Below are 115,343 nucleotides of genomic sequence, written 5' to 3'. Positions count from 1 at the left end.
CAGCTCACAACGGAATCATCGTCGTCGACAGCACCGAACGCAGCCCCATGAACGAGCGGATCTGACGCACTCCCGGCAGGTACAGCAACTGCTCAGCGTGCAGTCGGTTGAAGCTCTGGCTGTCCCGGGTGCGCAGCATCATCAGGTAGTCGAATTCTCCCGTCACCACATGCAGTTCCATGCAGCCCGAGATCTTCTGTGCGGCCGTCTCGAAGGCCGAAAATGATTCCGGGGTCGAGCGATCCAGCACGACACCGATGATCACCACCATCCCCGCATCCAGCGCCTCATAATCCAGCACGGCCACAATCTTCTTGATCAGCCCGGCCTGCTTCAGGCGCTCGACCCGGCGCAAGCACGCAGGGGCGCTGAGTTTGACCTTTTCCGCCAGCGCGACGTTGGAGATGGAAGCATCTTTTTGCAGTGCTTTGAGTATCGCCCGGTCGATTCTGTCGGTGCTGGTTGCGTCTGGGCTTGAGGACATTTTGAGGGCGCTCTTTTATTGCGTAGGAATAAAGGATTAAGCAACGTTATTAGGTTAATCACGATTATGATTAATTTAAAGCTGAAAATAGCGTCAACTTTGCAACCCGTTTTTTTGTGTAGTTCCTTAGCATTGAGTCATCGCCAGCACGGTAAAACGTGCCTGGATTTTTTCAATACTGAGGAGCCCTCTCATGAATCTGAGCAAGTTCAAGCGCTACCCTTTGACGTTTGGTCCATCGCCCATCACGCCCCTGAAACGACTAAGCGCGCACTTGGGCGGCAAGGTTGACCTGTACGCCAAACGTGAAGACTGCAACAGCGGCCTGGCATTTGGCGGTAACAAGACTCGCAAGCTCGAATACCTGATCCCCGAAGCGCTGGAGCAGGGCTGCGATACGCTGGTTTCCATCGGCGGCATCCAATCCAACCAGACTCGTCAGGTCGCTGCGGTTGCTGCGCACCTGGGCATGAAATGCGTGCTGGTTCAGGAGAACTGGGTCAACTATTCCGACGCGGTGTATGACCGGGTCGGAAACATCGAGATGTCGCGCATCATGGGCGCGGATGTACGCCTGGATGCAGCGGGATTCGACATTGGCATTCGTCCGAGCTGGGAGAAAGCCATGTCGGACGTCGAGGAAAGCGGTGGCAAACCTTTCCCGATTCCTGCCGGTTGTTCCGAACATCCTTACGGTGGACTGGGCTTTGTGGGCTTCGCTGAAGAAGTCCGGGAGCAGGAAAAAGAGCTGGGTTTCAAGTTTGATTACATCGTCGTCTGCTCGGTAACCGGCAGCACCCACGCCGGCATGTTGGTGGGTTTCGCAGCGGATGGTCGTGCACGCAAAGTGATCGGGATTGATGCCTCGGCCAAGCCGGAAAAGACCAAGGCGCAGGTGCTGCGTATTGCTCAGAACACCGCGAAGCTTGTGGAACTGGGGCAGGAAATTACCGAGGACGACGTCATCCTCGACACACGCTTCGCCTACCCTGAATACGGTCTGCCGAACGAAGGCACCCTGGAAGCCATTCGCTTGTGCGCTCGCACTGAAGGCGTCCTGACTGACCCGGTGTACGAAGGCAAGTCGATGCACGGCATGATTGAAATGGTCCGCAACGGCGAATTCCCGGAAGGCTCGAAAGTGCTCTATGCCCACCTGGGCGGCGTGCCTGCATTGAGTGCTTACAGCTTTATCTTCCGTAATGGTTGATTGAAAAAACTGTAGGAGCTGCCGAAGGCTGCGAATGGTGGTGTTTCAGAAACCCCGATCGCAGCCTTCGGCAGCTCCTACAGTTTTGCGGCGTTTTAATAATCCCGCGATCAAACCCCAATAAACCGCTCTTCCAGAATGCTCTTCGCCAAGGCGCTGACTTTCGCCAGAATCTCTTCCACCTGCTTATCCATCGCCGCTGGCGATAACTCTGTCTCCCCAAGCCTGACCACATGCAATTTGTGGCCGCACACCGAGCCCAGCCAGGTGAGTTGGGGCGACGGGCTTTCTTCGATATCCAGTAAATAACAGCCTTTCGACACCGAGCGCAGCAACTGACTGGCATGGCAGGAGGTGTCCAGGTTTGGTGCGCTCTGAGCCGACTCTGCCCGCAGCCAGTCCTCCAGGAACTCATGAGCGTGTTTGACGTGCAGGTAAGCGACCTGGTCCCAATCGTCTATCGCACTGCGCAGACGTTCGCTGATGTAACCCGGCAGGCCGGCACGGGTGACGATCACCACACCGACCTCCGGGGAGGGCGCTTTTACCCAGACTGCAGATTCGGATATCCCAAGCATTACAGCACTCCCGGCGGCTTGAAGGTGCAGGTTTTGTTGGCTCTAAGCTACTGAAACTGTGCCGGGGTTTCCTACATATTTGGGCCTTCAAATCGGAACGTCGTCCATCAAAAAACGGCGTCACGGATGAACATTCCTCCTGCAGGCATTTTCCTGAACGTTTGTTCGTAGCTCGGCATGATTTGCGCATAACGGCTATTCCCCCCATCCATTTCACGGGTGCAAACGAGGTCTCGGGCGATGAAAGAACAGTCCCAAACGCCGGAATTGACGGTGCAGGAGCGCAAGATCCTGCGGGCGTTACAGATTGATGGGCGCATCAGCAATGCGGACCTCGCCAAAAAGGTCGGGCTGAGTACCACTGCATGCTGGAATCACACCAGGCGACTCTATGAAAACGGCGTTATTAAAAGCGTGCGTGCGCAGATAGACCCTCATGCCGTGCAGCAAAGTACCGTCGTACTTATCGGTGTGGTGCTCGACCGGTCCACTCCGGAAAGCTTTGCCACCTTCGAGGCCGCCGCCCGCGAGCTGCAGCAGGTGCTGGAATGCTGGCTGGTGGCTGGGGATGTGGATTACTTCATGAAGATCAGGGTTCGGGATCTACCAGCGTTCAACCATCTGCACAACACGAGGATTATTGCCCTGCCTGGCGTGCGCCAGGTACGGACATTTTTCGTGTTGAACGAGGTGAAATCTGATGGGCTGCTGTTGATCTGATGTTGCCCGTCAGACACTGCATGGCGAATTGTGGAAAACAATTTTGGCGAGGCTTCAAACCGCGACATAAAGCCGCTGCAAATGCTTGTTTTGTCACGCTTTTGACTTGTTCAGGATTACTGTGGAACTGCCTGTGAATAACGTGGGAGCATTTGGCTGTAGGCCTTTATATACGTGGCCTGTAGGCTGGTGGTTAAAATTTGATCGGTGGTTTTTGAGCTTGCTTTCGGCAGGTTTGTCAACGTTCAGTGGGCTGGTTTTTCATACAGTAATCTTTAGCTTAATGCCTGTGGATAAGTCTGTGGGCAAGCGTTGGAAAGAGTCCGCAAACCAGCAGCGGATAAAGGCTACAGGTGTTACCGCAGAATTCAGCGGGCAGTTTTGTTTCACTGGCTTTACACGTGGAAGCCAGAACGTCAAGGTAAAAACGCTTTTGGCATTCCTCCAGCCCACGTAATACGCGGCCTGTGCAGAAAAGAGTTGCCCACGGTTATTGTGGGTCTGGCTGTGGATAACGTGGGTAAAACCTCGTCTGACCCACGGCCAGCCTGGCCCGGTTCGAACTGGTTGTTTTTTGTACAAAGCATGGATTGTTTATCCACAGACTTGCCCGTGACCTGTCTGGGCGGGCATTCTGCTGGCCTTGTTTATTTATCGACATTAACCGGCTGCACGCGGGTGCGGTACTTCAGGAGAATGAAATGACTTCCACTGTGTTCATTACGGGTGCTACTTCAGGGTTTGGCGAAGCCTGTGCACGTCGCTTTGCACAAGCCGGCTGGTCTCTGGTACTGACCGGCCGCCGTGAAGAGCGTCTCAATGCCCTCAGCGCCGAGCTGTCGAAACAGACCAAGGTACACACGCTTGTACTGGATGTACGCGACCGTGCTGCCATGGAAGCAGCCATCGAAAGCCTGCCTGCCGAATTCGCAACCATTCAGGGGCTGATCAACAACGCGGGTCTGGCGTTGGGTATTGATCCTGCACCCAAGTGCAGCCTGGATGACTGGGACACCATGATTGATACCAACATCAAGGGGCTGGTCTACAGCACGCGTCTGCTGCTGTCGCGCCTGATCGCTCACGGTCGCGGCGCCAGTATCGTCAACGTGGGTTCGGTGGCGGGTAACTATCCGTACCCGGGCGGCAACGTCTACGGCGGCACCAAGGCATTCGTTGGCCAGTTCTCGCTGAACTTGCGTAACGATCTGATCGGTACGGGTGTGCGGGTTACAAACCTGGAACCAGGCCTGTGTGAAAGCGAGTTTTCTCTGGTGCGTTTCGGTGGTGATCAAAGCAAATACGACGCCACCTACGCAGGCGCTGAAGCCATCCAGCCGCAGGACATCGCAGAGACCATCTTCTGGATCATGAACACCCCGGCACACGTCAACATCAACAGCCTGGAATTGATGCCGGTCAGCCAGACCTGGGCAGGCTTTGCGGTTGATCGTAACCGCGGTTGATTCAGGTGATGTGCAGGAGCCAACTTGTTGGCTCCTGCCAAACAAAGCCGGTCCTTCAGTTGCAACGTATTTTTGTAGGAGCTGCCGAAGGCTGCGAAGCATTTATCCTGACATACCGTGATCGCAGCCTTCGGCAGCTCCTACGGGTCATCTGTTTGATGCGCGACGGTGTGGTGTCAGCGATGGCTCTGGAAATAGCTTGCCAGCCCGATATAACAAGTCGCCAGGTGATAAGGCGTAGTTGAGGGCATATCACTGCGGCTGACCTGGCCATCTGCATCCAGGCACTCATTCCAGCCGCTCGGATGCAGAAATCGCGATTGCAGCGCCGATAACTGTTTGCTCAGCGCCGCTTCGCTGTCGGGCCGTAGCGTCAGTGCTCTCAAGTATTCGGCTTGTGCCCAGATACGTTGCGTAGCGTCTTTGATCTGCCCATCGCTCGCCAGAGCAGCCGCTACCGCGCCGGTCTGCGGATCGACACCTTGAGCTTCGGCGTGGGTAAACGCCGTGCACAGCGACTGATGAAGGGCGCTGCCGCGCAGATGCGGGGACGACTCCAGCAGGAAATACCATTCGAACTGATGGCCCGGCTCGTACCAGTTATCCACAGCCCCTAGCGGTTTCTCGAGCATCACGCCGTTTTTACTGTCTACGAAGCGCCGTTGCATCGCTGACGCGAGCTCGTTGAGCGTGGCCAATGTCGCCTCATCGTTACGCACCTCGACAGTGGCCAGTAACGCCTCGGCCAGATGCATCAACGGATTCTGCAACGGCCCGCTGCCCAGCGTTGCCCAGTCTTCGGCCAGCACCGCCTCGTATAGCCCGTCATCGTCGGCAAATTGCTCTGCAACGACATCCAGCGCGGCGTTGAGCACTGACTCTACCAACGGCTCGCGGACCTTGGCCCAATAGTGCGCGCAGGCAAAGATAATGAAGGCGTGGGTGTAGAGATCCTTGCGGCGGTCCAGTGGTGCGCCTTGCGGGTCGATGCTGTAGAACCAGCCGCCGTGTTCGGCATCGTGAAAATGCCGCTGCAGGGAGCGAAACAGCGCTGCCGCACGGGTTGCCGCCTCGGGCACCGATGGATGGTCGATCAGGCTGGAGAACAGGAACAACTGCCGGGCGCAGGCCATCGCTCGGTAACGCTGTGGTGGCAATGGCTGATGCGCGGCATCGACCGCTTCATAAGGCAGCGCCAACTGAGCATTCCAGCCAGCGCCAAGCCATACCGGCACAATGGTTTGCAGGAAGTGCGCCTGAACGGTGGCGAAAACGGCGTTCAAGTCAGGCTGAATGGCGGAGCTGGAAACATCTGGCATCGGCAGGCGTCATGGCAGGGGCGAATTGCGCGACATGGTAGCAGTTAGTACCAGCCTGTAGGAGCGCGCTTGCCCGCAATTGCCCTCGCATCTAAACGCATACGGTTGGGACTCAATTTACTTGTGGGAGCCGGGCTTGCCCGCGATAAAGCTGGACGCGATCGAAAGTGAACCGCATCCAGCTTTATCGCGGGCAAGCCCAGCTCCCACGGGGGGCGTCTAATTCAAAAGTACGGTATCAAGCAGCCAGTAACCAGACTCCCGCGGCAGCCGAGATAGCACCCGCGATCCGCACCAACGGCGCAGCCGCAGTCGGCAGGAAGCGTACGACGGCATACCCGGCAGCATGCAGGGCAGCGGTTGCCGCCACAAAACCGATGGCGTAGGCCGCCGGGCTGGACATGTCCGGCAGCTCAAGACCGTGAGCCACGCCATGGAACAGGGCGAACAATGCGGTAGCGCCTACAGCCATAAACAGGGGCGGACGAATCGCCAGTGCCACAGCAAGACCCAGCGCCAGCACCGACGCCGCGATGCCGCTTTCCAGCGCTGGCAGGTTCAGGCCTTCGAAACCCAGCAGCCCGCCGATCAGCATGGTGCCCACGAAAGTGCAAGGCAGCGCCCAGCGAGCAGCGCCTTTTTGCTGCGCCGCCCACAGGCCGACTGCCAGCATTGCCAGCAAGTGATCAAGGCCGCCAATCGGGTGACTGATGCCCGCTACCAGACCATTGTCATCATGGCCGGGGTGAGCGAAGGCCAGTGCTGGAGCCAGCAGCAGGGCAAGGGTGGCAAGGGCTTGTTTGTAGTTCATGCAAAGCTTTCCTTGTGAGAGTGAAATCATGCCGCGTCGGTCAGCAGACCCTGGCGTTCGATGAAGGCGATGATCTGTTCCAGACCCTGGCCGGTTTTCTGATTACTGAAGACGAAAGGTTTTTCGCCACGCATCTTTTTCGTGTCGCGATCCATCATTTCCAGTGACGCACCCACCAGCGGTGCCAGGTCGATTTTATTGATCACCAGCAAGTCGGATTTACAGATGCCCGGTCCGCCTTTGCGAGGCAGCTTGTCACCGGCAGACACGTCGATCACGTAGATGGTCAGGTCCGACAGCTCTGGGCTGAAGGTGGCCGAAAGATTATCCCCGCCGGACTCGACGATGATCAGGTCCAGACCTTCAAAGCGGCGATTCAACTGGTCGACGGCTTCGAGGTTGATCGATGCGTCTTCGCGAATGGCCGTGTGCGGGCAGCCGCCGGTTTCAACACCAATAATTCGCTCTGGTGCCAGGGCTTCGTTGCGCACCAGAAAGTCTGCGTCTTCACGGGTGTAGATATCGTTGGTGACGACCGCCAGGTTGTAGCGCTCGCGCAGCGCCAGGCACAGCGCCAGTGTCAGGGCTGTTTTGCCCGATCCGACCGGACCACCGATGCCGACGCGCAGAGGTTGGCTATTCATTGAATTCTCCGTTGAGCTCTAGTGCGTAAGTTCTGTTATGCAGCTGTGTTGTGTAGCTGTGTTGGGTAGAAAGTCAGGACCGAAACAGTCGGCTGTATTGGCGTTCATGGGCCATGCTCGCCAATGACAAGCCAAAAGCGGCGCTGCCAATATGGTGCGGGTCAAGTGCTGTAGCGTGCTGCTGGGCTTGCTGCAAAAGGGGCAATAACTCACTGGTCAGGCGTTGAGCGGCCTGCTGGCCCAGTGGCAGGGTTTTCATCAGGACGGCCAGCTGGTTTTCCAGCCAGCTCCACAACCAGGCGGCCAGCGCATCCTGCGGGCTGATCTGCCAGGCACGAGCGGCCAAAGCCCAGCCCAGCGCCAGATGCGGCTCTTCGGTTTGTGCCAGGAATGCGCGCGCGGGGCGGTCCAGTTCAGGCAGGCCGTTGAGCAATTGCTGCAACGAATAGCCCATCTGGCGGCTTTCCTGATTCAGCTCACGGGTTTCCCGGCTGGCACGGTGTTCGTTGCTCAGTTGCAGCAACTGACACCAGTCATCTTCGGCAGCTGCCGTGCAGTGGGCCAAAAGCAGCGGGGCCTCAAAGCGCGCCAGGTTGAGCAGTAATTGATCGCTTATCCAGCGTGACGCAGTGCCCGGGTCGACAACGACGAGGTTTTCCACCGCCATTTCAAGGCCCTGGGAGTAGCTGTAGCCGCCAATCGGCAGTTGCGGACTGGCCAGGCGCAGCAGCGCCCAGGCACTATTCATGTACGCACGCCAAACTGGTGCAGTTTTGGTGGGTAGTTGAAGTCTTCTTCACCCGCCCGGGAGTGGTGATGACCGCCGCCATAGGCACCGCTTTCCGGAGAGAAGGGTGCTTCGATGGATTCAGTTGTGGCGCCCAGTTGATCGAGCATGGCCTTCAGCACGTAGTCGTCCAGCAGGCGCAGCCAGCCGTCACCGACTTGCAGCGCGACGTGGCGGTTGCCCAAATGGTAGGCGGCACGGGTCAGTTCGAAAGTGCTGCTGCAGGTCACGTGCATCAGTTGCTCGGGACGGGCGCAGACACGGACGATACGTCCATCTTCAGCCTGAAGGCATTCGCCGTCGTACAGCGGTGGCTGGCCGCGCTCCAGGAACAGACCAACATCCTCACCCTCGGCGCTATAGCAACGCAGGCGGCTTTTGCTGCGCGCTTCGAAATTCAAATGCAGCTCGGCGGCCCATTCGGGTTGAGATTCGATTCTTTTGTGAATCACCAGCATCGGAAGGCATCCAGCTAATTGCGATGCTTCAAATCAGAGCAAGGGGCTTGCCAACAGCGAGCGCTGTGGGAAAAAGCTGACGGAAAAGGCAGGAAAGAGATTTGTGAGTGGGATGTTGCGCACTAAATAGGTGCCGCTCCTTGAGGTTGCACCAATATGTATCAGGATGGTTCGGAGCTTCCCAAACCGCGCCAATGCTTGGCACCGCTAAAAATGAAACGTAACTGATGGGTGATCTTGGCTTGCGGCTTCAGGTGCGCAGGCAGCGCATCGCTGGGCGGGTCAATCAATTCCGGCAACATGGCAAAGACGCTTTTGACCACCAGATCAGCGAGGATTGAAAGCGCTGCTGTATCCAGATGCTGCCATTTGGGCATGGTGCCCAAGTCAGTCGCCAGGTCGGCACTGATGCCATCGCGCAGTGCGCAGAGCGCTTGTCGCACTTGCCGCGACCCACCGTATTGCTCGCGAGCCAGGAATAGAAATTGCGCGCGCTTGGCTGCGACCACTTCAAGGAAGATTCGCACCGAGGCTTCGATGAGGCCGCCCATGACAAATTCGTTGTGCCTGACCAGCCGCAGGGTTTCCCGAAACGTCTGGCCGACCTCGCTGACCAAAGCCAGACCCAACTGGTCCATATCATCGAAATGGCGATAGAAACCTGTAGGGACGATACCTGCGGTGCGCGCTACTTCCCTCAGGCTCAGGCTGCCGAACCCGCGCCCACTTTCCATCAGCGTATGGGCGGCGTTGAGCAAGGCATGACGCGTTTGTTGTTTCTGTTCAGCGCGGGGCAACATGACGATAGACAAATCAGGGATGACAGAGCAGCACTCTAGCAAATGAGCTTTGGCTGCGTTGAAGGGGTTTTAGCCAGGGGCAGTTGATCGGCCACCCGCAGGCGCTGCCAACTCGTCTACAGCCGCCGCTGTCGCGCGGCAAACACAGAACCTGTAGGAGCGCGCTTGCCCGCGATAGCGTCAATGCAGCCGACATATTTATCGACTGACATACCGAATCGCGGGCAAGCGCGCTCCTACAGGATAAAAAGCACTCCAAATCAAATAGTTGAATATTGTCTGGATGGGAGATTTTTAGTTTCTAAACCCGCTGATACTGCTTGATCAACTGCGCGTGGCCATCCTGCGCAACTGTCTCATGCACGGTCTGCATGCCCATCTTCGCTTCGGCGCTAGGTTCGCGCTCGGGCGCAGGTACGGCCCAGACGTTAGCGGCCAAAAAGGAAAGGGTCAGTGCAAGCCATGCGTGGCGGTTCATGATATTCGCTCCTCTCAAGAGCTTCCGGGGTTGTGTATGGCAGCGATATTACTCTTGGCCTGTCGATATAAAAGTTCGTATTCCTAATGGTGGAAATCAACAATATTGATTGATCCGCCAGCCCTTGTCGGCTGTGGCTTGCAGGCATGCAGGGGAGGTAAGCCATTGGGTTTTCAGCGCAATGCTGTAATTTGCACATCCGACCAAACCCTCAGGGTTTTTATCAGTCGAAGTTCAAAGTCGACTGCAACAGGCCAGGGCCGGCCTGTTGTTATCTGGAGAGTCATGCAATGACGCGCAGCCGTAAAATTTTTGCCTGGACCGGTGCCATTCTGTTGTTGGTGCTGGCCGTATTGGTCGTTGTGATCGCCACGTTTGACTGGAACCGCATCAAGCCGACGCTCAACGAAAAAGTCAGTGAAGCGCTGCATCGGCCCTTTGCTATCAACGGCAACCTGGCGGTGATATGGGGCCGCGAACCGGAAGAGGGCGGTTGGCGGGCCTGGGTACCATGGCCGCGTTTCGTTGCCGAAGACCTGAGCCTGGGCAATCCCGAATGGTCGAAAACGCCGCAAATGGTCACGCTCAAACGCGTTGAGTTTCGTCTTTCACCGTTGCCGTTGATCGTGCAGCACGTCGTCATCCCGCGCATTGACCTGACCGGACCCGACGCAAAACTGGAGCGTCTTGCCGACGGCCGCGCCAACTGGGTGTTTGATTTGCCGAAGTCTGACCCTGACGCCAAACCTTCGAGTTGGGTGCTGGATATCGGCGCTATCAAATTTGACAAGGGACTGGTGAGTTTCAGCGATCAAACCCTGAATACTCAGGTGGATCTGGTTATTGACCCACTGGGTAAACCCATTCCTTTCGGCGACATTGTCGGCAGTGGCGACGCGAAGAAGGCCGAAGAAAAAGGCGTAAGGACGCAGGATTATGCGTTTGGCGTGACGTTCAAGGGCCAGTACAAAGGCCAGAAACTTAACGGCAGCGGCAAGCTCGGTGGGCTGCTGGCGCTCAAGGACGCATCTCAGCCGTTCCCGGTGCAGGTTGATGCCCACGTTGGGGACACGCACGCAGCGGTTGCGGGCACAGTGACTGATCCGCAGAACCTCGGTGCGCTGGACCTGCGCCTCAAGTTGTCGGGCAGCAGTCTGGGTAACCTTTATCCGTTGACCGGGGTGACGCTCCCCGATTCACCGGCTTACTCCACCGACGGCCGACTGATCGCCAAAATTCATGATCCGGCAGGCGCCAACTTTCGCTATGAAGGCTTCAACGGCAAGATCGGCAACAGCGACATTCATGGCGACCTGGGCTTTGTCGCCAGTCAGCCTCGTCCGAAGCTGACCGGGGCGCTGGTTTCCAATCAGTTGCTGTTTACGGATCTGGCTCCATTGATTGGGGCGGACTCCAATGCGGCCCAGAAAAAACGCGGCGGCGACAGCAAGCAACCGACTGGCAAAGTCCTGCCCGTCGAGGAGTTCCAGACTGATCGCTGGCGAGCCATGGATGCCGATGTCGAGTTTACCGGTAAGCGCATTGTGCAAAGCCCGGACCTCCCGTTCTCCGACCTGTACACCCATGTGGTGCTTAACGACGGCCAATTGAGCTTGCAGCCGCTGCGCTTTGGCGTGGCTGGCGGCAAGCTGGATGCTGACATTCGTCTGGATGGCCGCAGTACGCCTTTGCAGGGGCGGGCGAAGCTTTCGGCGCGCAACCTCAAACTCAAACAACTGTTCCCGACGTTTGAACCGATGAAAACCAGTTTTGGTGAGTTGGCTGGCGACGCGGATATCAGTGGCAAGGGTAATTCGGTTGCGGCGCTGTTGGCCACTGCGAATGGCGACTTGAAGATGCTGGTTAACGATGGGGCCATCAGCCGCAGCCTGATGGAGATCGCCGGGCTCAACGTGGGCAATTATGTGGTGGGCAAGTTGTTCGGCGATCAGGACGTGAAGATCAACTGCGCGGCTTCAGACCTGGGTATCAAGGATGGCCTGGCCACGCCTCGTTTGTTTGTGTTCGATACCGAGAACGCGATCATCTTTATTGACGGCACTGCCAACTTCAAAACCGAGCAACTGGACCTGGCGATCAAGCCCGAGTCGAAAGGCTTCCGGGTCTTCTCGTTGCGCTCGCCGCTGTATGTTCGCGGGCCATTCGCCAAACCGAGCGCGGGCGTGCAAACCGGGCCATTGTTGTTGCGCGGCGCCGGGATGGTGTTGCTAGGGGCTACGGTAGGGCCAGCAGCCGGGTTACTCGCCCTGGTTGCGCCGAGCAGTGGCGAAGAACCCAATCAGTGCGCACCGTTGCTGGAGCAGATGAGGTCGGGCAAGGCGCCGAAGACGGTGCAGTAGAACTGGAGCGCCACACCTCTCTGTAGGAGCCGAGCTTGCTCGCGATATTGGCGACGCGGTTTATAGCCGTACCGCGTCATCGTTCATCGCGAGCAAGCTCGGCTCCTACAGGGTTAACGCAATCAAGTGGGACCGGTTTGAGCCGGGAAGAGACCGGTACAGCCACTAAAAATGAGTCGTCAGAAATACTGCTTTCCCGAATGAATTCGGTCCCACAGGATCTCGGCCAGTCCTACAGCTCGCGTTGGCAGACACAAAAAAGCCAGGACAGAGTCCTGGCTTTTACATCACAACTCACCCATCACAGGTCGTTGAGGATATCCGCCATGTCATCGGCGTGTTCTTCTTCCTGAGCCAGAATGGTCTCGAAGATACGGCGAGTGGTCGGGTCATCTTCGCCGATGTACTTGATGATCTCGCTGTAGCTATCGATGGCTATACGCTCAGCCACCAGGTCTTCGTAGACCATTTCTTTCAGGGTGGTGCCTGCCACGTATTGAGCGTGGGAGTTCTTCGACAACAGGTCAGGGTTGAATTCCGGCTCGCCACCCAGTTGCACGATGCGCTCGGCCAGTAGATCGGCGTGTTCGGCTTCCTGTTGCGCATGCTCAAGGAACTCGGCGGCTGCGACGCTCGCTTTGAGGCCGGTCGCCATATAGTAGTGGCGCTTGTAACGCAGCACGCACACCAGTTCGGTCGCCAGTGACTCGTTCAGCAAACGTAATACTGTTTCACGATCGGCGCTGTAACCTTCGGTGACTGCACCGTTTTCCACGTTATGACGCGCACGTTCGCGCAGGGTGCTCACATCAGACAATTGCTGGGCTTGATTCATGGTTTATCTCCAAAGCTAATCCGGTATCCGTCTCGCTCTTGATGCGCCAGTCTTCTACTGCGTTGACAAGCGCCCGGCATGATCGGTCATAGGTGTGAGTGGTCCGCTTCGGCAAAAGTTTTATTCTTTTGTGCCATCGGTTGATGAAAGAAATATTAGGAAACGACTACTGCACGCTGCGGTCCCAACCTTGAGACGAAAATATATGGAGATACACAATGCTCAAGTTCCTCGGCAGCACCATCGGCATCATCTTCCTGATCGGCCTGATTGTGGTCATCGCCCTGTTCAAGCTGGTTTTCTAAGCTGTAAAAGCTGCACCTTCAAAGGCGCCGCCCAATAAAAAGCCCGATGCATATGCATCGGGCTTTTGCGTATCAACGAGCGACTTACATGGCGCGTTCGTTGGCTTCGCGTTGCTCGCAGGTCATGAAACCCTTGTTGTCCACGCGACCGTTGGCGTTGAAGCTGACGTGATAGACCTGCTCGTGGCCGTCTTTATTCATCACGTAGTTATTGCAAACACCCGGATGAACCTTGCGCTGTACGCGAGTCGACGGCGTACCGCCGATGGTCAGCACTTGCTGCTCGGTCATGCCGTCTTCGACTTGCTTGACCAGCGGCTCATTGCGATAGGTCACGTAGTCCACCGGGTTCTGCACGGTGGTGTTGGCGCAACCGCTGACTGCGGCGATAACGAATGCTGCTGCGAGGCTCTTCTTGATCATGACAACCACTCCAATGACTGAGCCATTGTTGGCCCGTTGCAGCTTGGAGCTATGGAGGTGCGCGAGAGTTCGATTATTTGATGGCCTTTGAACACTATCGTTTACCACGCGGCAGATTGTCGGAGAGTAAAGCCTGCTGCGCCTGCGTTTGAGTCAATTACCGCTATGGTTCAGTCATGCCCGGTTGATCGCTCGCAAGGAGGCTTCGTCATGAGTCAGGAACAAGCGACTCGTTACCCGCTGGTGCTGGTCCCCGGTTTGCTGGGCTTCGTCAGGCTGGTGATCTACCCGTACTGGTACGGCATCGTTCGGGCATTGCGTCGTGGGGGCGCTACCGTCACGCCGGTGATGGTCTCGGCGGTCAACTCCTCGGAAGTGCGCGGCGAGCAGTTGATCGCGCTGATCGTCGAAATGCTGGAAAGGACCGGTGCCGGGAAGGTCAATCTCATCGGCCACAGCCAAGGCGCGCTGACCATCCGGTATGTGGCTGCCAAACGCCCGGATCTGGTTGCGTCGGTCACCTCGGTCGCGGGGCCCAATCACGGATCGGAGCTGGCGGATTTTCTCGAACGCAATTTTCCCGAGCGAACCCTGCGCGGCTGGCTGCTCAACACGCTGTTGCGCGTCATGGTGTGGGTCATGGCAATGCTGGACACCGGCTATCGCGGCACACGGCTGCCGACTGATGTCACGGCATCGCACAAGTCCCTGACCAGCGCAGGTGTGGCCTTATTCAACAGCCAATATCCTCAGGGCTTGCCGGCTACCTGGGGCGGACAGGGTGAGGAGTTGGTCAACGGTGTGCGTTATTACTCATGGTCCGGCACCTTGCAGGCTGGGCTGAGTGACAGCGGTCGTAACCGCCTGGACGGCACTAATGTGACCTGTCGAATATTCGCTCGCACGTTCACAAAAGAGCGCGGTCAATGTGATGGCATGGTCGGGAAATTCAGTTCTCACCTCGGAACCGTCATCGGTGATGACTACCCTCTCGACCACTTCGACATCGTCAACCAAACCTTTGGGCTGGTGGGCAAAGGTGCCGACCCTGTGAAGCTGTTTGTTGAGCACGCCGCACGCCTCAAGGCTGCGGGCCTTTAGTTGTTTTGAGTCGTTGTTCGTAGTTTGCCGCCCGAGCGGGCCGGTATTGGAGTGATGCAATGAGCGATAAAGAACACTATGAAATCGAGTACACCCTGGCGGGTGAGCATCATGTGGATGTGATCGAGGATCTGGATGTGCCGATCATCGAGGTAGTCCATGAGCTTGCACAGAAGCATCACGTCGCACTAGACGATGTTCACCACTCGACGGCCGTCGATCTGACAACACCTCACGCGTCGGGCATTACTGATGTGTCGATTCACAGCGTCGAAGAGGAGGATTTACAGGTCCACATCGACGTCGATACGCGCATCACAGGGTAGAGCAGGCAGGATCGCGCAGCAGGTTCTTTGGCTACACTCGAAGCAGGCCACGCAGGTCAGCATGGCCACTGCGGAGAGAAGAACAATGAGAATGCTGCGCGTCCCGTTATTGCTGGTGGGTCTGTTGCTGTGCGCCCAGGGTTATGCTGCCACCGCACAACAGAACAAGATGACAAGTTGTAATGCCGATGCTTCTGCCCAGTCGCTCAAGGGCGATGAGCGCAAGGCGTTCATGAGCACGTGTCTGAAGGCTTCGCCACCGAAAACCCAGCAGGACAAGATGAAAACCTGTAACGCGACTGCGACCACTCAGGCGCTCAAGGGCGATGCCCGCAAGACCTTCATGAGCGATTGTCTCAAGAAGAAATAATTTTTCAGAATCGGTTTCGGCGCCCGATATCACGTCATTGAGGGCCCCGAAACCTTTAATTCCGGTGTCTGATGCAGGCCAGTTCTGCATCAGTGTGTAAGTCGTTTCCGTTGGGGTCGTCTGATCACTGGTCCTTAGCTCAGAACGCTGGCAGACTGCCTGCCTCTTTGCGCCGTTCGTCTTGAGGCTATATGCCAACGTTTTCCTCGCGACAAGTCTTGTTGGCCAGCTGGATTCTGATATTTGGCGGTCTGTTGATGGTTCTGCCGTTCAAACTGCTACCTAGCCTGTTGGCGGGTTTGCTGGTTTATGAACTGGTCAACATGCTGACGCCCAAGCTGCAAAGGCTGATTGCCGGGGAACGGGCACGCTGGCTTGCTGTAGCGCTGCTGGGCACTTTGGTGGTCAGCGTACTGGCGTTGATTTTTGCCGGAGCTTTCAGCTTTGTTCTGCACGAAGCGGAGAATCCAGGCGCATCCCTCGATAAGTTCATGATCCTGGTGGACCGTGCCCGCGGGCAGTTACCGCCGTTTGTCGATGGCTATCTGCCCGCCAGTGCTGCGGAGTTCCGGATATCTCTGGGCGAGTGGATACAAAAACACGTGGGTGAGCTGCAGTTGATTGGCAAAGGGGCGGCGCACATGTTCGTCACCATGCTGATCGGCATGGTGCTGGGCGCGATCATCGCCTTGCAGCGGATATCCGATGTGCATACCCGTAAGCCTCTGGCGGCAGCACTGTTTGATCGCTTGAGCCTGTTGAGCAAGGCGTTTCGCAACATCGTCTTCGCCCAGATCAAAATCTCTCTGCTGAACACCGCGTTCACTTCGGTGTTCCTGGTTATCGTCCTGCCGCTGTGCGGGATTCACCTGCCGCTGACCAAAACCCTGATCATCATGACCTTCCTGCTCGGCCTGCTGCCGGTGGTGGGTAACTTGATGTCCAATACGTTGATTTTCATCGTCGGCATGTCGATATCGATCTGGGTCGCCTTGGCGGCGTTGGGTTACCTGATCGTGATCCACAAGGTCGAGTACTTCCTCAACGCGAGGATCGTCGGCGGGCAAATCAATGCCAAATCGTGGGAATTACTGCTGGCGATGCTGATATTCGAAGCCGCGTTCGGCCTGCCGGGTGTTGTGGCAGGGCCGATTTACTACGCGTACCTGAAGAGCGAGTTGCAGCGCGAAGGGTTGGTGTAAGAGAGCAGCAGCTGAATCTGCAGGAGCGAGCTTGCTCGCGATTGGATCTGACAGGCGACTAATGTGTCGACTGATCTGGCGCTATCGCGAGCAAGCTCGCTCCTACAGAAGATTTTCGGTGGTTTTTAGCCATACCGCTTCTTGGCCTCGATCGCCAACCCGCTACCGATACTGCCGAAGATATTCCCCTCAACATGGCGCGCGTTGGGCAGCATGGCTGAGACGCTGTTGCGCAGGGCCGGGATGCCGCTTGAGCCACCGGTGAAGAACACCGTGTTGACCTGATCAACCCCCGCACCCGCCTTGAGCAGCAGTTCAGTCACGCTGTTACGCACGCGTTCAAGTTGCGAATCAATCGCGGCCTCGAACATCGCCCGACTCAGGTCCACGCTCAAACCCGGTTCGATACGGTCCATCGGCAAATGACGGCTTTCGCTGTGAGTCAGCTGGATCTTGGTTTCTTCGACTTCCATGGCCAGCCAGTGACCGGCGCGCTGTTCAATCAGTTTGAACAGGCGGTCGATGCCCTGAGTGTCCTCGATGTCATAACGCATGCTACCCAGTGCCAGCTGAGACTTCTGCGAATAGACCGAGTTGATGGTGTGCCAGGTCGCCAGGTTCATGTGATGGCTGGTCGGCATGTAAGCCTGGCTTTTCATCCGGCTGCCATAGCCGAACAGCGGCATGACACCTTGAATGCTCAACTGCTTGTCGAAGTCGGTACCGCCAATGTGCACGCCACCGGTGGCGAGAATGTCTTCGTGACGGTCATCGTAGAAGCGACGATCAGGCGACAGGCGCACCAGAGAGAAGTCCGACGTACCACCGCCGATGTCGACAATCAGTACCAGCTCTTCTTTAGTGATCGTGGATTCATAGTCGAACGCTGCAGCAATCGGCTCGTACTGGAACGACACGTCCTTGAAGCCGATCTTGCGTGCGACTTCGGCCAGCGTGTCTTCGGCTTCCTGATCAGCGGTAATGTCGTCATCGACGAAATGCACCGGGCGACCCAGCACCACTTCTTCGAACTCACGACCGGCGTTGGCTTCGGCGCGTTTCTTCAGCTCGCCGATGAACAGCGCCAGCAGGTCCTTGAACGGCATGGCCGTGCCGAGCACGCTGGTGTCGTGCTTGATCAGCTTGGAGCCCAGCAGGCTCTTCAGCGAGCGCATCAGCCGACCTTCGTAGCCTTCCAGGTATTCATGCAGCGCCAGACGGCCATAGACCGGGCGGCGCTCTTCCATATTGAAGAACACCACCGAAGGCAGGGTAATCTTGTCGTCCTCCAGCGCAATCAGCGATTCCATGCCGGGGCGCAACCAGCCGACGGTGGAATTGGACGTGCCAAAGTCGATGCCGCAGGCACGGGCCGGGGATTGGTCATTCATGTCTTTTACGTTCCAGTCAAAAAACGGCCGCGCAGTGTATGTCAGTGCACGACGGATGCGTAGGGCGAAACATCGGTTAAATGTAGATAAGTGTATTTGTCGGCCTGACTTGAACTGGCTAACAAGACCCCCAATCTTCTGGGAATTGTCTACAGATCAGGCCGTCGAACGTTTCAAGCATCAAGCTGACGGGTTCGGCGGCCGATACATCTCAACGTATTAGATTCAGAGACCTCAAAATAGAGGATGCTGTGCGCTGTATCAGCGCAGCACGGCATAACCGGGGAAACGCATTAGATGGACTTCAAAGACTATTACAAGATTCTTGCGGTGGATCCGACTGCGGATGAGAAGGCGATCAAGGTCGCTTACCGCAAGTTGGCCCGCAAGTATCACCCTGACGTGAGCAAAGAGGCTGGCGCAGAAGATAAATTCAAAGAAGCGAGCGAAGCCTACGAGGTACTGAGCAGCCCTGAAAAGCGCGCTGAATACGACGATATCCGCAAATACGGTCAGCAGGGCCGACCCTTCCAGGCCCCTCCGGGCTGGCAGAGTCGTGCCGGTGCGGGCGGGTTTGGCGGCGCCGATAACGGTGACTTCTCAGACTTTTTCAGCTCGATTTTCGGTGGCCGTGCGCAGCAGCAGGGCGGCCGCTCGCGCAACCCTGGGCGCAAGGGACAAGACGTCGAAATGGAATTGGCAATCTTCCTGGAGGAGACGCTGTCGGCCGAATCCAAGCAGGTCAGCTTCAAGGTGCCGCAGCACAATGCAGCGGGCCAGCGTGTGGCTGATGTCACCAAGACACTGAATGTGAAGATCCCTGCCGGGGTCGTCGACGGCGAGCGTATTCGCCTCAAGGGGCAGGGTGCGCCAGGCGTTGCAGGTGGTGAGAGCGGTGATCTGTACCTGATCATTCGCCTCGCGCCGCATCCAAAGTTCGAAGTTGAAGGTCACGACCTTATCATCACCGTCCCTGTGGCTCCATGGGAAGCAGCGCTGGGTGCGAAAGTCGCTGTGCCGACCCTGACTGGCAAGATCAACCTGACGATTCGCCCTGACAGCCAGAATGGTCAGCGTCTGCGGATCAAGGGCAATGGTCTGCTGAACAAGCAGGGCCAGCGTGGTGACCTGTTGGCGCAGGTCAAGGTGGTCATGCCACCGTCCAACGATGCCACGCAGGAACTGTGGAAAAAACTGGCCGACAAGGCAGCGTTTGATCCGCGGGCGCAGTGGTGAGCTAAGCTCCGGCTGCGGCCGCTCCCATAAATGCGGTTTTTATGTGGGAGCCGGGCTTGCCCGCGATAAGATCACCGCGATTTGACTGACATACGCGGCGGCATTATCGCGGGCAAGCCCGGCTCCCACATGAGATTGCATCCATCCAGTCAGCTAAACGCTCTTCGGCAACACCACCGTAAACGTTGTCCCGTCACCCACGTTGGACGTCACGGTGATACTGCCGCCGTGGGCGTTGACCACTTCCTTGACGATGAACAGTCCCAGGCCGAGGCTGGTGGACCGGCCGCTGGGCGTTGATCCTTCGCTGATGGCGCGTACCAAGGGGTCAAAGATGCTGCCGATGGCGTCTTCGGAAATGGGGTCGCCGAGGTTGTGCACGATCAACTGCACATGATCCTGCTCACCGCTGACTTTGACACTGACCTCTTCCTCGCCCGCACCATGTTGTAGAGCATTGCCGATCAGGTTCTGCAGTAACTGGTCGATACGTCCGCGGTCCCAGTGGCCGACCGTATCGCCTTCTATCTCCAGATGCGGGTGCGAGTCCGGGCGACCGGCGCAGGCTTCGTCTATGGCCTCGCGACAGGCGCTGCCCAAGTCCATGCTTTTGCGATCAACCGGCAGGCTCGCTCCCAGACGACTGCGCACGAACTCCAGCAGATCGCTGACCATCGCGCCCATATGCCGCGTGCTGCTCTTGATCCGCGAAACGTAGCTTCGGGATTTGGCATCCAGGTCCTTCCTTTGCTCCAGCAGGTCGGCGGACATGACTACCGCTTGCAGAGGCGCGCGCAGGTCATGACCCAGAATGGCCAGGAAGATATCTCGCGACCGTGCCACTTGCTCTGCATACGCTGCAGTGGACTCGGCCAATGCTTCGTCGATGGCTTCGTTGAAGCGGATCATGTCAGTGAAGTAGGCCAGGTCAGGCGTTTTCAGGCTTTCGACCCACAACCGGATGACACTGGCACGCAGATGACGGAACTCTGAGGTCATCTGCACCAGATCAAACCCGACCATGTGCCGCAGTTCGCCGTGGCTGGCGGCGGCCTCGTCAAGGCTGGGTGTCTTTTGCAGGTCTGCGCCCTTTGACTTGGCCGCTTGCTCGCTTTTGGTCTGCGAGGTGTTCATGTCCCGTGCTGCGGCCAGCAGAATGGCCTTGGCGTGATCACGCAACTCGATACTGTTCATGGTATCGGCGGCAGGCTTGATGGTTTTGGCGAAGTGTTCCCACTCATCGACAATACGATCCACATGGGCAACGATGAATTCGGAGAGGCGCATGTGTAATTACCTGGAGGCGGAAGCTGATGTGAGAGGGCGCATACTACCGCCTTTGTATGACCGGTATCGAGATTTGCCGGAGGGCTGCTGTCATTTCTGACGGTCTGTGCAGCGAGGCGCTAGGCTTAGGCTGATCACAGGGACTATTTGGCAGGAGCGCCGACATGTTAACAACTCGTTTCACGACGTTTGTTGAACAACAGATCAATCTGGCTGAATTAAAACTCCACACCGGCAAGAGCGCGAGGCTGGATGACGTGGCCTTTGGCAAGCTGGGTTTTTATCTGGCGTTGCGGCGAGTTCTGGACGGTACCAGTACGTCTGAGGATCTGGGTCTGATCGAGGCTGTCAACGACACGCTGCAAGCGTTAAAGCTGCTCGATGGCGACGAGACTTTTTTATCAGGCATCAGGCATGACATTGCCGGAAAAGAACAAAGGCAGCCTTAGCTGCCTTTGTTTGCAAGCGCACCCGGTCAGAACAGAAAGTACCGCTGCGCCATTGGCAAGACATCTGCCGGTTCGCACCAGAGCAGTACACCGTCTGCCTTGACCTGATAAGTCTGTGGGTCGACGTCGATGTTGGGCAGGTAGTCGTTATGGATCAGGTCTTTCTTCTGCACGGACCGGCAGCCTTTGACGACGCTGATCACCTTTTTCAGCCCCAGTGATTCCGGCACACCTGCATCGAAAGCCGCCTGGCTGATGAAGGTCAGGCTGGTTGCATGTAACGAGCTGCCATAGCTGGCGAACATAGGCCGATAGTGCACGGGCTGCGGCGTCGGGATCGAGGCGTTGGCGTCGCCCATCAGGCTCGCAGCAATCGCACCGCCCTTGAGAATCAGCGTCGGTTTGACGCCGAAAAACGCAGGGCGCCAGAGCACCAGGTCCGCCCATTTACCCACTTCAACCGAACCGACTTCATGGCTGATGCCATGGGTGATCGCCGGGTTGATGGTGTATTTGGCGATGTAGCGTTTGGCGCGGAAGTTATCGTTGCCCTCGCCATCACCAGGCAAAGGACCACGCTGGCGCTTCATCTTGTCGGCGGTTTGCCAGGTGCGCATGATCACCTCGCCAACCCGGCCCATGGCCTGGCTGTCGGAGCTGAGCATCGAGAACGCGCCCAGGTCGTGCAGGATATCTTCGGCGGCAATGGTTTCCCGGCGAATACGGCTTTCAGCGAAAGCCACGTCTTCGGCGATGCTTGGGTCCAGGTGATGGCAGACCATCAGCATGTCCAGGTGTTCGTCGATGGTGTTGCGCGTGAACGGCCGGGTCGGGTTGGTCGAACTGGGCAACACGTTCGGGAAGCCACAGGCCTTGATGATGTCCGGCGCGTGACCGCCGCCCGCACCTTCGGTGTGATAGGTGTGAATCGTACGGTTCTTGAACGCCGCCAACGTCGTTTCGACGAAGCCGGACTCGTTCAGGGTGTCGGTGTGGATCGCGACCTGCACGTCGTACTCGTCGGCGACGCTGAGGCAGTTGTCGATGGCTGCGGGCGTGGTGCCCCAGTCTTCGTGCAGTTTCAGGCCAATTGCACCGGCTTTGACTTGCTCCACCAATGGACCGGGCAGGCTGACGTTGCCCTTGCCGGTAAAGCCGATGTTCATCGGGAACGAATCTGCCGCTTGAAGCATGCGCGCCATATGCCACGGGCCGGGCGTCACGGTGGTGGCGTTGGTGCCGGTTGCCGGGCCGGTACCGCCGCCGATCATGGTGGTCACGCCGCTCATCAACGCCTCTTCGATCTGCTGCGGGCAGATGAAGTGAATGTGTGTGTCGACGCCGCCTGCGGTGAGGATCATGCCTTCACCGGCAATAATTTCGGTGGAGGCGCCGATGGCGATAGTGACGTCTGGCTGGATGTCCGGGTTGCCCGCTTTGCCGATGGCAGCGATGCGGCCGTCCTTGAGGCCAACGTCGGCTTTGACGATGCCCCAGTGGTCGACGATCAAGGCGTTGGTGATCAGCGTGTCGACGACCTCGGCGGCGAGTAACTGGCCTTGGCCCATGCCGTCACGAATGACCTTACCGCCGCCGAACTTCACTTCTTCGCCATAAGTCGTGAAGTCTTTTTCGACCTCAATCCACAGCTCGGTGTCGGCCAACCGTACCCGGTCGCCCACGGTGGGGCCGAACATGTCGGCATAGGCTTGTCTGGAAATCTTCATGACGATTCCTTGAATTCAAAAATATGTCCGAGCGCACCCTGACCTGACCTGACCTGACCTGACCTGACCTGACCTGACCTGTAGAAGTGAGCTTGCTCGCGATAAAGTCGGAACGACTTTCCAGCGGTGGTTTGTTCACCACTTTTGCGACTGCTGCGCAGCCGATCGCGAGCAAGCTCACTCCTACAGGGTTCCGGTTCGGGGGCTACAGATCGCCCATCACTCGCCCGGCGAAGCCGAACACCCGCCGCAGTCCTGCCAGATCCACCAATTCCACATCCCGCGACTGGCCTGGCTCGAAGCGCACGGCGGTGCCGGCCGGGATGTTCAGGCGCATGCCACGGCTGGCCGCACGGTCGAAGGTGAGGGCGTCGTTGGTTTCAAAAAAATGGAAATGCGAGCCGACCTGAATCGGCCGGTCGCCACTGTTGGCGACGTTCAGGCTGATAGTCCGGCGACCGGCGTTGAGCTCGATTTCACCGGGTTGAATCTGGTATTGGCCAGGAATCATGCGGGTTGTCCCAAGGTCTTGAAGTAGATAGCGGTCGGCGTATAACGGCCGTCCGGGCTTTGGCAGTAGTTGGGCAGTTCGCCGACGCGGGTGTAGTCCAGCGAGCGATAGAACACTTCAGCGGGCGAACCGGCTTCGGTGTCCAGAAACAGCAAGCCGCGCTTGAGCTGACGAGCCGCCTGTTCAAGCGCTTGCATCAATTGCAGGCCGAACCCGCGACGTCTAGCGTCCTTGAGTACCATTAATTTCTGTACTTCGGCCCGATTCAGGCCATTGGCTTTCTGACACAGCGCGAGCTGAGCGCTGGCCAGCACCTGCTCATCCTGAACCACGACCCATAACAGCAAGCTGCCGTCGGCGACGTCTTCTCGCAACCCGTCGCACCAGGCGTAAGCCTGCTCGGCGTCCAGGTCAGCCATGAAACCCACCGATGCGCCGTTATGCACGGCGTCCATCAGCAAGGCCGCCAGACCGTTACGGTAATGGGCGAAGCTTTCGTCGGTAACGCGGCGCAGCTGGGCAGGATTCATGATTGCCTCTCAGTTGGATGCGGGAGCTTGCGAGGGTGGGGCGGATGCGCCGGGAGACAAATCCAGTTGCATGAACGTCAGGTCCAGCCAGCGTCCGAATTTGGTCCCTACCTGCGGCATCTGGCCGGTGATGATGAAGCCTAGTCGCTCATGCAAACCGATGGAGGCCGCGTTACCGCTTTCAATCGCCGCTACCATGATGTGTTTGTCGCACAGGCGAGCGCGGTCGATGAGGGCTTTCATCAGCTTGGGGCCCAGGCCTTTGCCGCGCTGATCGGCGCGGACATACACCGAGTGCTCGACCGTGTGGCGGAAGCCTTCAAAAGGACGCCAGTCGCCAAACGACGAATAGCCCGTGACCTGTCCTTGATCATCTAAGGCGACCAGAATCGGATAACCCTGAGCCTGACGTGCATCGAACCAGGCCTGACGATTGGCCAGGTCAACCGGTTGCTCGTTCCAGATCGCGGTGGTGTTGAGCACTGCGTCGGTGTAAATCGCCAGGATGCCCGGCAGATCGGCTGGCAGTGCGTCGCGAATCGAGTTACTCATGATCGGTTCCACAGTCGTGTAGTTAATCAGGCAATTGGCTGATGCACGGTGACCAGCTTTGTGCCGTCCGGGAACGTCGCCTCGACCTGGATTTCAGGAATCATTTCCGGGATGCCTTCCATGACCTGTTCGCGAGTCAGCAGGGTGGTGCCGTAATGCATCAGGTCGGCCACGGTTTGCCCGTCGCGTGCGCCTTCAAGCAGCGCCGCCGAGATGTAAGCCATGGCTTCGGGGTAGTTGAGCTTCACACCACGCGCCAGACGCCTTTCGGCAACCAGGCCAGCGGTGAAAATCAGCATCTTGTCTTTTTCGCGCGGGGTGAGATCCATGTTTAATCCGTCATAAATTTTAGTTGTTTGGGCGGCCCACTTCGCGAATGAATTCGCTCCCACATGGAGAACGAATTTCTCCTGTGGGAGCGAATTCATTCGCGAAGGCGTCGGTGCCGACACAGCGAAATCACGTACTCCAGATCCTCGGCGCCACCGCCTCTCTGCCCAGCAGCGCGGGGCGCAGCAGTTTCCACAATTCGATCATCCAGGCCCGGGCATGCAGCGCCTCATCAGCCAGACAACGGGCCACCAGTAAACCGGGCAGTTGGGTCAGGTCACCGCGTACCTCATTGGGCACCGAGCGACAGGCTTCAAGCAATTCGCTGTCAATGTCGCCGGTGATCAGCAACGTGCCAAATACTGTTTTGCCATCCAGACCAATCGGTGAATCGAGCAAGCCGTCGCCACCAATGATCCGTTGCCGTTCATGCCACAACAACTTGCCGTCCCGACGTATATCCAGATGCGCCTGAAAGTGCCCGCTCTCGAAACGCTCGCCGCTCGCCGGTCTGCCCAGCGCCACGACGTCCCAATAAAACAATCTGGCATTGCCTTGCAGCTCGATACGCGTGGTCAGTTCGGCCTGTGCGGCACTGAACACGATGGTTTCCTGAGGCAGCCATTCCAACGTGGCACCGGGCGCCACGCTCAGATCAAGTTGCTGATACGCCGGACCTGCCGCGCGATGCCACTTGGCAGCACCGGGGCTGGTTAGCTGCGCCCAGGCATCAGGGCCGACGCTGGCGCTGATGTCCAGCCGGTCGCCACCGGCGATGCCGCCGGGTGGATGAACAATAATGTGCTGGCAAACTTCCGGGCCTTCGGCGTACAGGTGTTTTTGCACCCGTAGCGGGCCTTTGTGTCGGCGCTGGGTGGGTCGCGTACTGTCGCCAAAACGCCCATAGCCCAGCTCCAGCTCGGCATGCCAGCTGGGTGTGAACAACGCAGTGTGGGCGGGAAGATTCATGTGATCGCTTTCATGCTTCTGGAAAACAGCAGTTCTGGAAAACTGCACCTTAACGGAATACCACTCAGATGGTCACCAGACCACGCACGCCTTCGGCTTCCATATTTTCGCCACGGCCTTGCTGAACGATTTCCCCGCGGGACATCACCAAGTACTGATCGGCCAGTTCGGCGGCAAAGTCGTAGAACTGTTCAACCAGCAGAATAGCCATGTCACCTCGTTCGGCGAGCTTCTTGATTACTGCGCCGATTTCCTTGATCACCGACGGCTGAATGCCTTCGGTGGGTTCGTCGAGGATCAGCAGGCGAGGACGGCTGGCCAGCGCACGACCAATCGCCAGCTGCTGTTGTTGACCGCCGGACAGATCACCGCCGCGTCGATGTTTCATCTGCAGCAATACCGGGAACAGCTCGTAGATAAACGGCGGGACTTCCTTGGCTTCAGAGCCCGGGAATCGCGACAGCCCCATTAACAGGTTTTCTTCCACGGTCAAACGGCCGAAAATTTCCCGGCCCTGTGGCACGTAAGCGATCCCGGCATGCACCCGTTGATGAGGTTTGAAACCGGTGATGGCTTTGCCTTCCCATTGCACTGCGCCTTCTTTGGCAGGCAGCAGGCCCATGAGGACTTTGAGCAAAGTAGTCTTGCCGACGCCGTTACGGCCCAGCAGGCACGTCACTTCACCGACCTTCACATCAAAGGACAGCCCGCGCAGGATGTGGCTACCGCCGTAGTACTGATGAAGCTTTTCGACCTGGAGCATGTTCGTTTCCCAAACAATTTCGGGTTACCTGTAGGAGCTGCCGGAGGCTGCGAAGGCGGTGTGTCAGGTTTATCGCTTTCGCAGCCTTCGGCAGCTCCTACAGGGTTAGCAATTATCTTCCGAGGTAAACTTCGATAACTCGTTCATCCGCCTGCACATCCGCCAGCGAGCCTTCGGCCAATACGCTGCCCTGATGCAGAACGGTCACGTGGTCGGCAATCGAGCCCACAAAGCCCATGTCATGTTCCACCACCATCAGCGAATGCTTCACTGCCAGACTCTTGAACAGCTCGGCGGTGAATTCGGTTTCGGCATCGGTCATACCTGCCACTGGCTCATCGAGCAGCAGTAGTTGCGGGTCCTGAACCAGCAACATACCGATCTCCAGAAACTGTTTCTGACCGTGTGAAAGTAGACCGGCCGGGCGCTGCATGGACGACGTCAAACGTATGGTTTCCAGCACTTCGTCAATGCGATCGCGTTGTTCGCCACTGAGTTTCGCCCTCAGGCTGGCCCATACCGACTTGTCGGTTTTCTGCGCCAGCTCAAGGTTTTCAAACACGCTCAAAGCTTCGAATACGGTGGGCTTCTGAAACTTTCGACCAATGCCCGCTTGAGCAATTTCGACTTCGCTCATTTGCGTCAGGTCCAGGGTTTCACCAAACCAGGCCTTGCCGTGACTTGGACGAGTCTTGCCAGTGATCACGTCCATCAGCGTGGTTTTACCAGCGCCGTTGGGGCCGATGATGCAGCGTAGTTCGCCGACGCTGATGTACAGATTCAGGTCGTTGAGCGCCTTGAAACCATCGAAGCTGACGCTTATGTCTTCCAGCGTAAGGATCGTGCCGTGGCGCGTGTTCAGCCCTTTGCCGACGCTTTGCCCCAGGCCAATCGCATCGCGGCTGGTGCCTGCATCAGCGTTGGGGTCGAGAATAGGTTCGAGCATGAACGCCGGTGTCGGAGTGGTTTTCATTGTTCGCCCCTCTTCTTGAGCAAACCGATCACGCCTTTAGGCAGATACAGCGTGACGATGATGAACAGCGCGCCGAGGAAGAACAGCCAGTATTCCGGGAAGGCGACGGTGAACCAGCTCTTCATGCCATTGACCAGACCGGCACCCAGCAGCGGGCCGATCAGCGTTCCGCGTCCGCCGAGGGCGACCCATACGGCGGCTTCGATGGAGTTGGTCGGCGACATTTCGCTCGGGTTGATGATGCCGACCTGCGGTACATACAGCGCACCGGCCAAGCCACACAGCACCGCGCTCAGCACCCAGACAAACAGCTTGAAGCCACGCGGATCGTAACCGCAGAACATCAGGCGATTTTCGGCATCGCGCAGGGCGGTCAGCACCCGCCCGAACTTGCTCTGCGCCAGACGCCAGCCGACATACAGACTTGCCACCAGCAGAATCACAGTCGCCAGAAACAGTGTGGCGCGAGTGCCCTGTGAACTGATGCTGAAGCCCAGAATGCTACGGAAGTTGGTGAAGCCGTTATTACCGCCGAAACCGGTTTCGTTGCGGAAGAACAGCAGCATTCCGGCGAAGGTTAATGCTTGGGTCATGATCGAGAAATACACGCCCTTGATCCGCGAGCGGAAGGCGAAGAAACCGAACACCAGTGCCAACAAGCCGGGCGCCAGTACCACCAGACACATGGCCCACAGGAAGTTGTCGGTGCCTGCCCAATACCACGGCAGTTCGGTCCACGACAGGAAGGTCATGAATGCGGGCAAGCCATCGCCTGCCGCTTCGCGCATCAGGTACATGCCCATGGCATAACCGCCCAGAGCGAAGAACAGACCGTGCCCCAACGACAGTAAACCGGCGTAACCCCAGACCAGATCCAGTGCCAGCGCGACGATGGCGTAACAGAGGATCTTGCCCACCAGCGTCAGGGTGTAGGCCGAGACCTGAAAGCTGTTATCGGCAGGTAGCAAGGACAGCAGTGGCATCGCCAGCAGGATGGCGAGCACAACCACCCCTACAGCCAACGTACCTTTGGGGCCGACTTTTTGGGCGGCAGTGACCATCATTGGTTGGTTCATCAGTCGATCACCCGTCCTTTCAATGCGAAGAGGCCTTGCGGACGTTTCTGGATAAACAGAATGATCAGCGCCAGGATCAGGATCTTGCCCAATACGGCACCGATTTGCGGTTCGAGAATCTTGTTAGCGATGCCCAGACCGAAGGCCGCCATGACGCTACCGGCCAACTGACCGACACCGCCGAGCACCACCACCAGGAATGAGTCGATGATGTAGCTCTGACCCAGGTCCGGGCCGACGTTGCCGATCTGGCTCAGCGCCACGCCGCCCAGCCCGGCAATGCCTGAACCGAGCCCGAAGGCCATCATGTCGATGCGTCCTGTGGGCACACCGCAGCAGGCGGCCATGTTGCGGTTCTGGGTCACGGCGCGCACGTTCAGGCCCAGCCGCGTCTTGTTCAGCAGCAGCCAGGTCAACACCACCACGAACAGTGCAAACCCGATGATCACGATGCGGTTATACGGCAGCACCAGATTGGGCAGCACCTGGTAACCGCCGGACAGCCACTCAGGGTTGGCCACTTCAACGTTCTGCGCGCCGAAGGCCAGACGCACGGCCTGGATCAGCATCAGGCTGATACCCCAAGTGGCGAGCAGTGTTTCCAGTGGTCGGCCATACAAATGGCGAATCACCGTGCGCTCCAGCGCCATACCGATCGCCGCGGTGACGAAAAACGCCACCGGCAGCGCAATTAGCGGGTAGTACTCGATGGCGCCCGGCGCATAACGCTGGAACATCAGTTGCACGACATACGTCGAGTAAGCCCCAAGCATCAACATTTCGCCGTGGGCCATGTTGATCACGCCCAGCAAGCCAAATGTGATCGCCAGTCCGAGTGCCGCCAGCAGCAGAATCGAGCCCAGCGACATACCGCTGAATGCCTGGCCGAGTAACTCGCCGACCATCAGTTTGCGTTTGACTTGAGCCAGGCTGGTTTCGGCCGCGATACGCACGCTGGCGTCAGTTTCGACGCCCGGTGCCAGTAAGGTTTCCAAACGAGTGCGGGCCAACGGATCACCGGTTTCGCCGAGCAGGCGAACGGCCGCCAGACGTACGGTCGGGCTGGAGTCAACCAACTGCAGATTGGCCAGTGCCAATGTCAGCGCGTCATGGACGTCATCGTCTTTCTCATCGGCCAGACGTACGCTGAGGAAGGGCAACTGAGCAGGGCGCGCTGATTTTTGCAGTTGCAGCGCTGCGGCCAAGCGCAATTTCGCGTCCTCAGCCAGCAATTGATGGCTGGCCAGCGCGGTATCCACCAAGCCGCGCAAGCGGTTATTCAGGCGCAGTTTGCGCGGTTCATCAGTCGTGGGAGTGTCCCCGTCGACAGCGACATACTGGTCGCCGGTTTCGATAAAGGCGCGTTTGTTGCTGTCGGCAGCAACGCGGCCTTCCTGCAAGGCATTTATCAGCTCAAGGCGTCCCGGAACGGGCTGGGCAGCCCAGCTTTCCAGGAGTTCGGCCTGTTGTGCGGAACTGGCCGCCACGAAATCACCGGCATCGCTGGCGTGTGCCGCCATGGGCAGCAGCAGGGCGAGGGTGAAGATGAAGCGGTACAGAATGTTGGGCATGGCATTAGCCTGGATGTCGGCGACGGTGTTCCAACAGGAAACCGTGTTGAGGCATTTCGCGAATGAATTCGCTCCCACAGGTGGAACGCATTTCAATGTGGGAGCGAATTCATTCGCGAAGGCGTCGTTTCAAACAACAATTTTTGATGGCCCCGGCGCAGAACGCAGGGGCCATCGCTTTACTTAATTACTCTTCACCGCATGATCCGGCTTCTTGTCGTTACCCGGGATGTACGGGCTCCAAGGCTGGGCACGGATCGGTTCTTTGGTTTGCCATACGACGTTGAACTGACCGTTGTCTTCGACTTCGCCGATCATCACGGGCTTGTGCAGGTGATGGTTGGTTTTGTCCATGGTCAGGGTGAAGCCCGATGGCGCGGCGAAGGTCTGGCCTGCCATGGCTTCGCGGACTTTATCCACGTCGGTGGACTTCGCTTTCTCCACCGCTTGCGCCCACATGTGGATGCCCACGTAGGTGGCTTCCATCGGGTCGTTGGTCACGGCTTTGTCTGCACCCGGCAGGTTTTTCTTCTTGGCGTAGGCTTTCCAGTCAGCGACGAACTTGGTGTTGACCGGGTTCTCTACGGACTGGAAGTAGTTCCAGGCTGCCAGGTGGCCCACCAGCGGTTTGGTGTCGATGCCGCGCAGTTCTTCTTCACCCACCGAGAACGCTACAACCGGCACGTCGGTAGCCTTCAGGCCCTGGTTGGCCAGTTCTTTATAGAACGGCACGTTGGAGTCGCCGTTGACGGTGGAAATCACAGCGGTCTTGCCGCCCGCAGAGAACTTCTTGATGTTGGCCACGATGGTTTGATAGTCAGCGTGGCCAAACGGCGTGTAGACCTCTTCGATGTCCTTGTCCGCTACACCCTTGGAGTGCAGGAACGAACGCAGAATCTTGTTGGTGGTACGCGGGTAAACGTAGTCGGTGCCCAGCAGGAAGTAACGCTTGGCTGCGCCGCCGTCTTCGCTCATCAGGTACTCGACCGCAGGGATCGCCTGCTGGTTAGGCGCTGCGCCGGTGTAGAACACGTTTGGCGACATTTCTTCGCCTTCGTACTGAACCGGGTAGAACAGCAGGCCGTTGAGTTCTTCGAACACCGGCAGCACGGATTTGCGCGATACCGAGGTCCAGCAACCGAACACTACGGCCACTTTGTCCTGGGTCAGCAACTGACGGCCCTTTTCCGCAAACAACGGCCAGTTGGACGCCGGGTCGACAACAACGGCTTCGAGCATCTTGCCGTTGACGCCGCCTTTGGCGTTGATTTCGTCGATGGTCATCAACGCCATGTCTTTGAGCGAAGTTTCGGAGATCGCCATGGTGCCCGACAGCGAGTGCAGAATGCCGACCTTGATGGTCTCGGCGGCTTGAACGGTCCATGTAAGACCCATCGCAGCGATGGATGCGGACAAGGTGAAAGCTTTGATCAGACTGCGACGCTTCATTGGCTAGCTCCGTTATTGGTATTCGATGGGGCACACGAGATAACGCATATCTGATTGATGTTTAGCAAAGGCTGGGCCAAGGCGCGAAATAGCGCGCCTGAGCGGGAAGTTGTCCTGTTGGACAGAAAATGGGCGCACCAGCATGGGACTTATTTAGCGGGCTGGTGCGCGGCGCTGCGCTTAATTGGTGCTCATGTCTCAGAGCATCAACTCAGTGTTGCCGGAGTAAAGGTCGATCATCTTTGCCGGAAGGGTGGTGGGGCTTTTGAAATACACATAAAAACGTTTGCCTACCAGACGGCTGGCCACCAGTTGCAGCGGGGTGGAGGGCGCAATTGCCACGTGGTCTCCCAAGAAACTGGTAAACAGGTTTTTCTTCGGCACGGATTTACTGAAGATGACGAATACGGTGTTGTCTTCGCTGCTCGCCGCCTGGCGAATAAACCCGTCCCGACTCCACTGCTCGCTACTCCAGCGACTGATGGATGCAGATTGAACGCCGTTGTCGACGAACACCTGACCAATTTCGCTGGTCAGTCGCCGCAGGCCCGCAGCACTGACCATCGCTGCCCTGTAGGCCAGGCCCTGGTATTCGTGCAGTCGATAGAACTCGCTCAGAAAACGCAGGGTAGACGGCGTTCGCAGCCCGGCGCGCAACAAGGTATTGATGGGTTGTGAGCCGCCCTCACAATAGTCGGCGATTTCGGGCAACTCATCAGCATTGGAGGCTTGTGCCAGTTGCATATAACTGCGCTCGAATGACGATTTGGATGCCTGGCTTACCTCGTCCACCGAATTTGGCCAGTTCTGGGTCACATCCCCCAATTCCTGATCTGATTGCTTTAACAGCAGACTGCTTATTCTGGTGCGCAGTGTTTCTATTTTGCTCCAGACTCCCGGGCTGGACTCCACTGCATAAGCGCCTTCTCCAATCAGCAAGTCAGGATTAGTGGCGTCTACCTGATAGAGCTGGCAGTGCCCGAACAGCCAGGGCTGACGTTTGATGAAGTATTGTTTTTCACCTATCTGGACAGCATGGAACTGGCTGGCGTCGTAGGGCACAACGGCATCGAGGTTTGCGCGTTGCGATACAGCGCTGGATGATTCCAGATAGCCGATCTGTTCCTCGCCCTCGACGGCGGTTCGTCGTACCAGCGGCGACGCCGGGCGTATATTTTCCAGCGCTGTGAAGGGCTCCCGATTGCCCACCCATCTACCCAGAGCCGCCGCGCCCAGGTATCCAACGGCACATAGCAGTTCGAAGGCGGCCCCGTGGTAATCACCCTCCCTGAGGTGCTGGAAAGCTTCCCAGAGCTTGAACAGGCCTATGCCCGCCGCCATGGCGATGAGGACGGGGGAAGGGATGAACAGCATGGCGACATTCAGGGCGATGCTTCCAAACAGTGATCCGTGTTTTTTGATGACCTCCGGCCGGAAGTGAAGATCAGTCCTGCGGATATGCTTCAGATCGTGGTGGGTTTTGAGGTAGTCCTCGCCCTCAAACACATAGCTTGGTTCGCCGAAAATAAGGCTGGGCAGTCTGCTTGGCGCATTCAGGTGTTTGAACGTTTCCTTCGCACGAAAGTGCTTGAGCCACTGCTCGTACTCCTCGGCGCTGCATTGGACGGGGCGGCTGTCTTCGGGTAACTGGCGCAGCAGGTATCGGGTGAAGTCGGGGTTCTCAAGAAACTCCTTGTGCATGGTTTCCTCGTCGGGGTACCAGCGAAACACCCGGCTGTCTGGTGCATTGAGGGTGCAGAGCAGCAACGGCTGATCGGTTGTTGAACCGTGCGGTGCGATGCGCATGACATCAGGGATAGGGTGCTGCTCAAGGATCATGAAGTCGAGATTGATCGTTTTGCCATCGACCTTCTGCCGATCCTCGACACCGGGACTATCAACAATGACCTTTATCCAGGCTCTGGCCTCGTCGGGCAGCCGGTCGGCCTGAGTCCGAACCTGATCCATGCGCAGTTGGGCGACCGCGAGGCGTTTTACGCTGTCCAGCCACGCGGTCTGGTGAGCTCCCTGGGGTTGCGGACCGTCGGGTATGTCCTTGCACAGATGATGTAACTGGATGATCGATTTACTGTAATCCTGCGCAGCATCCACCCAGCGTTGCTGATGCTCTTGGCTGACTGTTGACCACCAGTTCGGCATGCCCTTGGCGATCAGGCGATGGTCGTTGCGATCAAGCATCCTTGCATTGTCCAGGTGCGCGGCTTGGGCGAGACGCACAGGCAAGGTTCGCACAAACTCATCTGCGTCCGTCTTCTGAGCTTTTGCCTGGCTTATCAGATAGCTGAAGTCGGCTTGTTGCCGGTTCAATTGCTGATCGAACAGAACCGTTAGTACATCGCCGTTCAAGACCGACAGACGCCACACGGGGGCGGATGTCGGGAATTTGAGAATTCGATCCCGTGAAGTGGCGCTGAGGTTTTGCAGGACAACCTGTTTTTGTATGGAGTCGTTAAACCGTGTTCCCAGCGACTGGATCATCGCTGCGATGTTCTCGAAGCCTTCCAGGCCTTGATGTTCGGTGCGAAGCAATACTTCACCCAGACTGCTGTCGTTGAGCGCCGGAGGTACCAGGCTGTGGGTATGTGTTAGTACAAATGCGCCGGGAAAACTCAGCGCTTCGCCTTGCCCGTCCACCAGGGCCAGCTGAAATACACCATATTTCTGTATGAAGGTGTTGTCCGCCGTGCGTGGCTTGTTCAGTTGCTCTTCAAGCATGGCGTGCTGGCTGTTAGTGAGCAGGATCTGCTCCGCCGCAGCCTCGGATTCCAGCAGTAATGCTTTTTTACGCTCGGTAATGAATCGCTCACGGCGGCTGACGCCATTGTCCATGTAGGTCCAATAGTCAGCCAGCTGTTGGCGATAGGCAGGCTCAAGTGCACTGTTGAAATTCTTGTACAGGTCCAGGATGTGCTGGCATTCAAGATGCGCAATTTCGTCGGTTTCAGCCACGGTGTTCGCGGCTTTGTAGAAACCTGCATGGGCCGACAAATCGAAACTCCTGCGCCCAAGGAAATGTTCGAGCAGCGTGCCGCGAACGGGTTCCGAGTGCCTGAACTGGCGCAGTGAGCGTTCGATGGTGGGGTGGCCTTGCGCTGGAAGTTGGGCGAAAGGCGGTATCGTCAGGCTTTTCAGCGTATAGGACGTCAGCCAGGTGTGATTGATGTCGATGCTGACACGAGGGTGATCGCGTTTGAGCAGGCGCAGAAACTCCTGTTCGGCGACGGTACGAAAATCCGGCGGATACGCCGCGTTGCTGGCAGCGGGTGAAGCAGATTGAGTCGTCATGATTCCGTTTCGTTTTGTGAAAGATGTCGCTCACGAAATCGGATTTGGGGGAGGGCGTCTGTCGGCTGGAGGGCGTTTATTAGTTAGGGATATGCTGCGAGGGTTGTAGGCGCTCAGCGTTTTGAACGCAGGAAATTCCGGCTGTCCATGTTACCGCGCTGTCGCGTAGCAAACCTAGGGCCTGTAGGAGCTGGCGAAGGCTGCGATGGCGGTATATCCAAAGGAATGCTTCGCAGTCTTCGGCAGCTCCTACAAGGGTCGTGCACATTCAGTAATATCGAATCAGGGTGAGCCTGTCAGTGACTATGCGCGGACGCCCCAGGCGGCTGCTTCAACACTTCAACGGTTAACGTCACATCACCGGACTTCTCGAAGTGCAGGGTCAGCGGGAAGGTTTTACCGTCAGTGAGGGCTGATTTGTCTTTCAGGTCCAGCAGCATCACGTGATAACCCATTGGCGCGAACACCGCATCGCCGCCAGCCGGGACTTCTACGTTGGGCACCTGCTGCATCTTCATCAGGCCATTGGCGTGGATGTGTTCGTGAAGTTGAGCTGCGCCTGCAATGGGGGTTTCTGCGCTGAGCAATCGGTCAGCGTCCTGGCCATTGTTGTGAATGACAAAATAGGCCGCGACGGTGGGGGCATTTGGCGGCAGCTCCATGGACCAGGGGCCAGCGACATTCAGCTCGGCTGCGCGATAGTCAGCGGCACCGGCGTAACTCACTGGCAGCATCAACGTCGTCAGCATGAGCAGTTGCTTGAGCATAAACAGACTCCTGTCGATTGAGCGTTCATTTAGCCTGAACAACCTGATGATGTAAAAAGCCCCGGATGTGGCGCGATGCAAAACATTGGACCTGTAGGCGTGAGCTTGCTCGCGATTTCGGTATGTCAGTCAATAAATACATCGGCTGTGCTGACGTAATCGCGAGCAAGCTCACTCCTACAGAAAAAGCATTTCAAATCAGATGATTGATTTTTTTTGATGGATGCATTCTATGCTGACCTACGAACGCAACTCCCATGGGCCGGTACATCCGCAGCCTGTTCATCGTCTGGATTGCCACCTTCCCGAATAAATTCGGTCCTACAGGATTGGCATCAGAGCTGAGACTGATGCAGTGCCTCAAGCAGCGCCGCGGCAGTCCCGAACGCCCGATCCACCTGCGGCAATTCCGGGCGCTTGAGTATCAGTACCGGCACTTTCAGCTCACGCGCCACTTCCAGCTTGGCTTCGGTCGCATCGCCGCCGCTGTTCTTGCTGATCAGCACATCAATGCTGCGCTGTTTGAAGAGCTCACGCTCATCGTCCAGCAGAAACGGCCCGCGTGCGCCAATCACTTCGCAGCGCTCGTGCTTCGGCACTTCACGCAGGGTGTTTTCCAGCGCCCGTAACGTCCAGAACTGATGAGCAGGGATTTCATCCAGATGCTGCAAAGGCTCGCGGCCCAGGGTGAACAAGGGACGCTGGAAAGGTTGAAGGGCGCGAACCAGTTCGGCCCAATCCGCGACTTCGCGCCAATCGTCGCCAGGACCCGGCTGCCAGGCAGGTCGGCGCAACGCCCAGCAGGACACATGGGCCAGCTCGGCGGCGCGGGCAGCGTTATGGCTGATTTGCGCGGCGTAGGGGTGCGTCGCGTCGATCAGCAGGTCGATACCTTGTTCGGCGATGAACCGGGCCAATCCTTCAGCGCCGCCATAACCGCCGACGCGAACTTCACACGTCAGGTCCGTGGGCACTCGACCCACGCCAGCGAGGCTGTAGATATGCTGCGGGCCAAGTGTGCGGGCGATCGCCAGCGCGTCGGTAACGCCGCCGAGCAGCAACAGACGTTTCATGAACTGACCCCGGCAGTGCCAACGATGCCGCCCTGGCGATCAATGGCGAAGACTTCAACTTCGACCTGCGCAGGCACCACGCTGCGGGCGAAGTCCAGAGCGTGCTGGCAAACGATGTCGCCCAAGGGCACGCTCTCTGCCGCACACATCGCCAACGCCTGCTGGCTGGTATTGGCCTCGCGAATGGCCTGTTGCAGAGCTTCGTCGGCGCCGCCATCGGCCGCCCAGCGCGCGAGCTGTGGCAAATCGATGCTGGAGTGACGGCTGTGCAGATCCATATGCTTTGCAGCCAGTTTGCTGATCTTGCCGAAGCCGCCGCAGATGCTCAGTTTGGCCACCGGTACTTTGCGCAGGTGTTTGAGAACGGCCCCGACAAAGTCGCCCATTTCTATCAGTGCGATGTCTGGCATCTGATAGACGCGGCGCATGGTGTCTTCGCTGGCGTTGCCGGTACAGGCGGCAATGTGCAGATAGCCGTTGGTTTTGGCGACGTCGATGCCTTGGTGAATAGAGGCGATATAGGCGGCGCAAGAGAACGGGCGGACTATGCCGCTGGTGCCTAGAATCGACAGCCCGCCAAGAATGCCCAGGCGTGGATTCATGGTTTTAAGGGCCAACGCTTCGCCACCCTCGACGTTCACCGTAATCTCGAATCCACCGGTGTAACCTTGCTCGTTTGCGAGTGCTTGCAGGTGCTCGATGATCATCATGCGCGGTACGGGATTGATCGCGGGCTCGCCGACTTTCAGTACCAGGCCGGGCCGCGTGACCGTGCCAACGCCAAGCCCCGCGACAAACTCGACTGTCGGCTTTTCCAGCAGGCGCACGCGGGAAAATAGCAGTGCGCCGTGGGTAACATCAGGATCATCGCCGGCGTCTTTGATCGTTCCGGCTTCAGCGCCTTGCGGCGTCAACCGGCAGAACTCCAGGCGCATCTGTACCCGTTTGCCTTTGGGCAGGACGATCTCCACCGCATCGTTGACTTCCCCGCCCAGTAACAGCCGCGCTGCCGCCAGGCTAGTCGCTGTCGCGCAACTCCCCGTGGTCAGTCCGCTGCGTAGCGGTGCAGGTTGTTCGGCGGTTTCATCGCGCATCAGGGTTTGACCACGTCCAGTAAAGTGATGGGCAACGCCTGACGCCACGTGTCGAAATCGCCCAGCGGCTTGGCATGGGCGATATGGATGCGGGTCAATTCACCGCCGTGCAGGTCGCGCCAGGCCATTAGAGTGGATTCGCTTTGCAGGGTGACGGCGTTGGCCACCAGACGTCCGCCTGAGCGTAGCTGTTGCCAGCAGGTGTCCAGCACACCGGGGCGGGTCACGCCGCCACCAATGAAAATGGCGTCTGGTTGCTCAAGTCCCGCCAGGGCCTGAGGCGCGCTGCCGCGGACCAGTTGCAGGCCTGGAACGCCCAGCGCGTCGCGGTTGAATTCGATCAGTTGCTGACGGCCTTCATCGGCTTCAATGGCCAGCGTTCGGCAGGTGGGATGGGCGCGCATCCATTCGATGCCGATAGAGCCGCAGCCCGCACCAACGTCCCACAACAGCTCGCCGGGTACCGGGGCCAGGCGCGCCAGTGTGATCGCCCGCACATCGCGTTTGGTGAGTTGGCCGTCATGCTCGAAGGCTTCATCGGGCAAGCCTGCCAGCGGCGACAATCGCAAGGCATTGGCATCTGCACGACAATCGATTGCCACGACGTTCAGCGCGGCAATCTCCGGGTTGGCCCATTCGCTGGCCAGGCCTTCAACACGACGTTCTGCCGAGCCACCCAGATGTTCCAGAACGGTCATGTGGCTGGGTCCGAAACCACGTTCACGCAGTAAACCGGCAATCGCTGCCGGGCTGCTGCCGTCATTACTCAGGACCAGCAGGCGCACGCCGTGATGGAACCGGGCATTCAGCGCGGCCAGCGGCCTGGCGACTACGGACAGGGTCACTACGTCCTGCAACGGCCAGCCGAGCCGGGCAGCGGCCAACGAATAGGAGGAGGGCGCAGGCAGGATCAGCATCTCTTCGACAGCGACGACACGTGCCAGACTTGCGCCCACGCCAAACAGCATCGGATCACCGCTGGCCAGTACACACACCTCTGCGCCGCGCTGTTCGAGCACCGGGTTAAGCGAGAAGGGGCTGGGCCAGGCACGGCGTTCAGCTTTGATGCAGGGCGGGAGCAATTCCAGCTGACGCGGGCCGCCAAACACCTGATCAGCGCGCAATAGAGCGTGCCGGGCATTCTTGCCCAGGCCTTTGTAGCCGTCTTCACCGATTCCCACGACTGTCAGCCAGGGCGACATTTGCTTACCTCAATCCAATCTTCCGACAGAGCGGCTTTTCATGCCTGCGGACAAAGCAGGCATAATACCGCGCCTGATGGGCACAAGTGCCTATTCAAACCAATTCATGGTGATCCATTGACCGAGCCGAAGTCCGCTCGCACGCCTGTCACGTCCTTACGCCCCTCGGCCTGTCCGGGGTTGCTGCGTATCGTCCCGGCACTGGATGGCGGAATCTGCCGGATCAAACTGGCGGGCGGCTCAATCAGTGCTGCTCAGGCACATGCCGTGGCTCACGCGGCACAACGTTACGCGCATGGCGTGATCGAAGCCACCAACCGCGCCAACCTGCAGATTCGCGGTATTGGCAACGGGCAGGCGGCATTGATCGACACGCTGCTGGCGGCCGGGCTTGGCCCGAACAACCCCGACAGCGATGATGTACGCAACCTGATGCTCAGCCCGTTGGCAGGCCTGGATCCGCACATGTTGCTGGACGTGCGACCTTTGGCCGCGCAGATTTTGCACGCGCTGGAAACCAACCCGCGCTTTCATGACCTGTCGCCCAAGTTCGCGCTTTCGCTGGACGGCGGTGAAGCCATGGTGATGCTCGAACATCCCCACGATCTGTGGCTCTCGGCGCTTAACTTGGACGGCAGGCTCATGCTGGGCTTCGGTCTGGCCGGTTGTCCTGCTGACGATTCGCCATTGGCAGCGGTTCCAGCGGAAAACGGGCTGGAACTGGTGCTGGCGGTGCTTGAACTGTTTCTCGATCTGGCTCGTCCGGAGCAGGTGCGCATGCGCCATCTGCTGGCCGAGGTGCCTGCGCGGCAACTGCTTGAGCTGTTGCAGCAGCGTCTGAGTGTTGAACTCAGGGCTGATCAAAAAATCACCCTGTGGCGTCGTCCGGCCGTCAGCCGTAACCAGCATCTGGGCATTTATCCACAGCAGCAAACCGGCAAAGTAGCCGTTGGCGCTGCTGTTCCATTGGGGCGACTTGACCCTGCGATGCTGAGCGCTGTTGCACAACTGGCGACTGAGTTTGGCGACGCGAGCCTGCGTTTGACGCCATGGCAAAGCCTGTTGTTGCCGAACATCGCGACCGGGCAGGCAGCGCATGTGTTACTTGCCCTGCAAACGGCCGGTCTGCTGTGTTCCGCGGAACAACCTTTGGCGCAGATCATCGCCTGCACGGGTTCGACTGACTGCGCCAAAGGCCAGGCCGATACCAAAGCCGATGCACGTTTGCTGGCCGGGCAATTGCAACGCAGTGGCGTCAGCCGTGCAGTGCATCTGTCGGCCTGCAAGCGCTCCTGCGCAGCGGCTCATGTGGCATCGGTGACGTTACTGGCGGTATCCCCGGGCCATTACGACCTTTATTTTCGCGATGCAGTGCAGCCCGGTTTTGGTGCCCTGCAAGCGCGTGACCTCACTATTGAAGCAGCCGGCGCATTGTTGATCGCCGACTCACGGAGCAACACCCATGATTGATTACATCCGCGATGGTCAGGAGATTTATCGCAACTCCTTCTCGATCATCCGTGCGGAAGCGCGCCTGGACACGATCCCTGCCGATCTGGAAAAACTCGCTGTGCGCGTGATCCATGCTTGCGGCATGGTCGAAGTGATCGAAGACTTGCGCTTCTCGCCAGGCGCAGGCAAAGCGGGGCGCGATGCATTGGCGGCTGGTGCGCCAATCCTGTGCGACGCACGAATGGTCTCCGAAGGCATCACGCGTACCCGCCTGCCTGCCAATAATCAGATCATCTGCACGCTGCACGATGAAGGCGTGCGGGAGCTCGCTCTGGAACTGGGTAATACCCGTTCTGCGGTGGCTCTGGAGCACTGGCGTGAACATCTGGAAGGCAGCGTTGTGGTGATCGGCAACGCACCAACCGCCTTGTTCTATCTGCTGGAAATGCTCGACGCGGGTGCACCAAAGCCCGCGCTGATCCTCGGCTTTCCGGTCGGTTTCGTCGGTGCCGCCGAGTCCAAGGCCATGCTCGCGGCTGACAGCCGTGGCGTACCGTTTGTGATCATGCAGGGGCGTCGTGGCGGCAGTGCCATGGCCGTTGCTGCCGTCAACGCTCTGGCCACGGAGATCGAATGATGCAGGCACGCGGTCGATTGATAGGCCTGGGCGTTGGCCCCGGTGACCCGGAGCTGATTACCGTCAAGGCACTGCGCCTGCTGCGTGAGTCGCCAGTGGTTGCTTACTTCGTCGCCAAGGGCAAGAAGGGCAACGCGTTCGGCATCATCGAAGGTCATTTGCAAGACGCCCAGACGTTGATGCCGCTGGTTTACCCGGTGACGACCGAAGCGCTGCCTGCACCGATGTCCTACGAAAAAGTCATCAGTGATTTCTACGATGAGGCCAGCGTCGACGTGGCCGCCCATCTGGACGCCGGTCGTGACGTGGCGGTGATCTGTGAAGGCGATCCGTTCTTCTACGGTTCCTACATGTATTTGCACGATCGCCTGGCTGATCGATACGAAGCGCAGGTGATTCCGGGGGTTTGTTCGATGCTGGGTGGCGCGTCGGTGTTGGGCGCGCCGCTGGTGTATCGCAATCAGAGCCTGTCGGTACTGTCCGGCGTGCTGCCCCATGACGAACTCAAGCGCAAACTGGCCGATGCTGATGCTGCAGTGATCATGAAACTGGGCCGTAACTTCCCGAAGGTCCGTCAGGTGCTGGAAGAGTTGGGGCTGGCCGGGCGGGCGCTGTACGTTGAACGCGCCACCATGGCTAATCAGAAAATCGTCCCGCTGGATGAAGTGGTACCGATGTCTTCGCCGTACTTCTCGCTCATTATTGTTCCGGGCGAAAGGTGGCAGGGCTGATGACACACAACATTCCAGCCATCGTGATTCTGGGCAATGGCAGCCTGGCGACCGCCCGACGTATTCAGCAGTTGTACCCTGACTCGCTGGTTTACGGCTTGGTTGATCGAGTGCAGGGCGCAGACCGGACTTACAGCGAATTTGGCACGACCCTGCGCCAGTTCTACCAACAGAACACGCCAATCATTGCCCTCTGTGCAGCAGGCATCGTGATTCGCACCCTCGCGCCGCTGTTGCTGGAAAAGGGCGCGGAGCCTGCTGTGCTTGCGATTGCCGAAGACGGCAGCGCGGTTGTGCCGCTGCTGGGCGGCCTTGGCGGAGTCAATGTCATGGCTCGGGAGATCGCCGCAGGTCTGGGTATCGCGCCTGCGATCACCACCAGCGGCGAGCTGCGTTTCGGGACCTGCCTGCTCAATCCGCCGAGCGGCTATGCACTGGGCGATCTGGAATTGGGCAAACGCTTCGTGTCCGACCTGCTGTCGGGTGAGCGTGTACGCATCGAAGGTGCTGCGCCCTGGCTGAGCAAAGCGCAGTTGCCGGAAGACGAACACGCGCAGTTGGCGATTCATGTGAGCTGTACCGAGCGTGAGCCGTCGGCCAATGAATTGCTGATCTACCCGCGTTGCGTAGCGGTTGCAGTTACAGCGATATCTGCCGATCTGGTCGTCAATATTCGAGCGGCGCTGCACGATGCGGGAGTCGCTGTTCAATCACTGGCCTGCCTGGTGGCGGCTGATTCGCAAATGGCTGATCCGTTGCTGCATCAAGCTGCCCGCGAGCTGGATGTGCCGGTGCGATTTGTTCCGGCTGCTTCGGCGCTTGATATGGCTGCCCAAGCCGTGCCGCAACTGTTGCCGCCGATTAACGTCAGTGACGAATTGGCAATTACCGTCGCACCCCAGCCGCTGGATGTTCAGCAGATCGGTAAAGGGCGCGGCAGGCTTGCGGTCATCGGGCTGGGCCCCGGAGCCGCTGAACTGATGGTGCCAGCGGTGAAGGCTGAGCTGGCTCGGGCCAACGATGTACTGGGTTATGAGACCTACGTGCGCATGGCCGGGCCGTTTCGCGCCGATCAGATCATGCACTGCACCGATAACCGTGAAGAAATGCAGCGCGCCCGACATGCTTTCGAACTGGCGGCTTCCGGGCGCTCAGTGGTGGTGGTCTCATCGGGTGACCCGGGTGTATTCGCGATGGCAGCGGCTGTGCTTGAAGCCCTGCATGAGTCAACCGACGTTGATTGGCATAACGTTGAGCTGGAAATCCTTCCCGGGGTCTCCGCGTCGCTGGCGACCGCTGCGCAAGCCGGAGCGCCATTGGGGCATGACTTCTGCGTGATGTCGCTGTCGGACAACCTCAAGCCTTGGGACATTATCGAAAAGCGTCTGGACCTCGCCTCTCAAGCCGATCTGGCGCTGGCTTTCTACAACCCGATCTCCCGTTCCCGCCCATGGCAGCTGGGGCGCGCGCTTGAAATCGTTCGCCAGCACCGTACCCCTGAAACGCCTGTAACGCTGGGGCGCGACATCGGTCGACCGGGGCAGACCTTGCGCATCATTACCCTGGGCGAACTGACTCCCGAGCAGGTAGACATGCGTACGATGGTCTTGATTGGTTCATCGACGACCTGCACGTTTGCACGGGCGCAGGGTGGTCAGTGGGTCTATACGCCGCGATGGTATGGGGATAAACCCGCAGGCTAAGACGCTTGAGATCGGGCGCCTCCTGATATTCGTGCTTCAAGCACACAAGGATCGGGGGGCGCCCGAGCGTAGCGCCGTTGCTGCTCAGTTCGGCGACTGCTCCAGCTCTTTCGCAGCTATTAATTCTTTGTGGGAAATTAGAGTTTTATCGCGGTCTTTTAGGAACTTCCTTGTCTGAAAGTTCTTTGTTTGAAGTCATCCTGTAGGCAGGGGCGCGTAAAGTAACTGAAGTGTGTAGCTGATAAATAATTTGTCATGGGTCATTAGTTGTCGCCACTCACGTTGTTGCCTAGACTGAATATGTGACGCCGACCTAACCTTGCTTAAGAATAAAAATAATATGAAAGGCTGTCGCTAATCAATGATGGCGAGACAATATTTAGTTGGCCTGGTTTTAATGTGCTGATCAAGCGCTGGGTACACTCTCTGGACGCGTTGTCAATAAAAGGAATTTTCAATGAATGATGCATTAGATTTTTATGGGACGTCTGCTGGGCGGATGAGTTTCGTCCGGGACCTGGATCTGGATACCCCTCCGTTGTTCGAGCGAGGCAATCCTCTTAGCCGTGCTCGCATGGCGCTGGGGCAAGAGCTGGATCCGAAGAACGATGAGGGTGCGGTAGTTGCCAATACCATTCTGGGTTTTGTCGCCGGGATGTCGCGAGAAAACAAGGACGCCGTTAAGAAGACGGTGTTGCTTGCGGTGCTTGTTGCCGACAAACATTTTGGCAATGCGCGTGGCGGAGAAAACTGGTTCAACAAATTTTACAGTGTCATGAATGCGCTGGGCTGGGTGCCTGAACACTGGGATTACACCCAATACCGGACGAGTGATCAGCGCTTCACGATGGAGCAGGTCGGGTTGAAAATCCTTGGTTCTGCCATTGCGACCATTGCAGGTGCAGGCCCGGCTGCACTGGTGTTGGCAAAAATTGCGAAGGATGCGATCGAGGCTCTTCAGGTCGATAATGAGCCCGTGGAACTGTTTAAAAGGCACACTCGCGACTACGACAAAGGAAACTTCTGTATTGGTTCGTGTATTGAGTCTCAAGGGGAAGTTTATTTTGCATTGGGCGCAGTGAGGTGCGACGTGCGAATTAACACCGTCGACGTATTGTTCACTGAGTGGCATAACTCCACGATCAATATCTCTCGAGGGGAGGCTGCCTGGTTACTCGATCAGGAAGAGTACAGTTTCCATCGTGCGGATATCGTCAAGAAGTTGCGTGATAAAGCAAAGCGCGATATCGCCAGCTATCCGATCTGAAGTTTCGGGGAGCGTGAGCTCCCCGTTTTATTTGATTGCCAGGACGAATGCCATGTGTGATGTTGCGCTGGATGCCTATGTGAATGCCCGCGATTTTATAATGTTTGATACGCGGGTTGATGCTTCCGTTATATCGGATGTTCTTGTGTCGACCCTGTATACCCAGTTGGCGGCCGACAACAAAGTATCAACGATGACTGATTACCCTGTGTGGCGGAAAACCTATCTGGACGCGATGACCACCTTTGGCTGGCGGCTACGTGACAGCGATTGTTATAGCCATGCACCGGACCGCTCAGTTCCGCTTAACGTCTGGGCACTGATAGCGGATGTTTTTCTACAGCGAGGCTTCGTCAAGCTGCCTGCCAGCGCAGGTGATTTTGTCGCCCTTGCCAGCTCATTGCTGGCAAGCAGGACGCACAGAGAATCTTCTGCGCCCCGTGTCCCTGAAGGATCGATATCGTTACCCGGTGTGCAGTTCCAGGTCAGCTTTGTCTCTGCAGAGCATGTTCTGAACTCGGTACTGGTTTCGTTCAACACTCAGTACCCCCTGAGCATTGACCCGCTGCTGGAGTCGCTTGATCCGGCGCTTATCGTCGGTGGCATTGACGTTATGTTTTTTTCGGCAGAACTGCTGGAGCTTCACTACGACATGTACCGGGACGCTTTCGACTCTGCATTGGCCGGGAGAAAGGAGACGCTGACTGTCCGAATTGGGGATCTACGATGAGTGAGATGACATCGAGTGTCGCAGTTGCCGGCAGTAACCTCATTTCTTTCATGGCAGGGTTCACGCGTGAAGAAAAGAAAGATGTTTCGGATCTACTGAGGTACGCCGATTACTTTGCCAGCCAGACCTTTGACCGAAGTGAGTTATGGACCAGCTGGATGGAGTATTACCGTAACCGACTGGAAAAATTCTGTACGGTAAGGGCACGCATTGTAAAAGAACCCATGGTGATCACCGACGCTGAAGAGCTGGAGCAGATCACTGCCGGGGTCACAGGGACGGCTGGCTCGTCCAGCCTCGCCAGGCTGATGCAACACAGCCTGAGGAATGTCAGGATCGACAAGGACGCTCAACTGTTTTTCCAGTATGGCCGAGGCAGCGGTCGCCTGCGGACGTTTCAGGTGGTTGGCTGTGAGAAGACGCCTGCTGGCCAGATATTGATCGTGCTGTGCGCCCTACACGCCAATGCTTACACGGAGGTGGATATTCTGGGCCTGTTCGAGCGGATCCAGCGCGACATTGTGCTGCGTATCAGCGGCGGAGTGTATGAGCTGGACCGTGAGCGATATGCGACGCAGCGGGAGAGCATCAACTCGAAACTGAGGTACGTCACCCGTCTTGCAATTCAGGACATATGAATAGGGTGCTTCAAGGCACCAGATAGCCTCGAACCCCGGTAAAGATAATCTGCGCCGCCAACGCACAGACAAATAACCCCATCAGTCGACTGACAATCTGCAAACCCTGTTCGCCCAGGATGCGTTCAATGTTATTGGCCATGTAAAGCACTACGCCAACAGTGAGACTGGCCAAGGCAATACTGACAATGGCAGTCAGCTTGTCATCCCAGTGAGGCTGGCTGACGCCCATCACCAACAGCGCACCAATGGTACCGGGGCCGACAGTGAGCGGTATTGTCAGCGGGACGATGGTCACGTCCTGCTGGACATTGTCGGTCTGTACCGCCGACTTTCCTTGCGCCATCCCCAGTGCCGAAATGAACAGCACGCTGCCCGCGCCGATTCGGAATGCATCGACCGTGATACCAAATACGCTGAAGATCACACGACCGAACAGGTAGAGCAGCACGCTGGAAATCAGGGTCGCCAGTGCCACCTTCCACGCCAGACGTCGTTGCTCTTTACGCGAGTGACCACGGGTCAGGCTGATGAAACAGGAGAGGACGAAGAACGGGCTGTAAAGCACCAGCATCTTCAGATATACGCTGAACAACACATGGAGCATGGCTTGGGCTCGGCAGCAGGTAGAGACGTGGCGAGTCTATCAGGGCGCAACAGACGTCGTTGTGAAGCAGCAGATCAATTTTGCTGGTAAAGATCACCGGCTGATGTCAGCGTGCGGACCTTCTCACGTTGCGCGACCCAGTGCTCCACCAGCTCGCGCAGTTGAGACAGCTCCACGGGTTTGGCCATATGCCCGTCCATACCAGACTGGCGGGCGCGATCCTTGTGTTCAGTGAGGATGTGCGCGGTCAGGGCCACCACGGGCGTGCGTACCCGCTGGTTACCGACTTCCCATGCACGCAGCTGTTCGGTGGCGGAGAAGCCGTCCAGAATCGGCATTTCACAGTCCATCAGCACCAGGTCATAGCGCTGGGCTTTCATCGCTCGCAAAGCCTCTTCGCCGTTACTGGCGGTGTCGGGATTCAGGTTCAGTTTGCCCAGCATGCCGCGGATTACTTTGGTGGAAATGTTGTTATCTTCGGCGACCAGAATACGGAAGTCGCTCGGCACCTTGACCGGTATGTTGGGTATGGGCGTCACCTGGTTCGGCGTTGCACCCTTGTTCAGCTGAGTGAGCTCGTCCGCCAGCGTGGTCTTGAGTGTGTAACCCGCCACCGGCTTGGCCAGAATTCTCTTGATGCCTGCGTTGCGCGCGATGATCTTGCTCGGCGCATTGCTGATACCGGTCAGCATGATCAGCAGGATGTCGTGGTTCAGGCTTGGGTCTTCCTTGATCTTGGCGGCCAGCTGCATGCCTGTCATGCCGGGCATGTTCTGATCCAGCAGCACCACATCAAAGTAGTCACGCAAGTGCGCCTTGGTTCGCAACAGGGCCAGGGCTTCTTTGCCGGACGGTACGGCACTGACGTTGAGGCCCCATGAGCTGCATTGTTGAACCAGCACTTTGCGGCATGTCTCGTTATCGTCGACGACCAGCACCCGTGCACCTTTGAGCGGGCTGTCGAGGTCCAGTGGCGGCTGCTGCAGGCGATTCGGGTCAAGCGGCAGGCTCAGCCACAAGGTGCTGCCGTGGCTACCACCGGACTGGATGCCGAATTCACCGCCCATCAGGCCGATCAACTGGCGGGCAATAACCAGGCCCAGATGTCCACCCAGTTTGCTTGATGCCATGAAATTCTTGCTGTGCAGTTCGGCATGCAGCAACGCTTCGCGATCGTCGGCAGAAAGGGCTTCGCCGCTGTCCTGTACCGCGATGCGCAGGCGAGGTTTGCCAGCGCGGGAGTCGAGAGCGACCACCACCAGAATCTCACCCTCGTCGGTTTTCTTCAGCGCGTTTTCCAGCAGGCTCAAGACGGTCTGGCGCAGACGAGTCGGGTCACCGCTGATGACCCGTGGCACTTGCGGCTGGATCAGGCTGATCAGCTCGACATCCTGTTGCTCCGCTTTGGCGCGGAAGATGTTCAGGCAGTCCTCGATCAGGGCACTGAGATCGAACTGCACATCATCCAGCTCGATCTGCCCGGACTCGAGCTTGGTGATGTCGAGAATTTCGTTGATCAGGCTGAGCAGTTCGTTGCCCGCGCTATGAATGGTCTGCACGTAGTCGCGCTGCTTGACTGATAACGGTGTGCCCAGCAGCAATTCGGTCATGCCCAGTACACCGTTCATCGGGGTACGGATTTCGTGGCTGATCTTCGCCAGGAATTCGGCCTTGGCGTTGATTTCCGCGGTGCTCGCAGCCTTGTCCCGGCTAATACTGAAGTTGTCTTCGGTAAAGCTGCGATGACGTTCGCTGATGGCCACACTCATCAACAAACCGCTGAAGCAGAACACCGCCAGCAGCGTCAGGATCAACCATTGCGGGGATATCCATGTCAGCCACAACAGGGCAGGCAGGATCACCAGGCAGCCAATGTTGAAAGTGACCATCGACATCACGAACAGGCGCGCAGGCCAGTAACCTTTCTGCCAGTGATAGGCCGAGACGAACAGGATGCTCACGGTCGCGAGTGTGACCAGTCCGAACGTCAGCAGGTTCAGCGGCAAGGTGTCGACGAACATTATCAACAGGCAGCCGAGGGCAATAACCACCAGGCTGCCCATCAACAGACGATTGAGCGCGATGGTATTGCGATGCGCGAAGAAGGAGTGAGCGTACATCAGGCCCGCGAGCGCCGCGAAGAGCAGCGTCAGATGCGCTGAAGGGGTTTGCGCGATGTGCCAGGTCTTGAGCCATGGGGTCAGCAGGTTGAGCAATAGCGCAGCGCTGAGTGCCAGCAATGCCTCGCAGCCTGCGAGCCAGAGGTTGGTGCGCGATCGGGTGTGCGCGTAGCGGGTCATGTTCTGCAGGATCAGCATGCCCAGTGAGCCGAACAACAGGCCGAACAAAAACGGTTCGCGTTCGTCGGCCGCACTGTTAATCGCGGGTTGCAGACTGATGTTGGGGCGCAATTGCTGGGTTGAGACCAGCCGCAGATAGATATCCACAGGCGCTGAGCTTTGCGGGATCGGCAGCATGAAGTCGCTGGCCCGCAAGACATTGTTCTGGGGCGCGACGCTGTTACCGGTACGCGTATGGTTAATCAGTTCGTCCAGATTCAGGACATAGAGGTCCAGACTCGCGAGGTCGGGAGCAAAGATGCGTAACAGTTGTTCGTGATCGCTGGGTTGCAGACGATAGTGCAGCCACAGGGCGCTATTGCGATCGGCGGCCGTGACCTGATCAAGTTCGGTAGGGCTGAACTGGTTTTGATAGCGGGCCGAGCGTACGTCGCTCAATTGCAGGTTTGCCTGAGGGTCGAGCAGTGTTGACCAGCCCGCACTTGGCTGGGCATGCGCCGACAGCACGAAGAGCAGGGTCAACATCCCTACGGTTAAACCTTTGGCAATCCTGAGCCAGCGCACGGTGAGATCCCTTCGTAAGATAAATGCCCGATAACTCTAAACTCTATTTCAATCTCTGTGCGAAGCGCTGAATGGCCGGTCAAACCCGGCAGGCGGAGCGAGACGCGCGTGCGCTCGTTCCCAAACCTGCCGGACCCGGCTGAAGGCTTGTTACAGGTCTTCACCACGCTCGCGGGCAATGGCGCGGTAGCCAATGTCACTGCGATAGAAGCAACCTTCCCAATCAACCTTTGCGGCCAGAGCATAGGCGTGTTTCTGAGCATCGCCTACTGTTTCGCCCAATGCAGTGGCGCACAACACGCGACCGCCACTGGTCACGACCTGACCGTCTTGCAGTGCGGTGCCCGCATGGAACACTTTGCCTGGCAGTTGCGCGGCGTCATCCAGACCTTTGATCGCTGCGCCCTTGGCGTAATCGCCAGGGTAGCCACCCGCTGCGAGGACAATGCCCAGACTCGGACGCGGATCCCATTGTGCTTCAACCTTGTCCAGCGCCTGAGCCAGAGCAGCTTCAACCAACAGGACCAGACTCGATTGCAGGCGCAGCATCACCGGCTGGGTTTCCGGATCGCCGAAACGGCAGTTGAACTCGATAACCTTTGGGTTACCGGCTTTGTCGATCATCAGGCCTGCATAGAGGAAGCCAGTGTAGACGTTGCCTTCATCGGCCATGCCACGCACGGTCGGCCAGATGACCAGATCCATTACGCGCTGGTGAACTTCGGCGGTGACAACCGGGGCAGGGGAGTAGGCACCCATACCGCCAGTGTTCGGACCGCTGTCGGCGTCGCCAACACGTTTGTGGTCCTGGCTGGTAGCCATTGGCAAAACGTTTTTGCCGTCGACCATCACGATGAAGCTGGCTTCTTCGCCATCAAGGAACTCTTCGATCACAACCCGCGAACCGGCCTCGCCGAAAGCGTTACCAGCCAGCATGTCGCGCACGGCGTCTTCGGCTTCGGTCAGGGTCATGGCGACGATAACGCCTTTGCCTGCCGCCAGACCGTCGGCCTTGATGACGATCGGAGCGCCTTTTTCGCGCAGGTACGCAAGCGCAGGCTCGATTTCAGTGAAGTTCTGATAGTCGGCGGTCGGGATCTTGTGGCGCGCCAGGAAATCCTTGGTAAACGCTTTCGAACCTTCCAGCTGGGCAGCGCCAGCAGTAGGACCGAAGCAGTCCAGATTGCGGCTGCGGAACAGATCAACCACACCGGCAACCAGCGGGACTTCCGGACCGACGATGGTCAGGGAGACGTTCTTTTCAGCAAAGTCGGCCAGTTGCTCAAGGGCCAGCACGTCGATAGCAACGTTCTCGCACTTGGCTTCGATAGCGGTTCCGGCATTGCCCGGTGCAACAAAAACCTTCACGACACGTGGGTCCTGAGCGACTTTCCACGCCAAAGCGTGTTCGCGGCCACCACTGCCAATGATCAATACGTTCATTTCAAAAAACCTCGATGACGCTGAATTCTGTGTTTTTAACTAGCCAGCCGACCCCTGTAGGAGCGACCGGGGTGGCGCACCACCTTGCTCGCGATAAGGTCGGAACGACCTTCAACTGGATCTGAATTCGAATCCTTTGCCAGCGCTTCGCACTGGATCGCGAGCAAGCTCGCTCCTACAGACTTGCCGCTGACACTTTAGTGTCTGAAATGCCGCATCCCGGTGAATACCATCGCGATACCGGCTTCATCAGCTGCCGCAATCACTTCGTTGTCACGCATCGAGCCGCCTGGCTGGATCACCGCAGTGATGCCTACCTTGGCTGCGTTGTCGATGCCATCGCGGAACGGGAAGAATGCGTCAGAGGCCATGACTGCGCCCTGTACCTGCAAACCAGCGTGTTCAGCCTTGATCGCGGCGATACGAGCCGAGTTTACGCGGCTCATCTGGCCTGCACCGACACCAATGGTCTGACGGTTCTTGGCGTAGACGATAGCGTTGGATTTAACGTACTTGGCGACTTTCCAGGCGAAGATCAAGTCGTGGATTTCTTTTTCGCTTGGTGCGCGCTTGGTGACCACTTTGAGGTCATCAGCGGTGATCATGCCGATATCACGGCTCTGAACCAGCAAGCCGCCATTGACGCGCTTGTAGTCCCACGCTGCATCACGTTGAGCGGCCCATTGGCCAGTGCTCAGCAGGCGCACGTTGGCTTTGCTGGCAACAATCGCCTGTGCTTCGGCGCTGACGCTTGGGGCAATGATCACTTCAACGAACTGGCGCTCGACGATGGCCTTGGCTGTTTCAGCGTCCAGCTCACGGTTGAAGGCAATGATGCCGCCAAATGCAGATTCAGTATCGGTCGCGTAGGCCAGTTCGTAGGCTTGGCGGATGCCGCCTTCGTTGTCCAGTGCAACGGCAACGCCGCACGGGTTGGCGTGCTTGACGATAACGCAGGCTGGTTTTACGAAGCTCTTCACGCATTCCAGCGCAGCATCAGTGTCGGCCACATTGTTGAACGACAGTTCTTTACCCTGGAGCTGGGTCGCGGTGGCGATGCCGATTTCGGCAGGGTTGGCTTCAACGTAGAACGCGGCGCTCTGGTGCGGGTTCTCGCCGTAGCGCATTTCCTGAGCCTTGACGAACTGGCTGTTGAAGGTGCGCGGGAATTCGCTGCGGCCTTCGGTGCTCAGGGTTTCGGCGCTCTGGTCGATGCTGCCCAGATAGTTGGCGATCATGCCGTCGTAAGCTGCGGTGTGCTCGAACGCCTTGAGCATCAGGTCGAAACGCTGAGCGTAAGTCAGACCGCCAGCCTTGAGGCTTTCCAGTACCTGACCGTAATCGCTGGCGTTGACCACGATTGCGACATCTTTATGGTTTTTTGCTGCCGAACGGACCATGGTCGGGCCGCCGATATCGATGTTTTCAATAGCGGTCGGCAGGTCGCAACCCGGCTTGGCGACAGTGGCCTGGAACGGGTAAAGGTTGACCGCAACCAGATCGATCGGGTTGATGCCGTGCTCGCTCATGATTGCATCGTCGATGCCGCGACGGCCCAGGATGCCGCCGTGAATTTTCGGATGCAGGGTTTTAACCCGGCCGTCCATCATTTCCGCGAAGCCGGTGTAATCAGCGACTTCTACCGCTGCGACGCCATTGTCCTGCAACAGCTTGAAGGTACCGCCGGTGGACAGGATTTCAACGCCAAGGGCTTCCAGTTCACGGGCAAATTCAAGGATGCCGGTCTTGTCGGAAACACTGATCAAGGCGCGGCGAATCGGCAGGCGGGTAGTCTGGTCGGTCATTTCAATTTCCATCAAGGCAAAAGCAAATGGATTCAGCAAAAAAGGCGACCTCGATAAGGGTCGCCTTTTTTGTATGGAATGCTTAAAGCAGGTCGTACTGCTTGAGTTTCTTGCGCAGGGTGCCGCGATTCAGGCCCAGCAGCTCGGATGCTTTCGTCTGGTTACCCTTGACGTAGTTCATCACGCACTCGAGCAGCGGCGCCTCGACTTCCGACAACACCAGGTTGTACACGTCAGTGACGGCAGCACCTTCAAGGTGGGCGAAATAATTGTGCAGCGCCTTCTCAACATTGCCGCGCAGGGTCTGGCCCTCTTCGCTCGGCGTGTTGAGGTGCTGTTTCAAATTGACGTTGTCGCTCACGGGTGTCGTTCCACTCACTAAAGTCTCAGTCATCATCGTCATGCGGCCACCTCTTCTTCTTGCCCTGTTTCCGGGCTTTTGTAGCGTTCGCTGAAGAACTCGCGAACGTTGGCGCACTGTGCTTCCGTATCTTGCAAACGATTGAAGTGGGCGCGAAACTCCCTGGCGCCCGGCAAGGTTGCGAGATACCAGCCAACATGCTTGCGTGCTATTCGCACACCCAGCACATCGCCGTAGAAAATGTGAAGCGCTGCCAGATGCTCTAGCAGAATGCGTTCCACTTCACTCAACTGCATTGCCGGCAATATTTCGCCAGTACGAAGGTAGTGTTCTATTTCGCGAAAAATCCACGGACGCCCTTGGGCAGCCCGTCCAATCAACAACCCGTCAGCCCCGGTCGCTTGCAGCACATGCCGGGCTTTGTGGGGTGAATCAATATCGCCATTGGCGAACACAGGAATCGAAATCGCCTGTTTGATCGCGGCAATGGTGTCGTATTCGGCTTCACCGGTGTACAGATCGGCACGGGTCCGTCCATGAACGGCCAGCGCCTGAATTCCGGCCTGCTCGGCGATTTTCGCCACTGTCAGGCCATTCTTGTTATCCCGGTCCCAGCCTGTGCGGATCTTCAGGGTGACCGGTACATCGACTGCGGCCACTACAGCCTGCAGGATTTCACTCACCAACTGCTCGTCTTTCAATAACGCCGAGCCGGCCGCCTTGTTACAGACTTTCTTGGCCGGACATCCCATGTTGATGTCGATGATCTGCGCGCCCAGTTCCACATTGGCGCGTGCCGCATCAGCGAGCATCTGCGGGTCACCACCGGCGATCTGTACCGAGCGAGGCTCGGGATCACCTTCGTGGATCATGCGCAGACGCGATTTGCGGCTGTTCCACAGGCTCATGTCACTGGTGACCATTTCCGAAACCACCAGGCCTGCACCGAGTTGGCGGCAGAGCTGACGAAAGGGCTGGTCTGTGACGCCCGCCATAGGAGCGAGAATCAAGCCGTTCTGCAATGTATACGGACCGATGCGTACCGCCGACATAGGTGTGCCTGTTGTGGGGGCCGAATCATGGCAAACCGTGTGTAATACGTTATCTACACGGTCCGTTCGAGCCCGGCCTGACAAGTGCATAAGCGCCTTTCAGACCGAATCCAGAGTAAGAAAAAGGGTTGGCATGATACCCGCTCTCGATGACTGGATAAAGGCTGAATTGGATAAAATCTGAACAGTTGTTGCCGGACCGGTGGCGGTTTTACGGTTCACTGCGCTGCTGTGATGTGTTGCTGACGGCTCGGCCGCTGATTTGCTTCCGATCAACGGCAATTCATTTCGTCGTTCTGCGCTGCCGGGGTTATTCCGGCGATCGAAAGCTGAGGCTGTAATTCACGGCTTTTGCACCCGGGTCGAGAATGTCCAGCGCAATATGGATCGGTGTCTGCGGTGGCATCTCTTCTTTTCCGGCGATTTCGCCACTCAAGTATTCGGCAGGCTTGAATCGACGGCTGGCAATCAACTGACCGCTGGTGTCGGCAAAGCGCAGTTCCAGCAGCGGGAAAGGCTGGGAGAAGGGCGCGCGGTTGTAGATGATTGCATCGACCACCAGCGCGCCTTTGAACTCAGGATGGCTGCGCACGACCAGATTGCTGCTTTTGAGCTGGTTGATATCGACCTTGGACGGAACCTTGCAGTCGATCTGTGGGCAAATCATCTGGAACCACGGACGGTACTGATCCTGGCGTGCCAGCTCGTCGAAGTGATACCACACGTATTGCCCGGCCAGTCCGGCCAGGGCGATCAACGTGAGCAGGGTCCAGATCAGCTTGCGGCCCCAGCGCGACTTGGGCGGTTGCCAGTCCAGTTGCAACGGGTCATCCGTCAGGTCCAGTAAAGCCTGCTCGCGAACGCCCGGTTCGGCGCGTTCGCGGCGCGAACGGGGATCGTGCTGCGGCTCGTCCATTTCATCGCGGTCGTCATCCAGCGCCGAAAAACGTGATGGTTTTTCATTGCTCGACGTTTTGCGCGGAATCGGGGCGGCCACTTTGGGCTCGTCGTCATCCAGGTGATGGTCACTCAGCGAAAACGACGGCTCGGTTCTGCCGTCGCGCGAGTCGGACTCCTGCTCGGGCAAAATTTCGGGTTCGGGGATGACTTCGGCATGCAGCTCGGGCAATTGGCTGACGTCGTCATTGGGCAGGCTGTCGACCCAATCGTCCGGGTCTGCATGAGTGCCATCGCGGCGGGCAGACAGTGTCGAATCATCGTGACGGGGTGACTCCTGGCCAAACGTTTCGGGCAGCTGGATTTCACGCTGTTCGAGGCGGGCCAGCTCTTCATCCAGGTCCAGGCTGTCCAGATCCAGAGCGTTGGCTTTCCAGGACTCGGGAGCTTCGAAGCTTTCCACGACCGGTGTTTGCGCGGTGACTGGCTCGCTTTGCATTACCGGCAGCGTTTCAGCAGCTACCGGGACCGGCAGTGCGTCCGTAACCGCTGTTTGTGCTGGCTCGGCGGCGGCCTGCTGATTGCTGCGTTGTTCCAGCAGTTGCTTGGCAGCATTGAAAACCTGCAGGCACGCACCACACCGCACCACGCCGCGTGCCACGCTCAATTGTGCGTGGCTGACTCGGAAACTGGTCTGGCAGTGCGGGCACTGAGTGACAAAACTGTCGGTCATGCGGCTATCCGGTTAAAGCGGTGATTAACGGCGACGGCCCGTGATACGAACCCAACCATCACGGTTGGCAATCGGATCGAGCTCGAAGGTGTCGGCATAGGCAGCAGCAACTTCTTCGCCCTGTTCGGCAAGAATGCCGGAAAGCGCCAGTCGGCCGCCGGTCTTGACCAGCGTGGCCAGTTGCGGTGCCAGGGCGACCAGCGGGCCAGCAAGAATGTTGGCTACCAGTACGTCAGCCTGTTGCGGCGGCATGTCTTCAGGCAGATACAACTCGAAGCGCTCAGGCGCAATATTGTTGCGACCGGCGTTGTCTCGTGACGCTTCCAGTGCCTGCACGTCGATGTCGGTGCCCACCGCCTGTTTCGCGCCCAGCAGCAGTGCGGCAATGGCCAGAATGCCCGAGCCGCAACCGAAGTCCAGAAGGTCGCAACCGTTCAGGTCCTGACCATCGAGCCATTCCAGGCAGAGTGCGGTGGTCGGGTGCGTGCCTGTACCAAAAGCCAGACCTGGGTCGAGCAGCAGGTTGACGGCGTCAGGTTCCGGCGCGGCGTGCCAGCTTGGTACGATCCACAGCCGTTGACCGAAGCGCATTGGCTGGAAGTTATCCATCCAGCTGCGTTCCCAGTCCTGATCTTCGATGACCTCGCTCATGTGCTCCGGCAGCTCGGCGTCGGTCAGTAAACGCAGGTGCGCCAGAACGTGCTCGGCGTCGGTGTCGGCTTCAAACAATGCCAGCAGGTGCGTGTGCGACCACAGCGGTGTGGTATTGAGTTCCGGCTCGAAGATCGGCTGATCTTCAGCGTCCATGAACGTGACCGATACGGCGCCAACTTCGAGAAGGGCGTCTTCGTAGGTTTCTGCTTGTTCAGGACTGATGGCGAGACGGACTTGCAGCCAGGGCATGGCGGGTTACCTTCGAGTGGAAATTGGTCTGCAATTGCGTGCAGTGGGAAACGCGCAAGTTTACTGTGCTGCGCCATAAACAACAAAGGCCGCTTTGAAGGCGGCCTCTGTTGGTGTGGAGCAGACTGGCTTATTGATTGGCCAGCTTGTGTTCCAGGTAGTGAATGTTGACGCCGCCTTCGCAGAAGCCTTCATCACGGGTCAGATCACGGTGCAGCGGGATGTTGGTCTTGATGCCGTCAACCACGATTTCGTCCAGGGCGTTGCGCATGCGAGCCATGGCTTCATCGCGGGTCGCGCCCCAGGTGATCAGCTTGCCGATCAACGAGTCGTAGTTCGAAGGAACCTTGTAACCGCTGTAGAGGTGCGAGTCGACACGCACGCCGTTGCCGCCTGGCGCGTGGAAGTGTTTGACCAGACCTGGACTCGGGATAAAGGTTTTCGGATCTTCAGCATTGATCCGGCATTCCAGCGAGTGCCCGTGAATGACAACGTCATCCTGGGTAAACGACAGCTTGTTGCCGGCGGCGATGCTGAGCATCTCCTTGAGGATGTCGATACCGGTGACCATTTCCGAAACCGGGTGCTCTACCTGAACGCGAGTGTTCATCTCGATGAAGTAGAAACGGCCGTTCTCGTACAGGAACTCGAACGTACCGGCGCCACGATAGCCGATGTCTACGCACGCCTTCACGCAGGCTGCGAACACATCTTTACGGGCTTGTTCGTCGATGAACGGTGCCGGAGCTTCTTCCAGAACCTTCTGGTGACGGCGCTGCAGCGAGCAGTCACGGTCGCCCAGGTGGATGGCGTTGCCCTGGCCGTCGGAAATGACCTGGACTTCCACGTGACGTGGGTTAGTCAGGTACTTTTCCAGATAGACCATCGGGTTGCTGAACCAGGCAGCCGCTTCAGCACGGGTCTGCTTGGCCGCTTCAATCAGGTCTTCTTCCTTGTGCACAACGCGCATGCCGCGACCACCACCGCCGCCAGCGGCTTTGATGATCACCGGGTAGCCAACTTCACGGCCAATACGCAGCGCCGTTTCTTCGTCTTCCGGCAGTGGGCCGTCAGAACCAGGAACGGTCGGTACGTTGGCGCGCTTCATGGCGTCCTTGGCGGAAACCTTGTCGCCCATCAGGCGGATGGTTTCAGCTTTCGGGCCGATGAAGGCGAAGCCGGATTTCTCTACCTGCTCGGCAAAGTCGGCGTTTTCCGCGAGGAAGCCGTAGCCTGGGTGAATCGCTGTAGCGCCAGTCAGTTCTGCAGCAGAAATGATGGCTGGAATGTTCAGGTACGACAGGTTGGCCGGTGCCGGACCGATGCAGACAGTTTCGTCCGCCAGGCCCAGGTGCATCAGCTCACGGTCTGCCGTGGAATGGACCGCGACGGTCTTGATGCCCAGTTCTTTACAGGCACGCAAGATGCGCAAGGCGATTTCGCCGCGGTTGGCGATCAGGACTTTTTCCAACATCGCAGGCTCTCCCCGGTTCAAACGATGGTGAACAGCGGCTGGTCATACTCAACCGGCTGACCGTTTTCTACCAGGATCGATTCGATCACACCGCTGACTTCAGCTTCGATGTGGTTCATCATTTTCATCGCTTCAACGATGCAGATGGTGTCGCCTTTCTTGACGGTCTTGCCGACTTCAACGAACGCTGGCGAGCCAGGTGCTGGAGTGCGGTAGAACGTACCTACCATTGGCGATTTAACGACAGTACCGTTCAGCTTCGGTGCCGAAGGGGCTTCAGCGGCGGCAGCAACCGGAGCAGCTACAGGTGCTGCAACGGGTGCGGCTACCGGAGCAGGCGCGTAGTACGGTTGTGCTGGAGTCTTGCTGTGACGGCTGATCCGTACGGATTCTTCGCCTTCACGAATTTCCAGTTCGTCGATGCCAGACTCTTCCAGCAGTTCGATCAGTTTCTTTACTTTACGGATATCCATTAATCATCAACTCCCAAGGGTCGGTCAGGGGTAAAAGTTGTTAGTGGTTCGGGTCATGCAGCGCAGCCTGTGGCTGTGCGGTCATGACTTCGAACTGACGGCCAATTGTTCCAGGGCGGCCTCCAGGGCCATTCGGTATCCGCTGGCGCCAAGGCCGCAGATCACACCTACAGCAACATCTGAAAAGTAGGAGTGATGGCGGAAAGCTTCACGTTTGTGCACGTTCGAGAGGTGCACTTCGATGAATGGGATGCTCACTCCCAGCAACGCGTCACGTATTGCAACACTGGTGTGTGTAAAAGCAGCCGGATTGATCACGATAAAATCCACGCCTTCATCGCGTGCAGCGTGGATCCGGTCAATCAATTCGTACTCGGCATTGCTTTGCAGGTACATCAGATGGTGGCCGGCTTCGCGAGCCCTTGTTTCCAGATCCTGATTGATCTGAGCCAGGGTAACTGCGCCGTAGATACCCGGTTCGCGGGTGCCCAGCAGGTTCAGGTTGGGGCCATGCAGTACCAGAAGAGTCGCCATCGGATGTTCCTTGTTATGGTTGCGAGCATCAAAGCCCGGCGACTATGCCGCAAACATCCTTGTACTGTCCAGTTAACTGCAATAGCTGGCACGATTACCGAAGTTCGCGAAAAGTTTGTGACTCATTGGCTAGATTTGGTCATTTGCTCTAATCAACCGCTCTATCAGGCTTTTCGCGTCGATTTCGCCGACGACACGAACATCGCTGCGCTCGTCGCCATTTTTGCCGAAAATCAGCAGTGCAGGCGGGCCAAACAACTTATAGCGATCCAGCAGGGCACGTTGTTCGGCGTTGCTGTCGGTCATGTCGAAACGTATCAGGCGGTAGCCTTCAAGCTGGCTGATCACGCCGGGGTCAGGCAGAACTTCATGTTCGATCACCTTGCAACTGATGCACCAGTCGGCGTACCAATCCAGCATCAACGGCTGGCCTGCATTTTTTGCTTCGCCAAGCACCCGGTCCAGCTCGGCACCGCTGGTGATGGTCTGCCACTCGGTTTTATTTACCTGCGCGACTCCACTGTTGTCGAGTGCCGCTTGTGATCGGCCAAGGGGGCGAGTCGGATCGGTCTGGCCACTCCAGGCGCCGAACCAGCAGGTCAGAGCATAGACCAGTAAAAACAGACCCAGCAGTTGCGCCAGCCGTTGGCGGGTATTTTTTGGACCAAACTCCAGCGCACCGAGGAACAAGGCGACACCCGCAGCTAGCAGACCGGTCAGCAGTAAAGTGATCTGACCCGGCAGTACGCGGCTGAGCAAGGCGATAGCCAAACCCAGCAGCAACACGCCGATAGCGTTTTTAACCGTGACCAACCATGGGCCGCTTTTCGGTAGCCAGGTTGCGCCGCCAGTGGCGACCAACAGCAGTGGTGCGCCCATACCCAGGCCCAGCGCGAAAAGCTTCAACGCGCCGCCCAGCGCATCGCCGCTGGCACTTATATAAAGCAGCGCACCGGCCAGCGGTGCAGACACGCAGGGTGAAACCAGCAGGCTGGAAACCACGCCCAGCACCGCCGCGCCCCACAACGAGCCGCCTTCGGTCTTGCCAGCAATGCGGTCCAGTCGGTTACTGAGGGCTTGGGGCAGACGTAATTCGAAAGCGCCGAACATTGCGATCGCAAAGATGACAAAGAACAGCGAAAACGGCACCAGCACCCAGGCGGATTGCAGACGTGCCTGTAAGTTAAGGCCCGCGCCGAACATGCCCATCAGCGCACCCAGCGCCGCAAAGCTGATCGCCATCGGTAGCACGTAGGCGAGTGAAAGGCTCAAGCCGCGTAACCCGCCGACCTGGCCGCGCAACACCACGCCGGAAAGAATCGGCAACATGGGCAGTACGCAAGGGGTGAAGGTCAGGCCGATACCGGCGAGGAAGAACAGCGCCAGCTCTTTCCAGCTCCAGCCGGGACTGGTCGCAGTGGTGGGGGATGAAAGTGCAGCCGTGGCAGCCGCCGCGGGCTCACCAATCGTCAGCCGCTCGGTTTCGGGCGGATAACACAAGCCTTTGTCTGCGCAGCCCTGATAGGTCACGACCAGTGTGAACGGTCGGTTGTCGCCCGGTTTACGCGGTAAGTCGATGTCGAGGATGCCGTGGTAGACCTCTACATCGCCAAAGTACTCGTCATGCTTCTTCTCGCCATCCGGCAATTGCGCAGCGCCCAGGCCAATGTCGGCGGGTTCGGTGCGGAACTGAAAACGGTGGCGATAAAGGTAATAGCCTTCGGTGGCGACGAAACGCAGCTTGATCGATTCGGGAGTGGTGTCGATCAGATTCAGTTGAAAAGCCTGACGAACGGGCAGGAAATCCTTGCTGTTATCCAGCGCCGCGCCACCGAGTGTGGCATTGGGTCGGCTGTCCAGCAGGCCCGCGCCGGTTGCAGGCAGGGCGAGGATCAACAGCAGCAGGCATAACAAGCGGCGCATGGCAGTCTCGAGTCGCAAAAGTTTGCGCATGATAGCGGAGTGTTTCGCAGCGTGCAGGAATGGGGTTTGTAAGTGGGGGTTTCCGAGCGATTAGCAATCACCGCACAATTGACTGGATGGATGCGATTTTCTGTAGGAGCGAATTCATTCGCGAAGGGGCCGGCACGTCCGCAGAAAATTTGTCGTCAGAAATACCGTCCTCCCGAATGAATTCGGTCCTGCCAGCCTTGCGCTCGCCCGGTAAATAACTCAGGCCTTGTCAGCCCTGCTGGCCAACAACAGCGAGCTCTGCTTCGCATCATGTTCAAGAAACACATGATTGCGCCCTGCATGTTTGGCGCGATACAGCGCTTCGTCGGCGCGGGAGGCCAGTAGCAGGCTGTCGTCTTTATCACTCATTTCCACCACCCCGGCACTAAAGGTGCAGAACAGGTCCGCCGGTTGTGCGGGATAGTGGATCTCGGCGAAGCGGCGGCGGATTTCATCCAGCACCAAGTGGGCACTATGGATATCGGTATCAGGCATCACGATGGCGAATTCTTCTCCGCCATAACGCCCGATGTAGTCGGTTTTGCGTAGCCGTTGCTTGAGGAACAGCGCGAGGCTCTTGATCACCCGGTCGCCCATGGGATGGCCGTGGCTGTCATTGACCTTCTTGAAATGGTCAATGTCGAGCATCGCGAAGCACAGACGCTGATTTTCCCGGCGCGCGCGGAAGCTGCAGTCTTCCAGCAATTGCAGGATATGCGTGTGGTTATACAGGCCGGTCAGGCTGTCACGAACCATACGCGCCTTGAGGTTGCGAGCTCGTGCAGCACGGTTGCGTACAGTGGTAATCAGATGGCGCGGCTTGATCGGCTTGGTCAGGAAGTCATCGCCACCTTCGCTCATCGCATCCAGCTGCTTGTCCAGATCGTCTTCGGCAGACAGGTAAATGATCGGCACACTGACATAACGGTCGTTGTGGCGGATGACCTTGGCCAGCTCGGTACCGGTGCAGCCCGGCATGTACATATCAAGGATGATCAGGTCCGGCTGGAAGTCAGCGAGTTCGGCCATGGCCTGGATCGGATCCAGCAACGTACGAGTCACGATCCCGGCGCTGTTCAGCAATCGCTCGGTGTGTAAGGCCTGCGCGCGCGAGTCATCAATAATCAGCACCTTATAAGGCTCGTATTGCGCCACGCAGGTGAGGATTTCTATTTTTTCCAGCAGGCTCGACGCTTCCAGCGTGCCGGTCAAAAACTCTTCGCCCCCGGCGCGCACTGCAGCGAGTCGGGTAGGGGTATCGGTTTCATGATGACTGAAGAACAGCAGCGGCAATTTCTGCTCAAGGCCTTGCTGAACCCCTGCCGCCAACTTCAGGCCTTCGCCCGGGCCGCAGAAGTCCACATCGATCACGATAGCTGCCGGGTGACGATGAGCCATGGCGGCCTGGAAATGAGCCAGCCCATTGACGGCCTGAGCGAACAGGCCGAAAAACTCAAGCTGCTTGGTCAGACGCTCGGCGCGATCAAAATCCTGCAGAGCGATATAAATAGGCTTGCGCAGAGGCGGCAGGGCGGTTTGTTCGAATCGGTCACCATGACGTAGCCCGGTACGCGACAAACGCTGCATCAAACCGTTGAGTTCAGTGATCAAGGCGCTGCTTAGACGACCGCGATTAGCCTCGACCCCTTCCAGCGACGTATTGATGGCTTGCGCCAGCTCGATATGCTCGGTCTGTTCAAAACGCTCGGCGAAGCGCAGCAAACGCTGGTTGGCGTCCTGAAATTCCGCCATATCCGCCGCAGACCATTCGCCTTGCTGCAGTCGCTGCCAAGCCTCAAGAATCTGACGTGCCTGATGAATGACGCGCTGAGCGAAATGATGTTTGAGACGATCGCGACTTGGATCTGCTGGCTCGGTCATATCGGGCTACGTGTGTGTTCTCTGGTGGATCACTGCTGGCGCTATGCTACCACCTACTCTCCAACGCAAACGTGCCCTAAGTCAAATAATTGGCAACTATTCGATGACTGGATGGTTCTGCCTCTCAGATCGCCCCAAACAGAGCGCCAAGTCGAGTTCAGCGTCCAGCTATGCCTCCCATTTCTCTTTTTTTGCGGGCAACCCCTCTCGCCCTGGCAACAAGCTCGGCATGTCCCGCAGCCGGATCCACGGTTCATTCTGCCAATGAATCACGCTCAACTCGCCGCCCTGCCACTCCAGTCGGGCGGGGGTTGGGCTGTTGTGGTGTGAATGAATGGGCGCGGCGAGCAGGGCGGGCATGACTTCGTGGGTGATCCACTGGCGCAACTGGTTGTTGGCAGGGTGATGGTGGTGGACCAGCAAGGCATATGCCGCAGACTCGCTGACCATGAGCATTTCCTGCGCTTCGCCGTAGTACTGCAGATTCAAGGTGCAGCGTTGGTCGGGGTCGAGCTTGCGGACCAGACGGTTTTCAAGGAACAGGCCCATCAAGCGGCCCAGATCGCGTGCGCAGAACCACGCTTGTTGCTCCATGATCAGAGCGTGCAGGTGCTGCTTCTGGCGGGTAAAGCGCAGGGGTTCGAAAGGCGTGTCCATGCTGTCTGTCCTTGTTTTAACTGAAGGCGTCGGGAGCTAAGAACACCAACAACCAGTGCCGGCATATTCCCCCGAAGGGTCTTTTATTAGCCGACTCCCGACATAACAGACGTGCAGATGCATAAAACGTCTGCGCTAAGTGACCTTAGCGCAGGCGCAAAATAACCGCTGTCTATCGTGGCGGGTGTACGGTTGTCAGAGTTCTTAGGCTCAGGGCGGGAATGATCAAAGAGCAGCCGTTTTGGGTCAATGGCCAATGCTGTAGGACGTTTCTGGTTTTGTTGTGGTTGTTTAATAGGCAACAACACCAACCCCTGTAGGAGCTGCCGAAGGCTGCGATGGCGGTGTTTCAGGAAGATTGCTTTCGCAGCCTTCGGCAGCTCCTACAGATTCTGTGTTTGCCGGGCGACTGCGGTGTGTCAGACACAATGCCATCGCTGCCTCGCGTTGCTCGTGAGCTCCTACAGGTGGGTGTTAACGTTTGGCGATTCAGATGAACCCCTCCAAAGCGATGGGATTTTATGTCCTGTATTGCTGCCAATAATTCCTCACCTATATTCCGTTTGGCATCGCGTTCTATCAGTTCTTTCTCAGTTAGGGGCATGACGTGCCTTAATCTTGCTTTCTGCTGTGGTGTTAGCTAATGACAGAATGGTCAGAGCGCAGCTGTTCTGGGTCAATCATCAATGTTGTAGGGCGCTTCTGCTTTTGTTGTGGTCGTTTCGAGTGCGGCAAACACCAACCCCTGTAGGAGCTGCCGAAGGCTGCGATGGCGGTGTTTCAGGAAGATTGCTTTCGCAGCCTTCGGCAGCTCCTACAGATTCTGTATTTGCCGGGAGACTGTGGTGCGTCAGACCTGAACTCTTGAGACATCCTCAACAAAACCTCCCACCTCGACATACCTGCAAAAGGCACCTTGCTGTAAGGTTGCGGTCAGAGCACTGAACCCCGTGATTGAAAGGACATAGCCATGCTGGATTGGAAGAACCGCGCAGGCAGCGCAAAAGAGCGCGTCGATGAACCGGCTTCGGTCAAGCGCCGTGGTTATCTGGGCGGGCTGTTTTACAGCCGTGCGCTGGGTGCCGTGGTCGCGATTTACCTGGTGGTCACATTGCTGATCGGCTGGTACTGGAGCAGTGAACCGGCGTTGTTCCCCGTCCAGCAAAATGCTCAGGCTGCGGCCGAGCGTGAAGGCAAGCAGATGGTGATTGGTTACACCACTGTTGAAACCCTGAAAACCGTCGTAGGCACGCTGCTCGACAAGCGCGGTGGTTATCTGTCCAACGACCGCATGCCGCCAGGCTTGTGGCTGGACAATATTCCTAGCTGGGAATACGGCGTAATGTTCCAGGTGCGGGATTTGAGCCGTGCCTTGCGTAAGGATTTCTCTCGCTCGCAATCACAATCGGCTGAAGACGGTGACTTGGCCCGCGCTGAGCCGTTGTTCAACTTCAGCAACAACAGCTGGGTTCTCCCTTCCAGCGAGTCTCAGTATCGCGAAGGCATTGCGGCGCTGAATCGCTATGAAGCGCGTCTGTCTGACCCGAACTCAAAGACTGCGCTGTTCTATGCGCGTGCTGACAATCTCAGCAACTGGCTGGGCGACGTTAATACCCGTCTGGGTTCGCTGTCGCAGCGTCTTTCGGCCAGCGTTGGCCGTGTGAAACTCAACAGCACCCTGAAAACCGAAGCGGTGGTGGCGGTAAAGCCGGGCGAAGTGCCGCAGGTTGATGAGGAGATCGTTGAGACACCATGGCTGGAAATCGACAACGTGTTCTATGAAGCACGCGGTCAGGCTTGGGCGCTGTCGCACTTGCTGCGCGCCATCGAAGTCGACTTCGCCGACGTACTGGCCAAGAAAAACGCCACCGTCAGCGTGCGTCAGATCATTCGCGAGCTGGAAGCTTCGCAAGAACCGCTGTGGAGCCCGATGGTGCTCAACGGCAGCGCGTTCGGCGTTTTGGCTAACCACTCGTTGGTCATGGCCAACTATATTTCCCGCGCCAACGCCGCTGTGATCGACCTTCGTCAATTGCTGTCGCAGGGCTGATTGATGTCGTTCTCAACCACCGAGGCTGCGCACCGCGCCGCCTCGGACGCTGAACTGATCGCCTGGGTTGATGAGCTGGACCAGCCGCTCGGGGGCATGGTCCGCTCGCAACTACGCGAAGCCGGGCTGATCGGCCGTGGCACTTATATTCTGCTGTTCAATTCCGCGGGCGAGTTGTGCGTGCATCGCCGCACGCTGAGCAAAGCCATCTATCCCGGTTACTGGGATGTGGCAGCGGGCGGCATGGTGCAAGCAGACGAGAGCTACGCCGAATCGGCTGCGCGGGAGTTGGCCGAGGAATTGGGCGTCAGCGGTGTGCCTCTTGCCGAGCATGAGCATTTCTTCTTCGACCAACCGGGCAACCGGCTGTGGTGTGCGGTGTTCTCGGCGGTCTGGAACGGGCCTTTGACGCTGCAGCCTGAAGAGGTGCTGGAGGCGCGCTTCATTCCTGTGGATGAGGCCTTGCGCGAAACTGAACATATGCCTTATTGCCCGGACTCGGTGGCGGCGTTGAAGCGGTATCTGGGAGCTACGCGTGCTCACAGCCTGACCATTAACTCGGGCTCATGATGGACCTGTGTGGGACCGAATTCATTCGGGAAAGCGGTATTTCGGTCGATACATAGGCTGCGGATGTACTGGCGCCTTCGCGAATAAATTCGCTCCCACATGGAATCGCGCCAGCAGGCAAACATAGAATCTCCCACATGACGCAGTGATCACTTAGATGGCGAGCCATCCCCAACGTCGCAAATGTTGAGTAAATTGGCGCACATTGGCCCTTAGCAACGGGGCTGTTTGCCGTTACACTGCGCGACCTTTTCAAGCTGGCCGGATGTTCCGTCCAGTTGCGCTGCCCCTGCCTGAGTGGGGCTTCGCGGCCGACTATTATTGATGTCGACCAATCTTCAGTCCTCAACAAGAGGATTTGCGGTGGCTAAAAAAGCCTCATCCTTCGCCGCCCTGGGTGGCCTGGTATTTTCCACCGACGCGGGACGGCATTGTCCCGACTGTCGTCAGCCCGTTGATGCCTGCATCTGCAAACAGACGCTTATTCCCGAAGGGGATGGTATCGCCCGTGTGCGCCGCGAAAGCAAAGGCCGTGGCGGTAAAACGGTAACGACTATTACCGGCGTGCCCTTGCCTGAAGACGGCCTCAAGGATCTTGCCAAAACCCTCAAGCAACGATGCGGCACCGGCGGAGCGCTCAAGGACGGGGTGATCGAGATTCAGGGCGATCACGTCGAGTTGCTGCTGGCCGAGCTGATCAAGCAGGGCTTCAAGGCGAAAAAATCCGGCGGCTGATGGTACGGCGGACCGCATGCAAACTCTGGCTTGCATCGCGGGTCTATTCTCCATCAGTGCCTGGCACCAAACCGTCACTTGCACTCTTTACACTGCGCCCAGCCCGCTTACGGCTGGCGCTACCTGACTTTTTTATAGGGGACTTCGATGTCCGTACGACGCACACGTAAAGACGATGGCAGCCAATGGACCGTTGCGGACAGCCGCAGCGTCTATGGTATCCGCCATTGGGGCGCTGGTTATTTCGCGATCAATGAAGCAGGTCGTGTTGAAGTTCGTCCCAACGGGCCGGGCAGTTCGCCTATCGATCTTTACGAGCAAGTCGACGATTTGCGCAAGAGCGGGCTGAGCCTGCCGCTGCTGGTGCGCTTCCCCGACATTCTGCAAGACCGTGTGCGTCAGTTGACGGGTGCTTTCGACGCCAACATTGCGCGTCTGGAGTACCAGAGCCAGTACACCGCGTTGTACCCGATCAAGGTCAACCAGCAGGAAGCGGTGGTGGAGAACATTATCGCCACCCAGAACGTATCGATCGGTCTTGAGGCCGGTTCCAAGCCTGAGCTGATGGCCGTGCTGGCGCTGGCCCCGAAAGGCGGGACCATCGTGTGCAACGGGTACAAGGATCGCGAGTTCATCCGTCTGGCGCTGATGGGCCAGAAGCTGGGTCACAACGTGTTCATCGTGATCGAGAAAGAATCCGAAGTTGAGCTGGTCATCGAAGAAGCTGCCGAACTCAAGGTCGAGCCACAAGTAGGTTTGCGCGTGCGCCTGTCCTCTCTGGCGTCCAGCAAATGGGCGGACACGGGCGGCGAGAAATCCAAGTTTGGTCTGTCTGCGGCGCAATTGCTTTCGGTGGTCGAGCGCTTCCGCAAGGCAGGTCTGGATCAGGGCATTCGCCTGCTGCACTTTCACATGGGCTCGCAGATCGCCAACCTGGCGGATTATCAGCACGGCTTCAAGGAAGCGATTCGTTACTACGGCGAACTGCGCAATCTCGGTCTGCCAGTGGATCACATCGACGTGGGCGGCGGCCTGGGTGTCGATTACGACGGCACTCACTCGCGCAACGCCAGTTCCATCAACTACGACATGGACGATTACGCCGGTGTGGTAGTGGGCATGCTGAAAGAGTTCTGCGACGCGCAGGGCCTGCCGCACCCGCACATTTTTTCGGAAAGTGGCCGTTCGTTGACCGCGCACCACGCGATGCTGGTCGTGCAAGTCACCGACGTCGAAAAGCACAACGACGAAGTGCCGGTGATCGAGGACAAGGAAAGCCTGCCGGAAACGCTGCAATGGCTGGTTGACCTGCTCGGCCCGACCGATATCGAAATGGTCACCGAGACCTACTGGCGCGCTACTCACTACATGAGCGACATCGCGACCCAGTACGCCGATGGCAAAATCTCCCTGTCGCAAAAAGCTCTGGGTGAGCAGTGCTACTTCGCTGTTTGCCGTCGTTTGCATAACTCGTTGAAAGCGCGCCAACGCTCTCATCGTCAGGTGCTGGATGAACTCAATGACAAGCTCGCCGACAAGTACATCTGCAACTTCTCGGTCTTCCAGAGCCTGCCGGACACCTGGGCCATTGATCAGGTGCTGCCGATCATCCCATTGCATCGCTTGAACGAAGAGCCGCTGCGTCGTGCTGTTTTGCAGGATCTGACTTGCGACTCCGACGGCAAGATCAATCAATACGTGGACGAGCAAAGCATTGAAACCAGCCTGCCGGTGCACGGCCTGAATGAAGGTGAAGACTACTTGCTGGGTGTGTTCCTGGTCGGTGCTTATCAGGAAATTCTGGGCGACATGCACAACCTGTTCGGCGATACCGATTCGGTGAACATCTACCAGAATCCGGATGGCAGCGTTTACTCCGCGGGCATCGAAACCCACGACACCATCGAAGACATGCTGCGTTATGTGCACTTGTCGCCGGAAGAACTGATGACCCATTACCGGGACAAAGTTGCCAGCGCCAAAATCACCCCACGTGAACGCACCTACTTCCTGGACGCGCTGCGATTGGGGCTGACACGGTCTTCTTACCTGTCTTCTTGATGTATGACACCGCGCTGGACCGGTAGGAGCCAACTTGTTGGCGAAGCTTCATACCTGTGTACACAGGTATGACGTCTCGCCAACAAGTTCACGCTCATCAACAACATGCAAGATACTGGACTGAAATGCATTTTCTGTAGGAGCTGCCGAAGGCTGCGAAGCATTGATCCTGACACACCGCGATCGCAGCCTGCGGCAGCTCCTACAGGTCAGATGTGTGGTGCGGGGATTGCTTTCCAGCTTAGGTCTCCTTCTCTGCTCCGCTTTCCTAATCCTCTGTAGGCAACGTCCTATTCTTCGTTTCGCTCTCTACCCGAGGGTTCTTCTCGGCCAGAATCCACGGCCGCGTCCCTGTAGAGAACACCTCCATGCCCGGCCCAGCTGTCGCTCATCACTTTAATCTGGACATCCTCCCTCTGTTCCGAGGGTTGCAGGTGTTGTCGTTTACGGGAACGGAAGCCATCAGCGAGGCTTTTGTCTTTGAGCTGGAAGTACTGATCGACGAGCCGCATCTGGATCAGCAGGGGCTGATGTATCGCGTCGCCTTTTTAAGTTTTCAGGGTCAGAAAACAGGCATTCACGGGCAGATTCACAGTGTCGTGCGCAGCCACTACAAGCCTGGGCCGGCGTGTTACAGATTGTCTATCGGGCCACGACTGGCCTGCCTGGCCCAGCGTTACGCGCCTAGGGTGTTCCAACACATGAGCGCGCCGCAGATCATCGGGCAGGTGTTACTGGAGCATGGTATTCGGGAGGGCAGTTATCGCTTCGACCTCCGGGTCGAGTACCGCAAGCGTGATTTCTGTTCGCAATACCGTGAGTCCGATCTGCAACTGGTGCAGCGGTTGTGTGCGGAAGAGGGCATCCACTTCCATTTCCATCATTCCCGCAAAGACCATGAACTGGTGTTCGGCGATGGTTTGCGGGTTTTTCGCCGGACCTCTGCGGCCATTTTTCAGCAGGTGCCGATGCAGGCTGGCGTCACGCGCTTCGTCCTGACGCCGGGAGGCGATGATCCCTCCGACCATACCCGTCAGAAAGGAGAGGGCGAAAGCACCTTGTCGTTTGTCTCGTCCGGGCATTTATTGCCACTCAAAGGGCATCCGGAGGAAGGCTTGAATCATCTATGGCTGGTGACTCACGTCGTGCATCGTGGTTTCGATACCCGGCAGTTGCACAACCTCGTCGCGCCCGAGAAGAGTATGTACGTCAATCAGTTTCAGGTCGCACCCTGGGAGGCGGGCTTCAAACCTCCGCCGCGGGCCAGAGCCTTCGTCGCGACCATCCAGTGTGCCTATGTCGTTGGTATCGCTGATCAGCCCGTCAGCCCTGACGCTCAAGGGCGAATTAATGTGCAATTCGACTGGGGATATCCGGGGCAAGCCTCGGCGTGTGGCAATTGTTGGTTACCGGTGGTTTCGCACCTGAGTACAGTTCTGCGTGGCGGCATGCAGGTCGTTGTGAGTTTCACCGACGGGGACATGGACCAGCCGGTGATCAGCGCCTGTGTCTGGCAATCGACCGACGTCATCGCTGACCCGCCTCAGCCACGAACGCCGCCGCATCGGCTTGAGGTGAACCTGAACCCCTTGGCAGCTACAGGCGGCGAGTCATGGATTCAAGTCGAAGGCGGCTCTCGGATCAATTATCAGGAGGGCTGCGAGCTGTCCTTCACCGTTGGCGACAGCACCCTGAGCATCAACGCTGAGGGGTTGAAACTGAGCAGTCCGCAAATCCTGCTGGCGACGCCTACTGAGCCTGATGCTGAACCGGAGCGTTGAACCACGCACCGCTCTTGCTCAGCCGCCAAGTAACGAATCCCAGAGTCAAAGCCCGTAGCAGCATGAACAGCAAGAGCGTCAGCCATAGCCCGTGGTTGCCCAAGCCCTGCATTGCATAAGCGAAAGGCGCCACCAGGACCATATTCACCAGCATGGTGTTACGCATTTCACGGGCCCGGGTGGCACCGATGAACAGGCCGTCGAGCAAGTAGCTCCAGACCGCCAGTAAGGGCAATGCTGCCAGATAGGGCAAATAGATGAAGGCTGTTTCGCGCACTTCGACAATGTCGGTTTGCAGGCTGATAAACAAATGCCCTGCCACCAGGAACAGCAAGGCGAACGCGACACTCGCAATCAACGACCAACCACCGGCGACGGTCAATGAGCGGCGTAAGGCAATCCGGTTTTTCGCCCCGATGGCATGTCCGCAGAGAGCCTCGACTGCATGGGCCAGCCCGTCCAGGGCATGAGCGGTAAGCAGCAGGCCGTTGAGCAGCAATGCGTTGGCCGCCACTGTCGCGTCGCCGAGTCGCGCGCCTTGTACGGTGATCAGGAAAAACACCGATTGCAGCACCAGACTGCGGATGAAGATGTCGCGGTTCACCGCCAGCAGCGGCCTCCAGTTTTCCCAGCGCTTCAGGGCGGCCCAGAACATCTGGCCGGGCCAGGCCAGGAGAGTTTTGCGGGTCAATGCCAGGCCGAGCAGCGCACCGGTCCACTCGGCAATGACCGACGCGCGTGCCGAGCCGACGACGCCCCAGTCCAGGCCAAGCACGAACCACAGGTTCAGGGCGATGTTGACCAGATTGGTGGTGAGCAGAATCATCAGCGGCGCACGTGCGTTCTGCGTACCGAGAAACCAGCCGACCAAGGCATAACCGGCCAGTGCGGCGGGCAGTCCGAGGAGTCTGGTATGGAAAAACGCCTCAGTCAGCTGTTGCAGGTCACTGGAGGGTTGCATCAGGTTCAGCGCCATGTGGCTGAACGGCAAGCCGATCACGCCTAGCAATAGCGCCAGCCCCATCGCCAGTAACAAGCCTTGCAGCAGGATTTGACGCAGGGCGGAACCATCGTTGCGTCCGGCGGCCTGGGATGCAAAGCCCGTGGTGCCCATGCGCAGGAAACCCATGGTCCAGGCGAGGAAGGTGTAGAGGGTTGCGCCAACCGCCACGGCACCCAGTTGATGGGCGTGGGGCAGATGGCCAATCACCGCGCTGTCGACCAGCGCCACTAACGGAACGGAAATGTTCGACAGGATCATCGGCGCAGCCAACGCCCAGACGCGGCGGTGGGTTGCGCGGTCGCGCCAGTCGTTGAGCAGGTTGGACATGAAGGCTCCCGTGCAAGGCGGGTATTGTAGAGTGAACTGGACCGCAAAAGTTGGGCGCTTGGTCCTGATGTTGACGACACGGCGCTTACCGGTAGGAGCGAACTTGTTCGCGAGGCGTCAGGCCTGAATCACCTCGTGCAACCCTCTCGCGGGCAAGCACCACTCCCACATTGAAACCTGTGACCGCCCTACGATTAATGTCCACTTTTCCTACGCAGTCCTCTGAGAACAAAGTCTCAAAGCGGGTGTCTATTTTCGCGGCCTGACATGCTCGGTCATGTGCCTGCTATATAGTGACCTTCTCTCAACCTGCCGCCGATGAGTGCCCCATGTTTAACAAAGGATTGTTTCTGGCCTGCGCGCTTGCGCTGCTGAGTGCTTGTGATTCTTCCACCCCGGATAAACCCGCGCCCGCCACACAGCCTGTGGCCGTGGAGTCAAGCAAGCCCAAGCCTGCAGTGGACCTTCCTGCGTTGAGCAAGCGGTACGAAGGTCGCGACCTGACCATCGTGGACGTTGCGGAGATTCAGCTGGACGGTGCGAGCACCTTGTCGGTGAGTTTTTCCGTTCCTCTGGACCCTGAACAGAAATTCGCGGAAAAACTGCATCTGGTCGACAGCAAGAGCGGCAAAGTGGACGGCGCATGGGAGCTGTCCGATAACCTCATGGAACTCCGTCTGCGCCATCTGGAACCCAAGCGCAAACTGGTTCTCACGGTTGATGCCGGACTGATCGGCGTCAACAAGGCCACACTGGCGGCTGAATTCATCAGCCGTCTGGAAACCTCCGACCTGCAACCTACTGTGGGCTTCGCCAGCCGCGGCAGTTTGCTGCCGACGCGTCTGGCTGAAGGCTTGCCAGTGATCGCGCTGAACGTCGACAAGGTCAATGTCGAGTTCTTCCGGGTTAAACCCGACGCGTTGCCAGCTTTTCTCGGCAACTGGCGCGGTGCATCGAGCATTGAGTATTACGAGTCCAAAGAGTTGCTGGATAAGGCCGATCTGGTTTACGAAGGCCGCTTCGACCTGAACCCGGCGCGTAACACCCGGGAAACGCTGTTATTGCCGATCGCCGGGATCAAAGCGCTGCAAGGCCCGGGTGTCTACCTCGCCGTGATGCGTGCTTCCGGGACTTACAACTATTCCATCCCCGCCACGCTGTTTACCTTGAGCGACATCGGTTTGTCGGTGCACCGCTATGCCAATCGTCTGGATGCTTTTACCCAGGCGCTTGAGGGTGGCAAAGCCCTTAGCGGCGTAGAGCTGGAGCTTTACGACAGCAATGGCAAAGTAGTGGGGCAAGCGAAAACTGACTCGGCAGGTCATGCCGAGTTGCCGTTACCGGCCAAGGCGGCGGTGCTCCTGGCGCACAAAGATGAGCAGACCAGCATGCTGCGTCTGGACAGCTCGGCGCTTGATCTGGCCGAGTTCGACATCACCGGACCCCGGGCGCACCCGTTGCAGTTCTTCATTTTTGGTCCGCGGGATTTGTATCGTCCCGGTGAAACCGTGCTGCTCAATGGGTTGCTGCGCGATAACGATGGTAAGCCTGTGAAGCCGCAACCGATTACGATCGAAGTGCGTCGCCCCGACGAGCAAATCAGCCGTAAGTTTGTCTGGGAAGCAGACACGTCCGGCTTGTATCAATATCAACTGCAGTTGGCGGATGAGGCGCCCACCGGGCGCTGGCAACTGGTATTTGATCTGGGTGATGGCAAACCCCAGCTCTATGAGTTTCAGGTTGAGGACTTCCTGCCGGAACGGTTGGCGCTGGAAATCAAAGGCAGTGAAACACCCATCGCTACCACCGATAACGCGGTGTTCGATGTTACCGGTCGTTATTTGTACGGCGCCCCGGCATCCGGCAATAACCTGATCGGCCTGTTGTATGTCAGACCGTTGCGTGAAGCGGTGCCTGGTTTGCCTGGCTATCAGTTTGGCTCGATCACTGAGCAGGAGCTCAAGCAGGACCTGGAGATCGAAGCCAGCACGCTGGACGCACAGGGCAAGCTGAGTCTGGAGGTGGAGAGCAAATGGGCGAACGCCAGGTCGCCGGTGCAGTTGATCCTCCAGGCCAGCCTGCAAGAGTCGGGTGGCCGCCCGATCACCCGGCGTCTGGTGCAGCCGGTATGGCCTGCCGAGCAGATGCCGGGGTTGCGTCCGTTGTTCGGCAGCAGCACAGGCAGCAACGATGAATACGATGAAACCGACGGCATGCCCCAGACCGATGGCGACGGCCCGGTTGAGTTCGAAGTGCTGGTAGCTGACTACGCGGGTAACAAGCTGGCGGCCGATAACGTCAAAGTCCGACTGGTTCGCGAGCGTCGTGACTATTACTGGAATTACTCGGACAACGAGGGCTGGAGTTATCACTTCAACGAGAAATTCCTCAACCTCAGCGAAGAAACCATCAACATCAAGCAGGGCTCGACCGCCAAGGTCAGCTTTCCTGTGGAGTCGGGCCCGTATCGGGTTGAGGTCGAAGACCCTCAAACAGGGTTGATCAGCAGTCTGCGTTTCTGGGCGGGCTATCGCTGGCAGGACAACGCTGAAGGCGGCGCGGTGCGTCCCGATCAGGTCAAACTGGCGCTGGATAAACCCGGCTATAACGACGGCGACACTGCCAAGGTTACGGTCACGCCACCCGCCGCAGGCAAGGGTTACCTGCTGGTCGAGTCCAGTGACGGGCCGTTGTGGTGGCAGGAGATCGATGTGCCTGCCGAGGGCAAAACGTATGACGTGCCGCTGGATAAAAAATGGACACGTCACGATCTGTACGTGAGTGCGCTGGTGGTTCGTCCCGGTGAGCGCAAGGCTAACGTCACCCCCAAACGCGCGGTCGGCGTGCTGCATCTTCCGTTGGATCGTTCGCCCCGTAAGCTGGCGCTGACAGTGACTGCGCCGGAAAAAATGCGTCCCAAGCAGCCACTGAAACTCAAAGTCGCTGCAAAAAATGCCGATGGCAGCGTGCCCAAAGCGGTGCATGTGCTGGTGTCGGCGGTGGACGTGGGCATCCTCAATATCACTCGTTATGCCACGCCGGATCCGTTCGCCAGCCTGTTTGGCCGCAAAGAGTACGGTGCGGATCAACTGGATGTGTATGGCCAGTTGATCGAAGCCGGTCGCAACCGTCTGGCAAGTATGGCCTTCGGTGGTGACGCCCTGGCCAAGGGCGGCAAACGCCCCGACACGTCGGTGACGATTGTGGCCCTGCAAAGCGCACCGGTGACGCTGAACGACCAGGGTGAAGGGGAAGTCAGCGTCGATATTCCGGACTTCAACGGCGAGCTGCGCATCATGGCTCAGGCCTGGAGCGATGAGCGCTATGGCATGGCTGAGGCGAAGACCGTGGTCGCTGCGCCGATCATTGCCGAGCTGTCGGCGCCGCGTTTCCTCGCGGGCGGTGACCAGACCACGGTGGCGCTGGACCTGTCGAACCTCTCAGGTCAACCGCAGAAACTGACGGTGCAAGCCACTGCTGAAGGTCAGTTGAGTCTCGCCAATAGCGAACTCAATCAGAGCGTGCAACTGGCCCAGGGCCAACGTACAACGCTGCGTATTCCGGTGCGGGCCGAGGGCGGATTGGGGCAGGGCAAGTTGAAAGTCGTGGTGAATGGATTGGTGCTACCGGACGAAAACCTGCCGCCGTTCTCCCGCGAGTGGACCATCGGTGTGCGCCCGGTTTACCCGGCGATGCTCAAGCATTACCGCACAACGCTTAACGAGGAGCCGTGGAGCCTGCCAGAGGGCGCGCTCGATGCGTTCGAACCTGCCGGTCGCGAAGCCATGCTGTCGGTGTCGAGCCGACCGCCGCTGAATCTGGGTGAGCAGATTCGTGCCCTGGAAGCCTACCCCTATGGATGCCTGGAGCAGACGGCCAGCGGTCTTTATCCGTCGCTGTACGCGGATGCTGCAACGCTCAAGCGTTTGGGCATCAAGGGCGAAACCGATGCGGTACGCAAGCGAAAGGTCGAGTTGGGCATTGAGCGGCTGTTGGGTATGCAGCGTCATAACGGCAGCTTTGGGCTGTGGAACGCTGATGGCGAGGAAGAGTATTGGCTGACAGCCTACGTCACTGACTTCTTGCTGCGTGCACGCGATCAGGGCTTTGCGGTCCCGCCTGATGCGTTGAAAAAAGCCAGTGAACGTCTGCTGCGTTATTTGCAGGAGCGTAACCAGATCGAAGTCAGCTACAGCCAAAACGCCGAGCACACGCGTTTTGCCGTGCAGGCTTACGCCGGTTTGGTGTTGGCCCGTAGCCAACAGGCACCACTTGGCGCGTTGCGCAGCCTGTTTGATCGTCGCACCGAAGCTCGTTCCGGTTTGCCGCTGGTGCAGCTGTCGGTAGCGCTGGAGAAAATGGGCGACAAACCTCGCGCCGACCAAGCCATGTTGGCGGGCCTGGCAGCGGGGCGCAAAGGCAATGAGTGGCTGGCTGACTACGGCAGCCCGCTGCGTGATCAGGCGTTGATCCTGTCGCTGCTGGAGGAAAATAATCTGGCGGCTGACAAGCGCGATCAACGCCTGTTTGCCCTCGCCGATGAAGTGGCTGCGAGCCGCTATCTGTCCACGCAGGAGCGCAACGCGTTGTTCCTTGCGGGCCGCGATCTGCTGGGCAAGCCGGAAGGTAAATGGGCGGCGACGCTCAGCGCCGGAGGCCAGAGCCGCGAGTTGAGTAACGAACAGCCGGGCCTCAAGCTCGATGGTCCGCTGCTGGCTGCTCCCCTGTCGGTGCAAAACCGTGGCGGCGATACGTTGTATCAACAACTGACGCTGTCGGGGTATCCGACCCGCGCACCGGTGGCAGGCGGGGAGAACCTGAGTATTCGTCGTGAATACCTGGGGCTCGACGGCGAGGCAGCCAACCTTGATTCGCTGAAAAGCGGCCAGCTGTTGCTGGTGCACATTGAGGTCAAAGCTCAACAGCGAGTGCCGGATGCGCTGGTTGTAGATTTGCTCCCGGCTGGTCTGGAGCTGGAAAACCAGAACCTGGCGCAAAGCGCAGCCAGCCTGGAAGACGCCAGCGAGTCAGTGAAAGAGTGGCGTCAGTCGATGGAGAACGCGGGCATCAAACATCAGGAGTATCGAGGTGATCGCTACGTGGCAGCGCTGGATCTGAACGGCTATAACACGGTGCACTTGTTGTATCTGGCTCGTGCCGTCACACCGGGTATCTATCGTGTACCGCCACCGCAGGTGGAGTCGATGTATCGGCCGAACTGGCAGGCTCTGGGCGAAGCGGCTGCGCAGATGGTGGTGAATGGTAAGTAACGACGCAAATCCCTGTAGGAGCTGCCGAAGGCTGCGAAAGCGACTTATCTGACACACCGCTATCGCAGCCTTCGGCAGCTCCACAAGGGGCGGCGCATCAATGAATAATCCAGCTCAGCAGCCACAAGCCCAGCACCAGCCAGATGATGCCCATGATGATCGAGGCGCGCATGAAGGCGCGAATGGCCGAGTACAGGAACATCAAACCGACGATCAGCGCGAGAATGCTGATTAACGAGGTGTCCATGCCCAGAGTGCGGGACAGACCGTCGACAAAATTCCCACCCGCGTTGGCGAAGATATTGAACAACCACTCCAGTCCATCGACGATAAAACGAATTACTGCGCCGAGCGCCTGGCCCAGCCATTCGAAAAAGCTTTCTACCTGCATATGTGTGTCCTGATGAGGGCCATGATTAAAGGCGACTGTTCGCTTTGGCTATCTATTGGTGCGGCGAGTTCCCCGAAGTGTAAAGGCGTTTTGCCTTGAAACCGGGAATATTGTCACGCTTCTTCAAGCGCCGGAGACCTGCGCAACCTTTGGGATCCACGGAACCTGTGGGAGCGGTGCTTGCCCGCGATAAGGACGCCGCGGATATCAGGTCAATCGCGTCCAGCCTTATCGCGGGCAAGCACCGCTCCCACAGGTTAGTCACACAGTGCCTGTGTGGGTTCATCGCCGGGCTGGCATTGATCATCGCACTACTATGGCTCGCCGACCGTATCTGGCCGCTGCCATTACCCAAGGATGATCTGGCGCGTGTAGTACTGGCCGAAGACGGTACGCCGTTGTGGCGCTTTGCTGATGCCGAAGGCGTCTGGCGTTATCCGGTGTCGATCGATCAGGTCTCGCCTTATTACGTCGAAGCGTTGCTGACTTATGAGGATCGCTGGTTTTACAGCCACCCCGGGGTCAATCCGCTGTCTTTGGTCAGAGCAACATGGCAGAACCTCAGGGGCGCACGGGTGGTATCCGGGGGCAGCACGTTGTCGATGCAGGTGGCACGGCTGCTCGACCCGCATGCGCGAACCTTGCCCGGTAAAGTGCGGCAACTGTGGCGCACGATGCAGTTGGAGTGGCACCTGTCCAAGGACGAAATTCTCACCCTCTATCTCAATCGCGCGCCGTTTGGCGGCACCTTGCAGGGTGTCGCTGCGGCCAGTTGGGCATATCTGGGTAAATCGCCCCGGCAACTGACCCGCTCCGAAGCAGCGATGCTCGCTGTGCTGCCACAGGCACCGAGTCGCTTACGCCCGGATCGCCATCCGCAACGGGCGCAGGAGGCACGGGACAAAGTGCTCAAGCGTCTTGCGCAATTCCAGGTCTGGCCGCACAACGCAGTGGCCGAGGCGCTGGAGGAGCCGCTGTTACTGGCCCCACGACAGGAGCCAAGTCTGGCGCCGCTACTGGCGCGGCGTTTGAATCGTCCGCACAGCCCTCCTTTGATTCGCACCACGCTGGATGCTGCTCTGCAACGCCGCCTTGAGGATTTGTTACTGGGCTGGCGCGCTCGCTTGCCGGAGCGAACGTCGGCGGCGATTCTTGTTGTCGAGGCGCAAAACATGGCTGTACGCGCCTACGTCGGCTCGGTGGATATCAACGATGCCAAGCGTTTTGGTCATGTGGACATGATCAGCGCTCTGCGTTCGCCGGGTTCTACCCTCAAGCCCTTTCTGTACGGGCTTTCGATGGATGCCGGGCTGATCCATTCCGAATCCCTGATGCAGGACGTGCCACGCCACTATGGCAACTACCGCCCCGGTAACTTTGCCACCGGTTTCAGTGGCGCGGTGGCGGCCAGTTCGGCGCTGTCGATGTCGCTGAACTTGCCCGCAGTACAGCTGCTGGAAGCCTATGGGCCGAAGCGTTTTGCGGCGGAGTTGCGCAACGGGGGTGTGCCGTTGACCTTGCCGCCGCTGGCCGAGCCGAATCTGGCGATGATCCTTGGCGGCGTAGGCAGCCGTCTGGAAGACCTGGTTGGCGGTTACAGCGCATTCGCCCGGGCTGGACGCAGTGCTGATATTCGTCTGCAACCCGACGCCCCGTTGCGTGATCGGGCCATGATGTCGCCGGGCGCAGCGTGGATTATCCGCAAGATACTCAGTGGTCAGGCACGCCCGGACCTGGACCCGCATGCGGAACTGGTACAACGTCCGCAACTGGCCTGGAAAACCGGGACCAGTTACGGTTTTCGGGACGCATGGGCCGTGGGTGTCGGGCCACGCTTTGTGGTCGGTGTGTGGATTGGTCGCCCGGACGGCACGCCGGTGCCGGGGCAGTTTGGCCTCGCGTCAGCTGCGCCATTGATGCTGCAGGTTCACGATGTGCTGGCGAATCGCGACAGTCAGCGAGGGATCGCGGCTCCGATCCAGCCGGTGCCTTCAAGCGTTGGGGTGGCGGCGATTTGCTGGCCGCTCGGCCAGCCCATGAGCAAGAGTGACCCCAACTGCCGCAGACAACGGTTTGCGTGGACCCTGGACGGCACCACGCCACCGACCTTGCAGGCAACCGACCAGCCATTGGGATTGGGTCAACAGGAAAAAATCTGGGTCAACTCGCAGGGTTTAAGGGTTGCAGCCGGATGCCCCGGAGCACGGCCGCGAGAGCTGATTTTGTGGCCTGCTGCACTGGAGCCGTGGCTGGCCCGTGCGGAACGCCGTGAAGTGCGTCTGCCCCAGGTTGACCCGACGTGCCCGCCGCAAGGGCTGAGTCTTGCGCCGCCGCTGACGATTGTCGGCGTGCGTGACGGTGATCATCTGCGCTTGCCCGCTGGCAGTCGGCAAGTGTTGCGGCTCAACGTCTCAACCTTGGGGGGCAGCGGTCGTCGCTGGTGGTTTATCGACGGTGTGCCAATGGCTGACACCGCGAATCAGGACAGCTTCAGCCCAACCCTGACACGGCTCGGCCGTTATGAGTTGAGCGTGCTGGATGAAAGCGGCCAGACGGCACGAGTGGTATTTGATGCCGTCGATTGAGCTGAATCTAGTGAGCCGCATCTCGCACGCGATTTGCTCCGCTCGGTGACATCGCCAGCGCCAGTTGTGTGCGGTTGTGCATATGGGTCAGGCGCAACACTTGCGAGACGTAGAGCTTTACGGTGTTTTCGGTAATGCCCAGCTTGCAGCCGATCTGGTAGTTGGTATGACCTTTGGCGACGAGTCGGGCTACGTCCTGCTGACGAGGGGAGAGTGGGGCAAAAAGCACTGAAAGGTCCACCTCTTCCTCGGCGCCTTGCTCCGCGCTGGGTGCGGCAGGAGACGGACGAACCCGGTCCAGGTCTTCATACAGATCATCGATGGAGGCCGCCAGAAACCGCAGCTTTTCATTGAGCTCGCCCAGTTGGCGGAAGCTTTTCTGCCGTTCATGCAGCACCGCCTCTTGCCGTTGCACGCCTTCCAGCAATTCGTTCAGGTTCACTGGTTTCTGAAAGTAGTCGGCAACACCCGCTCGCAAGGCTTTTATCACTTCCTGTTTGTCGTCGTTGGCCGTCAGCGCAATGGTCTCGAAAACGCGCTTTTTACCGGCGACCAGTTTCAGCGCTTCCACCAGTTCCACACCATCGGATTTAGGCATGTGCAGATCACACAAAACGATGCCTACCGCTGGATCGTTGCGGAACTGTTCCAGTGCTTCTTTGCTTGAGTAACTGGCAGAGCACTCGTAACCACTGTTTTGTAAAAACTCGCTCAGCTCGCTCACCACTGAGGGCTGGTGGTCGACGACAAGTACCTTGACTGAAGAATTCGTGTTCACGCGCCACTCCCTGTCTGCGAAATACAAAGCGTTGTGAGAATTCAACTCACGCCTTATCGATACGATTATTTTTCGTATAGGTCATGTGTTCCCCAAGACCTCTTACTACCGTAGTCAGACTTTGGCGTTATGTACATAGTGTTAATCGTGTTTACGACTAGTGGGTATTTTCTTTCTGGTCGAGGCCAGGAAGTGTGGGGTTTTCTTGACGTCGACGGTGAGCGCCAATACGTTGGCTTTTTTCAGAACACGCCATAACCATCTGAATCAAAAGGATCTTGTGGGACCGTATTCATCCGGGAAGTGGCCAGTGAAATCCCCCTCATTTTTCGCCAGTAGTACCGCTTTCCCGGATGAATCCGGTCCCTCAGGAACTCGGTTGCCGCGATGTAACGTCATGTCAGTAAGTATGTTTTTTTTGACGCTTTATCAGTTTTGAGGAGGGATGTGATTTAACGCATTGAAGTAACGAGTACTTATTCTTGATGAGTTTTTATTAAAAAGGGCCGGCATTGCCAAGCCCTCTGCAACTAAAACGCGGCCTCAACGCGGTGGATACTGCTCCAGAATTTTCGCGACTGTTTGGCGAATCGCCGTCTCGCGCGCATTGGGGGCATTGTCCTGGTTGAGGATGCGCTCAGTGCTGCCACGCCAGACTAGCTTGCCGTCTTTGCCGTCAAACAGGTCGATCTGCAGGGTCGTCACTTTGTAGTCCACGCTGCGAGTTTCGGTCATTGGCGCGTTCCAGTAACCGTAGCCACCCCAAGGTCCCCAGCCGCCACCGTAATTGGTGCTGACCAGTTGCTGACGATTCTCCATGATTAGCCAGGCTTGTACTTTCAGGTCTGAATGTGCGCCCGACGCGGCCAGGCGTAAACCGTGCTGGTCGAGTTGTTCGCCGACCGACTGGCGAATGCGCTGATCGGTGAGGTCGCTCTTGATCCGTGGATCATCCGGTTGATACTGCACACCGGGCTCTTTCCAGCTCCAGCTTCGGTACCCGCCGAAGTCACGACTGGCGTCGAAATCACGATTGATCTGGTTGGTTTGACAGGCACTGAGCAGCACTAACAGGGACAGTAGAGCGAGACGGCGAAACATGGCAGTTCTCCGAAGATGTCAGGAAGGAGGATACGCGCTCAATGCTTTTTGCACAGCCTGACGCAGGGCGCTGGACCGATCTGATTGATCGCTGCCGTTTCGTGTCTCGGCGCTTGCGCTCCACACCGGCTGGCCATTGCGGGCGTCAAACAGGCTGATGCTGACGACCACCACCTGTTCCTGATAAGTCCGCACGATGGGGACGCTGGCATAACCGCCATAGCGGTTGCCATACGGGCCGTGGCCATAACCGATGCCGCTGCCGCCGTAGTAAGGATCGTAATAGTCGTCACGAACCTGCCGGGTACGGACTTCCATCCGGGTCTGCGCGCTGACCTGGAGATCTGCGGGCTGGGTGTTTTGGGCCGGGCGCAGCCCTCGTTGGTCCAGGCCATTGCTAACGGCCTCGGCGATTTGCGCTGAATCAGCCCAGGCTGAGCCGGGTGGCAGTTGGTTATTGCGCCACGTCCAGTTGCGATAGCGCCCGTAGTCGCGAGGCGGGGCAGGGTAGGCGCTCATGTCCACCGTATTAGCCGCTTGCGCGGGGGCCGGTGGCAGAGGGCTGGAGTCAGCGCGATAGGGGTTATCGGTCTGGCAGGCAGCCAGCCCGAGGAACAGCGTGAGCAATCCGAGGCGGCGTTTCATCATGGCCTCCGCAAAGTGGCCTTCGAAGACAGGAAGCAGCGATCATTCACGCCAGGCTGCCTGTGATCAGTCCGGCGCTTATCGAGTCAGAGTGGGCGGCACACCCAATGCAGGTAGCGGCCCAGCCCGGCGTAGGCAGGATGCCGACGATGAGCCAGTTCCATTTCCAGCAAGTCCGTCAGTTCGGCTCGTGCCTGAAACTCCACAGGCATGTAGTCGTGAAACACTCTGACACCGCTTTGGGTTTCGACACGCCACAAGCCTTCAAGTTGCGCTGCCAATTCACGCGGATCAAGTGGTTGTTGCGGCGTCAGGCTTTGTTTCTCGCCGGCCATGTCGTTCTTGCGCATTTTCTTGAAGTGACCCTTGAGCAGGTTGCGGTAGATCAACGCGTCGCGGTTGTAAAACGCCAGGGACAGCCAGCCATCGGCTTTGGTCAGTTTGTGCAATACCGGCAAGATCGTATGGGGTTCGGCCAGCCATTCCAGTACGGCGTGGCACAGCACCAGGTCGTAAGGTTCATGCAATTGGTGCAACAGCTCCTGCCAGGGCGCCTGAATGAACGTGGCGGCCTGGCCGGCGTCGGCAAATCGTTGGCGGGCCCCTTCAAGCATCGGCGCCGCCGGTTCTGCAAGCGTGACGTCATGACCGCGTTCTGCCAGCCATAACGACATGTGGCCCAGCCCGGCGCCAATATCCAGCACCCGCAACGGACGTTCCGGCAGCGCTTCTGTGAGATCCGCCTGAAGTACTGCGAGGCGGATTGCACCCTTGGCACCGCCGTAGATTTTTTCGGCGAAGCGCGTCGCCAGCTGATCGAAGTGGCGATCACTCATTTGGCGAACCTGCGTTCACTGTCGGCCAGTTTGCTGCGGACCACCGTGTCCATGTCGATTCCCAGTTCGCTGCATAGCAGCAGTAAATAAAGAATGATATCGCCCACTTCCTGACCAGCATGTGCGAGTTTCTCAGGCTCAAGCTGGCGGGACTGGTCTTCAGTTAGCCACTGAAAAATTTCGACCAGCTCCGACATTTCCACACTGGCAGCCATGGCCAGGTTTTTCGGACTGTGAAACTGCTTCCAGTCATTTTGATCGCGGATGCGGTGCAGGCGTTGGGTGAGTTCTTCTAGGTTCATGGGGTGTCCTGAATCATTGTGTTGTGTCCGTCGCCGTGCGGTCGTGCATCTGGCCGGGAACCTGTGGGAGCTGGGCTTGCCGGCGATAGGGCTGCACGCGGTTCACTTTAGATCGAGTCCAGCCCTATCGCGGGCAAGCCCAGCTCCCACAGGGGAATTGTGTTGAGTCTCCTTCAACCACTCCAGAACCCCCAACCCCGCTGCCTTGCCGCTGGCAAAGCAGGCTGTGAGCAGGTAGCCGCCGGTGGGCGCTTCCCAGTCGAGCATTTCGCCGGCGCAGAATACGCCCGGTAATTGCTTGAGCATCAGGCGCTGGTCCATGGCTTCGAAGGTTACACCGCCTGCGGTACTGATGGCTTCGTCCAGCGGGCGAGCCTTGATGAGCTGGAGCGGCAGGGCTTTCAAAGCCATGCTCAACTGAGCAGGGTCGTCGAAGGCTTCACGCGGGGCCAGCTCTCGCAGCAAGGCGGCTTTCACCCCATCAATCCCCAGCTGGCTGTGTAAATGCTTGGACATGGAGCGTGAGCCGCGAGGTTTTTCGAGCGCTTTTTGTAGGGCAGAAGGTGTTTTGCCGGGGAGCAGATCAATCAGGATGGTTGAGGCACCGTACTGATTGATCTCTTCGCGGATTTGCGCCGACAGCGCATAAATCAGGCTGCCTTCCACACCTTTGTCGGTGATCACGCACTCACCCAGACGAGGCGTCTGGCCGCGTAGGCCGATGCCGATGTTCTTCAGCGGTGCGCCCGCGAACTTGCTGCGCAGCAATTCACTCCAGCCAGTCACTTCAAAACCGCAGTTGGCGGCCTGTAGTGTCTTTAGGTCAACGCCACGCTCGGCCAGCAGCGGCCACCAGGCGCCGTCCGAGCCCAGCCGCGACCAGCTTGCACCGCCCAGGGCCAGCAACACTGCATCGGTGCTCAACGTTGTTTCGCCTTCAGGGTGCGCGATACGCAACTTACCCGCAGCGTCCCAGCCGAGCCAGCGATGCCGCGTATGGATCGTGACGCCGCTATCACGCAAGCGCTTGAGCCAGGCACGCAGTAGCGGCGCTGCTTTCATGTCGGTGGGGAATACACGCCCTGAACTGCCGACAAATGTTTCGATACCGAGGTTGTGAATCCATTCGCACAGGTCATCAGCGCCAAAACTGCGTAGAAGGGGGGCGATGTCGCCAGACCGTTCGGCGTAGCGGGACAGGAAGGCCGGGTAGGGCTCGGAATGGGTGATGTTCATGCCCCCGACGCCCGCCAACAGGAACTTGCGACCCACTGAAGGCATGCCGTCATACAGATCGACTTTGAGGCCGGCCTGACTCAACACTTCGGCCGCCATCAAACCAGCAGGGCCACCGCCTATGATGGCGACTGAGGGAGTGGTGATCGGTGTGAAGTCAGTCATGGCGAGGTGCATATCTTTACGGTTTGGTCGCGCATTCTACCCGCACCGTGCCCCGGTCGCTCTCACCAAACAACACGTAATTACTGATGTTGGAACGCAGGCCCTGTGGGAGCGGTGCTTGCCCGCGAATGGGTCAACCTTATTCACAGGCATGCACCCAGTCATCGTTTATCGCGGGCAAGCACCGCTCCCACATGGATAGCGTTTGCTGCACGGCAGCGCTGTGTCAGGGTCACAAGCCCTCCGACACCCAGACCCGCTGCGCGCTGTGATGCAGAATCCCGTGCCGCCGCGCCAGGGCCTGGCGGTCTTTGCTGTAGCCGCCGCCAATCACGCCCATGACCGGGATGTTGCGCCCGATACAGTGGCGCAGCACGGCTTCATCGCGGGAAGCCACTCCTGAGTCGGTCAGCTTCAGATAGCCCAAGGCGTCATCCTGATGGACATCGACGCCCGCATCGTAGAGCACCAGATCCGGCTGATAGAGCGGCAACAGGTAGTTGAGCAAGTCATCGACGACTTTCAGGTATTCGTCGTCGCCCATGCCCATCGGCAGCGGGATGTCCCAGTCGCTTTGCGCTTTACGCGCCGGAAAGTTCTTTTCGCAATGCAGCGAGACGGTAATCGCGTCTTCGGTATCAGCCAGAATCCGCGCCGTGCCGTCGCCCTGATGCACATCGCAATCGAAGATCAGTACTTTGTCGACTCGACCGCTTTGCAGCAGGTACTGACTGATCACCGCCAGATCGTTGAAAATGCAGAACCCGGCGGGGTAATCGTAATGCGCATGGTGGGTGCCGCCCGCCAGATGACACGCCAGACCATGCTGTAGCGCCTGTTCAGCGGTCAGCAGTGAGCCACCCACCGCGCGTACCGTACGTCGCGCCAGATCCTCGCTCCAGGGCAGGCCGAGGCGCCGCTGATCTTCACGGGACAAGTCGCCTTCCATATAACGGCGTATATAAGAAGGGTCATGAGCCAGTGCAAGAATGTCGTTCGGACAGATTTGCGGACGCAGCAAAGCGTCGTCGCTGGTCAGACCACTGTCGATCAGGTGGTCGTGCAGCAAGCGGAACTTGTCCATGGGGAAACGATGGTCAGCCGGGAAGTCCGGGCTGTAATCCTCGTGATAGATGAGCGGCAGGGACATTTTGCGTCCGGTCAGGGGTCGAAGCCGGATAGTGCCAGCATTGCCCCTGAAGGCCCAGCTTTGTGGCTCAACGCAAGGCTACACTGGCCGACACAATGACTGAGCGGTTAATGGAGAGAACCGATGGAGCCGATACTCAAACTCGAGAGTGCGCGATTGTTGATGCGCCAATGGCGAGACGACGATTTAGCCGCATTTGCCGACATGTGCGCGGATCCTCACGTCATGCGCTATTTCCCGGAGCCTTTGAGTCGTCTGGAAAGCGCTGCACTGATCGGTCGCGTGCGTGGGCACTTCGCCGAGCTGGGCTTCGGATTGTGGGCGCTGGAGCGCAAGGACACCGGCCAGTTCATTGGTTTCACCGGGCTGGGCGTGGTGAATTTTGAAGCGCATTTCACCCCGGCGATTGAAATTGGCTGGCGTCTGGCCCGGGAACACTGGGGGTTTGGTTATGCCAGCGAAGCGGCCTGGACGGCTCTGGGGTGCGGTTTTGAGCGCTTGGGGGTGGATCAGATCGTTTCGTTTACGGCTCAGAGCAATGAGCCGTCGCAAAAAGTCATGCAGGCCATCGGCATGAGCACCGACGCTGCCGACAACTTCGACCACCCGCAGTTGCCCGCCGGTCATCCTTTGCAGCCGCATGTGCTGTATCGCATCACTCGCCAACAATGGCTGGATACGCTGCAAGCTTGAGGGGGCTGATGGCGTTAATTTCTGTATTATTTCAGCTTGTGTCACGCGTGTAGCGACGGCGAACGGTTTTGTGTGAGGAGTAATGAATGAGCCAAGTGTTGGATGATCTGGTTGCGCTGTTGAGCCTGGAACCGATTGAGGAAAACCTGTTCCGTGGTCGTAGTCAGGACCTTGGCTTTCGCCAGTTATTTGGTGGTCAGGTATTGGGCCAGTCGTTGTCGGCTGCCAGCCAGACTGTCGAAGATGCGCGGCATGTGCACTCGTTGCATGGGTATTTCCTGCGTCCGGGCGACGCCGGTCTGCCGGTTGTGTATCAGGTTGATCGAGTGCGCGACGGCGGCAGTTTCAGCACGCGTCGGGTGACTGCCATTCAGAAGGGTCAGCCTATATTCACCTGCAGCGCTTCGTTTCAGTACGACGAGCAGGGCTTTGAGCACCAGACCTCGATGCCGAAAATCGTCGGTCCGGAAAACCTGCCTTCGGAACTTGAATTGATGCAGCAGCGCGCGCATCTGATCCCGGAGAACATGCGCGACAAGATGCTCTGCCCAAAACCGATCGAGTTTCGCCCGGTCACCGCTGTCGATCCCTACAATCCGCAGCCCACTGAAGCGGTGAAGTACATCTGGTTCCGTACCGATGGCTCGCTGCCGGAAGTCCCGGCGCTGCACAAGTATCTGATGGCTTACGCTTCTGACTTCAACCTGCTGACCACTTCGTTGCTGCCCCACGGCAAGACGGTCTGGCAGAAAGATATGCAGGTTGCCAGCCTTGATCACTCGTTGTGGTTTCACGGTGATCTGCGGGCGGATGACTGGTTGTTGTACGCGATGGACAGTCCATGGGCGGGCAACTCCCGTGGTTTCTCCCGTGGCAGCGTGTACAACCGCGCCGGGCAACTGGTGGCTTCAGTCAGTCAGGAAGGCCTGATCCGGCACCGCAAGGATTGGGCATGAGCCTGCCCGGAATCAGCCACTGGGTGTTCGACATGGACGGTACGCTGACCGTTGCCGCTCATGACTTCCCGGCCATCAAGCGTGCACTGGATATCCCGCAGGATCATGACATTCTCGGGCATCTGGCCGCGTTGCCTGCCGATGTCGCCGCGGCCAAACATGCCTGGCTGCTGGAGCACGAGCGGGAACTGGCTCTTGCGTCGAAAGCTGCGCCCGGCGCGGTGGAGCTTGTTCGGGAGTTGGCCGGACGTGGTTATCGGCTGGGCATTCTGACCCGCAACGCCCGGGAGTTGGCCCATGTGACGCTGGAGGCCATCGGCCTGGCCGACTGTTTTGCGGTCGAAGATATTCTCGGTCGCGATGAAGCCCCGCATAAGCCTGATCCCGCTGGCTTGTTGCACTTTGCCAATGCGTGGCAGGTACCAGCCTCACAGATGGTTATGGTCGGTGATTACCGCTTTGACCTGGACTGCGGCCGCGCTGCCGGTACCAAAACCATTCTGGTCAACCTGCCGGAAAACCCTTGGCCGGAATTGGCGGACTGGCATGCGCAGGATTGTGGTGAGATCAAGGCTTTGCTGAGTGACTTGAGTTGAAATGCAATCCCTGTGGGAGCGGTGCTTGCCCGCGATAAACGATAACGCGGTGTGTCTTCCAGCCGCGTCTTATGTATCGCGGGCAAGCACCGCTCCCACAGGATTAAATCTGCTTCAGATCAAAAATCCTTGAACAACACCGCCTGCCCCTGCGCTGATGTGAAGATTCCATCGCCGCTGTGGCCGACATTCGGCACCACGATCAGGCGCTGATTAAGGCCCTGTGGATGGCGTTTCTGCAGGTACTTGAAGTAGTTCTCGCCACGCTCCAGACGTTGTGCGCCCTGTGCTTCTGCGCCGCAAGTCTTGTCCAGAGCAGGGTGTTTCGGATCGGTGTCGTGCTGACCGAGCAGGTAGGTCACGTCACGTTTCACGTAATCGTCTTCAATGTCAGCGGTTTTGACTTTGCCCGCATACGGCGGCATCCCGTTCAGGCCGTATTTCCACTCGTTGAAGCCCGGGCAATTGGCTTTGTTGACCGGCATTGGCCGCTCAGTATCGAAATAGGCATAAGACGAAGGGTTGGCAATCACGTAGCGCAACTTGATGCCTTCTTTTGTCAGCAGCACATCCTCTTTGCCGCCCAGCATCACGTAACGCTGGACCACTTGCGCGCCACCGGAATGCCCGGCGATAACGATTTCCTTGAGGTTCGGGAACAGCTTGCTGTCGCTCAGACGGCGCAGAATATGGTCGATGACCAGAAACGAACTGACCGGTTTGGGCCCTACAGAGTTTTCGCCCGCCATCCACTGGTTGCCGTGCCAGCGCAATATGTTGTCGCCCAGGTGGTGCGCGGCAATGTCCTTCTCATCCAGGAATTGCGGCGCGATCAGCAGGGTCTTGGTGCGTTGTTTCGACTGATTGGCGGCGCGTTCGATACTGCGCAGGTAAGTCGGCGCATTACGCAACCGGCCATGCAGCACGATCACTGCACGCTCGATCTGGGGACGAGGCTGTTTCCAGTTCAGGCTCAGGCCAAGCGTCGCCTGGGCGCCATTGATAGTCAGGCGCTCCGGGCTGATGGATTTGACCGCCTGATCCTCGGCGTGAGCGTTGAAACTCAGAAGGGTGCTTAACGACAGGATCAGTAGCGGTTTTATCATGTGATCAGAGGCTCTTGGCGGCGAAGGTGTCGCACTGGTTGAGTTGACCCTGGGCAAAGCCGGTTTTGAACCAGCGAACCCGTTGGGCGGACGTCCCGTGAGTAAACGAGTCTGGCACTACGCGGCCTTGACCCTGTTGTTGAAGGCGATCATCGCCAATGGCGTTGGCCGCATTCAAGGCTTCTTCAATATCACCCGGCTCAAGCCAGTTCAAACGCTTTTGTGCGTTATAGGCCCAAACGCCTGCCAGACAGTCGGCCTGAAGCTCCTGGCGAACCAGCAAACCGTTGCTGCCTTCCATGCGCTGGCCACTTCGGCGGGCGGCATCGACTTTTTCAGAAACGCCGAGCAATGTCTGCACATGGTGACCTACTTCGTGAGCAATCACATAGGCCTGAGCAAAATCCCCCGCAGCTTTGAAGCGTTGTGACATTTCGCGGAAGAACTCCATGTCCAGATAGACCTTCTGGTCAGCGGGGCAATAAAACGGTCCGCTGGCCGATGTTGCAAAGCCGCACGCAGACTGCACCTGGCCGCTGAACAGCACCAGCGTCGGATCTTTGTATTGGCGGCCGCCCAACTGGAAGGCTGCACGCCAGGTGTCTTCGGTATCGCCGAGAATCGCCCGGACGAACTCTGCCTGCTCGTCATTGGCGGGCGGGGCCTGGCGCGTCTGGGTTGAAGTTGGTGCCTGAGTTGCCTGGCCGGTGAGCTGGCCGAGAATCTGCATCGGGTCCTGACCGGTCAACAGGCCGATAGCCACGATGATGATCACGCCACCGATACCAAGTCCCTTGCCGCCAATGCGCATCCCACCGCCGCCGCTACTGCCGTCACGTGCGTCCACGACGTTATCGCTGCGCCGACCCTTTTTCCATAGCATGTGGGAACCCTCTTCTTATCCTGTAAGGAGTGTCGCTGCTACCCACACATCGCGCCAGTCTGATTGTCAGACGCATTAGCTGAATGGGAGTTGAACGACGTACATCTAGCGCAGGAGTAGAGAGGGGCAGAGGGTAATTAGTTCGCGTCTCGTCTGGAGTAATCAGGCGCGAGCAACCCGGTGCTCACCTTTGACCGAGTTCATGAACGCTTGCATGGCTGATGACTGGATGCGATGGCGGCGTGTGATCAGCCCGTATGGCGGCAGGCGCGCTTCGAATTTGATCGGCAAGACTGCCAGCAAATCGCGTCCCGGATAGTCCTCGACCACTGACACCGGCGTTACACCCAGCATGTCGGTCTGTTGGACAAGTGACAGCAAGGTCATGATCGAGGTGGTTTCAACAATACTGCTGGGGATGTCGACGCGTGCGTTGTGGAACACCTGATTGATGATCGAGCGCATCGGACTTGGGTGCTGTTGCAGGACCCAGGTCATGTTCTGCATGTCGGCCCAGCCCAGATGAGTGGCGTCGGCCATGGGATGATTGGCGCCCGCGACCACACAAAGTTCTTCTTCGCCCAAACTGTCGAACAGGAGTTCTTCAGCGCGTGCGCCGCCAGGAATCCGGCCGAGCACCACGTCCAGTTGGTCCTGTAACAAGGCCTGAACCAGCACATCGCTGGTATCGACCTGAATACTCATAGACAAACGCGGATGGCTTTTCTTCAGTTCGGCGATGGTGCGAGTCAGCAGTCCGGACGCCAGGGCGGGGATCGCCCCGACTGCCACTCGGCCGAGGTTGCCGGACTCCAGCGCTACCAGTTCCTCACGCATGCCGCTCAATTCTGCAAACACCATGCGCGCGTAATAGATGACGGTTTCGCCGAACTGCGTAGCACGCATGCCTCTTGGCAGGCGCTCAAACAGTTCGACGCCGAGCAGGTCCTCGGCCTCGTGGAGCATTTTGGTCGCGGCGGGCTGAGTCATACCGATATTGTCCGCTGCCCGACGCAGCGACCCCAACTCCTGAAGCGCCAGCATCAAACGCAACTGGCGCAGGCGCAAGCGGCTGTGAATGACGTTGGCATCAGGAATTCGGGTCATGGTCGACGCTCGCAGGATAGTCTGGGGCTGAGCCTGACAAGAAATGCCAGGGCTTACTAGCCCCTTACTCTTCACTGAGCTGATTTCACTTTGGCGGCGTGGCGAGTGCGCCAGCCCAATGCGTTGCGAATCCCGCTGGAAATCAGCGGCCAGAACAGCATTACCATTGCCGCGGTGGTCAAACTGCCCACCAGCGGGTTGGACCAGAAAATACCCAGTTGCCCATCGGAGAACAGCATCGACTGGCGGAAGGCGTCTTCAGCCTTGTCGCCCAATACCGCCGCCAGAACCAATGGTGCAATCGGGTAGCCAAGCTTTTTGAACAGATAACCCAACGCGCCAAATACCAGCATCAGGCCGACGTCGAACAGCGAGTTATGCACCGAGTACGCACCGATGGCGCAGATCATGATGATGATCGGGGCAATGATCGAGAACGGTATGCGCAGTATCGAGGCAAACAGTGGCACGGTTGCCAGCACCACGATCAGGCTGACGACATTACCCAGATACATGCTGGCGATCAGGCCCCAGACGAAATCATGCTGCTCAACAAACAGGGTCGGGCCAGGGTGCAGACCCCAGATCATCAAACCGCCCATCATCACTGCGGCAGTGGCCGAGCCAGGGATGCCCAGCGTCAACATAGGCAGCAGAGCGCTGGTGCCTGCTGCGTGGTCAGCCGTTTCCGGTGCGATCACGCCTTCCACTTCACCCTTGCCAAAGTTGTCGCGGTTTTTCGAGAAGCGCCGCGCCAGGCTGTAGCCCATGAAGGACGCAGCTGTCGGACCGCCCGGGGTGATGCCCATCCAGCAGCCAACCAGCGTGCTGCGCAAAATCGTCAGCCAGTAACGCGGTAATTTCGCCCATGTACGCAGAATCGTCATGGGCGTGATGCGCGCATGCTCGCCACGGAATACCAGGCCTTCCTCTACAGTGCAGAGAATTTCACCAATACCGAACAGGCCGATCACTGCCACTTCGAAGCTGATGCCGGTCATCAGGATCGGTTGATCGAAGGTCAGGCGCAGGTTGCCGGAAACGGTGTCCATGCCGACGGCCGCCATGGCAAAGCCGATCATCATCGCGACCACGGTTTTCAGCGGCGGGTTCTTGCTCATGCCGATGAACGTGCAGAACGCCAACAGGTACACCGCGAAAAACTCCGGTGAACTGAAGGACATGGCGAATTCGGCAATCCGCGTCGACAGAAAGGTCAGCAACAGCACGCCAGCCAGTGCGCCGATCAGTGCCGAACTGAACGCGGCGGTCAGGGCTTCGGCTGCGCGGCCGTCGCGGGCCATGGGGTAACCGTCAAAGGTGGTCGCCACCGATGACGGCTCGCCGGGAATATTGAACAGAATCGAGGTGATCGAGCCGCCGAACAAGGCCCCCCAGTACATGCACGATAAAAGGATGATGGCCGAGACTGGCGACATGGTGAAGGTCAATGGCAGCAGCAACGCCACGCCGTTTGGGGCGCCGAGGCCAGGCAATACGCCGACCAGGATGCCCAGCAGCACACCGACCACCATCAGACCGATGTGCCCAGGGGTGAGGATCAGGTTCATACCGTGCAGCAGGGAATCGAACTCAGTCATTGCATCGATCTCCCGGCCAACGCGAGCCAGTCACCTACCGGGCCAGCGTCCAGAGGCACCTTGAACCACAAGGCAAAGATCAGGTAGCTGGCCAGGACAGCGCCGCCAGACACCGAGCAGATCATCAGTTTGCCGTAAGGCTTGGCCCGGACCCGGTCGCGCCACATAAACCAGGCGATGAACACCGCCGACGCCATGTAGATACCGGTGAACGGCATGGCCGCGACAAACAGTGCGATGGGGATAAACACCGATAACACTTGGGCGAACTGTGTACGACTGACGAACGCGACGCTCAATGCCTGCCAGCGAATCAGGGTCAGGATGATGTTACCCAGGCTGGCGCAGCTCAACAGCAGGCCAATGTAGAAGGGGAAGTAACCTGGCTCGGGACCGGCGTCTCCCCAGCCAATGCCCTGGTCGAGGCTGCCGTACATCACGACTGCGCCGATCAACAGGGTGAACAGCGCGAGGCCGAACTCGACCCAGCGAGTGCCGACCAGCGCAGATGTTTCAGAAGAATGGGGCATGGAACACCTCCGGATATAACTGCCGGGCGAACACCCGGCAGTGGGGCCTGATCAGTCAGTTCACTCGCGCAACCAGCCAGCGTCCTTGAACACCGGGGTAACGCGGGCCGTGTCCTGCTGGATGTAGGCGCTCAGTTGCTCGCCTTCGAGGAAGGTCGGCACCAGTGCGTTCTGTTTGACGTAGGCCTTGAACTCAGGCGCTTCGGAGACTTTGCGCATCAATTCGGTATAGAACGCGCGTTGTTCGGCAGTCACTTTGCCGGGCATGAACACGGTACGCGGGAAGCGATATTGCTCAACGCCCAGCCCTTGCTCGTGGCAGGTCGGTACGTCGGCCCAGGATTTGTCCCCGGCGACTTTTTCGGTGTAACCCATGCGCTCTTTACTGAATACGCACAGCGGCTGGACCTGATCACCGCGCCACTGGCTGATGCTTTCGCTGGGGTTGTTCACGTTGGCGGCGATGTGTTTGCCAGCCAGTTGTGTAGAAGCTTCGCTACCGCTTTTGAACGGGATGTAAACCAGTTTGCTGCCCGTGGTTTTATTCAGCAGCAAGGTCAGGGTCTGATCCACGTCTTTGGACTGGCTGCCGCCCATGCGCAGTTTGGACGGGTCGGCCTTGACCGTCTCGTAGAAGCTCTTGGCGTCTTTCCACGGTGCGTCTTTGTAGGTCCAGAGAATGAAGTCGTCTTCAGCAACGGCGGCGACCGGGGTCAGCTCTTGCCATTGATAACCGAGCTTGGAGACCAGTGGCAGCAGGTAAATGTTGTTGGTGCCGATCACCAGCTTGTCTGCATCGCCTTCGGACATTTTGAGGTCCAGAAATGCCTCGGCGCCGTTGCCGCCGCCTTTGTTGAGCACCACGGTGTTGACGTCCAGCAGCTTGTGAGTGGTGATGATTGACTGGATCAGACGACCGAGCTGATCAGTCCCGCCACCTGGGCCGCCAGCGACGATGATTTCAACGTTCTTGTCGGGTTGCCAGGCATTGGCCAGAGCGGGAAGAGTGCCGGCGCAAACGAGTGAACAGCCGAGCAGAAAACGGGACGCGCGTCGAAGGGATGCGGTTCGCATGATGATGAAACCTCTATTTCTTGTAATTGTTTTTTGAGCGATTTGCCTGATGCAGGGACCGGCAAATCTTGGGTCGAGTGTGGGAAGCTATCGCGGCGGCGTCTACTCAAAACATTGGATACACCGATAGCCTGGGGTTATCGGTTGGCGAGTTTGGAGGCGTGTCAGTGATATCTGGGGATAAAGGTTTTTCTGGGCTGCCGAAGAAGTCGGACTGTAGGAGTGAGCTTGCTCGCGATGGCGTCCAGTCAGTTCATGTTGAAGTCGACTGATAGATCCAATCGCGAGCAAGCTCACTCCTACAGTTTCAATGTTTGCCAAGAAGCCATGTGGTCTTAGCGATATCCAAGGGTTATCACCGTATGTATTTTTTTGATTAGACGGTTATCGGTTCGCCTCTGATAGTGAGCGCCACAGCAACACCTACAAAAACAATAAAAACGAGGTAAGCACCATGGATCGTTCCAGTGCCCCCTTGCATCTGTCTGACGCAGGTGCCTCTGCAGCTACCGGCAATCCGGCAGTCGCCACCACAGCGCGAGCCACTTCGGTGCGCTGGCGGATTTTTGCCATCATCTTTCTGCTGACCATGGTTAACCTCATCGACCGGGTCTCCCTGTCCATCGCCATGCCGACCATCGCCAAGGAATTCGAGCTGTCGCCGAGCATGCAGGGCCTGATCCTCAGCAGTTTCTTCTGGGCGTATGCGCTGTTGCAGATTCCCGGTGGCTGGATGATTGACCGATTCGGTCCGCGTCGCGTCATCACCTGGTCCACCGGTTTATGGGGGACTTTCCAGGTCTTGGCAGGCTTCGCTACGGGCGGCGTTTCGCTGCTGTTTGCACGGATGTTTCTCGGGGCGGCGGAGGCGCCGTTGTTTCCTTCGGGCGGCAAGCTGATTTCCCTGTGGCTGGCCCCCAGCGAGCGCAGCCGTGGCGCCGTGATGATGGACAGCGGTAGCCCGCTGGGCGTAGCGCTCGGTGGTTTGATCATTGCTTATCTGATTGCAACGCTGGACTCCTGGCGTATGGCGTTCGTCATCGCAGGGGTCGCGACCTTGTTGTTGGGCTGGGTTTCCTGGCGTTATCTGCGTGATGATCCATCGGTGCACCCGCAGGTCAATCAGGCCGAGCTGGACAAGATCAATGCGGGCCGCGCCACGCCTGCCGCAGAGGCCGCGCGCGCGCCGGTCAAAGGTCTGGGCATTGCTGCACGTTCGCTGACCGGCTTGCTGGTCGGACGCTCCAGTTGGGCGATGGTTTATTTCGGTTTGCTGACCTGGGGGCCGAGCTATCTGGCTCAGGCCCGCGGTTTTGATATCAAGGGCATTGGCGCAGCAACCTTCGTGATCTTCATTTGCGGCGCGCTCGGCTCGCTGACCGGTGGTTTTCTGTGTGACGGCCTGATTCGCAAAGGCGTGCGCCGAGGGCTGGCGGTCAAAGGTTTGCTGACCTTCTCCGGGCTGATTGCACTGGCTGCGCTGGTACTGTTGCCGACCCTCACTGATCCGTTTGCGGCCGTCGGCCTGTTGGCGATGACGGCGTTCTTTCTGATGTGGGGCAGCTTGTACTGGAGCTTCCCGGCCTTGCTCGCTGCACCGGCCCGAGTCGGTCTGATCGGCGGTGTGATGAACCTGGCGGGCAGTATCGGCGGGATCTTCGTGCCGATTCTGGTCGGAGTGATCCTGCAGTTCTTCGGTGGCTTCGGTGCAGTGCTCGCATTCTTTGCCTTCTGCGCGGCACTGTTTGTTTTGGCCACCTTGTTTATCAGCCTGGATGGGCAACAGGAGGTGGCGGATGTCTGAGTTGTGGAGCGGGCCGATTGTCGATGCCCACCATCATTTCTGGGATCCGCAGGTCAATCATCATCCGTGGCTGGCCCCGAAAGCCAACATCCCGTTTCGCTACGGTGATTACTCCGCGATCAAACGCCGTTACTTGCCGCCAGAATATTTCGGCGATGTGGGCGAGCATCAGGTGGTGCAGACCGTCTACGTCGAAACCGAATGGGATCCGCGTGACCCGATTGGCGAGACGCGCTTCGTCGAGCAACTCGCCGCACGTTACGGGGTGCCCAATGCGATTGTCGCGCAAGCGTGGCTGGATCATTCGGATGCAGTGGATCTGTTGCGTGCTCAGGCGTCGTTTCAATGCGTGCGCAGCGTCAGGCACAAGCCTGGAGGGCCGACATCACCTGAGCAGGTGGGGTCGCAACTGAGCCTGATGAGCGACGAATACTGGCGGCGTAGCTTTGCCGTTCTGCACGGGCTGGGCCTGCATTTTGATTTGCAGACGCCCTGGTGGAATCTTCCTGAAGCCGAGCGGCTAGCCCGGGATTTCCCGCTCACCACGATCATTCTCAATCATGCCGGGCTGCCGTCTGATCGCAGCGAGCAGGGATTGGCCGGTTGGCATGCCGCCATGAGCCGGTTGGCCGAGCAGCCTAATGTCGTGGTGAAGATTTCCGGTCTTGGGCTGCCAGGCAAACCTTGGCGCGCCGAGGACAACGCGTGGATCGTTCAGGAAATCATCGCAATGTTTGGCGCAGACCGGGCGATGTTCGCCAGTAACTTTCCGGTCGACAGCCTGTGCGGCTCGTTTGACGACATCTACAGCGGCTTCAAACAGATCGTTCGCGATTTGCCTGTCGCCGACCAGCAACAGCTTTTTTACAGCAACGCGCGACGTATCTACCGTTGCGAGCCTTCAGCCACTGCACAGACGTGGCCCGAACAGATGAGGAATCAAGCATGAGCAAGACCCGAATTGCGATGGTACTGGGTGACCCGGCAGGCATTGGTCCTGAGTTGATTGCCCGCCTTCTGGCCGAGCCACAGGTGCGCAGCCAGGCGCAGGTGATCCTGATTGCCGACGAAGCCGAAATGCAGCGCGGCATGCAGATCGCCGGTAAGGAATTTCCTTATCGCCAGATTGAGTCCCTGCAAGACCTGAACTTCACCGACGACACGCCGCTGTTCTTCAACTATCGCGGTGACGCGGCAGGAGAGTTCCCGCGTAGCGAATCGAGTGCCATCGGCGGCCGTTATTGCCTCGACACACTGAAAATTGCCGTTGAGCTGACTGCTGCCAAAACCACCGATGCGGTCTTGTTTGGCCCGCTGAACAAGACCTCGCTGCACATGGCAGGTATGGCGCACAGTGACGAGCTGCACTGGTTTGCCGAACTGTTGGGTTTCGACGGGCCGTTCTGTGAGTTCAACGTGCTGGATAACCTCTGGACTTCCCGCGTGACATCTCACGTGGCGCTGTCCGCGGTGCCGGGCATGCTTAACCAGAATCGTGTGGTTGAGGCGATCCGTCTGATTGACACGGCGCTCAAACGCAACGGCCTGGAGCGTCCACGCATCGGCGTTTGCGGCCTCAACCCGCACAACGGCGACAATGGCTCGTTTGGCCGTGAAGAGCTGGACATCATTGGCCCTGCCGTGAAGACCGCGCAGGATCAGGGCATTGCCGCGGATGGCCCGTACCCCGGCGACACGATTTTCCTCAAGGTGCAAGGCGATGCCAGTGCCTTTGATGCGGTGGTGACCATGTATCACGACCAGGGGCAGATCGCGATCAAACTGATGGGCTTCTCCCGTGGCGTGACGGTGCAGGGCGGCTTGCCGATTCCGATTACCACGCCCGCACACGGCACCGCGTTTGATATCGCCGGGCAGGGCAAGGCCAATGTCGGCGCGATTCGTCAGGCGTTTGAAATTGCTTGCCGGATGGGGCGACATTCTTACTGATTCAACCGAAACTTTTTTGCCGCAGACCGGTTTTCTCAACGGTCTGCGGTTTTTTATTTAACGAGGATCTGTAGGAGTGAGCTTGCTCGCGATAGCGTTGTTTCAGTCACCAGATTTAGCGACAGGTATACCAAATCGCGAGCAAGCTCACTCCTACAGGATCTCTGTTTTCTTCGCGATAGAATTTTGGGCGCACCTATAACTCTCGCGCCCAACATCCCTCCAAACCGATCACCCCAAGCTATCACTGGATACGCATAAGTGATTAGCCGACACCTCTCGCAGCTGGCTAAATTTCCCCATCGACCTGTCGATCAACAACTACAAAAAGCCGGTCCCGCGCCATGCAGGACATACCGGCACATAAGGAAAAGCAGCCCATGAAAATCAAAGCGATCCGTACCCGTGTCTTCGAATGGAAAGGCAAAGTCGTACCCCCTCAAGCGCACTTCTGCACCAACGCCAGCGATATCCTTTTCGAACGTGGCGACGCCATGGGTTCGTTCCGTTTCCATGGCTGGCTGGTCGTCGAAGTCGAGACTGACAGCGGTATCGTCGGTATCGGTAACTGCGCTTTGGCCCCGCGTGTGGCCAAAGAAATCATCGACACTTACCTGGCCCCCATCGCCATTGGCGAAGACCCGTTCGACAACGAATACATCTGGCAAAAAATGTATCGCCAGAGCCACGCCTGGGGCCGTAAAGGTATCGGCATGGCGGCTATCTCGGCCATCGACATTGCCATCTGGGACATCATGGGCAAGGCGGTGAACAAGCCGGTCTTCAAGCTGCTGGGCGGCCGGACCAAGGAAAAAATCTGGACCTACGCCTCCAAGCTCTATGCCAACGACAACCTGGATCTGTTCCTCGAAGAAGCCCAGGGTTACCTGAATCAAGGCTTCACCGCGTTGAAAATGCGCTTCGGTTATGGCCCGAAAGACGGCCCTGCGGGCATGCGCCGTAACATCGAACAAGTGCGGGCCCTGCGCGACCTGGCGGGCCCGGACGTGGACATCATGCTTGAGTGTTACATGGGCTGGACCCTGGAATACGCCCGCCGCATGTTGCCGAAACTGGCAGAGTTCGAGCCGCGCTGGCTCGAAGAGCCGGTGATCGCTGATGACATCGAAGGTTATATCGAGCTGAAGAAGATGGGCATCATGCCGATCTCCGGCGGCGAGCACGAATTCACCTCGTACGGCTTCAAGGATCTGCTGGAGCGCCGCGCTGTAGACGTGATTCAGTACGACACCAACCGCGTCGGTGGTATCACCGCCGCCCGCAAGATCAACGCCATGGCCGAAGCGTGGTCAGTGCCGGTGATCCCCCATGCCGGGCAGATGCACAACTATCACCTGACCATGTCCACTACCGCCTCGCCGATGGCCGAGTTCTTCCCGGTATTCGACGTCGAGGTGGGTAACGAGTTGTTCTACTACGTGTTCAAGGGCGAGCCGCAGCCGGTCAACGGGTATATCCAGCTGGACGACAACAAGCCGGGCCTGGGGCTGGAAATCTCCGATGAGTACCTGAGCGATTTCAACATTATCGAGTAATGCTCGATTGTAGGAGTGAGCTTGCTCGCGATCTGCCGGGAACCGGCAGCAAAAGCGGTAAATGTGGTGTGTCAGGCGGAACCGAATTGTAGGGTTTACGACTGCTGCGCAGCCGATCGCGAGCAAGCTCACTCCTACAGATCTAATTCTGTGGAGATAACCATGCGCCTTATCCAATTTGAAACCCAATCCGGTCAACGCCAGGTCGGCGTCGTCGACGGTGACCGGGTCAACGTCGTACGTGAAACCCAAAGCACCCGCGAACTGGCTCTTACAGCCATTCGCGCCGGTAAAAGCCTGGCCGATGAAGTGGCCAGTCGTGGCACCGAGCCCGGTTCGGCTTACGCCTCTCTGCTGCAAAACCAGCAAGTCCTGCCGCCGCTGGATCATGAAGATCCGGCGCATTGCCTGATCAGTGGCACCGGCCTGACTCACTTGGGCAGCGCTTCGGCACGGGACAAGATGCATCAGCATGACGGTCAGGTCGAAGCGGGCATGACCGACACCATGAAGATCTTCAAGTGGGGCATCGAGGGCGGCAAGCCTGCGGCCGGTCAGGTCGGTGCTCAACCCGAGTGGTTCTACAAAGGCGACGGCAGCATCGTTGTGCGGCCCGGGGCCGATTTTCCGGTGCCGTCATTTGCTGAAGATGCGGGCGAGGAACCGGAGCTGACCGGACTCTATGTTATCGGCGACGACGGCCAGCCGTATCGGTTGGGTTATGCCTTGGGTAACGAGTTTTCAGACCATGTCATGGAGCGCCGCAATTATCTGTATCTGGCACATTCCAAACTCCGTTATTGCGCGTATGGCCCGGAGTTGCGGGTTGGCGAACTACCGCGTCATCTGTCCGGCATGAGTCGGGTTTTGCGTGACGGGCAGGTGCTCTGGGAGAAGGAGTTCCTGAGTGGCGAAGACAACATGTGCCACAGCCTGGCGAACCTTGAGTATCACCACTTCAAGTACTCGCAGTTCCTGCGTCCGGGAGATGTGCACATTCACTATTTTGGCACCGCAACTTTGTCGTTTGCCGATGGCGTGAAGACTCAACCCGGTGATCGTTTCCAGATCAGCCTTGATGAATTTGGCGCACCGCTGGAGAACGGGATTGGTGAGGGGCCTAAGGCTGTGGGGATTGGGCAGATAAAGGCGTTGTAACGAAGGTTAGGTAAAACACCCGTGGGAGCGAATTCATTCGCGAAGAGGCCAGTACATTCGATACCTGTTTATCGTCTGTTCTACCGTATTCGCGAATGAATTCGCTCCCACAGGGTATGTTTCCAGAGGAAAGGATTAGCGGCGTACCAGCAACACCCCGGACTCCATATGGTGCGTATACGGAAACTGATCAAACAGCGCGCAACGCTCGACACGATGCGTGTCGTTGAGTTGGGCGATGTTCGCGGCCAGGGTTTCCGGGTTGCAGGAGATGTACAGGATGCGTTCGAAGCGGCGAGTCAGCTCACACGTGTCAGGGTCCATACCGGCGCGAGGCGGGTCGACGAAGACGCTGCCGAAGTCGTAGCTTTTCAGGTCCACGCCATGCAGACGGCGGAACGGACGCACTTCATTGAGGGCCTGAGTCAGCTCCTCCGCCGACAAGCGCACCAGCGTGACGTTATCCACAGCGTTGTCGGCCAGGTTGCTCAATGCCGCGTTTACCGAAGTCTTGCTGATCTCGGTCGCCAGCACCTTGCGCACGCGGGTCGCCAGCGGCAGGGTGAAGTTACCATTGCCGCAATACAGCTCCAGCAAATCATCTTCGCGATCACCCAACGCGGCGTAGGCCCAGTCGAGCATCTTCTGGTTCACGGTGCCGTTTGGCTGAGTGAACGCGCCTTCAGGTTGACGGTAACTAAAGGTGCGACCGGCGACCTCAAGTTCTTCAGTCACGTAGTCACGACCGATCACCAGACGCTGGCCTTTGGAGCGGCCAATCAGGCTCACGTCCAGCTCGGTGGCAAGCGTTTCTGCCTCGGCCATCCACTCATCGTCCAGCGGGCGGTGATAACACATCGTGATCATCGCATCGCCCGCCAGCGTGGTCAGAAAGTCCACCTGGAACAGCTTGTGGTTGAGCACCTTGCTGGCTTCCCAGCGGTCGCGCAGCACCGGCATCAAGGCGTTGATGCGCAGGCTGGCGATAGGCAGACCATCAAGCAGGATCGGGTTCTTGTTGTCGCCCGGTGTGAACATCGCGTAGTGACGCTTCTGGTCTTCGCGCCACAGGCGGAACTCGGCGCGCAGCCGATAGTTGGCCGTAGGCGAATCGAAGACTTGAGGCTCGGGCGCGTCGAACGGCGCGAGCAGTTCACGCAGGCGGTCGACTTTGGCCTGGAGCTGACTGTCGTAGCTCGCAGGATCGAAAGGAATGCTTGCACTCATGCAGGGAACCAACCCAATTTGATAACGAACAGAATCGACAGGATAACCAGCGCCGGATTCAGCTCACGCCACCGGCCTGACAACAATTTGATGCCCGTCCAGGCGATGAAACCAAAGGCGATGCCATTGGCGATGGAATAGGTGAACGGCATCGCCAGTGCAGTGATCACGACAGGCGCTGCAACCGACAGATCATCCCAGTCGATTTCGGCCAGACCGGAGGTCATCAGCACTGCAACGAACAGCAACGCAGGAGCTGTGGCAAACGCCGGAACACTGCTTGCCAAAGGCGCGAAGAACAACGCCAGCAGGAACAGGACGGCGACGACGATGGCGGTCAAACCGGTACGGCCGCCCGCACTCACGCCAGCCGCTGATTCGATATAACTGGTGGTGGTCGAGGTGCCCAGCAGCGAACCGGCCATGGCGGCAGTACTGTCGGCAATCAACGCACGGCCCATTTTCGGCATGTGGCCGTTCTTGTCCATCAGCCCGGCGCGTTTGGCGACGCCGATCAGGGTGCCGGAGTTGTCGAACAGATCGACGAACAGGAAGGCGAAGATCACGCTGATCAGGCCGACATCAAAGGCGCCCTTGATGTCCAGCTGCAGGAAGGTCGGCGCCAGCGAAGGTGGCATCGAGACCACGCCACCAAATGGCGTGAAGCCCAGCAGAATCGAGACGATGGTCACGGCCAGAATACCGATCAGCACGGCGCCACGAACGTTCAGTTTTTCCAGCGCGACGATCAGGAAGAAGCCCAGTGTGGCGAGAACCGGTGCCGGTTGCTTCAGATCACCCATGCCGACCATGGTGGCCGGGTTGCTGACCACGATGCCAGCGTTGTGCAGGGCGATTAACGCCAGAAACAGGCCGATGCCTGCGGCAATCGCCGAGCGCAGCGGCAGCGGGATGCTGTTGATGATCCATTCACGGATGCGAAAGATCGACAGGATGAAAAACATCACGGCCGAAATAAATACCGCGCCCAGTGCGACCTGCCAGGTATGCCCCATGTGCAGCACAACGGTGTAGGTAAAGAACGCATTCAGGCCCATGCCCGGCGCAAGCGCGATCGGGTAGTTGGCAATGATGCCCATGGTCGCCGAGCCAATCGCGGCTGCCAGACAGGTGGCGACGAACAGCGCGCCCTTGTCCATGCCGGTTGCGCCGAGGATGCTCGGGTTGACGAACAGGATGTAAGCCATCGCCAGAAAGGTCGTGACGCCCGCGAGAATCTCGGTGCGCACGTTGGTGTTGTGTGCCTTGAGTTGAAACAGCCGTTCCAGCATGTCTGGCTCCCGGTGACGCGCCTGCGCCGTGAATGAATCGACTAGAACAGCAAAGCACAGACTGCCGAAGCGGCCCGCGGATTTTGTGCTGGTCGGAAAAAGCCGCGCATCATACCAGCCGAATGTGTTTGTGACTGCCTGCCGACGAGTGGTGTGCTTTGGCATTCTTCAGATTCCTCTGAAACAGCGCTGGACAGCGGTTCGCTGTAGATCAAATCGACTGCATCGCGGGCAAGCACCGCTCCCACGGATTTGCGCACGGTTTCAGGTTCATGATGAGCCTGTGGGGCCGACCGGGGTGGCGCTCCATTTCATTCAGGAAGGCGGCATTTCAAGCGATACATCAGTTGCGGATGTACCGGCCCCTTCGCGAATGAATTCGCTCCCACGGATTTGTGTTTGCAGGCCAACATAGAATCTCCCACAGGTCCGGCGTCAGGCTCAAATTCTTGTGTGAATCCTGGCTCACAGGCTGGCGTGGATCCTGTGGGAGCGGTGCTTGCCCGCGATACATGAGACGCGGCCAGAAGGCTCTCTGCATCATCGTTTATCGCCCAGATGCCGTTCAAACCCGTGACTGTCCACTGAATCCACACTCATCAACAAACCCTGAACGATTGCCAAACCTTGCGAGTCGTACCCCTTAAGACGCAGAAAACTGCGCTGTACGAGTACCTACCGTGAGGTTCCCATGAGTTCACCGACCCCCCAGGATTTCGCTGGCCACGCGATAAGCCTGACTCTCAACGGTCAGCCGCGACAGCTCAACGTCCAGCCTTGGACCACCTTGCTGGACCTGCTCCGAGACCAACTTGATCTGATCGGCACCAAGAAAGGCTGCGACCATGGTCAGTGCGGCGCGTGCACCGTGTTGCGCGACGGCAAGCGCATCAACGCCTGCCTGACGCTGGCGATCATGTGCGATGGCGCCGAGTTGACCACCATCGAAGGCCTTGCCGACGGCGACCAGTTGCACCCGATGCAGCAAGCTTTCATCAAACATGACGCCTTCCAGTGCGGCTACTGCACGCCGGGGCAAATCTGCTCCGCTGTAGGCCTGGCCAACGAGGGCAAGGCTCAAAGCCCCGCAGAGATCCAGGAACTGATGAGCGGCAATCTGTGTCGTTGCGGCGCATACAGCAACATTCTCGCGGCCGTGGAAGAAGCGTTGCCGCAGATGGCCAGCTTCGACAAAGCGGGGGGCAGCCGATGAATCCCTTTACTTACAGCCGGCCGACCAGTGTCAATGAAGCCGTTAACCTGAGCGGCGCAGCGACCCGGTTTATCGCGGGCGGCACGAATCTGCTCGACCTGATGAAAGAAAATATCGATCGTCCCGAGCATTTGATCGACATCACCCGGTTGCCACTGAATACCATCAGCGAAACGGCCGACGGTGGTCTGATGATTGGTGCTTTGGTGAGCAACGCCGATCTGGCCTGGCATCCACTGATCGAAGAGCGCTATTCATTGCTGTCCCAGGCGGTACTGGCCGGTGCGTCGCCGCAGTTGCGCAACATGGCGAGCACGGGCGGCAATCTGCTTCAGCGTACTCGCTGCTATTACTTCTACGACTCTACTGTGCCCTGCAACAAGCGTGAGCCCGGCAGTGGATGCCCGGCGCGGGAAGGCCTGAACCGGATTCACGCGATCCTCGGTGCCAGCGATGAATGCGTCGCCACTCATCCTTCGGATATGTGTGTGGCCCTGGCAGCGCTGGAAGCCGTGGTCCACGTTCAGGGCCGAGCCGGTCAGCGCACCATTGAATTTGCTGATTTCCACCGCCTGCCTGGCGATGCGCCGCAGCGTGATAACCAGTTGGCCGACGATGAACTGATTACTGCCGTTGAGTTGCCAGCGCCTGGCTTTGCAGGGCAGGGCAAGTATCTGAAAATCCGCGATCGGGCTTCCTACGCCTTTGCGTTGATATCAGTCGCTGCGTCACTTGAACTTCATGGCGACGTCATTCGCAATGTTCGCCTGGCACTGGGCGGCGTGGCTCACAAACCATGGCGCGATAAGGTCGTCGAGCAAATGCTGATCGGCAAGCCCGTCTCCCGCGAGAACTTCGCCGCCGCCGCAGACGCTCTGCTGGCTGACGCTGAACCACTGGAGCACAACGCCTTTAAAGTCAGGCTGGCACGTCGGGCGATCATTCGCGCCCTCAGCGATGCTGCCGTAGGAGGAGACGCCCGATGAACACGCCTGTTTCGCCACTGGGCAAAGCGCTGGACCGGGTTGATGGCAAGCTCAAAGTCACAGGCCAGGCGCGTTATGCCGGCGAGTACCCGGAAACCGGCCTGCTGCACGGCAGTGTCGTTTCCAGCACCATCGCCCGTGGCCGTGTGACGCACATCGACATTACCGAGGCCTTGCGGGTGCCCGGCGTATTGATGGTCCTTGATCACAAGAACCGTCCCAAGCTGGCCAGTTACGACGAGGATTACGAAGACGCGGACTCCGCTGACGGTTCTCCATTCCGTCCGCTGTATAACGACCGCGTGATGTACAGCGGTCAGCCGTTGGCGCTGGTCGTTGCCGAGACCCTTGAGCTGGCGCGTTATGCCGGCTCGCTGGTGCGGATCGAGTATCTGGTCGAGGCGCATGAAACCGATCTGTTGGTCGTGCAGGAGGATGCCTTCGCTGCGCCCGCCGAGTTACCCAAGCCTCGCGGTAACTTTAAGGCTGAGTTTGCCAATGCCGCTTCGACTGTCGATGTGCACTACAGCACGCCGGTTGAACATCACAACCCCATGGAACCCCATGCCTCGACGGTTTTTTACAAGGACGATGGCAGCCTGCAGGTTCACGACAAGACTCAAGGCCCGCAAAACTGCCAGGACTATCTGCACAAGGTCTTCGGTATCGCTAAAGACAAGATCCAGGTGCTGGCGGCCTTTGTCGGTGGCGCTTTCGGCTCGGGCCTGCGTCCGCAGTATCAACTGCCGCTGGCGGTGATGGCGGCGCTGGAACTGAAGCGTTCGGTGCGCGTAACCCTGACTCGGCAACAGATGTTCACCTTTGGCTATCGTCCGCGCACGTTGCAGCACCTGCGTCTGGGCGCTACAGGTGACGGTCGGTTGCTGGCAGTCGGGCACGAGGCAATCGGCCAGACGTCTCGCTTTGAAGACTTCAGCGAACACGTCGTGGAGTGGAGCGGCATGCTCTATAAGTGCGACAACGTTGAGCTCACTTACAAGCTGGCGCCGCTGGACGTATACACCCCGCTGGACATGCGCGCCCCGGGCGCTGCGCTGGGCCTGATAGGCCTGGAATGTGCCATGGACGAACTGGCAATTGCGTTGGCGATGGACCCGGTACAGCTGCGTTTGGCCAACTATGCCGAGCGTAATGGCAATGAAGACAAGCCGTACTCCAGCAAACAGTTGCGTGCCTGCTACGCCCAAGGTGCAGATCGTTTTGGCTGGGGGCATCGTAACCCTGAGCCACGCAGCATGCGCGAAGGTCGACAGCTCATAGGTTGGGGTATGGCGGGTGGTGTCTGGGAAGCCATGCAGATGAAAGCCAGCGCTAAGGCGCACATCGACGCGCAGGGCAAACTGACGGTCAGTAGCGCGACCACCGATATTGGCACCGGCACTTATACGGTCATGACTCAGATTGCGGCAGAGGCAGCGGGTGTGTCGGTGGAAGATACGACCTTCCTGCTTGGCGATTCGTCATTGCCGACGGCACCCCTGCAAGGTGGCTCATTTACTGTGTCTTCTGTGGGTACTGCTGTGCAGCAGGCCAGCAAGGCGTTGCGCGAGAAATTGTTCGTGGCGGCGGGGCAGATTGATGCGAAGTTTCATGCCGCCAGCGTCGAGCAGATGACCATCGCGGATGGGTGCGTTTCGTTGGGCGATCATCAGTTGGCATTGAGTGAAGTGTTGAGCAGTTGGCCTGAAGGTCTGCAGGTTCAGGTCGATGCCGAGCCGGATGCGAAGCGAGAGGCGTATGCCACGGCAACTCATTCGGCAGTATTTGTCGAAGTGCTGGTCGATGAAGACTTGGGCACGATTCGTGTCAGCCGGGTGGTCAGCGCCGTCGCGGCAGGCCGGGTGGTCAACCCGAAAATGGCCCGCAGCCAGATCCTCGGCGGCGTGGTCTGGGGGCTGGGCATGGCCTTGCAGGAAGAGACGCAGAGCGATCACACGCTGGGGCGCTTCATGAATCACAGTCTGGCCGAGTATCACATTCCGGTGAACGCCGATATCGGCGACATCGATGTGATTTTCGTCGAAGAAAACGACGATGTCGTGAATGCACTGGGCTCCAAGGGCGTGGGTGAAATTGGCATCGTGGGTGTCGCAGCCGCCGTGGCCAACGCGGTTTACCACGCTACGGGCAAGCGGGTTCGGGACTTCCCGATTACGCTGGATAAGGTGTTGTAGCCTTTTTGATGCACCGCTTGCAGGCTCGTTAAGCCTGGACTTGTGGGAGCGAGGCTTGCCCGCGATAAGTTCGGCGCGGTTTCAGTTGTACCGCGTTATCGTTTATCGCGAGCAAGCTCGGCTCCCACAGGTTCAGTGCGATCCTGGAAATTGACGATATATCGGGGATCAACCGACGGGCGGGCCAATATGGAATCTCCCCACATCGGATTCATGGTGGGAGCGAATTCATTCGCGAAAGCGGTGGGTCAGTTGATGGAAATGTCGATCTAAACATCGTCTTCGCGGATGAATCCGCTCCCACGGGGTTTGTGTTTCTTCAGTGAGGCCGGGTAGTACTTCAACACAAAGTCTCCACAGGTTAGGTTTCTGGTCAAAACCGGCGCTTGCGGGCCAACATGGAATTTTCCCCATCGCGTTCAGGGTGGGAGCGAATTCATTCGCGAAAGCGGTGGGTCAGTTGATGGAAATGTCGATCTGAACATCATCTTCGCGGATGAATCCGCTCCCACGGGGTTGTGTTTCTTCAGTGAGGCCGGGTAGTACTTCAACACAAAGTCTCCACAGGTTAGGTTTCTGGTCGAAACCGGCGCTTGCGGGCCAACATGGAATTTTCCCCATCGCGTTCAGGGTGGGAGCGAATTCATTCGCGAAAGCGGTGGGTCAGTTGATGGGAATGTCGATCTAAACATCGTCTTCGCGGATGAATCCGCTCCCACGGGGTTTGTGGTTCTTCATTGAGGCCGGGTAGTACTTCAACACAAAGTCTCCACAGGTTAGGTTTCTGGTCAAAACCGGCGGATGTCGCCAGAGTGCAAGCACAGGTCGCGCTGGTGCGTTTTGTGCTGCGTACTGCTGGGTAAGTTGTTGTCGCGTGCCGCATTCGCATGGCCGCAGTTGTTCGAAAAATCAAAAAATCAAAAACAACCTGCCGACCGAGGAAGCGCGCATGAACCGATTTATCCGTCACATCAGTTGCGGCGTACTGATGCTGAGCAGTACTGCTTTGCTGGCGGCCGAGCCCGCCAAGTGTCAAAACGTGCGTATGGGCGTGGTCAACTGGACTGACGTTGTGGCAACCAGCGCCGTCGCTGAAGTGTTGCTCAAGAACATGGGGTATGACGTCAAGCAGACCAGTGCGGCCCAGCAGATCATTTTCGGCGGTTTGCGCGATGATCGACTCGACATATTCCTTGGTTACTGGAAGCCCGCGATGGACAAAAACATCGCGCCGTTTGTGGCTGCCAACCAGGTCAAAGTGCTTGATAGGCCGAGCATGAGCGATGCTCAGGCTACCCTGGCAGTGCCGGATTATGTCGCTGCGGGTGGCCTGAAGACATTTGGTGATATCGCAAAATTCAAAGACAAGCTCGGCGGCAAGATCTACGGCATTGAGCCAGGGACCGGTGCCAACGCCAATATCAAGGGCATGATCGACAAGAATCAATTCGGCTTGGGCGGGTTCCAGCTAGTGGAGTCCGGTGAGGCCGGAATGCTCGCGGCGGTGGCGCGGGCGGTCAAACGCGGCGAGTGGGTGGTGTTTGTCGGCTGGACCCCGCATCCGATGAATATCAACATGAAGCTGGCGTATCTGACCGGGAGCGAAGATGTATTCGGGCCGGGAGAGGGCGCGGCCACAGTGTCTACCGTCACGGCACCGGACTACGCGCAACGCTGCCCGAACGTCAGCAAGTTGCTGAGCAATCTGACTTTCACCGCGGCCCAGGAAAGTCAGATGATGGTGCCAATCATGGACCGCAAAGCCCCGGACGAAGTTGCCCGACAGTGGCTCAAGGACAACCCGCAAGACCTGAAAAGATGGCTGGCAGGGGTCACTACGTTTGATGGCAAGGATGCTGAGCCGGTAGTGATGGCGGCGATCAGCAAGTAACAGGCTTAACGGTTTTGTTGTGGGGGCTTGCCCGCGATAGGGCTGCAGGTGCGTGTATATCCTTATCGCGAGCAAGCTCTGCTCCCACAGGGTGAAGGCCAGTCTTATGAACGATCGCTATCCGTTGTCGCCAGAGCTCAGAGCCTTTGTTGATAAAACGTTGAGCCTGGCCTCTACAGCATCCGACTACACCGGCCATCGGGCCGCGTATAACCGGATGTCCCAGGCATTCGATGCGCCTCGCCCGGCAGGGCTTGAGGTAACGGACTTCGAGCTGTCTGACGTGCCGGTTCGTCTTTATCGCCCTGCACATCTGCCCGCGGAAACAGCCGCCCCCTGTGTGATCTACCTGCACGGCGGCGGCTGGATAGTGGGCAGCCTCGATTCCCATGACTTCATCACGGCAGCATTGGCGGTTGATGTGGGGTGCGTAGTGATTGCAGTGGATTACCGGTTGGCACCTGAACATCCCTTCCCCGCGCCGTTTGAGGATTGTGTGGCGGTATGGCATGCGGTTCAGGCGCAGGCTGACTGGTTAGGCATTGATGCTTCCCGCGTCGCTGTCGCGGGTGACAGTGCGGGAGGCAATCTTGCTGCGGCCTTGTGTCTGGCATTGCGTGACGGAAGTTATCCACAGCCCAAAGGTCAGGCACTGATTTATCCGGCACTGGGTGGCGAGGAGGATTTGCCATCACGTAGCGAATGCGCTGACGCACCCTTGTTGAGTAGTGCCGAAATGGACGATTGCTGGGCTCTGTACCTGAGCCGGCCTGAAGATTTTCAGTCGGCGTATGCCATGCCTTTGCTTGCCGATGATTTCAGCGGGCTTGCCCCGGCATTTATCGGCGTTGCGCAGTTTGATCCCTTGCGTGACGACGGCGTGGCTTATGACGAGCGTCTTCGTGAAGCGGGAGTCTCGACTGTTTTTGATGCCGGGGACGGGCTGGTGCACGGCTACTTGCGCGCCAAGGGGCAGGCGTTTGAAGCGGATCGATCTTACGACCGACTGGTCAACGCCTTGCGCAGGATGCTCTTGTAGGCGCTGCCGAAGGTTGCGAATCGCGGTGGTTCAGATAAACCGTTTCGCAGCCTTCGGCAGCTCCTACAGATTCATCGCGTGGGTACGCTGTTTTGCTCTTCCGCCTCGGCCACCACATCGCGCATGCGGTCGCGGTTGGCCAGGGTCGGGAACAGCTTTATCCAGATGCCGGTGACCGTGAGGGTGCCGACGCCGCCCATGACCACCGCCGGGACCACGCCGAACCAGTGGGCGGTGAGGCCTGATTCAAACTCGCCGAGCTGATTCGAGGCGCCGATGAACAGGCCGTTGACCGCGCTGACCCGGCCACGCATTTCATCCGGGGTTTCCAGTTGGACGAAGGACGCGCGGATCACCATGCTGATCATGTCCGCTGCGCCAAGCACCACCAACACCGCCATGGAAAACCAGAACGAGGTCGACAGGCCGAAGGCGATGGTCGCCACCCCGAACACGCCGACAGCGGTAAACATCACGCGCCCTACATGGCGTTCGACATTGAAGTGCGCGAGCCACAATGACATCGCCAGCGCACCGACCGCCGGTGCCGAGCGCAGCATGCCCAGACCCCATGGCCCGGTTAGCAGGATGTCTTTGGCAAAGACCGGTAACAGCGCTGTCGCGCCGCCCAGAAGCACGGCGAACAGGTCCAGCGAGATTGCACCCAGTACGTCCGGGCGGCTGCGGATGAAGCGAATCCCGGCCAGCAGCGAATCCAGCGTCGCCTTGTTCTTGTTCAGCGGCGTCTGTCGGGCGGGCAGGCTGAGCATCAGCGAACAGGCAATCACGTAAAGCAGTACCGTCGGTCCATACACCCAACTGCTGCCAAAGGCATAAAGGAAACCGCCCAGTGCAGGCGCGACGATGGTTGCCGATTGCTGCGCGGACTGCGCCGCAGCTACAGCCCGAGGGAACAGTGCAGGCGGCACGATACTCGGTAGCAAGGCTTGAGTCGTGGGCATCTCGAACGAGCGCGAAGCCCCCAGCGCGAAGGCCAGGATGAAGATCATTTCCCGTGTGACGCTGTCGGTGCTGCTGCCAATGAACAGCGCCAGCGCAATACAGGCCTGCGCGGTCTGGCAGATAGCGGCCACTTTGCGTCGGTCGTAGCGATCCGCCACATGCCCGGTGTGCAGCATGAACAGCACACGAGGCGCGAATTCCACCAGGCCTACGAGACCCAGGTCCAGCACGTTGCCGGTCAACTGGTAAAGATTCCAGCCAATGGCCACCGTCAGCATTTGAAAACCGCTGGCGGTAAAGATGCGGGCGAACCAGAAAGCGACGAACGGACGATGGTGGCGCAGTAACACAGGGGCTTGAGTCGACATGAGCAACAACAGCCAGGCAGGGGAGAACCGCCAGATTATCAGTTTGTAACAGTTAGTTGCATGAAAAGCCTGACAGATTGGATCCCAAAGTTCGGATTTTTTCAGCGCTTATGTGAAGGGAGATTGTGCTTGCAGATGATGTGACGGCCCGGTGGCACCTTGATTTAGAGCAGTGAGACAACTCGCCACGCGGCAAAAGACCACACGTCCGAAACGCTCAAATGGGACTACTCTTTGACAGTCAGTTGATCTGCGTCAATGCCCGCAAGGCAAAAGAAACGGCAGGCGACTCGACGTACTCAAGGTTGCAACATGGGCTGAATGAAAACAGGGCTTAGCCCTTTTCGTCCATCGCCCAGAACGTTTTCAACCTGCCGCGCTCCTTACCAGTGGGGGGCAGTGGCTGCTGACCCCAGGGTCGCCGGCCGTATCACCTGATAGAGGAAGACCTAATGTTCGGTTTGGATGCAATTGAGCTCGCCCGAATTCAGTTCGCGTTTACCATTTCGTTCCACATCCTGTTTCCTGCCATCACCATTGGTCTGGCAAGTTACCTGGCCGTGCTCGAAGGCCTGTGGCTCAAGACCCACAACAACGTTTATCGCGACCTTTACCATTTCTGGTCGAAGATCTTTGCCGTCAACTTCGGCATGGGCGTGGTTTCCGGTCTGGTCATGGCGTATCAGTTCGGTACGAACTGGAGCCGCTTCTCCGACTTTGCCGGGGCGGTCACCGGGCCGCTGCTGACGTACGAAGTGCTCACGGCGTTCTTCCTCGAAGCCGGTTTCCTGGGCGTGATGCTATTCGGGTGGAACCGCGTCGGCCGCAACCTGCACTTTTTCTCCACGGTCATGGTCGCCATCGGCACCCTGATCTCGACCTTCTGGATTCTGTCTTCCAACAGCTGGATGCAGACTCCGCAGGGTTACGAAATCATCGACGGTCGGGTCATCCCTACCGACTGGTTCGCAGTGGTGTTCAACCCGTCGTTCCCTTACCGTCTTGCGCACATGTCCATCGCTGCATTCGTGGCGACCGCATTCTTCGTCGGTTCGTCCGCAGCGTGGCACTTGCTCCGCGGTCGCGACACGCCGCAGATCCGCAAGATGCTGTCGATGGCCATGTGGATGGCGTTGCTGGTCGCGCCACTGCAGGCAGTGGTCGGTGACTTCCATGGTCTGAATACTCTCAAGCATCAACCGGCAAAAATCGCTGCCATTGAAGGTCACTGGGAGAACGTTGGCGACGAGCCAACGCCGCTGATCCTGTTCGGCTGGCCGGACATGAAAGAAGAGCGCACCAAGTACGCGGTGGAAATCCCGTACCTGGGCAGCCTGATCCTGACGCACAGCCTGGACAAACAAGTTCCGGCGCTGAAAGAGTTCAAGCCTGAAGACCGTCCCAATTCGACTGTCGTGTTCTGGTCGTTCCGGGTCATGGTGGGCCTTGGATTCCTGATGATCTTCACCGGTCTGTGGAGCCTGTGGCTGCGCAAGCGCGGCACGCTGTATCAATCCCGCGCGTTCCTTTACCTGGCCTTGTGGATGGGGCCATCGGGCCTTATAGCGATCCTGGCAGGCTGGTTCACCACTGAAATCGGCCGTCAGCCCTGGGTCGTCTATGGCCTGATGCGCACCTCCGATGCGTCGTCCGGGCACAGCGTTGCGCAGATGAGCATCACCTTGGTGTTGTTCGTCGTGGTCTATTTCGTGCTGTTCGGCGCAGGCCTTGGCTACATGATGCGTCTGGTACGCAAAGGGCCGAAGGTTCACGAAGACCATCAGCCAACCGGTGGCCCAGGTCAGCAACGCACTCCGGCTCGTCCGCTCTCCGCTGCCGAAGAAGGCAACGAAGACTCGCTTAACCACGACAGCCTGAATAAGGGGAATTGAGTCATGGGTATTGATCTTCCACTTATCTGGGCAATCATCATCATCTTCGGCGTGATGATGTACGTGGTCATGGACGGCTTCGACCTCGGGATCGGGATTCTCTTCCCGTTCATGAAGGACAAGACCGACCGTGACGTGATGATGAACACCGTCGCTCCGGTCTGGGACGGCAACGAGACCTGGCTGGTACTGGGGGGCGCCGGTTTGTTCGGTGCTTTCCCGCTGGCTTACTCGGTGGTGTTGTCGGCGCTTTACCTGCCGTTGATCCTGATGCTGATCGGCCTGATCTTCCGCGGCGTGGCGTTTGAGTTCCGCTTCAAGGCCACTGATGAGAAACGTCACCTGTGGGACAAGGCCTTTATCGGCGGCTCACTGGCAGCGACGTTCTTTCAGGGGGTTGCACTGGGCGCGTTCATCGACGGGATTCCGGTTGTCGATCGTCAGTTTGCCGGTGGCGGCCTGGATTGGCTCACCCCGTTTTCCATGTTCTGCGGCCTTGCATTGATCGTGGCTTATGCGCTACTGGGTTGCACCTGGTTGATCATGAAG

100 protein-coding genes (1 of these 100 running past the window's edge) are annotated in these 115,343 nt (G+C 58.3%); 39 read left to right on the top strand and 61 right to left on the bottom strand.

Annotation, left to right across the window (positions count from 1 at the left end; all coding sequences use genetic code 11):
- Positions 1-4 precede the first annotated feature (4 nt).
- Positions 5-484 carry an Lrp/AsnC family transcriptional regulator gene (locus EE949_RS04215; protein WP_122663122.1) on the bottom strand — a complete coding sequence of 160 codons (480 nt, stop codon included), beginning with the start codon at positions 482-484 and terminating at the stop codon, positions 5-7.
- A gap of 193 nt (positions 485-677) precedes the next feature.
- Between EE949_RS04215 and EE949_RS04210 the strand changes: the two genes are divergently transcribed.
- On the top strand, positions 678-1,694 hold the full coding sequence (locus EE949_RS04210; protein WP_122663121.1) for a 1-aminocyclopropane-1-carboxylate deaminase: 1,017 nt from the start codon (positions 678-680) through the stop codon (positions 1,692-1,694).
- 110 nt (positions 1,695-1,804) lie between these two features.
- Here EE949_RS04210 and EE949_RS04205 read toward each other — a convergent pair whose 3' ends face one another.
- Entirely contained in the window at positions 1,805-2,272 is a 468-nt protein-coding gene (locus EE949_RS04205; protein ID WP_122663120.1) for a transketolase, read from the bottom strand.
- Positions 2,273-2,512: 240 nt separating this feature from the next.
- Here EE949_RS04205 and EE949_RS04200 point away from each other — a divergent pair, with 240 nt between their 5' ends.
- Positions 2,513-2,992 (top strand): Lrp/AsnC family transcriptional regulator, encoded by a 480-nt coding sequence (locus tag EE949_RS04200; protein ID WP_122663119.1) that lies wholly within the window; start codon positions 2,513-2,515, stop codon positions 2,990-2,992.
- A gap of 701 nt (positions 2,993-3,693) precedes the next feature.
- Positions 3,694-4,458 (top strand): SDR family oxidoreductase, encoded by a 765-nt coding sequence (locus tag EE949_RS04190; protein WP_095101903.1) that lies wholly within the window; start codon positions 3,694-3,696, stop codon positions 4,456-4,458.
- A gap of 176 nt (positions 4,459-4,634) precedes the next feature.
- Here EE949_RS04190 and EE949_RS04185 read toward each other — a convergent pair whose 3' ends face one another.
- From EE949_RS04185 to EE949_RS29375, 7 genes are all read right to left on the bottom strand, one after another.
- Positions 4,635-5,777: an AGE family epimerase/isomerase gene (locus tag EE949_RS04185; RefSeq protein ID WP_122663118.1), complete on the bottom strand. Its 1,143-nt coding sequence runs from the start codon at positions 5,775-5,777 to the stop codon at positions 4,635-4,637.
- Positions 5,778-6,015: 238 nt separating this feature from the next.
- Complete coding sequence (locus EE949_RS04180) at positions 6,016-6,588, bottom strand: HupE/UreJ family protein (protein ID WP_122663117.1); 573 nt, start codon at positions 6,586-6,588, stop codon at positions 6,016-6,018.
- A gap of 26 nt (positions 6,589-6,614) precedes the next feature.
- Positions 6,615-7,232, bottom strand: coding sequence for an urease accessory protein UreG (ureG, locus tag EE949_RS04175; RefSeq protein WP_122663116.1), 618 nt, complete (start codon positions 7,230-7,232; stop codon positions 6,615-6,617).
- 73 nt (positions 7,233-7,305) lie between these two features.
- The gene (locus tag EE949_RS04170; protein ID WP_122663115.1) at positions 7,306-7,980 is read right to left on the bottom strand and encodes an urease accessory protein UreF; all 675 of its coding nucleotides are present in this window, start codon (positions 7,978-7,980) and stop codon (positions 7,306-7,308) included.
- The gene (gene ureE / locus EE949_RS04165) at positions 7,977-8,477 is read right to left on the bottom strand and encodes an urease accessory protein UreE (protein ID WP_122663114.1); all 501 of its coding nucleotides are present in this window, start codon (positions 8,475-8,477) and stop codon (positions 7,977-7,979) included. The genes EE949_RS04170 and ureE overlap by 4 nt, the downstream gene beginning before the upstream one ends.
- Positions 8,478-8,638: 161 nt before the next feature.
- The gene (locus tag EE949_RS04160; RefSeq protein WP_122663113.1) at positions 8,639-9,277 is read right to left on the bottom strand and encodes a TetR family transcriptional regulator; all 639 of its coding nucleotides are present in this window, start codon (positions 9,275-9,277) and stop codon (positions 8,639-8,641) included.
- 301 nt (positions 9,278-9,578) lie between these two features.
- On the bottom strand, positions 9,579-9,755 hold the full coding sequence (locus EE949_RS29375; protein WP_162874427.1) for a hypothetical protein: 177 nt from the start codon (positions 9,753-9,755) through the stop codon (positions 9,579-9,581).
- A gap of 290 nt (positions 9,756-10,045) precedes the next feature.
- On the opposite strand from EE949_RS29375, the gene EE949_RS04155 reads away from it, so the two are divergent.
- Complete coding sequence (locus EE949_RS04155; RefSeq protein WP_122663112.1) at positions 10,046-12,115, top strand: AsmA family protein; 2,070 nt, start codon at positions 10,046-10,048, stop codon at positions 12,113-12,115.
- Positions 12,116-12,416: 301 nt separating this feature from the next.
- Here the strand turns inward: EE949_RS04155 and EE949_RS04150 are convergent, their stop codons facing one another.
- Both EE949_RS04150 and osmE read right to left on the bottom strand, forming a co-directional pair.
- Positions 12,417-12,950, bottom strand: coding sequence for a ferritin-like domain-containing protein (locus EE949_RS04150; RefSeq protein WP_122663111.1), 534 nt, complete (start codon positions 12,948-12,950; stop codon positions 12,417-12,419).
- Positions 12,951-13,339: 389 nt separating this feature from the next.
- Complete coding sequence (gene osmE / locus EE949_RS04145; protein WP_027902910.1) at positions 13,340-13,678, bottom strand: osmotically-inducible lipoprotein OsmE; 339 nt, start codon at positions 13,676-13,678, stop codon at positions 13,340-13,342.
- Positions 13,679-13,888: 210 nt separating this feature from the next.
- Here osmE and EE949_RS04140 point away from each other — a divergent pair, with 210 nt between their 5' ends.
- The 4 genes from EE949_RS04140 (at position 13,889) to EE949_RS04125 (ending at position 16,677) form a co-directional block, all read left to right on the top strand.
- Positions 13,889-14,779: an esterase/lipase family protein gene (locus tag EE949_RS04140; protein WP_122663110.1), complete on the top strand. Its 891-nt coding sequence runs from the start codon at positions 13,889-13,891 to the stop codon at positions 14,777-14,779.
- 59 nt (positions 14,780-14,838) lie between these two features.
- Positions 14,839-15,105: a hypothetical protein gene (locus tag EE949_RS04135; RefSeq protein ID WP_122663109.1), complete on the top strand. Its 267-nt coding sequence runs from the start codon at positions 14,839-14,841 to the stop codon at positions 15,103-15,105.
- Positions 15,106-15,190: 85 nt separating this feature from the next.
- Positions 15,191-15,475, top strand: a complete 285-nt coding sequence (locus EE949_RS04130; protein WP_122663108.1) for a PsiF family protein — start codon at positions 15,191-15,193, stop codon at positions 15,473-15,475.
- Between the two features lie 191 nt (positions 15,476-15,666).
- Positions 15,667-16,677: an AI-2E family transporter gene (locus EE949_RS04125; RefSeq protein WP_122663107.1), complete on the top strand. Its 1,011-nt coding sequence runs from the start codon at positions 15,667-15,669 to the stop codon at positions 16,675-16,677.
- Positions 16,678-16,802: 125 nt separating this feature from the next.
- On the opposite strand, the gene EE949_RS04120 is transcribed toward EE949_RS04125, so the two are convergent.
- The gene (locus EE949_RS04120; RefSeq protein WP_122663106.1) at positions 16,803-18,068 is read right to left on the bottom strand and encodes an Hsp70 family protein; all 1,266 of its coding nucleotides are present in this window, start codon (positions 18,066-18,068) and stop codon (positions 16,803-16,805) included.
- Between the two features lie 297 nt (positions 18,069-18,365).
- On the opposite strand from EE949_RS04120, the gene cbpA reads away from it, so the two are divergent.
- Complete coding sequence (gene cbpA, locus EE949_RS04115) at positions 18,366-19,304, top strand: curved DNA-binding protein (protein WP_122663105.1); 939 nt, start codon at positions 18,366-18,368, stop codon at positions 19,302-19,304.
- A gap of 153 nt (positions 19,305-19,457) precedes the next feature.
- On the opposite strand, the gene EE949_RS04110 is transcribed toward cbpA, so the two are convergent.
- Positions 19,458-20,591: a sensor histidine kinase gene (locus tag EE949_RS04110; protein WP_122663104.1), complete on the bottom strand. Its 1,134-nt coding sequence runs from the start codon at positions 20,589-20,591 to the stop codon at positions 19,458-19,460.
- Between the two features lie 164 nt (positions 20,592-20,755).
- Between EE949_RS04110 and EE949_RS04105 the strand changes: the two genes are divergently transcribed.
- Positions 20,756-21,040: a hypothetical protein gene (locus EE949_RS04105; protein WP_122663103.1), complete on the top strand. Its 285-nt coding sequence runs from the start codon at positions 20,756-20,758 to the stop codon at positions 21,038-21,040.
- A 26-nt stretch (positions 21,041-21,066) separates the two neighbouring features.
- On the opposite strand, the gene ureC is transcribed toward EE949_RS04105, so the two are convergent.
- From ureC to cbiE, 16 genes are all read right to left on the bottom strand, one after another.
- The gene (gene ureC / locus EE949_RS04100; RefSeq protein WP_122663102.1) at positions 21,067-22,767 is read right to left on the bottom strand and encodes an urease subunit alpha; all 1,701 of its coding nucleotides are present in this window, start codon (positions 22,765-22,767) and stop codon (positions 21,067-21,069) included.
- Between the two features lie 205 nt (positions 22,768-22,972).
- Complete coding sequence (locus tag EE949_RS04095; RefSeq protein WP_087269742.1) at positions 22,973-23,278, bottom strand: urease subunit beta; 306 nt, start codon at positions 23,276-23,278, stop codon at positions 22,973-22,975.
- Positions 23,275-23,808, bottom strand: coding sequence for a GNAT family N-acetyltransferase (locus EE949_RS04090; RefSeq protein WP_122663101.1), 534 nt, complete (start codon positions 23,806-23,808; stop codon positions 23,275-23,277). Before EE949_RS04090 ends, EE949_RS04095 begins: the two co-directional genes overlap by 4 nt.
- A gap of 9 nt (positions 23,809-23,817) precedes the next feature.
- Entirely contained in the window at positions 23,818-24,360 is a 543-nt protein-coding gene (locus EE949_RS04085; protein WP_122663100.1) for a GNAT family N-acetyltransferase, read from the bottom strand.
- 26 nt (positions 24,361-24,386) lie between these two features.
- Complete coding sequence (locus EE949_RS04080; RefSeq protein WP_027902525.1) at positions 24,387-24,689, bottom strand: urease subunit gamma; 303 nt, start codon at positions 24,687-24,689, stop codon at positions 24,387-24,389.
- A gap of 130 nt (positions 24,690-24,819) precedes the next feature.
- Positions 24,820-25,659 (bottom strand): urease accessory protein UreD, encoded by an 840-nt coding sequence (locus tag EE949_RS04075; RefSeq protein ID WP_122663099.1) that lies wholly within the window; start codon positions 25,657-25,659, stop codon positions 24,820-24,822.
- Positions 25,660-25,723: 64 nt separating this feature from the next.
- Positions 25,724-26,422, bottom strand: coding sequence for an urea ABC transporter ATP-binding subunit UrtE (gene urtE / locus EE949_RS04070; RefSeq protein WP_122663098.1), 699 nt, complete (start codon positions 26,420-26,422; stop codon positions 25,724-25,726).
- Positions 26,423-26,534: 112 nt separating this feature from the next.
- Positions 26,535-27,395: an urea ABC transporter ATP-binding protein UrtD gene (gene urtD, locus EE949_RS04065; RefSeq protein ID WP_027901343.1), complete on the bottom strand. Its 861-nt coding sequence runs from the start codon at positions 27,393-27,395 to the stop codon at positions 26,535-26,537.
- Positions 27,392-28,471 (bottom strand): urea ABC transporter permease subunit UrtC, encoded by a 1,080-nt coding sequence (gene urtC / locus EE949_RS04060; protein ID WP_122663097.1) that lies wholly within the window; start codon positions 28,469-28,471, stop codon positions 27,392-27,394. Before urtC ends, urtD begins: the two co-directional genes overlap by 4 nt.
- Positions 28,471-30,042, bottom strand: coding sequence for an urea ABC transporter permease subunit UrtB (gene urtB, locus EE949_RS04055; protein ID WP_122663096.1), 1,572 nt, complete (start codon positions 30,040-30,042; stop codon positions 28,471-28,473). Before urtB ends, urtC begins: the two co-directional genes overlap by 1 nt.
- Positions 30,043-30,225: 183 nt before the next feature.
- Positions 30,226-31,491, bottom strand: a complete 1,266-nt coding sequence (gene urtA, locus EE949_RS04045) for an urea ABC transporter substrate-binding protein (protein ID WP_027901346.1) — start codon at positions 31,489-31,491, stop codon at positions 30,226-30,228.
- 198 nt (positions 31,492-31,689) lie between these two features.
- Positions 31,690-34,797 carry a hypothetical protein gene (locus EE949_RS04040; protein WP_122663095.1) on the bottom strand — a complete coding sequence of 1,036 codons (3,108 nt, stop codon included), beginning with the start codon at positions 34,795-34,797 and terminating at the stop codon, positions 31,690-31,692.
- Positions 34,798-35,093: 296 nt separating this feature from the next.
- Positions 35,094-35,564: a copper chaperone PCu(A)C gene (locus EE949_RS04035; RefSeq protein WP_122663094.1), complete on the bottom strand. Its 471-nt coding sequence runs from the start codon at positions 35,562-35,564 to the stop codon at positions 35,094-35,096.
- A 335-nt stretch (positions 35,565-35,899) separates the two neighbouring features.
- Positions 35,900-36,637: a cobalt-precorrin-6A reductase gene (locus tag EE949_RS04030; RefSeq protein WP_122663093.1), complete on the bottom strand. Its 738-nt coding sequence runs from the start codon at positions 36,635-36,637 to the stop codon at positions 35,900-35,902.
- Positions 36,634-37,731, bottom strand: coding sequence for a cobalt-precorrin-5B (C(1))-methyltransferase (locus EE949_RS04025; protein ID WP_122663092.1), 1,098 nt, complete (start codon positions 37,729-37,731; stop codon positions 36,634-36,636). Before EE949_RS04025 ends, EE949_RS04030 begins: the two co-directional genes overlap by 4 nt.
- Complete coding sequence (gene cbiE / locus EE949_RS04020) at positions 37,731-38,933, bottom strand: precorrin-6y C5,15-methyltransferase (decarboxylating) subunit CbiE (RefSeq protein ID WP_122663091.1); 1,203 nt, start codon at positions 38,931-38,933, stop codon at positions 37,731-37,733. The genes EE949_RS04025 and cbiE overlap by 1 nt, the downstream gene beginning before the upstream one ends.
- Positions 38,934-39,050: 117 nt before the next feature.
- On the opposite strand from cbiE, the gene cobG reads away from it, so the two are divergent.
- The 7 genes from cobG (at position 39,051) to EE949_RS03985 (ending at position 46,091) form a co-directional block, all read left to right on the top strand.
- Positions 39,051-40,403: a precorrin-3B synthase gene (cobG, locus tag EE949_RS04015; RefSeq protein WP_122663090.1), complete on the top strand. Its 1,353-nt coding sequence runs from the start codon at positions 39,051-39,053 to the stop codon at positions 40,401-40,403.
- The gene (locus EE949_RS04010; RefSeq protein ID WP_122663089.1) at positions 40,396-41,022 is read left to right on the top strand and encodes a precorrin-8X methylmutase; all 627 of its coding nucleotides are present in this window, start codon (positions 40,396-40,398) and stop codon (positions 41,020-41,022) included. Before cobG ends, EE949_RS04010 begins: the two co-directional genes overlap by 8 nt.
- Entirely contained in the window at positions 41,019-41,753 is a 735-nt protein-coding gene (locus EE949_RS04005) for a precorrin-2 C(20)-methyltransferase (protein ID WP_430735941.1), read from the top strand. Before EE949_RS04010 ends, EE949_RS04005 begins: the two co-directional genes overlap by 4 nt.
- The gene (gene cobJ, locus EE949_RS04000; protein ID WP_122663088.1) at positions 41,753-43,456 is read left to right on the top strand and encodes a precorrin-3B C(17)-methyltransferase; all 1,704 of its coding nucleotides are present in this window, start codon (positions 41,753-41,755) and stop codon (positions 43,454-43,456) included. The genes EE949_RS04005 and cobJ overlap by 1 nt, the downstream gene beginning before the upstream one ends.
- A gap of 457 nt (positions 43,457-43,913) precedes the next feature.
- Positions 43,914-44,723, top strand: a complete 810-nt coding sequence (locus tag EE949_RS03995; protein ID WP_122663087.1) for a hypothetical protein — start codon at positions 43,914-43,916, stop codon at positions 44,721-44,723.
- 52 nt (positions 44,724-44,775) lie between these two features.
- On the top strand, positions 44,776-45,453 hold the full coding sequence (locus EE949_RS03990; RefSeq protein WP_122663086.1) for a hypothetical protein: 678 nt from the start codon (positions 44,776-44,778) through the stop codon (positions 45,451-45,453).
- Positions 45,450-46,091: a hypothetical protein gene (locus EE949_RS03985; RefSeq protein ID WP_122663085.1), complete on the top strand. Its 642-nt coding sequence runs from the start codon at positions 45,450-45,452 to the stop codon at positions 46,089-46,091. The genes EE949_RS03990 and EE949_RS03985 overlap by 4 nt, the downstream gene beginning before the upstream one ends.
- 10 nt (positions 46,092-46,101) lie before the next feature.
- On the opposite strand, the gene EE949_RS03980 is transcribed toward EE949_RS03985, so the two are convergent.
- From EE949_RS03980 to EE949_RS03915, 14 genes are all read right to left on the bottom strand, one after another.
- Positions 46,102-46,698, bottom strand: coding sequence for a MarC family protein (locus EE949_RS03980; protein ID WP_087269679.1), 597 nt, complete (start codon positions 46,696-46,698; stop codon positions 46,102-46,104).
- A gap of 74 nt (positions 46,699-46,772) precedes the next feature.
- Positions 46,773-49,562, bottom strand: a complete 2,790-nt coding sequence (locus EE949_RS03975; protein WP_122663084.1) for a hybrid sensor histidine kinase/response regulator — start codon at positions 49,560-49,562, stop codon at positions 46,773-46,775.
- A 150-nt stretch (positions 49,563-49,712) separates the two neighbouring features.
- Complete coding sequence (gene purD / locus EE949_RS03970) at positions 49,713-51,005, bottom strand: phosphoribosylamine--glycine ligase (RefSeq protein WP_122663083.1); 1,293 nt, start codon at positions 51,003-51,005, stop codon at positions 49,713-49,715.
- A gap of 197 nt (positions 51,006-51,202) precedes the next feature.
- Positions 51,203-52,810, bottom strand: coding sequence for a bifunctional phosphoribosylaminoimidazolecarboxamide formyltransferase/IMP cyclohydrolase (gene purH / locus EE949_RS03965; protein ID WP_122663082.1), 1,608 nt, complete (start codon positions 52,808-52,810; stop codon positions 51,203-51,205).
- Between the two features lie 82 nt (positions 52,811-52,892).
- Positions 52,893-53,213: a DNA-binding transcriptional regulator Fis gene (fis, locus tag EE949_RS03960; protein WP_030128251.1), complete on the bottom strand. Its 321-nt coding sequence runs from the start codon at positions 53,211-53,213 to the stop codon at positions 52,893-52,895.
- Entirely contained in the window at positions 53,210-54,223 is a 1,014-nt protein-coding gene (dusB, locus tag EE949_RS03955; RefSeq protein ID WP_122663081.1) for a tRNA dihydrouridine synthase DusB, read from the bottom strand. Before dusB ends, fis begins: the two co-directional genes overlap by 4 nt.
- Before the next feature lie 310 nt (positions 54,224-54,533).
- Positions 54,534-55,853, bottom strand: coding sequence for a DUF3426 domain-containing protein (locus EE949_RS03950; RefSeq protein ID WP_122663080.1), 1,320 nt, complete (start codon positions 55,851-55,853; stop codon positions 54,534-54,536).
- A gap of 24 nt (positions 55,854-55,877) precedes the next feature.
- Positions 55,878-56,756: a 50S ribosomal protein L11 methyltransferase gene (gene prmA, locus EE949_RS03945; protein ID WP_122663079.1), complete on the bottom strand. Its 879-nt coding sequence runs from the start codon at positions 56,754-56,756 to the stop codon at positions 55,878-55,880.
- 130 nt (positions 56,757-56,886) lie between these two features.
- The gene (gene accC, locus EE949_RS03940) at positions 56,887-58,230 is read right to left on the bottom strand and encodes an acetyl-CoA carboxylase biotin carboxylase subunit (RefSeq protein WP_122663077.1); all 1,344 of its coding nucleotides are present in this window, start codon (positions 58,228-58,230) and stop codon (positions 56,887-56,889) included.
- Between the two features lie 17 nt (positions 58,231-58,247).
- On the bottom strand, positions 58,248-58,703 hold the full coding sequence (gene accB, locus EE949_RS03935; protein WP_122663074.1) for an acetyl-CoA carboxylase biotin carboxyl carrier protein: 456 nt from the start codon (positions 58,701-58,703) through the stop codon (positions 58,248-58,250).
- Between the two features lie 81 nt (positions 58,704-58,784).
- Positions 58,785-59,237 carry a type II 3-dehydroquinate dehydratase gene (gene aroQ / locus EE949_RS03930; RefSeq protein ID WP_122663072.1) on the bottom strand — a complete coding sequence of 151 codons (453 nt, stop codon included), beginning with the start codon at positions 59,235-59,237 and terminating at the stop codon, positions 58,785-58,787.
- A gap of 129 nt (positions 59,238-59,366) precedes the next feature.
- Complete coding sequence (locus tag EE949_RS03925; protein ID WP_162874428.1) at positions 59,367-61,160, bottom strand: protein-disulfide reductase DsbD; 1,794 nt, start codon at positions 61,158-61,160, stop codon at positions 59,367-59,369.
- A gap of 249 nt (positions 61,161-61,409) precedes the next feature.
- Positions 61,410-63,071 carry a diguanylate cyclase gene (locus EE949_RS03920; RefSeq protein ID WP_122663068.1) on the bottom strand — a complete coding sequence of 554 codons (1,662 nt, stop codon included), beginning with the start codon at positions 63,069-63,071 and terminating at the stop codon, positions 61,410-61,412.
- 168 nt (positions 63,072-63,239) lie between these two features.
- Positions 63,240-63,728 carry a BRO-N domain-containing protein gene (locus EE949_RS03915; RefSeq protein WP_122663066.1) on the bottom strand — a complete coding sequence of 163 codons (489 nt, stop codon included), beginning with the start codon at positions 63,726-63,728 and terminating at the stop codon, positions 63,240-63,242.
- 970 nt (positions 63,729-64,698) lie between these two features.
- Between EE949_RS03915 and EE949_RS03905 the strand changes: the two genes are divergently transcribed.
- The 5 genes from EE949_RS03905 (at position 64,699) to EE949_RS03885 (ending at position 70,925) form a co-directional block, all read left to right on the top strand.
- Positions 64,699-65,778, top strand: a complete 1,080-nt coding sequence (locus tag EE949_RS03905) for a DUF2333 family protein (RefSeq protein ID WP_122663063.1) — start codon at positions 64,699-64,701, stop codon at positions 65,776-65,778.
- A gap of 3 nt (positions 65,779-65,781) precedes the next feature.
- The gene (locus EE949_RS03900; RefSeq protein ID WP_122663061.1) at positions 65,782-66,348 is read left to right on the top strand and encodes an NUDIX hydrolase; all 567 of its coding nucleotides are present in this window, start codon (positions 65,782-65,784) and stop codon (positions 66,346-66,348) included.
- Positions 66,349-66,711: 363 nt separating this feature from the next.
- Positions 66,712-67,083, top strand: coding sequence for a translation initiation factor Sui1 (locus EE949_RS03895; RefSeq protein WP_027901373.1), 372 nt, complete (start codon positions 66,712-66,714; stop codon positions 67,081-67,083).
- Positions 67,084-67,230: 147 nt separating this feature from the next.
- Positions 67,231-69,144, top strand: a complete 1,914-nt coding sequence (gene speA / locus EE949_RS03890; RefSeq protein ID WP_122663059.1) for an arginine decarboxylase — start codon at positions 67,231-67,233, stop codon at positions 69,142-69,144.
- 368 nt (positions 69,145-69,512) lie between these two features.
- On the top strand, positions 69,513-70,925 hold the full coding sequence (locus tag EE949_RS03885; protein WP_122663057.1) for a type VI secretion system Vgr family protein: 1,413 nt from the start codon (positions 69,513-69,515) through the stop codon (positions 70,923-70,925).
- Here the strand turns inward: EE949_RS03885 and EE949_RS03880 are convergent.
- Entirely contained in the window at positions 70,894-72,255 is a 1,362-nt protein-coding gene (locus EE949_RS03880; protein ID WP_122663055.1) for an MATE family efflux transporter, read from the bottom strand. The two genes, EE949_RS03885 and EE949_RS03880, sit on opposite strands and share 32 nt — an antisense overlap.
- A 329-nt stretch (positions 72,256-72,584) precedes the next feature.
- On the opposite strand from EE949_RS03880, the gene EE949_RS03875 reads away from it, so the two are divergent.
- Positions 72,585-77,525: an alpha-2-macroglobulin family protein gene (locus EE949_RS03875; protein ID WP_122663053.1), complete on the top strand. Its 4,941-nt coding sequence runs from the start codon at positions 72,585-72,587 to the stop codon at positions 77,523-77,525.
- A gap of 97 nt (positions 77,526-77,622) precedes the next feature.
- Here EE949_RS03875 and EE949_RS03870 read toward each other — a convergent pair whose 3' ends face one another.
- Complete coding sequence (locus EE949_RS03870) at positions 77,623-77,916, bottom strand: hypothetical protein (protein WP_122663051.1); 294 nt, start codon at positions 77,914-77,916, stop codon at positions 77,623-77,625.
- Between the two features lie 272 nt (positions 77,917-78,188).
- Here EE949_RS03870 and pbpC point away from each other — a divergent pair, with 272 nt between their 5' ends.
- Positions 78,189-80,501: a peptidoglycan glycosyltransferase PbpC gene (gene pbpC / locus EE949_RS03865; RefSeq protein WP_122663200.1), complete on the top strand. Its 2,313-nt coding sequence runs from the start codon at positions 78,189-78,191 to the stop codon at positions 80,499-80,501.
- 7 nt (positions 80,502-80,508) lie between these two features.
- Here pbpC and EE949_RS03860 read toward each other — a convergent pair whose 3' ends face one another.
- The 7 genes from EE949_RS03860 to EE949_RS03830 form a co-directional block, all read right to left on the bottom strand.
- The gene (locus EE949_RS03860; protein WP_122663049.1) at positions 80,509-81,279 is read right to left on the bottom strand and encodes a response regulator transcription factor; all 771 of its coding nucleotides are present in this window, start codon (positions 81,277-81,279) and stop codon (positions 80,509-80,511) included.
- Positions 81,280-81,822: 543 nt separating this feature from the next.
- Positions 81,823-82,380 (bottom strand): DUF4136 domain-containing protein, encoded by a 558-nt coding sequence (locus EE949_RS03855; protein ID WP_122663047.1) that lies wholly within the window; start codon positions 82,378-82,380, stop codon positions 81,823-81,825.
- 18 nt (positions 82,381-82,398) lie between these two features.
- Complete coding sequence (locus EE949_RS03850) at positions 82,399-83,025, bottom strand: DUF4136 domain-containing protein (protein ID WP_122663045.1); 627 nt, start codon at positions 83,023-83,025, stop codon at positions 82,399-82,401.
- A gap of 86 nt (positions 83,026-83,111) precedes the next feature.
- Positions 83,112-83,861 carry a methyltransferase domain-containing protein gene (locus tag EE949_RS03845; protein WP_122663043.1) on the bottom strand — a complete coding sequence of 250 codons (750 nt, stop codon included), beginning with the start codon at positions 83,859-83,861 and terminating at the stop codon, positions 83,112-83,114.
- Complete coding sequence (locus EE949_RS03840) at positions 83,858-84,163, bottom strand: nucleotide pyrophosphohydrolase (RefSeq protein ID WP_122663040.1); 306 nt, start codon at positions 84,161-84,163, stop codon at positions 83,858-83,860. Before EE949_RS03840 ends, EE949_RS03845 begins: the two co-directional genes overlap by 4 nt.
- 102 nt (positions 84,164-84,265) lie before the next feature.
- Positions 84,266-85,564 (bottom strand): TIGR03862 family flavoprotein, encoded by a 1,299-nt coding sequence (locus EE949_RS03835; protein ID WP_122663038.1) that lies wholly within the window; start codon positions 85,562-85,564, stop codon positions 84,266-84,268.
- A gap of 232 nt (positions 85,565-85,796) precedes the next feature.
- Positions 85,797-86,714: a histone deacetylase family protein gene (locus EE949_RS03830; RefSeq protein ID WP_122663036.1), complete on the bottom strand. Its 918-nt coding sequence runs from the start codon at positions 86,712-86,714 to the stop codon at positions 85,797-85,799.
- Positions 86,715-86,837: 123 nt separating this feature from the next.
- Here EE949_RS03830 and EE949_RS03825 point away from each other — a divergent pair, with 123 nt between their 5' ends.
- The 3 genes from EE949_RS03825 (at position 86,838) to EE949_RS03815 (ending at position 88,959) form a co-directional block, all read left to right on the top strand.
- Positions 86,838-87,407 (top strand): GNAT family N-acetyltransferase, encoded by a 570-nt coding sequence (locus tag EE949_RS03825; RefSeq protein WP_122663034.1) that lies wholly within the window; start codon positions 86,838-86,840, stop codon positions 87,405-87,407.
- Between the two features lie 86 nt (positions 87,408-87,493).
- Complete coding sequence (gene tesB, locus EE949_RS03820; RefSeq protein WP_122663031.1) at positions 87,494-88,363, top strand: acyl-CoA thioesterase II; 870 nt, start codon at positions 87,494-87,496, stop codon at positions 88,361-88,363.
- Positions 88,360-88,959, top strand: a complete 600-nt coding sequence (locus EE949_RS03815) for an HAD family hydrolase (protein WP_122663029.1) — start codon at positions 88,360-88,362, stop codon at positions 88,957-88,959. The genes tesB and EE949_RS03815 overlap by 4 nt, the downstream gene beginning before the upstream one ends.
- Positions 88,960-89,078: 119 nt before the next feature.
- Here the strand turns inward: EE949_RS03815 and EE949_RS03810 are convergent, their stop codons facing one another.
- The 6 genes from EE949_RS03810 to EE949_RS03785 form a co-directional block, all read right to left on the bottom strand.
- Positions 89,079-90,065, bottom strand: coding sequence for an alpha/beta hydrolase (locus tag EE949_RS03810; protein WP_122663027.1), 987 nt, complete (start codon positions 90,063-90,065; stop codon positions 89,079-89,081).
- A 4-nt stretch (positions 90,066-90,069) separates the two neighbouring features.
- Entirely contained in the window at positions 90,070-90,948 is an 879-nt protein-coding gene (ypfJ, locus tag EE949_RS03805) for a KPN_02809 family neutral zinc metallopeptidase (RefSeq protein ID WP_122663024.1), read from the bottom strand.
- 162 nt (positions 90,949-91,110) lie between these two features.
- Positions 91,111-92,055: a LysR family transcriptional regulator gene (locus EE949_RS03800; protein WP_122663022.1), complete on the bottom strand. Its 945-nt coding sequence runs from the start codon at positions 92,053-92,055 to the stop codon at positions 91,111-91,113.
- Positions 92,056-92,126: 71 nt separating this feature from the next.
- Entirely contained in the window at positions 92,127-93,656 is a 1,530-nt protein-coding gene (locus EE949_RS03795) for a tripartite tricarboxylate transporter permease (protein ID WP_122663020.1), read from the bottom strand.
- Positions 93,653-94,186: a tripartite tricarboxylate transporter TctB family protein gene (locus tag EE949_RS03790; RefSeq protein WP_122663017.1), complete on the bottom strand. Its 534-nt coding sequence runs from the start codon at positions 94,184-94,186 to the stop codon at positions 93,653-93,655. The genes EE949_RS03795 and EE949_RS03790 overlap by 4 nt, the downstream gene beginning before the upstream one ends.
- 60 nt (positions 94,187-94,246) lie before the next feature.
- Positions 94,247-95,260, bottom strand: coding sequence for a Bug family tripartite tricarboxylate transporter substrate binding protein (locus EE949_RS03785; RefSeq protein ID WP_122663015.1), 1,014 nt, complete (start codon positions 95,258-95,260; stop codon positions 94,247-94,249).
- Between the two features lie 454 nt (positions 95,261-95,714).
- On the opposite strand from EE949_RS03785, the gene EE949_RS03780 reads away from it, so the two are divergent.
- The 5 genes from EE949_RS03780 to araD1 all read left to right on the top strand — a co-directional run bounded on the left by EE949_RS03780 (position 95,715) and on the right by araD1 (position 101,728).
- On the top strand, positions 95,715-97,064 hold the full coding sequence (locus EE949_RS03780) for an MFS transporter (protein ID WP_122663013.1): 1,350 nt from the start codon (positions 95,715-95,717) through the stop codon (positions 97,062-97,064).
- The gene (locus EE949_RS03775) at positions 97,057-98,013 is read left to right on the top strand and encodes an amidohydrolase family protein (RefSeq protein WP_122663011.1); all 957 of its coding nucleotides are present in this window, start codon (positions 97,057-97,059) and stop codon (positions 98,011-98,013) included. Before EE949_RS03780 ends, EE949_RS03775 begins: the two co-directional genes overlap by 8 nt.
- Complete coding sequence (locus tag EE949_RS03770; RefSeq protein WP_122663008.1) at positions 98,010-99,014, top strand: 4-hydroxythreonine-4-phosphate dehydrogenase PdxA; 1,005 nt, start codon at positions 98,010-98,012, stop codon at positions 99,012-99,014. Before EE949_RS03775 ends, EE949_RS03770 begins: the two co-directional genes overlap by 4 nt.
- A gap of 380 nt (positions 99,015-99,394) precedes the next feature.
- Positions 99,395-100,570 carry an L-rhamnonate dehydratase gene (locus EE949_RS03765; RefSeq protein ID WP_122663006.1) on the top strand — a complete coding sequence of 392 codons (1,176 nt, stop codon included), beginning with the start codon at positions 99,395-99,397 and terminating at the stop codon, positions 100,568-100,570.
- Positions 100,571-100,732: 162 nt separating this feature from the next.
- Positions 100,733-101,728 carry an AraD1 family protein gene (gene araD1 / locus EE949_RS03760; protein WP_122663004.1) on the top strand — a complete coding sequence of 332 codons (996 nt, stop codon included), beginning with the start codon at positions 100,733-100,735 and terminating at the stop codon, positions 101,726-101,728.
- 135 nt (positions 101,729-101,863) lie between these two features.
- Here the strand turns inward: araD1 and trmA are convergent, their stop codons facing one another.
- Positions 101,864-102,955 carry a tRNA (uridine(54)-C5)-methyltransferase TrmA gene (gene trmA, locus EE949_RS03755; protein WP_122663002.1) on the bottom strand — a complete coding sequence of 364 codons (1,092 nt, stop codon included), beginning with the start codon at positions 102,953-102,955 and terminating at the stop codon, positions 101,864-101,866.
- Positions 102,952-104,247: an NCS2 family permease gene (locus tag EE949_RS03750; protein WP_122663199.1), complete on the bottom strand. Its 1,296-nt coding sequence runs from the start codon at positions 104,245-104,247 to the stop codon at positions 102,952-102,954. Before EE949_RS03750 ends, trmA begins: the two co-directional genes overlap by 4 nt.
- Before the next feature lie 691 nt (positions 104,248-104,938).
- Between EE949_RS03750 and EE949_RS03745 the strand changes: the two genes are divergently transcribed.
- The 5 genes from EE949_RS03745 to EE949_RS03725 all read left to right on the top strand — a co-directional run bounded on the left by EE949_RS03745 (position 104,939) and on the right by EE949_RS03725 (position 111,571).
- Positions 104,939-105,460 carry a (2Fe-2S)-binding protein gene (locus EE949_RS03745; protein ID WP_122662999.1) on the top strand — a complete coding sequence of 174 codons (522 nt, stop codon included), beginning with the start codon at positions 104,939-104,941 and terminating at the stop codon, positions 105,458-105,460.
- A complete protein-coding gene (locus EE949_RS03740; protein ID WP_122662997.1) occupies positions 105,457-106,446 on the top strand; it encodes an FAD binding domain-containing protein in 990 nt (329 codons plus the stop codon). The genes EE949_RS03745 and EE949_RS03740 overlap by 4 nt, the downstream gene beginning before the upstream one ends.
- Positions 106,443-108,641, top strand: a complete 2,199-nt coding sequence (locus tag EE949_RS03735) for a xanthine dehydrogenase family protein molybdopterin-binding subunit (RefSeq protein WP_122662994.1) — start codon at positions 106,443-106,445, stop codon at positions 108,639-108,641. Before EE949_RS03740 ends, EE949_RS03735 begins: the two co-directional genes overlap by 4 nt.
- 949 nt (positions 108,642-109,590) lie before the next feature.
- A complete protein-coding gene (locus EE949_RS03730; RefSeq protein WP_122662992.1) occupies positions 109,591-110,532 on the top strand; it encodes a choline ABC transporter substrate-binding protein in 942 nt (313 codons plus the stop codon).
- A gap of 106 nt (positions 110,533-110,638) precedes the next feature.
- Positions 110,639-111,571 (top strand): alpha/beta hydrolase, encoded by a 933-nt coding sequence (locus EE949_RS03725; RefSeq protein WP_122662990.1) that lies wholly within the window; start codon positions 110,639-110,641, stop codon positions 111,569-111,571.
- A 71-nt stretch (positions 111,572-111,642) separates the two neighbouring features.
- On the opposite strand, the gene EE949_RS03720 is transcribed toward EE949_RS03725, so the two are convergent.
- The gene (locus tag EE949_RS03720; protein WP_122662988.1) at positions 111,643-112,902 is read right to left on the bottom strand and encodes an MFS transporter; all 1,260 of its coding nucleotides are present in this window, start codon (positions 112,900-112,902) and stop codon (positions 111,643-111,645) included.
- 452 nt (positions 112,903-113,354) lie between these two features.
- Between EE949_RS03720 and EE949_RS03715 the strand changes: the two genes are divergently transcribed.
- Together EE949_RS03715 and cydB are read left to right on the top strand one after the other, a co-directional pair.
- Positions 113,355-114,794 carry a cytochrome ubiquinol oxidase subunit I gene (locus EE949_RS03715; RefSeq protein WP_122662986.1) on the top strand — a complete coding sequence of 480 codons (1,440 nt, stop codon included), beginning with the start codon at positions 113,355-113,357 and terminating at the stop codon, positions 114,792-114,794.
- A gap of 3 nt (positions 114,795-114,797) precedes the next feature.
- Positions 114,798-115,343, top strand: partial view of a cytochrome d ubiquinol oxidase subunit II gene (cydB, locus tag EE949_RS03710; RefSeq protein WP_122662984.1) — the 5' portion only. 462 nt of this gene lie beyond the right edge of the window; the window shows 546 of its 1,008 coding nt (coding positions 1-546); it begins with the start codon at positions 114,798-114,800; the stop codon falls past the right edge of the window.

It is taken from the genome of Pseudomonas viridiflava (assembly GCF_900602065.1).
GTDB lineage: Bacteria > Pseudomonadota > Gammaproteobacteria > Pseudomonadales > Pseudomonadaceae > Aquipseudomonas.
This window is presented reverse-complemented; position numbering and strand designations above follow the sequence as displayed.

Coding starts and splice junctions, on each gene's coding strand:
- ypfJ (WP_122663024.1), bottom strand. CDS start 90,948: ATGCTATGGAAAAAGGGTCGGCGCAGCGATAACGTCGTGGACGCACGT.
- EE949_RS03995 (WP_122663087.1), top strand. CDS start 43,914: ATGAATGATGCATTAGATTTTTATGGGACGTCTGCTGGGCGGATGAGT.
- EE949_RS04110 (WP_122663104.1), bottom strand. CDS start 20,591: ATGCGCCTCTCCGAATTCATCGTTGCCCATGTGGATCGTATTGTCGAT.
- EE949_RS03725 (WP_122662990.1), top strand. CDS start 110,639: ATGAACGATCGCTATCCGTTGTCGCCAGAGCTCAGAGCCTTTGTTGAT.
- EE949_RS03795 (WP_122663020.1), bottom strand. CDS start 93,656: ATGACTGAGTTCGATTCCCTGCTGCACGGTATGAACCTGATCCTCACC.
- araD1 (WP_122663004.1), top strand. CDS start 100,733: ATGCGCCTTATCCAATTTGAAACCCAATCCGGTCAACGCCAGGTCGGC.
- EE949_RS03780 (WP_122663013.1), top strand. CDS start 95,715: ATGGATCGTTCCAGTGCCCCCTTGCATCTGTCTGACGCAGGTGCCTCT.
- EE949_RS04090 (WP_122663101.1), bottom strand. CDS start 23,808: ATGAATCCTGCCCAGCTGCGCCGCGTTACCGACGAAAGCTTCGCCCAT.
- EE949_RS03825 (WP_122663034.1), top strand. CDS start 86,838: ATGGAGCCGATACTCAAACTCGAGAGTGCGCGATTGTTGATGCGCCAA.
- EE949_RS03775 (WP_122663011.1), top strand. CDS start 97,057: ATGTCTGAGTTGTGGAGCGGGCCGATTGTCGATGCCCACCATCATTTC.
- EE949_RS03885 (WP_122663057.1), top strand. CDS start 69,513: ATGCCCGGCCCAGCTGTCGCTCATCACTTTAATCTGGACATCCTCCCT.
- EE949_RS04185 (WP_122663118.1), bottom strand. CDS start 5,777: ATGCCAGATGTTTCCAGCTCCGCCATTCAGCCTGACTTGAACGCCGTT.
- EE949_RS03950 (WP_122663080.1), bottom strand. CDS start 55,853: ATGACCGACAGTTTTGTCACTCAGTGCCCGCACTGCCAGACCAGTTTC.
- EE949_RS03765 (WP_122663006.1), top strand. CDS start 99,395: ATGAAAATCAAAGCGATCCGTACCCGTGTCTTCGAATGGAAAGGCAAA.
- EE949_RS04025 (WP_122663092.1), bottom strand. CDS start 37,731: ATGCGCGATGAAACCGCCGAACAACCTGCACCGCTACGCAGCGGACTG.
- EE949_RS03720 (WP_122662988.1), bottom strand. CDS start 112,902: ATGTCGACTCAAGCCCCTGTGTTACTGCGCCACCATCGTCCGTTCGTC.
- EE949_RS04215 (WP_122663122.1), bottom strand. CDS start 484: ATGTCCTCAAGCCCAGACGCAACCAGCACCGACAGAATCGACCGGGCG.
- EE949_RS03730 (WP_122662992.1), top strand. CDS start 109,591: ATGAACCGATTTATCCGTCACATCAGTTGCGGCGTACTGATGCTGAGC.
- EE949_RS03870 (WP_122663051.1), bottom strand. CDS start 77,916: ATGCAGGTAGAAAGCTTTTTCGAATGGCTGGGCCAGGCGCTCGGCGCA.
- EE949_RS03750 (WP_122663199.1), bottom strand. CDS start 104,247: ATGCTGGAACGGCTGTTTCAACTCAAGGCACACAACACCAACGTGCGC.
- EE949_RS04075 (WP_122663099.1), bottom strand. CDS start 25,659: ATGAATCTTCCCGCCCACACTGCGTTGTTCACACCCAGCTGGCATGCC.
- urtD (WP_027901343.1), bottom strand. CDS start 27,395: ATGAAAACCACTCCGACACCGGCGTTCATGCTCGAACCTATTCTCGAC.
- accC (WP_122663077.1), bottom strand. CDS start 58,230: ATGTTGGAAAAAGTCCTGATCGCCAACCGCGGCGAAATCGCCTTGCGC.
- EE949_RS03855 (WP_122663047.1), bottom strand. CDS start 82,380: ATGTTTCGCCGTCTCGCTCTACTGTCCCTGTTAGTGCTGCTCAGTGCC.
- trmA (WP_122663002.1), bottom strand. CDS start 102,955: ATGAGTGCAAGCATTCCTTTCGATCCTGCGAGCTACGACAGTCAGCTC.
- cbpA (WP_122663105.1), top strand. CDS start 18,366: ATGGACTTCAAAGACTATTACAAGATTCTTGCGGTGGATCCGACTGCG.
- EE949_RS04030 (WP_122663093.1), bottom strand. CDS start 36,637: ATGAAACGTCTGTTGCTGCTCGGCGGCGTTACCGACGCGCTGGCGATC.
- EE949_RS03905 (WP_122663063.1), top strand. CDS start 64,699: ATGCTGGATTGGAAGAACCGCGCAGGCAGCGCAAAAGAGCGCGTCGAT.
- EE949_RS04080 (WP_027902525.1), bottom strand. CDS start 24,689: ATGGATCTCACCCCGCGCGAAAAAGACAAGATGCTGATTTTCACCGCT.
- EE949_RS04095 (WP_087269742.1), bottom strand. CDS start 23,278: ATGATTCCTGGCCAATACCAGATTCAACCCGGTGAAATCGAGCTCAAC.
- EE949_RS03915 (WP_122663066.1), bottom strand. CDS start 63,728: ATGGACACGCCTTTCGAACCCCTGCGCTTTACCCGCCAGAAGCAGCAC.
- urtC (WP_122663097.1), bottom strand. CDS start 28,471: ATGAACCAACCAATGATGGTCACTGCCGCCCAAAAAGTCGGCCCCAAA.
- EE949_RS04010 (WP_122663089.1), top strand. CDS start 40,396: ATGATTGATTACATCCGCGATGGTCAGGAGATTTATCGCAACTCCTTC.
- EE949_RS03835 (WP_122663038.1), bottom strand. CDS start 85,564: ATGACTGACTTCACACCGATCACCACTCCCTCAGTCGCCATCATAGGC.
- cobJ (WP_122663088.1), top strand. CDS start 41,753: ATGACACACAACATTCCAGCCATCGTGATTCTGGGCAATGGCAGCCTG.
- EE949_RS04085 (WP_122663100.1), bottom strand. CDS start 24,360: ATGAGTAACTCGATTCGCGACGCACTGCCAGCCGATCTGCCGGGCATC.
- EE949_RS03815 (WP_122663029.1), top strand. CDS start 88,360: ATGAGCCTGCCCGGAATCAGCCACTGGGTGTTCGACATGGACGGTACG.
- aroQ (WP_122663072.1), bottom strand. CDS start 59,237: ATGGCGACTCTTCTGGTACTGCATGGCCCCAACCTGAACCTGCTGGGC.
- EE949_RS03735 (WP_122662994.1), top strand. CDS start 106,443: ATGAACACGCCTGTTTCGCCACTGGGCAAAGCGCTGGACCGGGTTGAT.
- ureE (WP_122663114.1), bottom strand. CDS start 8,477: ATGCTGGTGATTCACAAAAGAATCGAATCTCAACCCGAATGGGCCGCC.
- urtA (WP_027901346.1), bottom strand. CDS start 31,491: ATGAAGCGTCGCAGTCTGATCAAAGCTTTCACCTTGTCCGCATCCATC.
- tesB (WP_122663031.1), top strand. CDS start 87,494: ATGAGCCAAGTGTTGGATGATCTGGTTGCGCTGTTGAGCCTGGAACCG.
- EE949_RS03745 (WP_122662999.1), top strand. CDS start 104,939: ATGAGTTCACCGACCCCCCAGGATTTCGCTGGCCACGCGATAAGCCTG.
- EE949_RS04130 (WP_122663108.1), top strand. CDS start 15,191: ATGAGAATGCTGCGCGTCCCGTTATTGCTGGTGGGTCTGTTGCTGTGC.
- EE949_RS03875 (WP_122663053.1), top strand. CDS start 72,585: ATGTTTAACAAAGGATTGTTTCTGGCCTGCGCGCTTGCGCTGCTGAGT.
- EE949_RS04005 (WP_430735941.1), top strand. CDS start 41,019: ATGATGCAGGCACGCGGTCGATTGATAGGCCTGGGCGTTGGCCCCGGT.
- EE949_RS03810 (WP_122663027.1), bottom strand. CDS start 90,065: ATGATAAAACCGCTACTGATCCTGTCGTTAAGCACCCTTCTGAGTTTC.
- EE949_RS04190 (WP_095101903.1), top strand. CDS start 3,694: ATGACTTCCACTGTGTTCATTACGGGTGCTACTTCAGGGTTTGGCGAA.
- EE949_RS04135 (WP_122663109.1), top strand. CDS start 14,839: ATGAGCGATAAAGAACACTATGAAATCGAGTACACCCTGGCGGGTGAG.
- purD (WP_122663083.1), bottom strand. CDS start 51,005: ATGAACGTATTGATCATTGGCAGTGGTGGCCGCGAACACGCTTTGGCG.
- EE949_RS03770 (WP_122663008.1), top strand. CDS start 98,010: ATGAGCAAGACCCGAATTGCGATGGTACTGGGTGACCCGGCAGGCATT.
- EE949_RS04210 (WP_122663121.1), top strand. CDS start 678: ATGAATCTGAGCAAGTTCAAGCGCTACCCTTTGACGTTTGGTCCATCG.
- EE949_RS03920 (WP_122663068.1), bottom strand. CDS start 63,071: ATGACCGAGCCAGCAGATCCAAGTCGCGATCGTCTCAAACATCATTTC.
- EE949_RS04125 (WP_122663107.1), top strand. CDS start 15,667: ATGCCAACGTTTTCCTCGCGACAAGTCTTGTTGGCCAGCTGGATTCTG.
- EE949_RS29375 (WP_162874427.1), bottom strand. CDS start 9,755: ATGAACCGCCACGCATGGCTTGCACTGACCCTTTCCTTTTTGGCCGCT.
- EE949_RS04200 (WP_122663119.1), top strand. CDS start 2,513: ATGAAAGAACAGTCCCAAACGCCGGAATTGACGGTGCAGGAGCGCAAG.
- EE949_RS03840 (WP_122663040.1), bottom strand. CDS start 84,163: ATGAACCTAGAAGAACTCACCCAACGCCTGCACCGCATCCGCGATCAA.
- cbiE (WP_122663091.1), bottom strand. CDS start 38,933: ATGTCGCCCTGGCTGACAGTCGTGGGAATCGGTGAAGACGGCTACAAA.
- EE949_RS04120 (WP_122663106.1), bottom strand. CDS start 18,068: ATGAATGACCAATCCCCGGCCCGTGCCTGCGGCATCGACTTTGGCACG.
- EE949_RS03790 (WP_122663017.1), bottom strand. CDS start 94,186: ATGCCCCATTCTTCTGAAACATCTGCGCTGGTCGGCACTCGCTGGGTC.
- EE949_RS03985 (WP_122663085.1), top strand. CDS start 45,450: ATGAGTGAGATGACATCGAGTGTCGCAGTTGCCGGCAGTAACCTCATT.
- EE949_RS04040 (WP_122663095.1), bottom strand. CDS start 34,797: ATGACGACTCAATCTGCTTCACCCGCTGCCAGCAACGCGGCGTATCCG.
- EE949_RS03980 (WP_087269679.1), bottom strand. CDS start 46,698: ATGCTCCATGTGTTGTTCAGCGTATATCTGAAGATGCTGGTGCTTTAC.
- EE949_RS03925 (WP_162874428.1), bottom strand. CDS start 61,160: ATGCGCCGCTTGTTATGCCTGCTGCTGTTGATCCTCGCCCTGCCTGCA.
- EE949_RS03990 (WP_122663086.1), top strand. CDS start 44,776: ATGTGTGATGTTGCGCTGGATGCCTATGTGAATGCCCGCGATTTTATA.
- EE949_RS03785 (WP_122663015.1), bottom strand. CDS start 95,260: ATGCGAACCGCATCCCTTCGACGCGCGTCCCGTTTTCTGCTCGGCTGT.
- urtE (WP_122663098.1), bottom strand. CDS start 26,422: ATGCTCCAGGTCGAAAAGCTTCATCAGTACTACGGCGGTAGCCACATC.
- EE949_RS03850 (WP_122663045.1), bottom strand. CDS start 83,025: ATGAAACGCCGCCTCGGATTGCTCACGCTGTTCCTCGGGCTGGCTGCC.
- ureG (WP_122663116.1), bottom strand. CDS start 7,232: ATGAATAGCCAACCTCTGCGCGTCGGCATCGGTGGTCCGGTCGGATCG.
- fis (WP_030128251.1), bottom strand. CDS start 53,213: ATGACGATGATGACTGAGACTTTAGTGAGTGGAACGACACCCGTGAGC.
- EE949_RS04155 (WP_122663112.1), top strand. CDS start 10,046: ATGACGCGCAGCCGTAAAATTTTTGCCTGGACCGGTGCCATTCTGTTG.
- prmA (WP_122663079.1), bottom strand. CDS start 56,756: ATGCCCTGGCTGCAAGTCCGTCTCGCCATCAGTCCTGAACAAGCAGAA.
- EE949_RS03845 (WP_122663043.1), bottom strand. CDS start 83,861: ATGAGTGATCGCCACTTCGATCAGCTGGCGACGCGCTTCGCCGAAAAA.
- EE949_RS04035 (WP_122663094.1), bottom strand. CDS start 35,564: ATGCTCAAGCAACTGCTCATGCTGACGACGTTGATGCTGCCAGTGAGT.
- EE949_RS03800 (WP_122663022.1), bottom strand. CDS start 92,055: ATGACCCGAATTCCTGATGCCAACGTCATTCACAGCCGCTTGCGCCTG.
- EE949_RS04160 (WP_122663113.1), bottom strand. CDS start 9,277: ATGTTGCCCCGCGCTGAACAGAAACAACAAACGCGTCATGCCTTGCTC.
- dusB (WP_122663081.1), bottom strand. CDS start 54,223: ATGTCGGCGGTACGCATCGGTCCGTATACATTGCAGAACGGCTTGATT.
- EE949_RS04205 (WP_122663120.1), bottom strand. CDS start 2,272: ATGCTTGGGATATCCGAATCTGCAGTCTGGGTAAAAGCGCCCTCCCCG.
- EE949_RS04105 (WP_122663103.1), top strand. CDS start 20,756: ATGTTAACAACTCGTTTCACGACGTTTGTTGAACAACAGATCAATCTG.
- ureC (WP_122663102.1), bottom strand. CDS start 22,767: ATGAAGATTTCCAGACAAGCCTATGCCGACATGTTCGGCCCCACCGTG.
- EE949_RS04140 (WP_122663110.1), top strand. CDS start 13,889: ATGAGTCAGGAACAAGCGACTCGTTACCCGCTGGTGCTGGTCCCCGGT.
- purH (WP_122663082.1), bottom strand. CDS start 52,810: ATGACCGACCAGACTACCCGCCTGCCGATTCGCCGCGCCTTGATCAGT.
- osmE (WP_027902910.1), bottom strand. CDS start 13,678: ATGATCAAGAAGAGCCTCGCAGCAGCATTCGTTATCGCCGCAGTCAGC.
- EE949_RS04150 (WP_122663111.1), bottom strand. CDS start 12,950: ATGAATCAAGCCCAGCAATTGTCTGATGTGAGCACCCTGCGCGAACGT.
- urtB (WP_122663096.1), bottom strand. CDS start 30,042: ATGCCCAACATTCTGTACCGCTTCATCTTCACCCTCGCCCTGCTGCTG.
- accB (WP_122663074.1), bottom strand. CDS start 58,703: ATGGATATCCGTAAAGTAAAGAAACTGATCGAACTGCTGGAAGAGTCT.
- speA (WP_122663059.1), top strand. CDS start 67,231: ATGTCCGTACGACGCACACGTAAAGACGATGGCAGCCAATGGACCGTT.
- EE949_RS03900 (WP_122663061.1), top strand. CDS start 65,782: ATGTCGTTCTCAACCACCGAGGCTGCGCACCGCGCCGCCTCGGACGCT.
- EE949_RS04170 (WP_122663115.1), bottom strand. CDS start 7,980: ATGAATAGTGCCTGGGCGCTGCTGCGCCTGGCCAGTCCGCAACTGCCG.
- EE949_RS03830 (WP_122663036.1), bottom strand. CDS start 86,714: ATGTCCCTGCCGCTCATCTATCACGAGGATTACAGCCCGGACTTCCCG.
- EE949_RS04180 (WP_122663117.1), bottom strand. CDS start 6,588: ATGAACTACAAACAAGCCCTTGCCACCCTTGCCCTGCTGCTGGCTCCA.
- EE949_RS03715 (WP_122662986.1), top strand. CDS start 113,355: ATGTTCGGTTTGGATGCAATTGAGCTCGCCCGAATTCAGTTCGCGTTT.
- EE949_RS03880 (WP_122663055.1), bottom strand. CDS start 72,255: ATGTCCAACCTGCTCAACGACTGGCGCGACCGCGCAACCCACCGCCGC.
- EE949_RS03740 (WP_122662997.1), top strand. CDS start 105,457: ATGAATCCCTTTACTTACAGCCGGCCGACCAGTGTCAATGAAGCCGTT.